The sequence below is a fragment of the Flavobacterium orientale genome, from assembly GCF_014638005.1.
Classification (GTDB): domain Bacteria; phylum Bacteroidota; class Bacteroidia; order Flavobacteriales; family Flavobacteriaceae; genus Flavobacterium; species Flavobacterium orientale.
This window is the reverse complement of the sequence record NZ_BMFG01000008.1, coordinates 1-115,343: the sequence shown is the minus strand read 5'-3', so window position 1 is coordinate 115,343 and position 115,343 is coordinate 1. Positions and strand designations below refer to the sequence as shown.

The window sequence follows — 115,343 nt, the reverse complement described above, 5'->3', positions numbered from 1 at the left end:
TCTGCAATGTTTTTACCTTTTTCTAATCTGGGATTGGTGATAGTTGATGAAGAACACGAACAAAATTTTAAACAAGTAGATCCGGCACCACGTTATCATGCTCGTGATGCTGTGACGGTTTTGGCTAATTTTCATCAGGCAAAAGTGGTTTTGGGTTCTGCAACTCCTAGTTTAGAAACCTATTATAACACACAAAATAATAAATATGGATTAGTAGAACTTTTTGAACGTTATAATAACGTGCCAATGCCGGAAATTCTTTTAGTTGATTTGAAAGACAAATATTTCCGCAAGCGAATGAATGGTCATTTTAGTGATACTTTGTTGGAGGAGATTACAAATGCACTTTCATTAGGTGAACAAGTTATACTTTTTCAGAATAGAAGAGGTTATGCTCCTTTGTTAGAATGTATCACTTGCGGACACGTGCCACAATGTCCCAACTGCGATGTGAGCTTGACTTATCATAAGTTTAAAAACCAATTGCGTTGTCATTATTGCGGACATTCTATTGCTAAACCTACCAATTGTCATCAATGTTCTAGTGTTGATTTAATTACAAAAGGATTTGGAACCGAACAAATTGAGTTGGAGTTGGCTACATTATTTCCCAATAAAAAGATTCAACGAATGGATCAAGATACCACTCGTGGAAAATTTGGCTATGAAAAAATCATTGATAAGTTTCAAAATCGCGAAGTTGATATTTTGGTTGGAACACAAATGCTTGCCAAAGGTTTGGATTTTGACAACGTGAGTTTGGTAGGCATTTTGAATGCGGACAATATGTTGTATTTTCCGGATTTTAGGGCTTTTGAACGTAGTTATCAAATGATGTCTCAAGTTTCAGGAAGAGCAGGAAGATCAGAAAAAAAAGGTAAGGTTGTTATTCAAACCTATAATCCTAATCACAACACTATTCAACAGGTAACTCATACTGATTATAAAGGAATGTATAAAGAACAATTGTATGAAAGACAAATTTTCAAATACCCGCCTTTTTATAAATTAGTAAAAATTACTTTGCGTCACAAAGATTTTGAAAAGGTCAAAGAGAGTTCGATTTGGTTGTATCAAGTCTTAAGTCAACATTTACAAATGCCTGTTTTAGGCCCGGAAGAGCCTGCAATCAGCAAAATACGAAACGAATACATCCGTACTATAATGATTAAAATTCCGGAAACTGTTTCGCCACAACAAACAAAAAAAACTATCCAGAAAATACTGAATAGTTTTGATGTTATTGTGCAATATCGTTCGGTGAAGCTTGTTGTTAATGTAGATGTTACTTAAGCAATAGCTAAAGCTTTTTTCAAATCGTCTTTTTTATTTCTGCTCAAAGGAATTTTTGTAACTCCAATTTCAGCAAACTTACTATTGAAACGCTCAATTTTTTCAACATTTACAATGTAAGACTTGTGAACACGTAAAAAACGTTCTTTATCAAGATCTTGTTCAAATGATTTCATCGTTGAAAGAACCAAATTGCTGTCTTCATCGGTTACTACTTTAACATAGTCACCATAAGCTTCAATCCATTTGATTTTTGAAGTGAATATTTTTAATTTTTTCAAATTACTTTTTATAAAGATAAAATCTCCTTCTTCGTCGTGAACTTCATTTCGAAGACGATACAAGTCCATAGCACGTTTTACAGAGGCATCAAAACGTTCAACAGAAATAGGTTTTTGTAAGTAATCTGTTGCATCATAATCAAATGCTTTAACTGCATAATCAGCTTTGGATGTAATAAAAATAATCTGAGGTTTCATTTTAAGTCCATCAAGAAAATCAAAGCCACTAATAATTGGCATCTCAATATCGAGAAAGATTAGGTCAACAGAGTGTATCGACATACAGCTCTTTGCCTCAATAGCATTAGAAAAATCCCCAACCAGATTGAGATTCTGGTGGTTATTTACTAATTTGGTAATGATCATTCTTTGGATAGAACTATCATCGACTACGACACAATTTAGTTTCATAATTCGTATTATTATAGATTTGGTGAAACAAACGTAATGCATTTCATCGATAAAAACAAGCTTTTCTCCGATTTTTTTGCGTTATATCGAAAAAATAGGCACTCCCATTGCCAGTTTAAAATAAATGACTATTTTTGCACCCAATTTAACAATTTTAAATAATTTATTATGAATCATTATGAGACTGTTTTCATCTTGAATCCCGTTTTATCTGAAGTACAGATAAAGGAAACAGTGAGTAAGTTTGAAGATTACCTTACTTCTAGAGGAGCAAAGATGGTATCAAAAGAGGATTGGGGCTTAAAAAAATTAGCTTATGAAATCCAACACAAAAAAAGTGGTTTTTACCATTTGTTTGAATTCACTGCTCCAGGAGAAATCATCATTGGTTTCGAAACTGAGTTTAGACGTGACGAAAGAATTATGCGTTTCTTGACTGTAAGTCTTGACAAACACGCTATTTCATGGGCAGAGAGAAGAAGAGAAAAATTAAAAGTTAAAGCGTAATTACTATGTCAACAATCGAGCAATCAGCTAAAGGAAAAAAAGAAGGAGATATCAGATATCTTACTCCTTTGAACATAGATACAAACAAAACTAAAAAGTATTGTCGTTTCAAAAAGTCAGGTATTAAATATATTGACTATAAAGATGCTGACTTTTTATTGAAATTTGTAAACGAGCAAGGTAAAATTTTACCAAGACGTTTAACAGGAACTTCATTAAAATATCAAAGAAAAGTGTCAGTAGCTGTTAAAAGAGCTAGACATTTAGCTTTAATGCCATATGTGGCGGATTTATTAAAATAATAATTAATTAAGTTGTTGCCTCGTCATTGGCGGGCTAACTTCTATAAAAAAAGGACAACAACATGGAACTAATCTTAAAACAAGACGTTCAAAATTTAGGTTTCAAAGATGATATCGTTTCTGTAAAACCAGGATATGGTAGAAACTTTTTGATTCCTCAAGGATTTGCAGCTTTAGCAACACCTTCTGCTAAAAAAGTTTTAGCTGAAAATTTAAAACAAAAAGCACACAAAGAGCAAAAAGTAATTGATGATGCTACTAAAATTGCTGATGCGTTAAAAGCTTTAGATATTAAAATTGTTGCAAAAGCAGGTGGTGAAAAACTATTTGGTTCAGTAACTAATATGGATATCGTTGAAGCTTTAGAAAAAGCGGGTCATTCAATTGATAGAAAATTCATTACTTCAGGTACTGTTAAAAGAACAGGTAAATATGCTGCTACAGTACGTTTACACCGTTCGGTAGTATTTGAATTACCTTATGAAATTATAGCTGAGTAATTATTTTAGTTATTCAATATAAAATATCAAACCCTGCAATTTGCAGGGTTTTTTTATTAGTTATTAAATATATAGTCAATTATATTGGCACCCATTTTTAAAGCAATTTGCCTAACTTCTTCAGGATTATTGTGTACCTCGCGGTCTTCCCATCCATCACCTAAATCAGTTTCATAAGTATATAACAAAACCAATCGGTTTTTTACAAAAATCCCGAACGCTTGTGGTTTTTGGTTGTCGTGTTCATGAATCTTTGGAATTCCGTTAGGAAAAGAAAATGGTTTTTGAAACAAAACATGATTGGAAGGTAATTCCACTAAATCTGTTTCAGGAAATAGTTTTTTGATTTCCCGTTTGATATATTGATCCATTCCAAAGTTATCATCAATATGTAAAAAACCTCCTGATGTAAGATAATTTCGAAGTTGTTTCACCTCTTGGTCATTAAAAACAACGTTTCCGTGTCCTGTCATGTGTACAAACGGATAGGAAAAAATATCACTACTTCCCGGAGATACAGTTGCAGGTTTTGCATTTATTTTTGTTCCGATTGTGGCATTACAAAAGTTTATCAAATTGGGTAGCGAAGTAGGGTTGGCATACCAATCACCACCTCCATTATATTTTAATAAGGCAATTTCTTGAGCATTTGAAAATGTAATTACAAATAATAGGAAAACTAATTTTTTCATTTTTTTTAATTTGATTGCATTACTGCTACAGTATGACAACCTATAATTGCGGCTGTTTCTGTACGTAAACGTGTGGTTCCTAATGAAACGGGTTTAAAATTATTGGCTTCAGCCAAAGCAACTTCTTCTATTGAAAAATCACCTTCAGGGCCAATCAACAACAAAACAGCTTCGTTTAAATTAAAACTGCTTTTAAAAGTTGTTTTTTCAGATTCATAACAATGTGCGATAAACTTTTGACCGGATATATTTTGTTTTATAAACTCTTTAAACGAAATGGGATGGTTCAATTTCGGTAAAAAATATTGATTGGATTGTTTCATGGCTGATAGCAAAATTTTTTCAAAACGCTCGGTTTTAACTATCTTTCTTTCAGAATGATCACAAATTAATGGAGTGATTTCTTGAATGCCAATTTCTGTAACTTTTTCTAAAAACCATTCATACCTTTCGTTCATTTTTGTTGGAGCAACAGCTAAATGTAAATGTACTTTAGACGACTCTTGTTTTTCAAACGAAAGAATATCAACTGTGCATTTGCTTTCTGAAGCAATTGCTATTTTAGTTGAGAACAAGTAGCCTAAACCATTAGTAACAAATAAGTTGTCGTTTTCTTTTTTGCGAAGAACTTTCACAATGTGTTTGCTTTCTTCTTTTGAAAAAGAGAAACTTTTTGTTTGTTCTGTGAGTGAAGGAAAATAAAATAATTGCATTTTATATCTCAATTCGTGGTTTCGAAACTACGTTTAATTCTTCAAATTGTTTGTTAAGATATTTATAATATCCAACAATTCCAATCATTGCAGCATTATCTGTGGTATATTCAAATTTTGGAATATAAGTTTTCCAACCATACTTGTTTTCTGCTTCTTTTATGGTTTTTCTAATTCCTGAATTAGCTGAAACACCGCCACCAATTGCAATTTGTTTTATAGCAGTTTGAGTAACAGCCATTTTTAATTTTTCCATAATAATTTCAATAATGGCATTTTGAATGGAAGCACAAATATCATTCAAATTTTCTTCAATAAATTTTGGATTCTCTTTAACCTTTTTTTGAATAAAATATAAAATTTGAGTTTTTAAGCCTGAAAAACTAAAGTCCAATCCTGGCACTTTAGGCTTTGTAAAAGAAAATGCTTTTGGATTCCCTAATTGAGCGTGTTTATCAACCAATGGACCACCGGGATAAGGCAAGCCAAGTATTTTAGCCGATTTGTCAAAAGCTTCACCAACTGCATCATCGGTGGTTTCACCAATAATTTCCATGGTAAAAAAGTCAGTAACTTTAATAATTTGAGTGTGTCCACCAGAAATAGTTAATGCTAAAAAAGGAAATTCGGGTTTGTCATAACCTTCTTCATCAATAAAATGAGCTAAAATATGACCTTGCATGTGATGCACAGCAATTAACGGAATAGATAAAGCCATTGCTAACGATTTTGCAAACGAACTTCCAACCAACAAAGAACCCATTAATCCGGGGCCTTGCGTAAAAGCGATTGCACTTAATTGCGATTTTTGAATCCCTGCTTTTCTTAAAGCCTGGTCAACCACAGGAATCATGTTTTGCTGATGAGCTCTTGAAGCAAGTTCCGGAACAACACCGCCAAAAGCCACATGAACGGACTGATTTGCTACAACATTTGACAGCACTTTATCGTTTTGTAAAACAGCTGCAGAAGTATCGTCACAAGAACTTTCTATTGCTAGTATAAAAATGGAATCATTAGCCATAGGATGGGCACGAATTTTGAATTATATTTGACAAATTTAAAACAATTAGGGGTATCAAAAAATTAAAAAAAATAGTATTACGTTCTCTTTTGGGGATAATTCTATTATTGCTCCTATTTGGCGTATTACTATCATTACCTCCGGTTCAAACTTCTATTGCTAATTATTTCACAAACAAGATAAATAAACAATATGGTACTGATATTTCAATTGATGAAGTTGCCATTTCAATTTTTGGTAGCGTAAAATTTAAAAAAGTTGTGATTAAAGACCATCACAAAGATACTTTAATTTTTGTTGATCGTTTGAGTACCAAAATTAAAGACTTAGACCCCATTTTGAAAGGAGATTTGATTTTTGATGATCTAAAATTAAATGGATTAAAATTTTCGATAATCAATTACAAAAACGAGAACCAAACAAATTTAGATGTTTTTATTGATGCATTTGATGACGGAAGACCTTCGTCAGGAAAATTTCTAATGTTAGCCAATACGATTGCGATTATTAACAGTACGTTTCTTTTTAAAAATGAAAACAAATCCAGTCCTAAAATACTTCATTTTACCCAATTAAATTCAAATTTAACAGATTTTAAAATCAAAGGAACTGATGTAACTTCAAAAATTGATAATTTAAATGGTGTTGATTTCAGAGGTTTAGTTATCAAAAATTTAAAATCAGATTTTAGTTATACACGCAGACAAATAAAACTTGATGATTTTGCTTTGCAAACAGCTAATTCTTCATTGTTTGGAAATGTAAGTTTGAATTACAATAAAGATACTAACGATTTTGCCGATTTCTTTAATCGCGTGGTTTTTGATTTCAAAGTAAATTCTGCTTCGATTAATACCAATGATATTCGATATTTTTATAAAGAATTATCTTCCGATAAAAGTTTTATTTTTAACTCTGATATCAATGGAACTTTAAATGACTTAAGTATTTCAAATTTAAATCTTAAAGAAGGTGAAAGAACCAAAATTATTGGAGATGTTAATTTCAAAAATCTTTTTGGTAATAAAGAAGAGACTTTTTACATGGAGTCCACTTTTTCACATTTAACCTCCAACTATAAAGATTTAACTGCTTTATTACCTAATATATTAGGGAAAAAATTGCCAAGTTCAATCAATAAACTTGGGCAGTTTTCTTTACGTGGTGATGCGATAGTTGCTTTTGACCGCATCAATACAAATTTTGTAATGACTTCTGATTTAGGTTCTGGTAAACTTAATTTGGACATGACTAATATTGAGTTTATTGATAATGCTTCCTATTCAGGAACTATTGTTCTGGATCGTTTTGCAATAGGTGAAATTTTAAATAGAAGTGATGTTGGCAACATTTCCATGAACATGCAAGTTGATGGAGCTGGTTTTACCGAAGATTTAATCAATACCCGATTTAAAGGATTTATTTCTCAATTGAATTATAACAATTACAATTACACTGGTGTTGCCATTGATGGTTTATTTAGAAAACCACTTTTCTCAGGTAAAATAAATATTAATGACCCCAATCTCTTTATGGATTTTGATGGGTTGTTAGATGTATCTCAAAAAGAAAATGTCTATAAATTTACTACCCGAATTGATTATGCAGATTTACATAAATTAAATTTTATTAAAACAGATTCAATTTCAATTTTTAAAGGACATATAACTTCTAATCTTGCCGGGAATAGTTTAGATAATATTTACGGAGATGTTGCTTTCCTTAATGCATCTTATCAAAACAACAGAGATATTTTTGTGTTTGATGATTTTAAATTGAGCTCAACTTTTGACGAGAATAGAGAACGAACCATTGAAATAAATTCACCGGATATTGTTGAAGGGAAAGTTGTGGGCAAGTTTGATTTTAATCAAATTCCGATGATGGTTGGAAATGCTCTGGGAAGTGTTTATACTAATTATGCTCCTGAGAAGGTCAAAAAAGGTCAATATTTAAAATTCAATTTTGCCATTTTTAATAAAATTATTGAAATTTTTTATCCTGATATTTCGGTAAGTAAGAATACCTACATTCGTGGAAATATCAATTCTGACACCAATGAATTTAAGATGAATTTCTCGTCACCCTTAATTTTGGCCAACGAAAATCAATTTGAAAAAATTAAATTCGAAATAGACAACAAAAACCCACTTTACAACACGTTTATAGAAATTGATTCTATAAAAACCAAACATTATAAGTTCTCTGATTTCAATTTGCTTAACGTGACTTCAAAAGACACCTTATTCATTCGAAGTGAATTTAAAGGAGGCGACAAGGCCAATGATTTTTATAACTTGAACATTTATCATACTATTGATGTTAATAAAAACAATGTGGTTGGTATTCAAAAATCAGAACTTCATTTTAAAGATTACATGTGGTATTTGAATGAAGAAGAGAATTCAGAAAATAAAATTATTTTTAATAATAGGTTTTCTGATTTTATTTTTCAAAACATCAAAATGACGCATGAGGAACAATTTATCAATTTTGATGGCGAAATAAAAGGAACGACTTTTAAAGATTTAAATTTAAATTTTGAAAAAGTAAATATTGGAAAAATAATTCCCGTTTCAGATAATTTAGTAATTGAAGGAAGTTTAGACGGTCAAATTAACTTTAAACAATTAAATGAAGAATTCCGACCATATTCTTCGTTGAAAGTTGAAAATTTTAACGTGAACAACATAGATTTTGGAACTTTAAATTTGGATATTATTGGTGATGATAAATTTGAAAATTTCAGAATTAATTCAAGTGTAAAAAATGAAAATTTAGAAAGTTTCTTGGCAGAAGGAACCGTTTATTTTGAAAACAGAGAACCTATTCTTGACTTAGATTTAAAACTCAATAAATTCAATGTGGGAGCTTTCAGTTCTTATGGAGGAGAAGTGATAACTAACATCAGAGGTTTGGTTTCTGGAAATGCATCCTTTCAAGGTCAGCTTCAAAATCCGGAAATTGAAGGACGTTTGTATTTGGAAGATGCCGGACTTTCTGTACCTTATTTGGGAGTTGATTATGCTTTTGATAAAAATTCAATTGTCGATTTAACGCAACGCCAATTTTTACTTCGCAATATCTCTATGACCGATTCGAAGTATAAAACAAAAGGTATTTTAAGCGGTAATATTCGTCATTTTAATCTTTCAGATTGGAGATTGGATTTAGAAATTTCTTCAGACTATTTGAATGTTTTAGATACACAAGATACTGATGATACACCCTATTATGGTAATGCTTTTATAGAAGGAACAGCAACAATTACAGGTCCAACAAAATCATTATTGATTGATGTTCAAGCTAAATCTAAAAAGGGAACATTTATTAAAATACCGGTTTCAAACACACAATCAATAGGTGATAATTCGTACATCCGATTTATTACTAAAGAAGAAAAATATAATTTGGAATCAGGAACTACCGGATTGGCTAAAAATTATAATGGATTAGAATTAAATTTCGATTTAGATATAACTGAAGATGCCGAAATAGAAGTGATTTTAGATAAAGAAACCGGGCATTTAATGAAAGGAAAAGGTTTTGGAACACTTTCTATGCAAATTAATACTTTGGGTAAATTTAACATGTATGGGGATTTTAGTATCAACGAAGGAATTTATAATTTTAAATACCGAGGTTTAGTTAGTAAACAATTTAAAGTTAAAAAATACGGCTCTATAGTTTGGGATGGTGATCCAATGCGAGCTCGATTAAATATTGAAGCTGTTTATGATAATATCAGAGCAAATCCCGCATTATTGCTAGATAATCCAACGGTTAATCAAAAAGTTCAAGTGGAAGTTGTTATTGGAATTACCGGTTTTCTAAACAATCCCGAACCTGATTTTATGATTAACTTTCCAACGGTGAGTTCTGTACTTAAATCAGAAATTCAAACCAAATTAGACGACAAAGATACACGTCAAACACAGGCTCTATATTTATTGGCCTCGGGCAATTTTTTGAGTACAGATGGAGGTTTGTCTCAAAATGCATTGTCCAATAATTTATTTGAAACTTTTACCGGAGTTTTTAATGACATTATTAAAGATGAAGAAGGTAAAATGAATGTGGGTGTTGTTGTTGATTCAGCTGACAGAACTCCCGGACGTGAAACCGACGGTAGTGTTGGATTAACTACGTCTTTCGAAATTAACGAACGAATTTCTGTCAACGGAAAATTAGGTGTGCCAATTGGAGGAATTAATGATGCAGCCGTGGTTGGCGATGTTGAAATTCTTTATCGGGTTACCAAAGACGGAAAGTTCAATCTAAGGGTTTTTAATCGTGAAAATGATATAACCTATATTGGAGAAGGAATAGGATACACACAAGGAATTGGTGCAACTTACCAAGTTGATTTTGATACATTTAAAGAATTAATCAACGGAATTTTCAAAAGAGCAAAATTGACAAGAGATGTTGACTCATCGGGTCAAGATTCTGATTCTGATTTTAAACCTGAGTTTTTAAATTTCATAAACGAAAAGAAAAAAACCTATGAGAAACCTAAAAAAGAAGAGGAAAAACCACCAGAAATTGATTGATGATTAATTAGATATTTTATCAAAAGCTCCATTTTAATGGAGCTTTTTTGTTAGTAAAAAACTTATCAACGAAAACGTTTGAAAATTTCGATAATTGTCGAAATAGTAGAAATGTCAGTAAAAAAGTCATATTTGTTTGCTAAATTTACATTTTAAACAATAAAAAATGTCGAAAACAATAAAAAAAATAGGTGTACTAACTTCCGGAGGAGATTCTCCCGGAATGAATGCAGCCATTCGTTCTGTAGTAAGAACTTGTGCTTTTCATAATATTGAATGTATTGGAATTTATCGTGGCTATCAAGGAATGATAGAAGGTGATTTCAAAGAAATGGGTCCTCGTTCAGTGAATAACATTGTGAATAAAGGCGGAACAATCTTAAAATCAGCACGTTCAAAAGAGTTTATGTCTCCTGAGGGAAGAAAAAAAGCCCACGACAATTTAGTAAAGGCCGAAATAGATGCGTTTGTCGTTATTGGTGGTGACGGTAGTTTTACAGGAGCTTTAGTTTTCAATAAAGAATTTGACTTTCCTGTGATAGGAATTCCGGGAACTATAGATAACGATATTTTTGGAACTAGTCATACTTTAGGTTATGATACCGCTTTGAATACGGTTGTAGAAGTTATAGATAAAATCAGAGATACAGCAAGTTCACATAATCGCTTGTTTTTTGTGGAGGTTATGGGTCGTGATGCGGGACATATCGCTTTGAACGCCGGAATTGGAGCAGGAGCAGAGGAAATTCTAATTCCTGAAGAAGATTTAGGTTTGGAACGATTGGTTGAATCTCTTGAAAAAAGTAAGCTTACAGGAAAATCTTCAAGTATTGTTGTGGTTGCAGAAGGTGATAAAACCGGTAAAAATGTATTCGAATTAAAAGAATATGTAGAGGAACATATGCCGGAATATGATGTTAGGGTTTCCGTTTTAGGTCATATGCAACGTGGTGGTTCTCCTTCTTGTTTTGATAGAGTTCTTGCAAGTAGGTTAGGAGTAAAAGCGGTTGAATCTTTATTAGAAAATAAAACAAACTTTATGGTTGGTTTGATAAATGATAAAGTGGCATTAACTCCTTTAGAACAAGCTATTAAAGGGCATTGTGAAGTGGATAAAGAACTCTTAAGAGTTTCAGACATCATGTCAATTTAAAAAAAATAAGTATAAAAATTAATATAAAAATCATGTCAAAAGTAAAATTAGGAATTAACGGATTTGGTAGAATTGGAAGAATTGTTTTTAGAGAAACAATCAACAGAGATAATATTGAAGTAGTAGCTATCAATGATTTATTAGATGTAGAACACTTAGCTTACTTGTTAAAATACGATTCAGTACACGGAAGATTTAATGGAACAGTTGAAGTGACAAATGGCGAATTGTTTGTTAACGGAAAGAAAATTCGTGTATCTGCAGAAAGAGATCCTTCTGTTTTAAAATGGGACGAAGTTGGTGTGGATATCGTTGCAGAATGTACAGGAATTTTTACAACACTTGAAACAGCAAATTCTCATATCAAAGGTGGAGCTAAAAAAGTTGTTATTTCTGCACCTTCAGCCGATGCACCAATGTTTGTTATGGGTGTAAATCACGAAAAAATTACTGCAGCTGATACTATTGTTTCAAATGCATCTTGTACAACCAATTGTTTGGCTCCATTAGCAAAAGTGATTCATGATAATTTTGGAATTGTTGAAGGTTTAATGACAACTATTCACGCTACAACAGCAACTCAATTAACAGTTGACGGTCCTTCTAAAAAAGATTATAGAGGTGGAAGAGCCGCTTTATTAAATATCATTCCGGCTTCAACCGGTGCTGCTAAAGCTGTTGGTAAAGTTATACCTGAATTAAACGGAAAATTAACAGGAATGTCAATGCGTGTTCCAACTGCTGACGTTTCTGTTGTAGATTTAACTGTTAAAGTGGCAAAGGAAACTTCGTATGAAGAAATTATGAAAGTTTTAAAAACTGCTTCTGAAACTACAATGAAAGGTGTTTTAGGATTCACAGAAGATGATGTGGTGTCTCAAGACTTCATCTCCGATCCAAGAACTTCAATTATTGATGCAAAAGCAGGAATTGGTTTAAACAGCACTTTCTTTAAATTAGTTTCTTGGTATGATAATGAATATGGTTATTCAAGTAAATTAGTTGACTTATCATTACATATTGCTAAACTTTAATAGTTACAAAAAGTCCTGTTAGCACTAACCTGACAGGACTTTTTTTATTCAAACAAACCAAATTATGAAATTATTAGTAGATAGTGGTTCAACAAAAGCAGATTGGATTGCCATTGATGACAATGGTAAAGTTTTGTTCACCACACAATCTTTAGGTTTGAATCCTGAAGTATTATCAAAGGATGAAATTATTGAACGATTGAATGATAAGTTTGATATTTCTCATAATAAGAATAAGGCTACTCATTTATTTTTTTATGGAGCAGGTTGCGGAACAGATAGAATGAAAAATTTTTTAACCGAAGTTTTTCAAGGTTATTTTAGTAATGCAAATGTAGTAGTTCACGAAGATACTTATGCTGCGGTTTATGCCACAACTCCAAAAAATCAGGAAGCCATTGTTTGCATTCTTGGAACGGGCTCAAATTGTAGTTACTTTGATGGGAAAGTGCTTCATCAAAAAGTACAATCGTTAGGATATATTTGTATGGATGATTGTAGTGGCAATCGATTCGGTCGCCATTTGTTGAGAGGTTATAGTTTTAATAAAATGCCAGATGATTTGAAAAAAGAGTTTGAAGAAGAATACAATCTAGATCCGGATTACATAAAAAATAATTTATACAAAGAACCCAATCCAAATGCTTATTTGGCAACTTTTGCTAAGTTTTTAATCAAGCATAAAGATGCTGATTTTTGTAAAAAATACATCAATATGGAATTGGAAGATTTTGTAGAAAATTATATCAAACAATTTGATAATTATCAAACGGTTCCTGTTCATTTTGTGGGTTCCATTGCCTTTTATCTTAAAGACGAACTACAAGAAGTTTTGACCCAACATGGCATTCAACTTGGTAATGTTTTACGTAGACCTATTGATGGTTTGATAGCTTATCATATTTTAAATAATTAATAAAGTAACCGAAGTTTTAACTACTTCGGTTTTTTTTGGTTTAAAAGTTTTTTCTGATGTATTTTTACGGGAGAATTTATTATTATGGCCAGTTTTATAAAATTATATCCCGAGAATCCGAATCCTAAAGAAATAGCAAAAGTTATTAAAGTTTTAAAAGACGGTGGACTTATCATCTATCCCACCGATACCGTTTATGGATTGGGCTGTGATATTACCAACACAAAAGCTTTAGAACGTATTGCTAAAATTAAAGGTATTAAACTTGAAAAAGCTAATTTTTCGTTTATTTGTCATGATTTGAGTAATCTTTCCGATTATGTTAGACAGATTGATACAGCCACATTTAAAATTTTAAAACGAGCTTTGCCCGGACCTTACACTTTTATTTTACCCGGAAATAATAATTTACCCAAAGAATTTAAGAAAAAGAAAACAGTAGGAATTCGTGTCCCTGATAATGCTATAACATTGGAAATTGTTCGTCAATTAGGCAATCCAATTGTTTCAACCTCTATTCATGATGACGATGAAGTATTAGAATATTCAACAGATCCAGAATTAATTTTTGAAAAATGGCAATTTTTAGTAGACTTAGTTATTGATGGTGGTTACGGTGACAACCAACCTTCGACAGTTATTGATTTGTCGGAAGAAGAACCCGAAATAATTAGAGAAGGAAAAGGAAGTCTTGATATATTATAAAAAAAACGCCTCAATTATGAGGCGTTTTTCTATATAAGTTAACCGGATTATTTACCAGTTTGTTTTTTCATTTCTTTTTCGATCATGTCATAAAACTGATCAATTTTTGGCATAACAATAATTCTTGTTCTTCTGTTTGCCGCTCTGTTTTCAACAGTATTATTTGCAACTAAAGGTTGAAATTCACCTCTTCCTGCTGCAATCATTTGTTTTGGATTTACTTTGTGATCATTAGTTAACACTCTAACCACAGCAGTAGCACGTTTAGCACTCAAATCCCAGTTGTCTAATAAAACACCATTTCTGTAAGGAACGTTGTCAGTATGACTTTCAACCATACATTCAAAGTCGGGTTTATCGTTTACAACTTTTGCAACTTTACCTAAAATTTCTTTAGCTCGGTCGCTTATTTCATAACTTCCTGATTTAAATAATAATTTGTCAGCAATAGAAATCATTACAACTCCTTTTTCAACATTTATTTCAATATCCGGATCACTGATTCCTACTGCACTTTTTAAACTAGTAACAAGTGCCAATGTTACACTGTCTTTACGAGTTAATGCATCTTGAAGTCTAGAAATTTTCAAATCTTTTTCTTTCAAACTTTCTAAAGATTTTTCAAGATTTTCAGCACCTTTAGCAGATAACAAAGTGATGTTTCCAACATTACTAATCAAATCAGAATTGGTTTTCTTTAAATCGGCTAGTTGATTTGAAATTATGTCTTTTTCAGACAAACATAAATTCAATTTAACTGTAGTAGAGTTTAATAAATCTTGACACTCTTTATTTTTTGCTTCTAATTCAGCAATTTTCTTTTTTGTGCCACATGATCCTAGTGTCATGGCTGCAATTGAAACGAATAAAATCAGTCTTTTCATTGGTGAAGTATTTTGTTTTACAAATTTAAGGATTATTAGCAAAGATTGTACCAATTAAAACATAAAAAACATTAAAATAAATCTTTAAAATAGCGTTTTTTTGCCCAATAATAGTCTAAAACTATACTTGAAACGGAATAGTATTTTTTTGGAATAAATTTAACTCTCTTTTTTGAAATTTTGGGAAACATAATATAAAATGAAAAGTGAGCTTTTAAAATAGCTATAAAATGCTGAAACTTACCTAAAAATAAAAAACGAACTCCGGCAACACCATCCAAAATTAATCTAAAAATGATAATCTGAAAAACTTGTTTTGCAGGTAAATTTTTAACCAACATCAACAATGAATTTCTAAAATTCAAATATGTTTTTTTTGGATTACTGGCTTCTAGCGTTGCACCACCTAGATGAAAAACCGTCGATTTTCCACAATATTTAATCGTATGATTGGCATTAAAAGCTCGCCAACACAAATCTATTTCTTCTTGATGTGCAAAAAAATCGGTATCAAATCCACCTAGTTCTTGAAAAACAGATTTTCTGATAAATAAACAAGCTCCTGAAGCCCAAAAAACCGTTGTGGTATCATCATATTGCTTGTTGTCTTTTTCGATTGTTGTGAAAATTCTACCACGACAAAATGGATAACCAAATTTATCTATAAAACCACCACCGGCTCCGGCATATTCAAAATAATCTTTATTTTTATAATCTAAAATTTTCGGTTGAATGATAGCTGTTTCAGGTTCATTATCAAAGAGTTCAATAATAGGTTGTAACCAATTTTCTGTAACTTCAATATCAGAATTTACTAAGGCGTAAATTTCTTCCTCAACATGTTGTAATGCGATAGTATAACCACCCGCAAAACCATAATTTTCTTGATTTTGAATAAGAGTAACTGTTGGAAAATTTTTCTGTAGAAAGGAAACTGAAGTATCGGATGAATTATTATCTACCACATAAATTGTAGCATTATCAGAATAGTTTACAATAGATGGTAAAAATTTTTCAAGAAGTGAAACACCATTCCAATTTAAAATGACAACGGCTACTTTATTTTTTGATGAATTATTCAAATTGATTTAAGTTAAATTCCGGAATATCGGTTAAAAAATTATAATTGGATTGTTCCACATTTATTTCACAAAAATAATGATTCAAACCATTTGTAACCATTAAATAAGTAGCGTTTAAAATAAAATTATATTGAGCCAATTGATCAAATGCTTTTTGACTTAATTTAACTTCAGGTGCTTTGCATTCAATAACCAAATAAATACTGCCATCCGGACGAAAAGCCACTACATCATATCGTTTGCTAATTCCGTTCTGAAGTACTTTTTTTTCTACATTAATTAATGTTTTTGGATGTTTTTTTACACTAATTAAATAATGCACAACATGTTGTCTGACCCATTCTTCGGGTGTGAGAAGCACAAATTTTTTACGAATTTCATCAAAGATAGCGACTTTATTTTCACTATTTTTGAATCGGAAGTTAAACACCGGGAAATTGAGTTTTTGCATGGTGTAAATATAAATAGTTTATACCAAAATGAGAAAACTATAATCACAGCTTACACAAATTTACTATGGATGAAGTTATAGGTATCATCAATGATATAAAACAAAAGAAATTTAAACCTGTTTATTTTTTAATGGGCGAAGAACCTTATTATATTGATAAAATTTCTGAATTCATTGAAAGTTCTATTTTATCAGAGGAAGAAAGAGGATTTAACCAAATGGTTTTATACGGTAGAGATGTTTCTGTTCAAGATATTATTTCAAATGCAAAACGCTATCCGATGATGGCTGATTATCAAGTGATAATGGTAAAAGAAGCTCAAGATTTAAGCAGAACTATTGATGACCTTTTGTCTTATGTTGAAAATCCGCAACCTACAACCATTTTGGTTTTTGCATATAAATACAAAACCTTAGACAAAAGAAAATCACTTGCAAAATCGTTACAAAAAAATGGTTTATTGTTTGAAAGCAAAAAACTATATGACAACCAAGTAGGATCATGGATAGTTAGAATTTTAAAAGGAAAAGGGTACGCCATTGAACCAAAAGCTTCAGAAATGTTGGTTGAATTTTTGGGTACAGATTTAAATAAAATCAATAATGAACTAGAAAAACTTCAAATTATTCTTCCGGTCGGAACTACAATTACTGCGAATCATATAGAAGAAAATATTGGATTTAGTAAAGACTTTAATGTATTTGAACTAAGAAAGGCTATTGGTAGCAAAGCTATTTTTCAGGCTTATAAAATTGCAGATCATTTTGCTCAAAACAAAAAAGAATACCCTATGGTTTTGACTACCGGACAGGTTTTTGCTTTTTTTGTTAAATTATTACAATACCATGGATTGAACGATAAATCTGCAACCAATGTAGCAAAAGTATTGGCTGTGAGTCCATTTTTTGTACAAGAATATATTACGGCCGCAAAAAATTATCCTATGAAAAAAGTGAGCAACATTGTTTCCTCGCTTCGAGATATTGATTCGAAGAGTAAAGGAGTGGGAGCCAATCAAATGCATGAAGCCGATTTACTTAAAGAAATGCTTATTAAAATTTTTAATTAAAATTGTTAGAATTTTTGATTTTGTTTTCCAATACCCTATAAAAACACGATATTTACACTCTTAAAATTTATAAAATGGGAATCAATAAAAATACAATTTTAGCTTGGGCAACATTCATTATGATTTTAATGGGTTTGTTATTAATTGGCATGGGAGCGTTTCGATATAATGACGTCGCCGGTTGGGGATTTGCTGCAACTGGAATTGGTTTTTTAGCCATAGCATGGGTGTTTAATGCTTTAAAAGGAAGAGTTTAATTAAAATAAAATAATCAATTATATGTCAGACGATAAGAAAGTAATTTTTTCAATGTCTCGAGTGAGTAAAACCTACTCGAGCACAAATAAACAGGTTTTAAAAGATATTTATCTTAGCTTTTTTTATGGAGCTAAAATTGGGATCCTTGGTTTAAATGGTTCGGGTAAATCTTCACTATTAAAAATCATAGCCGGAGTTGATAAAAACTACCAAGGTGATGTTGTTTTTGCTCCGGGTTATAAAGTAGGTTATCTTGAACAAGAACCAATTTTAGATGAAACCAAAACAGTAATCGAAATTGTTAGAGAAGGTGCCGCAGAAACAATTGCCTTGCTTGATGAATTCAATAAACTAAATGACATGTTTGGTTTACCTGAAATTTATGGAGATGCGGATAAAATGCAAAAATTAATGGACCGTCAAGCAGAGCTTCAAGATAAAATTGATGCAGCCGGTGCTTGGGAAATCGATAATAAATTGGAAGTAGCAATGGATGCCTTGCGAACTCCGGAGCCTGACACACCAATAAAAGTGCTTTCAGGAGGTGAACGCAGACGTGTTGCTTTGTGTCGTCTTTTACTGCAACAACCCGATGTTTTATTATTGGATGAGCCAACTAACCATTTAGATGCCGAATCTGTTTTGTGGTTAGAACAACATTTACAACAATATCCGGGAACTGTAATTGCAGTAACTCACGACAGATACTTTTTAGATAATGTTGCCGGTTGGATTCTAGAATTGGATAGAGGAGAAGGTATTCCTTGGAAAGGAAACTATTCGTCTTGGTTAGATCAAAAAACCAAACGAATGGAATTGGAAGAAAAAGTAGCTTCTAAACGGAGAAAAACGTTAGAACGCGAATTAGATTGGGTACGACAAGGAGCAAAAGGACGTCAAACCAAACAAAAGGCTCGTTTACAAAATTATGATAAGCTTTTAAATGAAGACCAAAAAGAGTTGGACGAAAAATTAGAATTGTATATTCCAAACGGACCACGTTTGGGAACCAATGTGATTGAAGCCCAAGGTGTAGCAAAAGCTTATGGCGATAAATTGCTTTATGAAGATTTGAATTTCAGATTGCCACAAGCCGGAATTGTTGGAATTATTGGACCAAATGGTGCCGGAAAAACAACAATTTTCAAAATGATTATGGGTGAAGAAAATCCTGATAAAGGAGAATTTTCAACTGGAGATACCGTGAAAATTGCTTATGTAGATCAATCACACAGTAATATTGATGTTGACAAATCAATTTGGGAAAACTTTTGTGATGGTCAAGAATTAATTATGATGGGCGGACGTCAAGTAAATTCGAGAGCTTATTTGAGTCGTTTTAATTTTGGTGGAAGCGACCAAAACAAAAAAGTTTCAACATTGTCGGGAGGCGAAAGAAACCGTTTGCATCTAGCCATTACGTTAAAAGAAGAAGGAAACGTGTTGCTTCTGGATGAGCCAACTAATGATTTAGACATTAATACCTTACGAGCATTGGAGGAAGGTTTAGAAAACTTTGCCGGTTGTGCCGTGATTATTTCACATGACAGGTGGTTTTTGGACAGAATTTGTACACACATTTTAGCGTTTGAAGGCGATTCGCAAGTCTATTTCTTTGAAGGAAGTTTTACAGAATACGAAGAAAACAAAAAGAAACGTCTTGGAGCCGATGTGACACCAAAACGAATTAAATATAAAAAATTAGTTAGAAGTTAATTTTTATCAAATCCTGAGAAATCAGGATTTTTTTTTAATAAAATAGATTACATTTGGTAAAATAAATTTAGAATGTCCCCAAAAAAATCATTACTTTTTATTTTAGTACTAACTTCTTATGCTCTTTTTTCACAAGAAAGAAGTGTAACTAAAAAAGAAGTGCGTCAGTTGTTGCACTCATCTGATAGTTGTTTATACAAGTCAGATTATAAAAACTCTTTATCTTTTTCGAGCAAAGCACTCGACTTTGCCTTAGAAATGAAAGACGATGATTTAATTGGTCGATCCTACAACACAATTGCCGGTAATTATGAGGAAATTGTAGAAATTGACAAAGCCCTGGAATATTATAATAAGTCAGTTCATCATTTTCAAAAAGCAAAAAATGACACACTCAAAGCGGCAGTGTTTAACAACATTGGTAATATTTATTTTTTCAGAAAAAAGGACTATGAAAAAGCGATAGAATATTACAACAAATCCATTGAGATTTCAGAAGGAATTAACAATGTCTTTTCAATTGTATTATCAAAACTAAACTTAGCATCACTTTATTTTGATATGAATGATTACGATCAAGGTAGTATTCATTTAGATTATGTTGAACAAAATCGAGATCGTATCCGAATTGTAGATGTTCAAGGTTATTTATACATTTTATTAGGAAAAAAATTCCATCATTTAAAGCAATTCGATAAGGCAGATTTTAATTTTAATGAAGCTATAAGGATTGGAGAAAAAAACAATTCAAAAATCTATTTATCTGATGCCTATCATGACTATTCCAAGTTTTTATTTGCAATTGGCAACTATGAAAAAGCCTATATTTTTTTAGACAAACATCAAGTTTTAAAAAATGAAATTTTTGATTTAGAAAAAATCAAGAATGCCAAAATTATAGGAATGGATATTGCTTTAGACGAGTCAAAGCGACAATTAACGGTTGTAAATCAAGAAAAACTTCTTCAGGAAGATAATCTAAAAAAAACAAAGATTATCATAACGTTGATTCTAGTGTTTTTGATGTTGTTGCTGTTTTTACTTTATGTTTTTTATCGTAATAATATTTTCAGAAAAAAAGTAAATGATTATTTAGAAGTTAAAAATGAAGAATTAAAAATTGCAAAAGAAAAAGCAGAAGAAGCTTCTAAATTAAAAACGCAATTTATTTCAACTATCAGTCATGAATTGAGAACTCCGCTTTATGGAGTGGTTGGTATAACCAATATGTTGTCAGACGAACACAAAGAGTTGGCTGATAGTCCACATCTTAATTCACTGAAATTCTCTGCTCGCTATCTTCTGTCATTAGTAAATGATTTACTTCAAATCAATAAAATTGAGGAAAATAAAGTTGTTCTGGAAAATTTAACAATGAACATTCAAGATGAAATCAATATGGTTTCCAATTCGCTGTCGTTTATTGCAACAAGAAACAGCAATAAAATAATAACTCAAATCGATGAAGCAATTCCTGACTATTTGGTTGGCGATAAATTACGATTGTCTCAAATTTTTATGAACTTAGTTTCTAATGGCTTAAAGTTTACTCAAAATGGGGAAGTTCATATAAAAGCTTATTTAGAAAGAAGAGTTGATTCAATTTGTTTTATAAAATTTGAAGTTGAAGATACCGGAATTGGAATAGCTGAAAAAGATATATCTAAAATTTTTGATAAATTCGTTCAAATTGACAGAAAAGAAGATGACTATCAAGGAGCAGGATTAGGACTTTCTATCGTAAAAAAATTAGTCACACTTTTTAACAGTGAAATTTTTGTTGAAAGCCAAGAAGGTAAAGGAACAAAATTTACATTTACTATTGGTTTTAATGCAGATATGTCAAAAGTTAATGAAATAATCAATGATATTAAAGTAGATTTATCTATTGATTTGGTTTATAAAGTTTTAGTTGTTGAAGATAACAAAATTAATCAAATGGTAACCCGTAAAATCATGGAGAAAAACAACTTTAAAACCGTGATTGTTGATGATGGTTATGCCGCAATGGAAGCTTTATCAAAAGAACATTTTGATGTTGTGTTGATGGATATCAATATGCCACTCATCAATGGATTTGAAACAACAAGATTGATTAGAAAAAAAGGAATTACAATTCCTATAATTGCATTAACAGCTTTTGCAAAAGAAGAAGTTTCAGAAGAAGCAATTTCTGCCGGTATGAATGATGTGCTAATCAAACCATTCGAACCCTCAAAATTGATGTATATTATTGAAACTTTAGTTAAAAGAAATATCGCTTAATACCAACGTTTTTTGTTTTTTTTAGAAGCGGCTGATTTTCTTGAATTATCTGTTTTTTTTGTGTTTCTTCTGTCCGGTTTAGCTGTCTCGGTTACTTCTTTTACTTCAGTACTCCAAGGAAACGGATGATCTGTAATTATTTTTGCATTAATTCGAGTTAGTTTTTGAATGTCTTTCCAATACGGTTCTTCATCTTTTCCACAAAAAGAATAGGCAATACCTTCGTTACCGGCTCTTGCTGTTCTTCCAATTCGGTGGACATAAGTTTCAGGAATATTCGGCAAATCAAAGTTCAATACAAAAGGGAGTAGTTCAATATCAATTCCTCTTGCCGCAATATCTGTAGCAACTAAAACTGAAATTTCTTTAGCTTTAAATTGATCCAAAACCCGTTGACGGGCATTTTGTGATTTATCACCATGAATAGCCTCAGCACTAACGCCGTGTTTTTTCAAAAATTTCACAACATTATCAGCACCGTGTTTGGTTCTTGTAAAAACCAAAAGGTTGTTTAAGCTTTCATTTCTTATAATATGATATAAAAGTTTTCGTTTATCTTCTTTTTCAACAAAATACACTTTGTGTACTACTTTTTCTGCCGTTGAAGAAACGGGGTCTACAGAAACGTATTTTGCTTTGGTCAAAAAAGTATCTGCCAATTCTCTGATTGCCATTGGCATAGTAGCAGAAAACAAAAGTGTTTGTCGGTTGGTTGGCGTTAATTTGATGATTTTTTTAACATCATTAATGAATCCCATGTCTAACATTTGATCGGCTTCATCTAAAACTAAAAAATGCAAATGATCTAAATCAATAAATCCTTGTTTGTGCAAATCCAATAAACGACCTGGAGTAGCAATTAAAATGTCAATTCCTTTCTTTAATTGGTCAACTTGAGGCACTTGACTAACACCGCCAAAAATAGTTAATTGTCTAATGTTGGTGTATTTTCCATAGGTATCGATACTTTCTCCAATTTGAATAGCTAACTCTCGCGTTGGAGTTACAATTAAAGCTCTAACGAGTTTTCTTTTGCTTAAAGAACCAACAATTCTATGTAAATTATTTAAAATAGGAATAGCAAAAGCGGCAGTTTTTCCGGTTCCGGTTTGAGCACAACCAACTAAGTCTGTTCCTTCTAAAATTATAGGAATAGCTTGTTGTTGAATTGGAGTAGGGTTGGTATATCCTTCGTCAGCAATAGCATGCTGTACATTTTGAAGTAAATTTAAATCTGAAAATGACATATTTTGTAAATTGTCTGCAAAGATAGTTAATTAAAGTTCGGTTGCAGCTGTTTTTGCTTTGATAAAATCAGTTACTAAATAACCAATTAATTTCCCTAAAAGTTGCGGGTTTTTATCATCAAACAACTCCGGTGCTCCTTCGCAAATGTGTAAATAGGCCGCATTGGAATGTTTGCCAAAATGATGTACATAATGACGGGCTTTCTCAATTGAAAAGCCACTCAACGTCATAGCACTACTGGCAACACCGGGCAAAGAATCTAGATCAAGTTCTATTCCGAATGAATCATTCTTTATAAAATTCAAGGCTTGATTGAGTTCTTGCTCGAAATTTTTTTCACTTCTAATCGCAATTTCATCATAGGTATTAAAACGAACGCGATCTTCTAAATCTTTTAATTTTAGCAAAACATTTTTGGATGTATAACTTTCATGTAAACCAAAAATGAAATATTTCTTTAGAAAGCCTTCATCAAAAGCATAAGAAAATCCATTACCACTGTGTCTTCCTTCTAAAATTCTAAAATCAGAATGAGCATCAAAGTTGACTACATTTACGGGTTTTCCTTTGGCTAAAGCAGTACCTTTTATGTTGCCATAAGCGTTGTTGTGTCCACCACCAATAATTATGGGAATTTTATCGGCTTTAATGATAGTGAAAATAATATGTGAAACTTCTTTGTCAATTTTTTCAACTAAGGTAGAAAGCTTTTTGCGGTCGTCTGTATTGTTAAAGTTCAAATTTTCTGCAACTTTCAAATCTTCAGTAACATCAAGCGAACCTAAAATGATAATTTGACTTCCTTTACAAAATCGATTGTGTTGAATGTTTGCAATACTACTGATTGCGTTTTTCCAAGCATTGGAAGTTCCGGGTCTTCCGCTATTGGCTCTAACACCAATATCTTCAGGAATACCAAACAAAACAAATCTTGCTTTAGATTCAGTGATAAAATTGACAACATCCACATCTTTTGGGATGGTTATCATTTTTTCGCCAAACTTAATTTCACCACTTCTGTGATTTGTGATTTTTCCTAAATCAAGCAACGTAAAGGGGACTAAGTTTTCCATAAATTTATTTGAATCCAAAAATACAATTTTTACTCAAATTTCCGTTAATATGATTACTAATGTTAAAATTTACTATAACTTTGTTCAAATTCAACAAAATGGAAAACCAAAACAACAATTCAAAATTAAAAGCAATAATACTTGTATTATCTTTATTATTGCTTGCTAGTTTAGCTTATATGTTTAAGCTAAGTTCAGATAACAAGAAGTCTGAAACTGAAAATGTCAATTTAGTGACTGAAAAAGAAGCAGCACTAAACGATTTTGCTCAATTAAAAGCTACTTATGATGCTGCAATTGCTGAAAACACTTCAATGTCTGAAGAATTAATCGCAGAACGTGACAAGGTAGTTAAATTAATGGATGAATTAAAAGCCTCGAAAGGTGATGTTGCTTCTTTAAGAAAATTCAGAGATCAATATCGTTCACTCGAATCAAAAATGAATGAATTGGTTAGAGAAAATGATGCATTGAAAAAAATGAATCAAGATTTAACCACTCAAATTGACAGTACAACAACTATTTTAGTAGAAGCCAAAGAATACAACCAAGTGTTAGTTGGTCAAAACGAAGAATTATCGAAAACAGTTGAAGTTGCTTCTAAACTTTCAATATTAAACTTAAAAACAGGAGCTTACAAAGTTAGAAGTTCAGGTAAAGAGGTAGAAACTGAAAGAGCAGGTAGAGCTGATATTCTAAAAATTAGCTTTACAATTGCCGAAAATAAAGTGGCTAAATCAGGAGATAAACAATATTATGTTCAAGTGATTGATAGCAAAAGCAATGTTTTAGGTGAAAAGAAAACGGTTGAGTTTGGTGAGAAATCACTAACATACAGTTTTATTTCTACCGTTTCCTATAAAAATGATACGGTTAGTGTGACTGAAAATTTACCTGGTGAAAGCTTTGAAAAAGGAACGTACTTCGTAAACATTTTTGACAAAGGAGAATTAGTTGGAAAAACCAGTTTCACTTTGAAATAAGATTTTGAAATACTAAGAAAAAGGAGCAACGAAAGTTGCTCCTTTTTTTGTTTAATAATTAATACTATTTCCTTCAATGATAACGCTTTCAATCAAATTTGACCCAAACTCATAAGGCAATTGATAAAAAGAGTGAATTGGTTTTGTGATGATTACATTCGCTTTTTTTCCGACGGTAATACTTCCGTGAGTATTTGAAATTCCCATAGCATATGCTCCATTTATTGTTGCGGCATTAATCGCTTCTTCCGGAGTCATTTTCATTTTGATACAAGCTGTGGCTACAACAAAATTCATGTTTCCTGATGGTGTAGTCCCCGGGTTATAATCGGTTGCTAAAGCAAGTGGTAATCCTGCGGCTATCATTTTACGAGCCGGAGTATACGGAATGCTGATAAAAAAACTGCAAGACGGTAAAGCCACCGGCATGGTGATAGAATTTTTTAATGCTTCAATATCTTCATCAGTCACAATTTCTAAATGATCTACCGATAATGCCTCGTGTTTCACACAAGCTTTTATTCCATCAATTGCTGTGAATTGATTAACGTGAATTTTTGCAATTAAACCGAATTTTTTTCCGGCTTCCATGATTCGTTCGGTTTCTTCAACAGAAAAATAACCGGTTTCTAAAAATGCATCAATGTAATCGGCTAAATTTTCATCAGCAATTTTCGGCAACATTTCATTGATAATTAAATCAATATAACCGGAATGATTGTCTTTATATTCTTTAGGAAACGCATGAGCTCCTAAAAAAGTTGCTTTTATTTTGATGGGATAATTTTCAGCCAAACGTTTGATTACGCGAAGCATTTTTAGTTCGCCATCCACTGTTAAACCATAGCCTGATTTAATTTCGATAGCTCCGGTTCCCAGTTTCATGACTTCTTCTAATCTAACTTTTGATTGTTCATAAATTTCATCTTCACTGGTTTCATTGAGTTTTTGAGCCGAATTTAAAATTCCGCCACCTCTGTTTGCAATTTCTTCATAACTCAAACCATTGATTCGATCTACAAATTCCTGAACTCTGTTTCCTGCATAAACCAAATGCGTGTGACTGTCGCACCACGTTGGTAAAACTACTTTATCAGTAGCGTCTATTATATTAGGATTAGAGAGAGTAGGACAAACGCTCATCAAACCAAAATCGACAATTAAATCATTTTCAATTAATAAGAAAGCATTTTTCAATAGAGGTAAATTCGCCATTTCGCTACCTGAAATTTTCTGAATTCCGATTTCTCTAATTTGAATAAGTTCTTTAATATTGATGATGAGTGTCTGCATGAGTAAAAATATTTTCTGTAAAAATAGAATGAAAAAATTAAATCACTTAAATTTATAAAAAATAAAACCGTGAAGCGATTAAAATATAAAAAAGGTAGAAAAGTTCAACCCAATTATTTTGAATATACCGGACATCACAGAGATCATCCGGTAGAAATGCAATTGTATGTTTACAATTCAGAATCTTATACAGAAACAACAGATTTAAATTTAAATCAAATTCAAATTAATGAATTGCTTAGTTCTGATGATGTTAAATGGTTAAACATTCACGGTTTGCATGATATTGATTTAATTAAAAAAGTAGTTGATATTCTTCAAATTGAAAATCATATTGCTGCTGATATTCTGAATGTTTCTAAACGAACCCGAATGGAGGAACTGGATGATGTTTTATTTTTTAGTATCAAATCAATTTTGCCGGAAAACAATGAACCAAGTGTACATGTTGAACAAATTAGTTTTATATTAAAAGGTAATTTGTTAGTTTCTTTTCAAGAAAAAAGAGGAGATTTTTTTACACACATTCGTGAACGAATTAAAACCAATTCCGGGATTGTTTGTAAAAAGAAAAATGATTTTTTGTTGTATTTGATGCTTGATGCAGTGATGGAAAACTTTTACATCACCATTGAAAAATATGAAGAATTAATTGAACAATTACAAATTGAAGCTAAAGTCAATGAAAATCAAGATGTTTTGGTTAGAATTGAAAAGTGTAGTGAAGATCTGAATTTTCTTAAACGAGCATTAGTTCCTTTAAAAGATTCGCTTTATAACCTTAAATCTATTCAAGATGATGATGATTTCAATGGAATTGAAAAATCAAATTTTACTTTTTTTGCACGACTACATCAAAAGAGTTTAGAACTTTTGGAACAGATTGATTATGATATGAATTCTTTAGAAAGTGCTTCCAGTTTTTATTTTTCGGCACAAAGTCATCGCATGAATGAAATCATGAAAACCTTGACTATTGTTTCTGTTGTTTTTATTCCACTTACATTTATTGTTGGAGTTTACGGAATGAACTTTGAAAATATACCGGAACTGGCGTATAAAAATGGTTACTTTGTTACCTTAGGTGTAATGTTTGTTTTGGTTTTAGGAATGATTTATTACTTCAAAAGGAAAAAATGGTTTTAATTCAACGTCAACGCTCCTAAAATTTCTTCCGACATAAACGGTCCGCCGGGATAACGAGCGGTATAATCCAGATTCAACCAAATCTGTCCTCTTTCGTCAATATGGTAGTGAATTTCTTTGTTTTTACTTTCTGTCACAAAAAGCACTTCTTTGATTAAATAAACGGCAGCTTCCAAATCACTTTTTTTACCCACAAGCATTTCCGGATAAATATGACCACCAGTGTGAATGAGACGTGGAGTGCCGCCAACGGCTCTGATGCAAGCGGCCATTAAGATGGCGTGATCATCACAATCGCCGGAAAAATGGATTAAACTTTCTGTGGCATGAGCGATGTATTCTTGTCCTTTTGGGTCGTTTACATAATTCCAACGGTTTCGTATTTCTTTGAAAACGGCAAAACATTGAATCATTCTCCTATGTTCATTTTGGCCTTTAACATCTTTAAAATGAAGGGTTGTGGCTTGTAAAGCAAAGTTTCTTACTTTAGGATTGTCATATTCAATTGCTTTTAGAATTTGTGATTTGTTGGGAAACGGCAACAATTTTGAAATCATGATATCCTGTGGATTCGGATCTTCTGCCATGGAATAAATCATGTAGCCATAATCTTGAAAAACAGATTCAAAGCTGTAGTTGCTAAAAAAAGTTCCATAAATTAAAACTATCAAATATACAGCAATTCCTAAAATCAGTATGGTTCGTATCAGTCGTAGTAACAATTGAATAACGACCAAAATAATAACCGCTAAAAGAATCCGATCTAAATCCAACCACCAATTGAAGTCAATTATATTTTGATGGGCAATAATAAAAATTGGAATGGCAATCAATACATTCAAAACAAAAATAATCACATCATCCCAAGGTTTTTTGACCTTAAGTTTTGCTTTTATTTCCTTAAAATTAATTGTTTCGAATAGTTTCATTGTGTTAAAAACGGCAAAAAGCTAAAAGCCGTGCACGATTTCAACAAAAGTACTTTTTTTATCGATAAGGCTAAGGTCAAATAGCTGATTTTGAATTTTGTTTAACGTTTCATGGCTAATAGTTGTCTGTGACCAATGTGTTTGAGACAGCCAAGCATCAATATCTTCTGTTTTTTGATTGAACCTTTCGGACAACGTTCGGTTGATACTCGGAATGTCTTTAAACTCTTCTGTTGTGGTATTAATTATTTCTAAAATCAATTCGATGGTATGTGGGTGTTTTTCCAAAATTTCATTGCGAACCGCAATCACAAAACACGGCCATGGAGTAGGGCAGTCGGCAATTCTACGGAAAGTTCCATTATCAACTAATGGCTTTGTCATAAACTTTTCCCACATAAAATAATCAGCTTTCCCACCAGATAAAGCATCCACTGCTCCATCAATCGTGTTGACAATTTCAAACTGCAAATCATCAGTTTTCCACCCTTGATTTTGAGCATTTACAATTGCCATTAAATGCGAACCTGACCCCATTCTGCTAATGGCAACTTTCGTGTTTTCTAAATCCGATAGACTTTGATAGTTGGATTTAGCATCAACGTGAATTCCCCAAATTAAAGGACTTTCTACATAAACCTGCACAATTTTGGACGGATTTCCGGCATTGATGTCTTTTACAATTCCTTCGGTTAAAATCACGGCAATATCCGTTTCTCCATCTCTTAACATTTGACACATTTTTCCGGTTCCTTCGGGAACATCTGTCCATTGTAAATCGATTCCCGCTTCTTCAAATTCTCCGTTTTCAATGCACAAATGCCAAGGTAAATTGAAATGTTCGGGAACGCCTGCTATTTTTATTTTTTTCATTTGATTAGTATTAAGATGAGCGTATTAAGTATTAAGATATTTAACAGACTTAAAGACCAGACAACAGATTTTCCATCATCCACCATTTCCAAAACACGCCCTCCTTATCCGGATAATCTTCCATAAAATTAAACCCAACTTTTTGTAAAACGTGATTGGATGCTCCGTTTTCACCATGGGTGTAAGCGTGCATTTTTTCAATATTCATTTGATTAAAACCATAGTCTAACCAAGCAATGGAGGCTTCTGTAGCATACCCTTTGTTCCAAAATTTCTCATTTAAACGATAACCGTAATCATAGAAATTCTTGTTACCGTTTTCTTCGTGGTCGTTTACGAATTTAATTCCTGTCCAACCAATGAATTCGCCGGTTTCTTTTAGAATTGTAGCAAAACGACCAATTTTGTTTTCTCGATATTGCTGTTGAACGTATTCAATAGTCTTAATCGTTTCGCTAATATCCTGATTAGGTTTTTGCCAAAGGTATTTGTGAACATTCGGATTACTATCCATCGCAAAAAAAACTTCAGCATCGCTTAATTCAAGCGGTCGAAGGAGGAGGCGTTTGGTTTCGAGGGTTAGATTCATATTACTTTTTTGAACACAGATTTAAGAAATTGAAATAATTTTAAAAATTTCTCTAATTTTTTAAATCCGTGTTCTTAATTTATTACTCATTTTGTGCTAATTTATCCAACGCATATTCAATCAACGCATCAACCGCTTTGTATGGATCTTCACTAAACCTTCCATTTGCTCGGTTAGCAATAATCGCATTCAACGATAAACATTCATGTCCTAGCAGTTTTCCTAAACCATAAATAGCTCCGGTTTCCATTTCTAAGTTGGTCATTTGAATGCCGTTGTAATTGAAAGAATCCATTTTAGTATTTAAGTCGGCATCTTGTATACCTAAACGTAAAACGCGTCCTTGTGGACCATAAAATCCGCCTGCCGTTCCGGTGAAACCTTTGTGAATTTGGTTGCTTTCAAATTTTTTGATTAAAACATCACTTCCTTTAATTACATACGGACGACCTTTTCGTAAATCCCAGTTCGTTTGATTGATAAACGCATCTTCAATGTCTTTTTCGGAAACAGCATCAATTAAATAGGAGCGAAGCATGTTGTCTAATCCCAAACCATACGAACTCATCACAAAACTATCCACAGGAATATCGGCTTGTAACGAACCGGAAGTTCCAATTCGAACAATGTTTAACGAAGTTAGATTTTCTTTTATGGTTCTAGTTTTTAAATCGATATTCACTAACGCATCGAGTTCGTTCATTACAATATCGATATTATCCGGACCAATTCCGGTGGACATCACTGACATTCGTTTGCCTTTATACATTCCGGTTTGTGTTTTGAATTCTCTCTTTTGTGTAGAAAATTCAATAGAATCGAAATGTTTGGTGATTTTTTCTACCCGATTTTGATCACCCACAAAAATAATGTCGTGAGCAATGTGTTCCGGTAGTAAATTTAAGTGATAAACACTGCCGTCGGGGTTGAGTATTAATTCGGATGATGGTATCATTTTTTTTTGGTGCTAAGGTGCTGAGGAACTAAGGTTCTAAGGTGAATTCAAAATAGCTTGTAAACTGTGAATTGAAACAAAAAATCATCCTCCTACACGTTTGGTTTTAAATCCTTTTTCTTGGAGAAATTTCATTATTTTATCACGGTAATCACCTTGAATGATGATTTCACCGTCTTTGAAACTTCCGCCAACGGCAAATTTACTCTTTATTTCTTTGGCTAAGATTTTAAAGTCTTCATCGGCTCCTTCATAGCCTGAAATAATTGTGGTGGGTTTGCCTTTTCGTTTTTCGTATTTACAAATCATCGGTTCTTTTTGAACGAATAATTCGTGGGGTGTTTCCTCAACTTGTTCCGGTTCGTTGGAAGGTTGATGGTCGGGGAAGAGTTTTTTGAGTTGTTCGTTTAGGTCGTTCATTCTACAGGTTCTAAGTTACTAAGTTACTGAGGTACTGAGGTTTTTGATTGTCTTCTATTAGACCTTAGTGCCTTAGCTCCTAAGTACCTCAGAACCTTCATAAATTAAAAAAGACATCAAGCCAAAACTCAATGTCTTTCCTATATGAGTTAATAAAATTTACTTCTTAATCAATCCCAAATCAACCAAACGTTCGTGCAAGAACTCTCCTGCTGAAATGTCTTCGTATAATTTTGGATTGTTTTCATCAATGCAATCTTCCAGCACATCCAAACGCATATCGCTTACGGGGTGCATAAAGAAAGGAATTGAAAAACGGGAAGTGCCCCATAATTCTCTCGGTGGATTCACTACTTGATGGATGGTTGATTTTAATTTGTTATTGGTATGACGCGACAACATATCACCCACATTAATCATTAATTCGTCCGGTTCAGCCATGGCATCAATCCAATCACCGTTGTGGTTTTGCACTTGTAAACCTTTTCCTTGAGCTCCCATTAATAAGGTAATCAGGTTGATGTCACCATGAGCTGCAGCTCGCACCGCGTCTTTTGGTTCGTCGGTAATGGGTGGGTAATGAATGGGTCGTAAAATACTGTTACCGTCTTTGATGTAGTTGTCAAAATAAAATTCATCTAAACCTAAATACAAAGCCAAAGCTCTCAACACATAAACTCCTGTTTTTTCAAGCATTTGGTAGGCTTCTTTCCCTACTTCATTAAACTTAGGTAATTCTGTCACTTCTACATTATCCGGATATTCTCCGGCATATTTTGAATCTTTACTTACGTATTGACCAAAGTGCCAAAACTCTTTTAAATCACCTGCTGAACGTCCTTTGGCGTGTTCTTTACCAAAAGAAACATAACCTCTTTGGCCACCAATTCCGGGAATTTCATACTTGGATTTTGTTTCTACAGGAAGCGAGAAGAAATTACGCACTTCGCTGTACAATTCGTCTACCAAACGGTCATCTAAAAAGTGACCTTTCAGGGCAACAAACCCTATATCTGAATAAGCTTTTCCGATTTCATTTACAAATTTTTGTTTGCGTATCGGGTCATCCGATAGGAAATCACGCAAGTCAACACTAGGAATTTTTTGCATACTAAATTATTATTTGTTAATAACTCAAAGTGAGTTGAATGCTTGTAAATACAAATGTATACAAATATTTCAAACTGCAAAATTGAAAGTTATTAACAGTCACGAAAACGTTTTATAAAAAAGTATCACACAACGGTTGGAATTTGTTATTTTTTGTACTTTTGAAGCGTTTTAAAACACCCAAACTATGATTTTCGATAGAAAAAATCTTTCCGACACGACTCTTCTTGATTTATATACTCGTCTACTGAAACCCCGTTTAATTGAAGAAAAAATGCTCATCTTACTTCGTCAGGGTAAGATTTCCAAGTGGTTTTCAGGAATTGGTCAAGAAGCCATATCGGTGGGAATTACTTCAGCATTGGAAAAAGATGAATACATTTTACCGATGCATCGTAATTTAGGTGTTTTCACTACAAGAGACATTCCGCTGCAACGTCTTTTTGCTCAATGGCAGGGAAAGAAAAGCGGTTTTACCAAAGGTCGTGACCGTTCATTTCACTTTGGAACGCAAGACTATAAAATCGTCGGAATGATCTCGCACTTGGGTCCGCAATTGGGAGTGGCAGACGGTATTGCCTTAGCTAATAAACTCCAAAAAAACGGTAAAGTTACTGCGGTTTTCACCGGAGAAGGAGCCACCAGCGAAGGTGATTTTCACGAAGCATTAAACATTGCCGCTGTTTGGGATTTGCCTGTTTTGTTTGTCATTGAGAATAATGGGTATGGACTTTCAACCCCTACGAACGAACAATACCGCTGTGCAAATTTGGCAGATAAAGGCATTGGTTACGGCATGGAAAGTCATATCATTGACGGTAATAATATTTTGGATGTGTTCACCAAAGTAGCTGATTTGAAGGCTTCATTGCGTGAAAATCCGAGACCGGTTTTGTTAGAGTTTTTAACGTTTAGAATGCGTGGTCACGAAGAGGCGAGTGGTACCAAATATGTGCCTCAAGAGTTGATGGAGGAGTGGGCACAAAAAGATCCTATAGAAAATTACCGAGGCTATTTGAAAGAGGTTGGCTTGCTGACTAATGAGCAAGATGAAGCTATTAGGACGTCATTCAAACAAGAAATGGACGAACATATTCGTTTGGTTTTTGACGAACCGGATTTTACAGCTGATTTAAGTGAAGAGTTAAATGATGTTTACAAACCATATGACTTTGAAGCGTTTACACATTCATCAGTGACAGAAAATATTCGTGTGATTGATGCCATTACACAAAGCTTAAAACAATCCATGGAACGTCATCCAAACTTAGTGATTATGGGTCAGGATATTGCAGAATACGGAGGAGCCTTTAAAGTGACCGATGGTTTTGTAAACCTTTTTGGAAAAGAGCGTGTTCGCAATACGCCTATCTGCGAAAGTGCCGTTGTTTCTGCGGGAATGGGATTATCGATTAACGGACATAAAGCCATTGTGGAGATGCAATTTGCCGATTTCGTTTCTACGGGGTTTAATCCAATTGTGAATTTATTAGCTAAGCAACATTACCGTTGGAATGAAAAAGCCGATGTGGTGGTTCGAATGCCTTGTGGTGGTGGTACGCAAGCCGGACCGTTTCACTCGCAAACCAATGAAGCTTGGTTTACTAAAACCCCGGGATTGAAAGTAGTCTATCCTGCGTTTCCGTATGACGTGAAAGGTTTATTGAATACAGCAATTAACGACCCGAATCCGGTGCTGTTTTTTGAGCACAAGCAATTGTACCGAAGTATTTATCAAGACGTTCCGACTGATTATTATACCATTCCGTTTGGAAAAGCGGCTTTATTGAAAGAAGGTACACAAGTCACCATCATTTCCTTTGGTGCCGGTGTTCATTGGGCTTTGGAAACGTTAGCCAAGCATCCTGAAATTAGTGCGGATGTATTGGATTTACGAACCTTACAACCTTTAGATACCGAAGCTATTTATACTTCAGTAAAGAAAACCAACAAATGCATTATTTTGCAAGAAGACACGCTTTTTGGCGGCATTGCCAGCGATATTTCTGCCATGATAATGGAAAACTGTTTTGAATATTTAGACGGTCCGGTGCGAAGAGTGGGTAGTTTAGAATCACCAATACCCTTTGTTAAAGCATTGGAAGATCAATATTTGGGCAAAGGTAGGTTTGAGAAAGAGTTGTTGGAGTTGCTGGCTTATTAGCAGAAAAGCTTCGTTTTAATAGCTTAATTAGGTTGATTCTTCATTTATTTTAGTAACGGATTCCTTTCTTAGGGGGTACCACAAGGTGGGCTTTACTATGGCTTTACTATGGCTTTGCTATGGCTTTGATACGTTTTACTACAAGACACCTCTTTTTTTAACGGTAAAATAAATCGGTGGGCACTTTGAAATTTTTATTAATTTTGGAAAAAGCAAACGAATAAGTAACCAAATAACTAAGCAACAACTAAGAAAATGGCTATTGTACAATCTTACAAAGGCAAATTACCCAAGCGAATTGGGGATGATTATGTTGTTTATAAATCTATTGATGGAATTATTGTTCGTGAGAAGACAGGTTTTACTTCTGAGGGTGTTTTGCATGATCCGAAGTATGAAAACTGTCGAAAAAATTACAGTGAGTTTGGTTTGGTATCAAAATCATGTAAAGGCATACGCGTTGCTTTGCAGTCCCTTTTGCCGAAGGATGATAATTTAGCGGTAGTTAACAATTTCAATAAGCACATGCGTTCGGTGTTGAATTATGATACGATACATGCTCGTGGGGGCAGGTTGTTGCAAACTGCTTTGGAGCAGGAGGAAGGCAAGCAACATTTTATCGGTTATTGTTTTATTCCCGGTTCGCCTTTTCGTGTGCGTGCTACTGTAACGCAAAACGCTTTGCAATTGGATGCCTTGCATGCACCAAACGAATTGTCGTGTTTTGGTTTTCGGGTGCATGTGTTGGATTATGATTGGGAGGAGTTGACTGGAACATTGCATTCCGGTGCGTGGCATCTAGAGCCGAGTTTACCCTTTCCTTTGTCTTTGCCATTACCTAGTGTAAAAAGCACAAAGGGTAGTTTGATTTACCTTTTGGAGGTTCAGGCTTTTGAGGAGCGTGATGGGGATTTTGTGGTTGTTAAAGGATCGGGGTTGGTTGTTGTTGGGGTTGCTGCTCCAGTTGCTTTTTCTGCAAATTTAGAGGTTGCTTTTTCGAGACTGTTTTTCAAGCGAGTGCGAAGTCGTACGGGATTTAGGACTTTGAGGGCTCCGGAAGGAAGGGGAGATCCTTTGCAAAGGAGATATAGGACAGGTCGCGACCTGTCCGTACAACATCTGTCCTTATGCGGGTTGTCCGTGCATGAGTTGTACACTAGGCCTGGTCCCAAGATATCTGATTGCGTGGAAAAATGTGACAATGATTACGGTGCAAACTGTACGTGTATCGTCTTAAGGTTTGTCTATTTAACTTGATTTTGTAACTAGATTTACATCTTATTTTAGTCCTATTATTGGTTACAAGAGTAGCATTTTTTACCTCACTAATTCATCCGTAAATTTTCTGTTCAAATAGCCTTTATACCTCTATTCCGGCAGTCGAAACAACGACCAAAAATCAGCGTCATAACGCACCTTTTCAAACAAATGCTGTTCTGCTTTGTTTGTTATTTTTTTTGCATCAAAAGTAAAATCGGACCAATAACTTGTGACCTTTGTTTCAAAAGGGATCGAAACATCTGTTTGTGATTTTAATTGCCCTTTTACCGTATTAATGGCATGAGCTAAATAATAGTTGCCGTTAATTTTCTTAAAATCCGTCAATGTTGCTTCATTGGTGTAGACTTTCTTCAAATAGTGGGTATATTCTCCGGTCAACGGATAACCTTCCTGAAGGGATTCAGGAAATTCTGTTACTTCCCAGTTTTCATAAAGTCGCACTACAGCAAAGTCACTTTTGTTAACGTATAAATAGCCGGAATAGTTGCTTAAGAATACACGTTTTGTATAGGTGGAATGATTTCTGGTTGAGGAAAAATGAATAACATAGACTTCTTCACCGTTCCAACTTATTACTTCGTCTAGTACCAAATCAAACTTTTTAAATTTGTTGTTTTTTAATAAAGGGGTATACTGAATCGGACTGTTGTACATCAATCCGTGGTATTCCCGCAAGCTTTTGGGAACGAAAACCGATTGGTAATTCCATCGGATTTCTTTCAATGCTTTTGTGCTTCGGTTGCTATGACTTACGTAACCCAAATCGTATTGATTGGCAATGCATTCAAAGTCTAAAACAACTGTATCCTTGATTGTGGTCACTATATGCGAATATAATTTCGACTGAAAAGGGCTATCGGGATAATTGGTCTTTTGTCGCTCAATCGCTTTTTTAAAAATTTGATAAGGCGTTCGACTCCCATACACAATCACTTCCTTTAAGCTGGTGGGCACTATTGGTTTGGATGCCTCCACTTCTTGTTTTGTTAATTCGGTACTTGGTGGTAATTTTTCATTACCATCATTACCAAACGTAGTTGGGATGGCTTGGTTGAAAAACAAATACCCGTCATGCAATTCGCTGAGCTTGGCCTCAACAAAAGTAATAGGACTAAACAACCGATTGAACTGTACTTTTGCCATTTCGGGTTGGTTAGACGATACAAACAGATGAGCCGTTTTTTTACTCTTTAAAAACGATTCAAACGAGTTCGGTTGGATTGGCGTTTGATTCCATTTGTTTTGTAAAAAAATAGCCTCTTCCGCAGTAACCGCAGCCAAACTGTACATTTTATTTTTCAGTACTTTCTTCATGTACGATCCCATCGGAATAAAATCTTTTAGCACAGGCGTTTTTATGGACGACATACTATTGGCAAAATGTTGGTTTGCTCCCCAACAGATGATTTTTTCGTTGGGATGTCTTTTGATATAGGCTAACAGATTTTCGGCCATTTGTGCGTCACGTACATTATCAGCAGCAGTAGTAGTAAATGAAGATAAAATTAAATCCCTTTCCATCGTATCTTTTCCTAAGACAATCAATCCTTTCACAATTTGTTTCCAATAGGCATTATCTTCATTAGGTTTTAATTTGGATAGTTGTGTGAGTAATTGTGTCAAACTTTCATTATACTGCAAAAACGAAATATCACCTTCATCAAATAGTCCGGATTGCGTCATCGATTCCAGCAACAAACTAAAATCATCTTGTTTCAATTTTAGTTTAAGTTGGTGAGCATTACAATAAGCATATAAGTCACGAGCAAGGTTTTCGCTACCGTAGGTTCCCGTAATCTGATTGTCAAAACCAATAATTTTGATATGCTTGTTGTTTTCCAAAAGTGTCAGACAACTTTCAAATTCTTTTGCTTTTCCCCAAACACCAAAGAGTGCTTCTTGTAGCGATGCTTTTACAGGCTCGCCTTGGTCTATTTTTTTCTGAGCATGCCAAACATCATAAATACCCGATTCAAAAGCTAGGGTAGTGTAGCCCATTTCTGCAATTAAATAAGCCGCCAACTTGGTTTTCATTTCAAAAACATTCCCGTCAAAATGTGTAATTTCTCCCAGCATCACTACTTGTACCTCTTTTAATTCTTCTTTCAAAAAAGAAAACTCCGTAGCATCCGGCTGTTCCGATAAAGCAATGGTTTTTGGATTGAAATCTTGTGCGGTTCCTCTAGCAGTAAAAAGAAGCAACGCCATAAGTACAGGTTGTAGGAATCGCATAGTTTGGTTTAGCTAGTTGGTAGGATTGTATGTGGTTGATAACGTGGATTGGTTAGGTTTCGTGTGTATTATCATTTACCTATTTCTTTTTTATATCGCTGCACCGCTCTCTCATGTATGGCAATCAATCGATTTCGCAAGCGTTCCGGTTTTAGGACTTCGAGCCCGTCGCCGAAACCTAGGAGTAGGCGGTCCATTTCGTAGTTTTCAATTAGAAAGAGGTTGATGATGATGCTACCGTCCTCATTTTGTTGGAGGATTCGTTGCGATTGGTGAAGTGGTTTTGTAATTACATAGGGTGCATTAATTTGGTCGATCCAAAGTTGGATTACGCGAGGTTGCAGTCCTTCATTTACTGTCACACCAATTACGTTTTTATAGTATTTATCAGCTTCAAAATGATAGTCTAAAAAGGGCATTTGAAAATCGTAATCAATTTTGATAATTCGGTCCAGTGCCAGATTAGAAACGGGGTTATTGGCTCTTTTTTTGCCCACTACAAACCAACGGTTGTTGAATTCTTTCAATATAAACGGATGGAAATGAAATTGGTTTTCATCTCTTGATTTGAATGATTTATAGGTGATTACTAACACTATTTTTTTAATAATCGCTTGGTAGATTTCATCTAAAAAATGCAAACCCTTCAAACTTTCGTTTTTATCTAAATGGATGACGGGTTGTGTATGTGATTTTTCTGCATATATTTTGTCTTCCAATCGCTGAACGATATCCGAAACATCATTAAAAAGTGAAAAATCTTTGAATTGTTTCAACATCGAGACGGTTTCAGTCAACACATTAATATCCGTTTCGGTTAAAGGTATATCCGTAATTGTAAATCCTTCTTCCGCATACTGGTAATACTTTTTATCATAGACTTCAATTGGTGCGTTATACCCCAATTTTTCACTTCGCATTATCTGAATATCCATTTGAATCGTGCGTTTGCTCACCGGATTTTCTTTGCCTTCGTACTCATACAAGGCATCACTACAGGCGTTTATTAAATCGTCTAAGGTCCATTGGCGATAGGTGTTTTGCAAACATTTATCGATGGTTTTGTAGCGGATGAGGGCGTTTTTGTTTTGGGACATGGGAGGAGGTTGTCTGTTGTCTGTTTTCTGTTGTCTGTTTTCGGTTTTCTGTTTTCGGTTATCTGTTTTTGGTTTACTCTTTGAGGACTTTTTCCTTCCACTTTAGGGTTTCTCTTTCGGGGTTTTGCCACCAGTGTTGACTCCAAATACGTTGGTAGTCAAAGCCGGCTTTTCTTAGGATTTTTTCTTTGTGAATGTCTTCCAGATAAGCCAATTCGCCGCTATATTCCTCTTTACTTAGACATTCTACGGCAATGTTTTTTCCGTTTTGGGTTTTAATGAGCATATCTAAATTATAGCCTCCAAACGGATGATTGGCGAAAATTTCGATTTCCGGCATACTGTTTTTTAATTGCTTGTAGACTTGCTCTTTGAACTTGTTTTTTAAATCGTTTTCAGAAACGGTTTGTTTATTACTGAATTGATCTAAATCATATAAAATTTCTTTTCTTTTGCTTTCATTTTCATCACTAATGGCTTTGCAATACGCCAAATAAGCGTAAAAAACTGCTCTACGATTGTTACTTCCTTCTTGCTTTAACACCTCTTTGTAGTTATTGTACATTTCCGCCGGAATGGAATTACAGATGTATATTTTTTCTTTGGCACGGGTTATAATCACATTTAATAATTTATAGCCTTTGGAATGGTTTATAGGTCCGAAACTCTGAATAAATTTACCGTCCTTTTTTCTGCCGTAGGTTGTAGAAATAATGATAATATCCCGCTCATCACCTTGAATGTTTTCTAAGTTTTTAATAAACATTCCGGCTGCTTCCAAGTGGGTCATTTTTATTCTGAAATCACTATTTTCCTCCAAACTTTGTTTGTAGGCTATTTGTCGCTTGATGTAATTTCGTTGTGTAATATTAAACGTTGCGATTCCAACGGAAGGATATTTGCCATCAGCATTCGGTTGAATTTGCTCTAAAATTTCTACGATTTTATCCGCTTCTTCTTCGTTAATATGTTCGTGAAAAATGCCGTTCACTTCAAAGAACTCAATGGGTTTCTGATTGTTCAAAGCGGGTAGGGGTTTTAATCGAGCATCATAAAAAGCATGATTGGAAAAGTCAATCAAATAGGGGTGTCTTGAACGGTAATGAAAATCCAAATGGTTTTTATCAAACTTATATTCCAGTGCAAAATCCAATAGTGATTCTATGTTTAACAACGAATTCTTCTGCGTGATTATCTCTTCTTCCACTAAGTCGTCTTCGTCTTCAAACGAACCGTCAAACACTTTACTAAAGTAATTGGAAGGCGGCATTTGGTGTTCGTCCCCAGCAATAATAATGTTTTTCCCTTTCAGCAAAGCCGGTAAATTGTCTTCTAATTTTAGCTGACTGGCTTCGTCAAACACCACATTGTCAAAATAGAAATTTTTCCCTTGAAATAAGTTGCAGCACACATCGGGCGTGGTAAACAGAACGGGAAAAAATGATGTAAACAAATCAGTATCTTTGTTTACAATTTGTCGCAAGGTTAGTCGATTGAATTTAACGCTTTTTCGTTTGTTATATAAATTGGCCACCGTAATTTCTTTGTTTTCTTTTTCAAAATGAACGGCCGCTTTCAATTGTTCGTTTTTCCAATAACTTTCAATGTAATTTTTTTGCGTACTAGAAAAATAAACTAATTTCTTTGCCATCGCATTGTAATGTTCTTCACTGAAATTGAGTGCGTTGTTCGAATTGTTTTTTAAAAGCAGATTCAAATAAGCAAACAAAAAGGAATCTTTCCAATGTTCGACAGGATACAGATGTGTGAGTACTTGCTTTTGAAAATTAGTTAACGATTGGTGAAATGCATGCCAATTATAAGCTATCAGAAACGGATTGTCCGGATGCATTTTATACGTTTCCTGCTGCCTTAAAACAGCCGTTATACTTTCATTAAATTGTGTAAAAGTAGTTCCCACTTCCAATTGATGCAACCAATTATCATACTGAAGCAACTGTTTTAACTTCTTGGTTTTGGAAACAATTTGCTCTAAATCGGCGTTTTGGTACTTGCGTTCAAAGAAGTTGAGCAAGTCGGTCTGCTTGAAATCATTTTCCATTTTTTCGGAAAACGTTTGCTTTGCCAGTTCTATTTTTTCCTCATATTTTTTACATTCCAACAGATTTTTCCACAAATCAGCGGTGATTTCTATCGGATAAAAATTTGGGTGTAAACTTATGGTTTTGATTTGCTTACCCAATTCTCTCAAGGTTTCCTGATGTTGCAACACCGTTTTTTTGGAAGCTGAAAACCACGAGCCCACTTTGTAGAAAAAACCATTGGTTTTAGCTAGATTGAACTCGTCGCTTTGTTCGCTCAACGTGGCGGTTAGCACAAACATTTCGTTACGGCTTTTTTGAAGTTCTTCCAGTTGCAGTGTAAATTCTTCTTTCCTTTTGGTATAATAAAAGGCTTCGTAATTTTTTATTATTTGATTGATTTCATTCCAGTCTGTTTGGTATTGCTGAAACGATTCATTCAAACGAAGTTGGCTATTAAACGGATCGGTTTCGATGATTTTATGAGCATTATAAAACAAGTTTTCGCTATACGGTTTGAATTTGTCATACAAGGGCTGCCCTTGTTCAATCATTTCCGTGAGTCGCAACCATTCTTCCGAATCAAAAGCAAACGGCAATGCTTGTAGGTTGACGTCTTCTTTTAACGTAATGCTATCTAACAATTGTCCAATGATTTCCGACCAGTTTTGATTGTTAATGAGTTGTTCATTCAACTTGTGATGTACGCCGTTAATTTCATTTTTAGATAAATGAATACTATCCAATTGTTCCTGCAAAACACTTTGCGGATACACTTGAGTTGCTTCTTTAAATTTGGTGTTATCCACCACATTTCGCACCGCATCCACCACATTTTTTCTATCGGAAACGCTGTCTTTAATCATCACACAATACCTGTCCAATTTATGATTTTGCATCGCAGTTTGCAGGACTTCCAAAGCAGTTTGTTTTTCACAAACGACAATGGTTTTTTGCTTGTTTTCCAAGGCATTGATGAGCAAAGCCGTCAACGTTTGACTTTTACCTGTTCCGGGTGGTCCTTGAATTACAATTTTGGAATTGGTTTTCAGCGATTCCAAAATGCCTTGTTGTGACGGGTCAGTTTCAATAGCTGTGATTGATTGAAATGATTTTTCTAAAGTTGCTTTTTCCTCGGCTTTAAAATTCGCAATTAAATCGCCATAATCGTTGATGATATTTTGCTTTTGCACTTCAAACAACGAAAAGAGTCCGCATTTTTCAATAATTGCATCCCCTTTTTTAGGTAGCAGTTTTTCGTAGGCCGCTTTGTTTTTTATGGGTAAAATAGCTTCGTAGTTATTCAGAATAAAGTCCAAGTCCTGATTTACGTGTAATTGCTGTAAAATTGATTGGCAAATGGCTTGCAATTCCGGTTTGTCAATTTTGCCATCTTCAAGCATTTCAGCCGGAATGGGTTCTAAAAAAACACCCGAATCTGTTTGCAAATGATTGATTAATACTTCATTCAGGTAGATTGGATCTTCTTCGGTTCGGCTTACTTCCCAAGTATTCATTTCCGGTGAAGGTTTGATTTTAACAGACCAAATCAGAATAGGAGCCACCGAAATTTGTCCGTCGTGCATATCCCTTCTTATCAAGAGCGGAAAACCAAAGCCTAATGAATTCAATCCTTTTTCGGACTGAATTACTTCGTTTTGAAAAATCAAATTCTCTAAGCCGGAAGCCATTTTTTGTAAGTTGATGAGGCGTTCCACTTCCTCATTATCCATGTCGGTATTTTTAACCTCGGGTTTTGGTTTATTATCGCCGTAATCGTTTAGGTATATTCCATTTTCTTTTAGTTCAGGTTCGCTAGCTGTTTTGGGTTTATCGTGAATGGAAAATTTGAAATTCACGTTCCGCAACGTTAGTAAATCCAAAATAAAATGTTCGGGTAAGCTTTTGTGAATGGTGGCCAACCGTGCTACATCGAATTTATATCTCGAATTTCCCGGAATCGCATTCAAGTGAATGGTTCTTCGGTTTCCTACTTTTAATTTTGTTTGAAAGGCTTGAAAAATATCCGGTGTAAAATGCATCTAATAAAGCAATAAGTTAAGAGGTAAATATAGAATTTTTTGGTTTATTTAGAGAAAATATTTTACTACGCAAAATAATTGCGTACTACATCACAAATCTTTGTAACAGAAAATCAACCCGGCTGTTGCAACGGACGACAGTCGGGTTCACAAAAGGAAAGAAAACATGAACACACCAATTAACGGAAACGATTTATTAGCCTTGGGCTACGAACAAGGATCGATCATGGGCATTGCTCTACGCATCAATAAAAAAAGAACCGGATACAACCGTGCCGAAATGATGACGCATTATGCCGCCGTTTTAGCTCAACCAGAAAACTATTTGGATGACAAGGTCTTTGGCAAATTAGCCACTGCCATCATCGAAAAAAGCAATGAAAAGCCGGAAGATTTTATTCCGTTAAATCCTAATCCGTCAGCCTATGCCTCTTACGGAGCGGAACACATTGAACAAGGTGCCATCAAACAAATGGAAATTGCCATGCAGTTGCCTGTCACCGTTGCCGGAGCTTTGATGCCCGATGCTCACCAAGGCTATGGTTTGCCCATTGGCGGGGTTTTGGCTACCAAAAATGCCATTATACCGTATGGAGTGGGTGTGGATATTGGTTGTAGAATGGCGTTGTCTGTATATGATATTGCAGCAGATTTCTATTTTGAAAACGAAGCTACATTCAAACGCGAATTGGTTGCCCATACTAAATTTGGAGCCGGTCACGGTTTTCACGGACAGTATAAAACCGATCATGCTGTGTTGGAAAGCAAAGATTTTGAAACCAATCCGTTTATCAAGAATTTGAAAGACAAAGCATGGTCGCAATTGGGTTCGTCGGGTGGCGGAAACCACTTTGTGGAATTCGGTATTTTAGAATTTGCTCAAGACGATGCGGTGCTAAACATCCCGAAAGGAACGTATGTGGCGTTGTTAACCCATTCCGGTTCCAGAGGTTTTGGAGCTACGATTGCGGGCCATTATACCAAACTGGCCAAAGACGTTTGCAAGTTACCCGAAGTGGCCAAAAACTTAGCCTATTTGGATTTACACTCGCAATTGGGACAAGAATATTGGTTGGCGATGAACTTAGCCGGTGATTATGCGTCGGCTTGTCACGAAGTGATTCACGACAAAATTGCCAACGCTTTAGGAGCCACTGTTTTGGCCAAAGTGGAAAACCACCACAACTTTGCGTGGAAAGAAGTTTGGAACGGCGAAGAAGTCATCGTGCACCGAAAAGGAGCAACACCGGCCGGAAAAGGCGTGATGGGCATTATTCCCGGCAGTATGACGGCACCCGGATTTTTGGTACGAGGAAAAGGCGAGGAGCAAGCGATTAACTCCGCTTCACATGGAGCGGGACGACAAATGAGTAGAACTCAGGCTGAAAAAACCATTACCAAAACTGACATGAAAACGATATTGAAAGACCACGGCGTTACCTTAATTGGTGCCGGTCTAGACGAAGCCCCAATGGCCTACAAAGACATTCATCAAGTGATGGCTGCCCAACAGGAATTGGTGGATGTAGTGGCGAAGTTTACACCTAAGTTGGTACGGATGGCGGATGATGGGAGTAGGGAGGATTAGGACGGTTGTCTGTTTTCAGTTGTCTGTTGTCAGTTATCAGTTGTTAATAAATCAACCATAAAGTCAATGGGTTATGTTGATTTTGTGGTTGGTTTTTTGTTAAATTTGGGTTTAAGGTTATGAAAGATAAAATACTAGAAAAATTAAAAGAAATCGAACGCACCAAAGGTGTAGAGGTTTTGTATGCCGTAGAGTCGGGGAGTCGTGCGTGGGGATTTGCTTCGCCGGATAGTGATTATGATATACGGTTTATTTATAAGCATGATTTAGATTATTATTTATCGCTTTGGGAGCAACCGGATGTGATTGAGTTTATGACCGAAGAAGATTTAGACGGTTCGGGATGGGATTTACGGAAATCCGTAAAATTGTTAGCCAAATCCAACGCACCTTTGCTAGAGTGGTTGTATTCGCCTGTGGTGTATTTTGAAAATGAAGTATTTGTGAACCAGATGCGAGCCTTAGCAAAAGATTGTTTTTCACCCATTGCGTGTTTGCACCATTACTTGGGTACGACCAAGAATTTTATGGACGTTTGCCAAGCCGAAGAAGTAAAACTCAAAAGTTATTTCTATGCTTTGCGAACCGCTTTAGCCGGTAAATGGATTATTGAAAATAACAGTTTTCCTCCAGTAGATTTTTTGGAATTGTTACCCATTGCACCGCTTGCCATACAAGAAAAAGTAAAAGAACTGATGACTATAAAAGCCAACCAAGACGAAAACTATTTGCACCCTAAAGAGGTGTTAATTACTGATTTTTTGATGGAAACGGTGCAGTTTAATCAGGAAAACGCGAGTGGTTTGGGAAGTGGGAAGAAGATGAGTGAGGAGTTGGATGGGGTTTTTAGAGGAATGATGAAATACTATTAAAACTAAACTAAACATAATGAAACTAACAGCTAAAGAAATTTTACTAAAGGAAATTATGATTGATCCATTCAATCCTAGATTTACTGTAAATAAAACCTTTGATGAATTAGATTATGTAGATATTAGACATAATGCATTTTACTTAATTGTATTTAGTCATAATGGTTTTACTCAACCAGCTAAGGATTTTGCTTTTAAAAATAAAATCATGATTTTTGATTCAACTCAATTAGCACATATAATTTCAGAAGATCCTAATAAAGATTGGAAATGTTTAAATCTTTTTGATTAATATATTAATCGAAAGAAAGTAATTCGATGACCATCCACCACCTAAAATCCCAAAACCTCCTCCTTTTCGAAGTCATTTCGGGCAGTAAGTCATTAAGCAAATTATAAAAAGAAAATCTATATATTTGTATCATCAATTTCATGAAGTATGAACTACAACATATCCTTTCAGGAGAGAGCCAAGTTAGGTATGGAGATACTATCCAAACAATCTCCCGTTACCTTAGAAGAGGCAAGAGCTCAAGCGGAACGATTGCGTCAAGCAAGCAAATCAAAAGTGAAGAAGCAACGCTCATAAAACAGTTTTGTACTAAAAACAGTTTTTGGATTACAGCAATAAATATCAATGCATTTGTATCGTCGGGAGCAGAGCAAAAAGTTTATCTTTACAATAAACATAAGGTAATTAAGCTTAACGATAGTATTTATTAAGAAACCTGGACGGATTATTTTAATAATTTATTGCTAAACAATTTCTTTTTTCCCGATACTGCTTATCAATTAATTGGTTTTTATGAGCAAGAAGAAGCTTTATATGCTGTTGTAGAGCAACGATTCGTTGCTTCTGATAGCGATACAGACTTAAATAATGTAACAAGTTTTTTAAATTCAAATGGTTTTGTGAATACCAGAAACAACGATTACTACCATCCGGAATTAGGAATTATTCTAGAAGATTTACACGATGAAAACGTATTAACTTCTCAAGGGAATTTATTTTTTATCGATACCGTTTTTTATATTACGGAACAATTTCACCAATGACCATCAAAGACCTAAAATCCCAGAACCTCCTCCTTTTCGAAGTCATTTCGGGCAGTAAGTCGTTTGGGTTAGACACACCAACGTCCGACACGGATATCAAAGGCGTGTTTTATTTGCCGAAAGAACAATTTTATGGGTTGTATTATGTGCCACAAATCAGTAATGAAACCAATGATGAGGTGTATTATGAACTGGGTCGTTTTATAGAATTGTTACTTAAAAATAATCCCAATATCTTAGAACTATTGGCTACACCGGAAGATTGTGTTTTATTTAGACATCCGCTAATGGAACATCTAAAATTGGAAGATTTTCTTTCCAAATTGTGTAAAGATAGTTTTGCGGGGTATGCGATGACGCAGATTAAAAAGGCGAGGGGTTTGAAGAAGAAGATTGTGAATCCGATGGAGAAGGAACGGAAGGGTTTGTTGGATTTTTGTTATGTGTTGCCGGCTTTGGGGGGGACAGGTCGCGACCTGTCCGTACACGACCTGTCCGTACGCGACCTGTCCGTGCGGGATATCGCAAAAGAAAATCAATCAGAAATCAATTCCGATGCCGGGTCCATTCCATTTTCCAAATGGGTGATTCAGCAGCACTATAACATCGCTCAAATCGGGTTGTCTAAATTGTCGCATATCAAAGATATGTATGCCGTTTTTTATGATAAGGCTGCGGTATTGGGTTATCGAGGTGTGATTAAAAATGACCTTTCCAACGACGTTTCGGTTTCTTCCATTCCAAAAGGAGAACGGATTATTGCTTATCTTTTTTGTAATAAAGAAGCTTATTCCACTTATTGTAAAGAATATACGGAATATTGGGATTGGATTGAAAAACGCAACAACGACCGTTATGAAACCAATCTGCAACACGGCAAGAATTACGACAGTAAAAACATGATGCATACGATTCGTTTACTGCAATCAGCAAAACAGATTCTTGGTGATGGCACGTTGGATATTCGTGTGAAAAACAGAGAAGAGTTGTTAGCTATCAAAGCCGGCGAAATGGAATATGATGATTTGCTGACTTTGGCAGGTAGTTTGATTGAAGAAATAGAAACAGCTTATCAACGTTCCTCAATACCCGATCAACCGAATCAGGAAAAAGTGATTTCAATGTTGGTTAAGATTCGGGAGGAGTTGTACAGTTAAAAATAACACTATCTTAATTATAATAACAAACAGCATATATAATTTATGGCGGGGAGATTGGTATTTTCAAGCTTTGTGTTTTTAATGAAGTTTGTCAACAGCCGACAAGAAGATACTTCAAAAATCGCATTAAGTCATTTACGCAAAACGTCAGTCTGTCTAAAAACATAAATTTACCTATTTGAAAAATTTCTCTGGTAGATGTCCGAATGTTTCTTTAAATTCGTATAGTTTTTAGACAGACTGATGCTAGCTGCAATGCTTTAACAACGACATATGAAATATTTAACATTACTACTGACACTAATCATCTGTTCCGATTCAACTAAAACCTATTCGGATTTAGAGGAATATTTTGAGGCGAAAAAATGGAATTATCCCATACATTTTGACATTAATGAAAATGTATATTTTAATTCATATTGTGGAGACACATCTGTTATAAGGGATAGTTACTTGAAAATGTCAAGAGAGAGCTATTTGGATAAAGTATATGATAGAAAAAAGCTAAAAAGCAAAAAGGACCGATTCAATGCGGACGTAAAAAAATATTTATCTAACATGCTGGAACCTGGAGGGTTTTACGTTAGTTCACCAATATTTTGTTTATGGCCACCAATTGATTCATATGTATCACCAGGCACTATATTTTACATGGTAACCATTAGCCAATTTTATATTTCAAATGGCACCTCAACTCCCTGCAATAATTGCGACAGAATCGAGAGTAATGTTTATAAGAAAGAAATGATGGTAACATTTGAAGTAGAAGAAGATAGCTTAGGATTTGTAAGTTGGTATAACATAAATAAATAATGAAACAACCTCGAATAGGTAAAACTTTATTTTATGGCAATAAGTGAGAATAAACAAAGAGAAAATGAAATTCTTAAATATATCAAGACCAAAGCGAAAATATATAATTGGAATGGTAGAGGATTTCAAATTTTCAAAATAGTAGAACCATTTCTTTTTTCTACGGACATTTTTACTAGTGGGAAAAGTAATTCTTTTAATGGCACTTTAAAATTCAAGCCTATTCGTATTGACAACTTACAATATGAAATAATTGGCAAAGAAGATTACTTCAAAAATGGCCCACTGTTTTACAAAGTTAATAGCGGTGGAATGGTTTATCCTTATAACTATTTCAATTTTGATATAAAGGAAGTAACAGAAACTAAAATAGATAACTTATTAAGTGAACTAGACAAAAATGTAAACGAAATAATTCAAAAATATACAAATGATGAGAGTTACTTTAATTTTATAAAAGAACAATTAGAAGAAAAAAAAGGATCTGGCATACAACAAACATTTTTAACAAATTTAGTTTATCTGAAAAAATATGATACCCTTTTAGAGTACATAAACCATTGTAAACAAAATAATATTAGTTCTGGAATGAGTTCGATAAATTTGAAGAATCCGGAATTGGGCTGGGATTATTACGACAAACTCATTGAATATATAAACAAACAATTTAACTCTAAAAAATAATTTAAGTAAAGTTAAACATAGGTTCTCAAAAGATTATGATTTAACAAATTCCCGAACCTCCATCAAGGGTTTTTATCTGGCGGACTGAAGGCCAAAATTCAATGGTAGTTTTTTAATCGAACTTTAGTAATAATATCGGCTTTGTACATCGATTTCCCGCCATGCTATCCGAAGTCTCCGATTTCAGATTTAAATTAATTAATCTAATTAGCATGATCCATTAGAAAATGCCTAATAACTCACTCAAAAATCATTTCACTTTTATCCCTATAATCTTCATTAACCCCAAACAACAACCCCTAATGAGCGTCATCGCCAAGATGAACAAATCCTTCGGCCACAACAAAATAAAATTCTCCACCCAATCCCTTGGTCGCCAATGGAAAATGAAACAGGAAATACTCTCGCCTAGCTTTACCACTAGAATTAATGAGATTATAAATATCCAATTATAAGTCAACAACTTGTATAAGAATTAAACTACTTAGTATGTGATTTCTTTAAAAAAGTTGTATATATTTGATGTTGTTTACTAGTTAGCTGCAATTTTAAAAAATGACTAGAGAATTAAAAAAATTGATTCTACAAATGATTAATAAACTATTTAATTTTTTTAATTTCAATAAGAAAAACGAAACGAAAATCATAAATCTTGATTGTTTGGTAAATTGTCTTGGTTATTCTATAAATTCTGATGAATTTAAAAATACTATAAAATATTTAAACTGTTCAAATTTAGATGAATCTTGGAATATTAGAAATAAAGAAGAAACATTTAGAATTAGTTTCCACTATAAAAGTGACCACGAAAATAGAATTGCCACCCCGAAAGGTGTCACAACTTCTAAAGATGATGAACCAATAGTTTATTATATAAGTTTTAAAGATTTAGTTGAATTTGAGAATTTAACTCCAAATCTAAAACTTCCATATTCGTTAAAAGCCAATGATTCTAAAAAGGAAGTACATAGAAAAATAGGATTAAAACCATATTATAAACAAAAAATTTATTTACCTGAGATGAAAGAAGGTTCTTTAGAGAGTTTTGATTGTCCGAATTTCGAAGTTGAATCGTGGTATGATGAGAATGATTGCCTTTATAAGTTATTGTTTGGTAAAATTACAATGGAAGAAAGAGGTAAGATGGAATTTGATAAGAAAATTAAAGAGCAACTAAAGTATATCCAACCAGAATTTGTTGAAAGAGTTAAACAACTAAAGAATGAAATTCCCGATTTGACTTTTGGAAGTGATACAAACAAAATATTAGCAAATAAAATAGAAAATGAACTGGCTGTATTTGTTGAGAACTGTACTAAATATACAAAATCAAGAAATCCAAAAGCAATAATCAACTCTGTTAAAAATGTTGTAGAAAAGATAAATGATATTAATTGTGAAGGTATAGGATTAATTGAAACAATCGAAAGAGAAGCAATTTGTGAATTTATTGATGAAGTTCTAAAATCAACTGGATTACAAAATATAAATGAAATAGATATTACAGAAGAATGGAGAGAATGGTAGAAAAACTGCCTCTGATCTGCGCCTCTGACTTTGCAGCAAAAACACTTTCTTATTTTTGTATTTTCGAATATATAATAAAAACAACAACTCCTATGCTCACAGCAATCCACCCAAAATTACCAATGCGGAATAAAACCATCACCATACGATATTATACAGAAAAGTTAGGTTTCAAGATCTTCGGAAGTCACGATTATCCCGACTATTTGATGGTTGAAAAAGATAACATTCAAATTCATTTTTTTCTGTTTGCAGACCTCGATCCTGAACAAAATTATGGCCAGGTTTACCTACGTGTGAATCAAATAGATAATTATTATCAAACCTTATTAGACCATAAAGTGAGCATTCATCCGAATGGTTTACTAGAAAAAAAGCCTTGGGGACAACAAGAGTTTTCACTTTTGGATCCCGATAGTAATTTGTTGACCTTTGGTGAGGCGATTTAGTCTAGTTTATTGGTTGTGTCTTAGGATGTTTTTTATAAACTACTAAAATCAGTATCATTGTTAAAATTCCATGATGCATTAACTACAAAATATCCTTTCAGGAAAGAGCCAAGTTAAGTATGGAGCAATTGGCTAAACAAGAACCAGTTACTTTAGAACAGGCAAGGGCTCAAGCAAAACGATTGCGTGAAGAAAGTCAATCTAAGAATAAGAAGTCTCGTTGATCTATCTCAAAAAATAAGTCACTCCAACCATCCCATTTGTTTTGTTCCAGCTTTTTTTCCTACATTTGCCCCATCATGAAAAACACAAACCAACATAAGAATTACATCCTTTCGATAGCAAGTGATCGTTTATTCGGGCAAAACCCGGGTACTTGTATGGACGTTGGTATGGTTTTTAAAGAGAAAATGAATTGATTTTTAGCTAAAAAAAGCATTTATATACCAAAACGTCCTTTGTAAAAAGGGCGTTTTTTTGTTTTAAAACTGATTGAAAATGAAAAAAATGAAAAATAATTTAAAAAAATGTTTACCAATTAATCAAATGGTTGAATTATAGCCTTGAAAAGTAACCAAATGAGAGACAGTCATTTGACGATTTCAACTAATCTGTAGCAATACGGACAGGGTTTTTATTGTTTTAATTTTAGCTTAAGTAATTGATAATCAGTAAAATAAATTACATTTTTATTTGGAGGTTTGGATTTTTTGACTTTATCTTTGCGGAGGATTTTTGAGAAAGGTGATGGGTGATGGGTAATGGGTGATTGGAGATGGGAGTTGGGAAAAAAGAGTTGGAAATAGTTAAATACTTAAAAAAATAGAATATGTGTTATTCAAAAAAAATAAATAGTACACAAGATCATAATCCGAGTTACGATTTCGGAAATGAAAATAAGCAGGTGCAAAAGCGTAGGCCTTTGGGATAGTAGTATTCCATTGTTATGATATGAAGCACCTTTTATGAGGTGCTTTTTTTATGTCTAATAATTTGAACACAGATTTTAAAAATTAGAATAATTGGTAAAATTAAATCAGTTAAAATCAGTGTAATCCGTGGCGAAAAAATAGAACGCGGATTAAACGGATTGGCTTTGCCAAAAGCTGATTTGAACGGCTTTTTTACTAAAAAAAAAAGATTCTGTAGCTCAATGGTAGAGCAGTGGGCTGTTAACCCAAAGGTTGAAGGTTCAAATCCTTCCAGAATCGCAAGAAGTTCTGTAGAAAGGAACCGGCTCATTGGTCCCGATAATTATCGGGATGCCCGACTGTCTCTCGGGAGAAACGGGTTCGATTCCCGTATGAGCCGCAAAACTGGGAAGATAACGGTGGTTGTTTACCCGCCTTGGACGCGGGATCCCGATAGCAATCGGGATTGCTCCCCAGACAAATTTTATGCTACGCAAAATAATTGCGTAGTAGTTGCGAAATCTTTGTTTAACAAACAAGTTCTTTGAATACAAAGCTTATGAGATTACTTCCACCACGGCGGACAGGCCTCAGTCGAAATAACAAAGGTGGATTAAAATACTAACCAAGTCCTGTTGCGTGTTTCTGTATGGCACCCTTGCAGTATTCGTTTCGCTTTTGCGGATGATGTTTTACTGTGCAACTTGAGTTGGAGGTTTCGGTGGTTTGCCAAAAAATCATCCACACTAATGGTCATGGGTTCGACTCCCATTCCGTCTAGGCGGATAGCTCAGTTGGTTAGAGTATTAGTTTTGGAAACGTAGGTTCGAATCCTACACGCAACATTTAATTGCGGTTGACAGTGGTTGTCACCAACAGTCTGAAAAACTGTTATGCCGAGTTTCATTCACTCACAAAAAAGAATGAGAAGAAAAACTGTTGGTCTTTGTTTGTGGTTTGTCAATTTATTGGCCCATCACACTCTAAATAAGACCTGAATGAAGTGCCGTTCTCTTAACCGTTTTTTTGCTTTTTGCTTTGACTGAAAGGCTTCCTAATTTTCAGAAAATAGGCCAGAAACCAATTTAATGCTTGGGTTAACCTCCTTTATTCCGTCCTTTTTTTGAGGACAAGGATCAATGGTTTTTATTAAAAAAAGAAATGATAAACAAGATATAAAATTAAACCACATAGGTACATAGGAAAAAAGAACATAGAACCAATGCTTGGTTTCGCATTGCTAGGTGTTACTTTGATTGAGCGAAGCGTTTTTAAAAGCTATGTCTATGTGGTTTAAAAAATAGTTTAAGAGTTTAAATTGTTTAAAAGTTTAAGAGTTTAAGAGTTTAAAAGGTTTACATTTTTAGCCACATAGATACATAGGAAAAATGAACATAGAACCAATGCTTGGTTTCGCATAGCTAGGTGTTACTTTGATTGAGAGAAGCGTTTTTAAAAGCTATGAAAAACTATGTTTTTCCTCTATGTAAAAAAATAAAATAAAGTAAAAACAAACTAAAACGAAATATTATGATTAGAAAAATTACAATTAATGCCTATCAAGTAGGATTGGTATTTAGAAACAGAAAATTAGAAAAAGTGTTGCAAGAAGGAGATTACTGGATTTTTGGCAACCGAGACATTATGTTGTATGAAATGAAGCAATCCTTTGTGGCACCTATTGAATTGACTCTTTTATTGCAAAATGAAACCTTAGCTTCTTTGTTGGAGATCGTAGAAGTGGGTGATGCTGAAATCGCTTTGTATTTTGTGAATGGTATTTTTAGTGAAGTATTGGCTACCGGTCGATATGCTTTCTGGAAAGGTTACAAAGAAAACAGTTTCATTAAAGTTGATTTGTCTAAAGTAGCCATCACAGAAGCAGTGAATGAAGCCCTTTTGGAAAACAGTAAGTTAAGAGCCTACACCAGACGATTTCAAGTGATGAACTATGAAAGAGGTTTGTTGTTTGTCAACGGAACTTTTGTAAAAGAGTTGGAAGCGGGAACCTATTACTTCTGGAATAACGCAATTTCAGTGGAGGTAAAAACCGCCGATATCCGAATGCAGCAAATGGAGATTTCAGGACAAGAATTGTTAACCAAAGATAAAGCGGCTTTGCGAATCAACTTTTTTGTGCGATATCAAGTGGTAACGATTACCAAAGCTTTGGTGGAAAACAAAGAGTTTGACAAACAATTGTACGTATTGATGCAGTTAGCTTTACGAGCCTTTGTGGGAAGTTTTACTTTGGATGAATTGTTGAGCAGAAAAGATACGATTGCTCAGGATATTTTAGAGCAAAGTAGCATGAAATGCGAAGCCTTGGGATTGACTATTACAGATGCCGGAATTAGAGATATTATCTTGCCCGGTGATATGAAAGAAATCATGAACCAGGTGTTGGTGGCTGAAAAGAAAGCCCAAGCCAACAGCATCATGCGAAGAGAAGAAACAGCTGCCATGCGTAGCTTATTGAACACCGCCAAATTAATGGAGGATAACGAAATGTTGTGGAAATTGAAAGAGATGGAATATGTGGAGAAAATTGCCGATAAAATTGGTGAAATTACCGTGGCCGGAAGCGGCAACATCATCGGACAGTTGAAAGACATTTTTGTAAAATAACCGAAACCCTGAGTTCATTTTTCAGGGTTTCTTTTTAAAACCTTGAAAAAATGAAAGAAAATGATAACTTCGAATTTATGGAATTTTTAAAATTAGTGATCTTGCTTATCAAATTTGTTGCCCTTGTAGTAAGCTGCAACATGTAAGTTAGCACTAGATTTTACTACTTATACAAGCCCGTAGGCTTTTAATTATATTGCCTGACACTATAAAATGTCAGGCAATTTTTTTGTTCATTAGTTTAGTGAGGATTAGTATTAAGATAATAGTATTAAGTATTAAGACATTTTTATTACTATTTAGCACTTTCGAAGTTTAAAAAATATAGGACTGGAGTTGGGAGTGATTAGTGATTAGTGATTAGTAAAGTTGGGGTAAGAGCGATAAGGGAGGATTAGAGGAGGCCTGCTGCGAGGGCTAGGGAAATGATTATGAGTAATAAGGCTACGGTTACTTGTAAAAAGCGGAGGGTTACCTTCTTTAAGAGTTTGTTGCCTAAATAGGCTCCTGCGATTCCGGCACTTGTGGCTGCGATTACCAGCGTGAGATTGTCGGTTAGACCGGATGTGGTGAACTTTGTGGCATACATGCTTAGGCGAGTGAGATCCACAAAAGTAGAAACTACTACTGCTGTGGCCACAAACGCTTCTTTTGAAAGGCCGGCTTTAATTAGAAAGGCACTTCTCAGAGCCCCTTGATTCCCAGAAAGTCCGCCAAAAAAACCACTTAGTACTCCACCTATCGAAAGCTTGTCCTTGCTAAACTGTAACTTACTGAAGTAAGGTATGAGGTCCATACTTGCAAAAATGATGAGTAAAATGGCTATTATGAATTTCATCGGATACACTTCAAAGTAGTTTCCAAATGCGGTATAAGCGAATAAGGGTTGCCAATCGGTGCTGTTTATCAAAATCCACGAACCAATGACTGCTGCAATAACTGCCGGAATACCAAAACGCAAAACGACTTCTTTGTTTGCTTTACGACCGACTAAAAACAGTTTAAAAATATTATTAAAAAAATGAACCACTCCGGTTAAGGCAATTGCTATTTCAACGGGAAAAAACAGCATGAATACCGGTGTCAGAATTGTTCCGAGTCCGAAACCCGAAAAGAAAGTCAGTATTGCAACGAGGAATGCGGCTACGGATAGTATTAGTATTTCCATTTATTTTGTGCCAGTTGTGATTAGTAATTCGCAGCTTGAAGTTGGTAATTTTTATTTTAGTTAGGCCAATACAATCCTGAAGCCTAACCGGCTTTATTCAGTTCATAAAAATAACAAATTTCAGTTATGCCTCACAACTATTTTGTTTAATTTGCTGTAGCAGGGTCAATCATAGTTGCCACTTCTGAAACAGCATTTGCGGGAAACCCGCCTCTTTTCGCGTGTTCAAGAATCAGCTCCTCCGACGGTGCGTTGTACACACAATAGATTTTATCCGTGGTCACATAACTATGAACCCATTCGATTTCGGGTCCCAGTTCGTTCAACACGCCACAAGAAGTTTGGGAAATAGCTTTTAATTGTTCCGGTGATAATGTGCCTGCACCCGGAATTTCTCTTTCGATTACGTACTTTGGCATACTTATTTAATTTTGGTTCCTACTCGTATGGCTTTTGGGATACGCCCCGTTTTTGATGGTGTCCGGACTCCATGGTTTTTTATTTAAAAAGTTTTCACACGTTAGACTACCTTGTTTAATTATGCAGCACAATTCGAAACCTTGCTTTCCCTTCTTCCAAATGAGCAATCGCTTCATTCACCTTTGCCATTGGAAATTCCTCCACCTCGGGATAGATGTTGTGTCGTACACAAAAATCGAGCATTGTTTTCGTTAGTGCAGGACTACCGATTGGACTTCCACCTACTGTTTTTTCGCCCATAATTAAACTGAAAGCAGGGATTGCCATCGGTTCCAAAACAGCACCTACCGTGTGGAACCTTCCTTTTGGTGCTAAAGCCGTCAAATAGGAATTCCAATCCAATGTGACATTGGTGGTGTTCAAAATAAAGTTTAGTTTACCTGCAATGCTTTCCAGTTCTTCCGGAGCTGTGGAGTTAATCACTTTACTCGCACCCATCGCTAAAATGTTCTTCTTTTTATCGGGATTGGAGCTAAATGCAATTACTTCACAGCCCCAGTGTTTTAAAAATTTGATGGCCATATGTCCCAAACCGCCAACACCAATAACACCTACTTTGTCCGTAGGTTTAACTCCCGCTAAAATAATGGGATTAAAAACCGTAATTCCGCCACAAAGTAATGGTCCGGCTTTACGCATATCAATAGCTTCCGGCAGTGGAATAGCCCACGACCAATGGCCACGAACCGTATCGGCAAACCCACCATTTCTACCTACAATAGTAGCTTCGCCGTTAGCACAAAGATGGTGTTGACCGTCCATACATTGTTCGCAACTCATGCATGAGCCACTCATCCAACCCAATCCTACTTTATCGCCAACTTTTAGATTTTTTACCGCAGCTCCTGCAGCGATTACTTCTCCAATTATTTCGTGACCGGGGACTATGGGATATTGCGTCATTCCCCAGTCGTTGTTAATCATACTTAAATCTGAATGACAAATGCCACAATAGGCTACTTTGATGTCTACTTGTTCAGTGCCTAACGCTCCTAATTCATACGTATAAGGGGTTAGTTTTGCCTTGGGTTCAAGGGCTGCAAATGCGTTTACTTTCATGGGTTTAGAATTTTGGATTGTTAGATTGTTGGATTGTTAGATTGTTAGATTGTTTGATTGTTGGATTTTGAGTGATTAGATGGGCGGTACAAAAGTTCTTTTTTGGTGTTTCAGGTAAATTTTCAATAGTGGTTACACAAATATAATTAAAAATTTAATGTGATGGTGTAATTTATTGATTATCAAAACATCAACTACATTCAATACTAGAGTACCTACTTTTATCTAATCTGACAAACTTCGTTTATATATTATGCTATTTTGCTATCTCTTATAGAAAGGTGTGAATAAAAAAACTCCCTTGACATTTTTCTTGAAAAGGGAGTTGATACGATTAATTTGTAGTTTTATTCAGATTTCTTTAATTGTCCTATTTTTTCAGAATTCGGGTCGATATCCATACTTATTTTTATGAACAAATCACCATTTTCTGTTTTATACGTTGTTCCTTTTTTTAAATTGCCATCAATTTCTTGTGGTTTTAATTTGTGCATTGCCCCGGTTATTGGATCTACTATAATTCCAATTAACCCACCAAATGCAATATTTCCTATATACCAGGCATTGAACTTTTTCTCTAATTTAGTTTCATAAGTTTCATATCCGTCTAGTTTTAAGACTAATTGATATTCTTGGTTTCTTTTAAGATTTTTTTGAACAGGCGTGTTGCCAATTTCAACTTCGTTAATGAACACTTTTGCAGCACTCGGTTCTGAAGTTATTTCCACATTTTGTCTTGAGCCTGAAATAATAGTTGCGCAGCTTGAAAGTAGTACTACAGATGAAAGAATAAGGATTCTAAAAATGATTTTCATTGAATTGTGTTTAAAGGTTAGTCAAGTTTTAATGTATATTGTTTTAAAGATGAAACATCTCCATCATATCTATAAAGTTCAATTTTTAATCGATAACAACTACTCCATAGGTCTGGTTTTTTTTTATCCACAACCTTTACAATATTCGCTCCGTTCTTTCGTGCTTCATTTTTTGCTTTTGTCATTAAACTGTTGAAACTACAGTCTGTAGAAAATCCCGAATCTTGAAATCTTAAATCGCCCACTTTTACTAAGTTTGCCGGTAATTTGTGTTCGATGTCTAAAAGTGCAACGCTTTCGGTACTATTTAATGCCGGTTGAGGATTAACAAAATTTGAAGTGATTTTTGGACTACAACTTGTAAATCCCAATACTGCAATCATAAACAGCATTTTAGTCATTTGTTTCATGTTTTATTTTTAAAAGATTACACATTCTTACTAAAACCCCGCAAATATATATAACTTTTCCCTTCCTATAAAAAGAAATATCAAGCTTTTTCTTATGTTTTATTCTAGGTAAGACCTATGAATTCCTTACGACTACGAATTCAAATCATTACAGATTTAGACGTCTTCAGTGGGATGACATAGCGTGGTAAGTGTTGGGTGACTTTGATAATGGGATCCCTCCTTACGTCGGGATGACATAACGTGGTAAGCGTTGGGTGATAAGTTGGGGGTGAGTTTGATTATGGGGTTGCTGCCTACTGCGTAGGAGGTCCCTATTTCGTCTTCGACATCCCGCGGGATGACAAACTTTGAGGGTAAACAGGGGGTGATAAGCTGTGGGTGACTTTGATTATGGGATCCCTCCTTACGTCGGGATGACATAGCGTGGTAAGTGTTGGGTGACTTTGATAATGGGATCCCTCCTTACGTCGGGATGACATAACGTGGTAAGCGTTGGGTGATAAGTTGGGGGTGAGTTTGATTTGGTTGGTTATCTAAACACAACACCAACATAACTTTTTATTGAATCTTACACACTTCACCTTCCATTGAAAAGTCCATTACTTTACAACGAAACGTAGCACAATTTTTATTCATAGTAAGAATTTTTATGTTGACACCGCCATTCGCATTAATTTTTAAATCCTCTTCGTCAAATGTACTTTTGGATGTATCACAAAATAGGTTGTATTCACAGTCGTTGATCCATTGTATTTTAAAGTACATTTTACCTCTAATTCTTTCACCGGCGATGGTAAACGTCTCTTCTGATTGCCAATTTCCTCTTCTTTCAATAACATACCTTCGGTCCAATTTGGCGTCTACAATTTCAAAGGTACCTGATTTAAAATCGTTACAGCCTTTGATAATATGCTTCGGTTCAGTGTTTGCAAAGCTGCAGAAAACGAGTAGGAGTACGGGTAGGAATTTCATGGTTTGGTTTTTTAGGTTGGTACTAGTTTGATACGTTGTTTTTCGTTATAGCAAAGTGAGATTATAAAAACCAACATCAGGAGCCTGAAATGGTTGCTAACTAACTTCCGATGATCATTCAATTTGTACTTCGCTCAACGAAGTCTCATAACCATCGTTATTGACTTCTACGTTCTCGACTTAATTTCCTTTTTAATCTTATTGATTGTTCCTAAATTTAAAAGCACAACCGGTACTAAAGTAATAGGCATCACTACAAGCGGTGTAAATCCTGTATTTATAGTGATATACATGCTGGCAATAAACAAAACAGTTAATGCAGCTACAAGCAAACCTGTTAGTATTCGCAATGCTTTTTCATTCTTTTTTAGTTCCTCAATGGTTCTTTCACTTAACTTTTTGCTTTTCATTTTGTTGTTTTATATAGTTAGTGCTATTTTTCCCTTACTGAGTGCAACGCCTAATGCGGCACCAACACCAATTCCGTTGCCTACATTTCTTTTTTTGGATTCTTTCATCATCGGTATTTATTCCCTTTTAAGCACTATTTTCATTCCCCTTTGATTCAATTCAAATGTATTTTCTTTAACGTTAAATACCATTGTAATATCGGCAGGGTCAAACTTAAAGGTATCGTTCTCATAGGCATCCAAAGGGATTTCACCTTGGCCGGTTGCTTGGGCATATAAGGTATTATCTTTTTTACTTATTGTAATTTTTAACGGGAAATTTTCATTTCCATAAACACCTAAATAGTTATCCAAATCTTCCGATTGCAACTGTATCTTTTTTTCAGCAAGTAAAGGTTCGTTGTATACAACCATCCGAATTTCTTTTGTGGGGAATCTAGTAGTAGGAAGGCTATTGTTTTGCAGTACGATTATGGTTTTGTCATTGGTCAAATGCCTTTCAATAAATGTAGAATAACCTGCCCAACCCCCCGAATGGCTTACTATTTTTCCATACTTGGCATCATCAGTAATAAACCAACCAAAACCATAATTGGTTTCTTTTCCATCGGTTGTTTTTGTGGATTGGTAGAGTAAATCCCGGCCCTTTTTACTTATGAATTGCTCATTATACAAAGCCCTGTCCCACACTAATAAATCAGAAATGGTGGAGTTCACCATCCCGTCACCAACAATTCCGTCGAGATAATACGAATAAAACTTTTTACCGAAGCTATCGGGCAGTACTTTATTGCCCAAACTATCCAAAACATAGCCGTTTGCATAATTTTCCACTTTCATCGGTTTATACCTGCTTCTGTAAACGAAGGTATTGTTCATTTTTAAGGGTTTAAAAATGTTTTCTTGTAAATACGCTTCAAATGATTTTTTAGCTACTTTTTCAACAATCAAACCCAAAAAGGCATATCCCGTATTACTGTATTCAAATTTTTCATTGGGTTTAAAGCGAATCGCCGGTTTGTGTTTTGCAAACTCGTTGACGATATCCTGATTGACTACAAATTTAGTTTTGTCCCATTTTTCATCAAAGAGTTCCATGTAATCCGGTAATCCTCCGGTGTGATGTACTAAATTTCTAATGGTAATACCTTCATAAAAAGCAAGCTCGGGAAGGTACTTCGAAATTTTATCATCATAACTTAGCTTTCCTTGTTTTTCGAGCAATAGAATTCCCATTGCGGTAAATTGTTTTGACACGGAAGCTAACTCAAAAATAGTCGTCTCGTTTAATTTCCTTTTCGAAGCCTCATCTGCTAAACCATAACTTTTTTTAAAGATTACATTTCCTTTATCGGCAATCAGCACATTGCCGTTGAAAGCATTTTTGTTATAAAGAGCAGTAAACAAGCTATCTAGAGTGTTCGTTTGTGCCGTTTGTCCAAATGATAAGGCAGAAAAAAACATTCCTAAACCTATTATAAGTATTCTTTTCATAGGGTTGTGTTTTATTATTAGTTATTCGGTTAGACCATCAAATATAGGTAACTTTTTTATTGGTTTTGAATCGTGGTTGTGGTTTTTTTAACAAGATAGTCTACTCAATTAGTAGTAGGAGCTTTCATTTATTCGCTTAAAATTCTGTACCAATTAGTTTGAAGCTTCCAATTGTTTGTTGGGTTTTTCGCTACTTGCTCTTCAAAATATCTGATGTCTTCTTCATGTGTGGTGTAAATGAATTTTGTTGATGGGGCACTAAAAAAATTTCTAAACACAAAAAATGTAATCGTTACTTTTTCCTTGTCTTTACTAATACCAATGTCATTTCCCCCATGAGAAACAATGGGGAATTCATAGGGAAGTTTACATATCCAATTATTCCAACTCACATTTGATTTAAGTTTGTCGTTTTTGACTTGATCTACGATTTCCATTCGTTTGTCATACAATAGATGCCAATCAATTTTTTCAATAACCTTGTCAAAGGTCCACCTGTATAAAGTTAAATAAAATAAGATTGCAAAAGTCAGTATTTTTAGAAACCTCAGTTTTGTACTTGCTTTCCTTTCTTTTATTAGTTTAAAAAGTTGCATAATCAAAACAATCAGTAGTAACAGTGAAAGGCCTAACCAAAGAATCGGTACAACAAAATAAGGCACTAGATAGTGTTCTATTAGTTTCCATATAATCCAAACTATGATTATTATGATTAAAAACTTGCCTTTCATTAAATATAGTTTAATTGGTGTCGGATTAACTTTAACTACCGTATTACTTTTATTAAAGTATCTTTTTTAGTCTCATAGTAGGTAAAAGTCTCATATGTAATTTCAACATATAATGTATCTTTATTTTTTTTATTAATTTCTATTTTTCTCATTTTATCCAGTCCTTCATGCTTTTTTACATTAAAAAATAAAATATCATTTGATAAATTGATTCTAATGTCTGATTTTTCTATGCGATTCCATTCCAACAAACTAATTGAATCTTTATCTATTTTAAGAAATGCAGGATATACGATATTTTCATCATTTTCATCATATGTTATATGAGGAGGAGGAGGAGGTAAAGAGTACTTGTTTTTTTTTATTAATTCATGTATTTTTACATCTGATTTTCTTTGCCAACTACCGTAAATCTCTTCGCGGTTCCATTTGGGTTTTCTTTCTTTTAACTCGATAGGAATTTCTGTGAAATTGAAGAAAACACACTTATTGTTTTTATTAAAATGTTTGTCAAATTTTATTTTAAAACCATTTTGAGACAATAAAAAATAGGTGTTATCGACCTTTTCAATTTTCCATTGCGACTCATTATCTATTCTATAATAGTCAAAACGACAGTATGTTGTATCGTAAAAATCAATTTCTATCGTGTCACGAGATTCAATTATTAAATTATAGGACTTATTAGAAAGGTTTATAAAGTTGTCGTTACCGGTACAACAGCAACATAAAAATGTAAAGAGTATACTAGTAACTATGCTATATTTTTGGAAATTCATACTAAAAATGTTAGGTAACGTATTTGTTTTAGCGTTGTATTTCTAATTATCAATCCTCAAACGAATCGTTGTATACGTGTTCGATCTTTCCATCCGTAATAACCACTTCATTACCATCGATAATAAGACTCCCTGAAAAGGTCATGCTGATGCAGTTTTTTGTATTTACATTTACTTTGCTCAACAAGGTTCCCGCAACAAAATCACCTTCCGTAACCGTTGTATTTTGAATTCGGGTGTAGATGAATTCTTCCAATATGTTAGTCCCTTTTCTTTTGTAAGGCAGTTTCACAGTGATGGAATAGGAGTTCTGCGGTGAAAAGGTACCGTTAGATAAGTATAGGCTTAAGGTGTGACCTGAACCGTCATTATCTAAGTCAATGCCTCGACCCGACATTTGGAATTCCATAGGCTCGCCGTTAATTTTCATGGTGATTGTTTCCGTTTGCGGACAAGAAGGGCCGTCATCGCTTGAACAAGAATTTAAAAGAAACAGACTTAGTACGATACATCCAAATAGTTTAATAGGCTTCATTTTTACTGTTTTTAGCAGGATTATTAGATTGGGTAGCGGTTGTGTTGTTGCACAACGGCTGTTTTCAAATATAAGCACTTTTATATTATGTGGATGTTATTTTTTAGAAAAAAGGGGGAAACTGAAGGGAGTGGTTTTTTTAATTACTTGTACGAAAAACTCCGTCAGAGTTCCAAACTCTGACGGAGTTTATATTAGGAGACTATAAATGTTATAGTGAAATCAATGGTCATTTTAAGCAGTAACAGTCTATTCGATTGTTTATTTTATATAATTTGGTGAAACGCATTTTGACCAATAATCGAGAATCACTTTCATGATATCCTTTACCTCCTTATATTTGGAAGGTTTGATAAAAAAGCCTTGAACGGATTTTGAATAGGCATCTACAATATGATTTTGCTCCGCACTCGTAGAAAAAAACAAGAAAGGAATCGACTTCGATCGAAGTGATTCATTCTCATGGATTTTTTCCCGTAACTCAATTCCATTTAACTTAGGCATATTGATATCCGAGAAAACAATAAACGGTTCAACATCTTTTTCGGTCAAATACTCCAGTGCTTCATTACTGTCTAAGAAAAAAATAAGTTCGTTGTCGTAATCTAATGCATCCAACGCCTGTTTAATGATTTCCTGATCGTCGGCATCATCTTCAATGATTACTATGGGTCCTTTTCTATTCATGTTTTCCTCTTTTTTCTAAGCCTTTTTTGATTACAGTAAAGTAACAGTTATGGTGCGGTAAAGTCATTATACAATTGTATGAAAGAGTTAAAAGATTTACTCTTATTATGGGGTGGTTTGTTTGTGGCTAGTTATTAGTTATTAGTGATTAGTGAATAGTGATTAGTAATTAGTAATTAGTAATTAGTGAATAGTGAATAGTGATTAGTAACTAGTGATTTAGAGCATAGATAGTGGAGGATAAGGGGGGATTAGAGAAGGCTTGCTGTGTGGGGATATACGCAGCGTGGAGTGCCTATAATGAAAATGGGTAAACTCTATGTAAAAGCCAGTAAGTCCGGTTCCAAATATTTTTCTTTTGCTTTTTCACACTTAAAAATATCTGTACTGTAATGTTGGTCTATACAATTTTTAAAGTTCTGTTTCAGTTGTGGGTACGAGGTGATGAATTCATGAAATGTTGCTAACTTTTGTTTTTGCATAAAGTGTTTCACTACTTTAATAGCCGCTACGGTTAGGGTATCATTGTACTTTCCTGTTGCACCCAAATGTCTGACATAGTTCTGAAGTTGTGTCGTTATATTTTGAATTGCTATGGGTTCACCGTACTTCATTATATGTATCCAAGCTAATCTTAAATGTGCTTCATGGGTAAAAAGTGTAGGGTCTACTAAAGCGTTTGCAAATTGTTCTTCAAACTCTTGGTCTGTTAAAAGGAAATGGTGTTCCATATTTTAAAGATTATTATTTTACTTTTTGCACTTTGAAAGGGGCTCTTTTCGTTACTTTTTTGTTGTAGTAGCTCAATACCCATTGTATTTCATTCCTTTACGATGCTTGTTTCGCTTTCCGATAGGTACTATAAACCGGCAAACATAACCCACTTTTAGATTAACTCCATAAAAAAACTGTTCCTCTTCCTAGATGCTTTAATCCCAGCCGCCTTTTAATCCACTTTCATCTCTATATTGACTATCATTTTTACCATACGGATCATTATGATATTTATGCAAAAGCCGGTTTAGTTTGGTGGCTTCACCCTTTTTTAGAACGGTTCTCATCCCTGCATAATATTCTTCTCCCTTATATCTGGATTCAAACACTAGTTCTCCTTTATAAATAACGGTGTTTTTTACTACTTCTTTATTGGATGTATACGCTTGATAGTAATATTTGTTATTACCTTTAATCTGTTTATTAAAAATAAATCGAACGCCACTAATTCCTTCCGTAGTTCCAATCAACTCAATTTTCTTTATATCATTCAAAATATCAATGATGAAAGTAGACTCATTAGTCTCTTCATAGCCCGGATTCTTTTGATAATAATAGATGTGTTTGATTGTAACATACATAAGATTTCCTTTTCTTTGATAAGAATAGGTTTCAGAAGTTGTACTTGTATTTCCATTGAATTTTTTAATCTCATGAAAATAAATAAGATTTGCGGCTTTGTCAATCAGGCTATATATTTCATTGGCTATTGGCTTTCTTACGCCGGCTAATTTTTCTTGCTCTGTCTCTTTTGTCGCACTTTCTTGGACATCAATTAAAATTTTTGAAAGTTGCTTCGTTTCATCATCTGTAAGTCGTTCTACATTCTTTGTAAATCCAACAGGTTTTTCTTCGCCATCTTCAAGCTTAAAATACCTTTCAATTTCTTTATTTGCAGCATTGTAATTTCTTAATTTAACCTCTGCCATGATATGTAGGTATTGCAATTGGAAGTTACTTCCTTTTAGCGATTCTTTTGATTTCTTTATATAGTCTATCGCTGCTTTATACTCTCTACTTTCATACAATTCTTTCGCTTTGTAGTAATTTCCCTGAGCGATCATATTCGAAGACTGAGAAAACAACGTAGTTTGAAATAGAAATAAACAACATATAATGATAATGTTTTTCATGTTTAAGAATTTAAATACTAGCTATTACTTTGGTTTTGATGCTAAAAAATAGATGGTCACGGCATCCGCAGTTAGGTGCTCCCCCCATTCTTTCACTTGACCCGGCTCCAAACTCACGCTGAATTGTGTATTCGTAGGATTTTTATCTGTCAATCGTGCACCAAAGCTTATCTTTCTGTTTGAAATATTTTCAATTCTCGCTACATAATAATGTCTGCCTGAATTAAGACTTTTTTTAACTTCAAATCGTACTCTAATTTCATCAAACAAAACTGCCGTTTGACTTATGTCACCTATAGACCACCCTTTGTTGTTTTTGAATACTTTTACATCTGTAGGTTGTTGTGCCATGATTTGTTGACTTCCAACGACTATCAGTATTACCACTAACAGCCTTTTAAAATTTAATAAATTGCTTACTTTCATAATGATTTAATTTTTTCCGATTTCGTTTTTTCCGATTTTAAAGCCCCAATATACTACTTTCTGTATTATTTTTCCAAATAAAAAATGCATTTTAATTGAAATTCTATGGTTTTTTAGGTGAAGTTATTCCCGTATTTTAGGTGATGATATGCAAGTACTTACTATTGTTTGTTGGATTTATTACAACCGCTTTGGTTCACTTTTGATTTCATCTAAACTGATTATGAAGCTGTTTTTATTTTTTTAAAAAGAAAATTTAATTTACATGTGGGATGGGGAGACTTTGATTATGGGGTTGCTTCCGCCTAGGCGGGACAAGCCTGCGTCGGGATGACATAGCGTGATAAGCAGGTAAGTCTATTTTAATTATCTGTTCGAACAACTCCGTCAGAGTTTGGAACTCTGACGGAGCTTAATTCGGAAACTATACGAGAAAAAAGGGAGGTGAGTTGGATTATGGGGTTGCTGCCTACTGTGTAGGAGGTCCCTTCCGCCTATGCAGGATAAAATTTCGTCTTCGACATTCTGTGGGATGACAAAAAAGGGGGTGATTAGCTGTGGGTGAGTTTGATTATGGGATCCCTCCTGCGTCGGGATGACAGAGCGTGTTAAGCAGGGTGTGAGTAGGATTATGTGGTTGCTGCCTACTGCGTAGGAGGTCCCTATTTCGTCTTCGACATCCCGCGGGATGACAAACTATGAAGGTAAACTGAATGTGACTTGGATTATGGGGTTGCTGCCTACTGCGTAGGAGGTTCCTTCCGCCCAGGCGGGATAAAATTTTGTCTTCGACATTCTGTGGGATGATAAACTTTGGGGGTAAAGAGGGGGTGTTATTGCTCTTTTTTCAAAAGTTCGTACTTTTTCTGTTTTTCTTGCCATCGTTTTACGGCATATTGTTGCATGTCTTCCACGCGATCCTTTTCGTCTACTATTTCAAAACCGAGAAGTGATTCAATGATATCTTCAAGGGTTACAATACCATCCATTCCACCATATGGATCGATAATTAATGAGATATGTTCTTTCTTGTGAAGCATTTCTTCCCAAGCGTCAAATAATGTTTCACTTTCAGGAAAGTGAATTATCTCTCTTTTAATATCTTTTAATTTTAAATTAAACTGGTCTTCTGCCAATTTTTCAAATACTAATTCTCTAAATACATAGCCAGTGATGTTGTCTCTATATTGGTTATAAATGGGTATTCTCGAAAAGTGAAGAAACTCTTTATTTTTCAGAAACTCTTCCAGAGTCATCTCTTCATTGGCTGATACTACCACAATTCGTGGTGTCATTACTTCTTTGATTTTTAAACTTTTAAGTTTAATTAGATTTTGAATAATTTTATTTTCTTTGTCTGCAAAAATACCTTCCTGTGTTCCGATACTTGCCAAAGCAGCGATTTCTTCTCTACTTGTTGTAAGTTCTGATTTTTCCCTTGCCAGCATTTTTGTCAGTATGGATGAAGTCCAAACTAACGGATAAATGATTACTATCATTGCCTTAATAACTTTGGTAGCTATTCCCAGTAATTCCTTACTGTAGTTAGCTCCTACTGTTTTGGGAATAATTTCAGTCAGCACTAAAATTAAAATAGTTAATACAGCTGAAACCACTCCAAAATAGGCTTCCCCAAAAACGATTGTAGCTTGGGCTCCTACACCCGCAGCTCCAACTGTATGAGCCATCGTGTTGAGTGATAAAATGGCAGACAGTGGTTTATCTATATCTTGTTTTAAATGCAACATGGTTTCAGCATCTTTGTCGCCATTTTCATGTCTTGATTTTAAATAGGAAAGAGGAGTGGACAGCAACACTGCTTCCACAATGGAGCATATAAACGAAGTAATTAATGCTGCAAAAAGATAAATCAGTAATAAAGTCATTTTGTTTTGCTTGTTTTTTTTTAGTAACTGTTGTTTATTAAGCAATGCCTGACGTAACCAAATACACACCAAATATATACAACTTTTACATCCGATTCAAAAATTATTCTTCCCTTATTTTAAAATTGTGTAGTCCAATTTGACACCTCATGTAGGGCCTCATTTCTGTCCCTTTTGCATCGGAATACGTACCCGCTCCGAGAAGTGTCCTTCTAAAATAGCACTGTGCTCACTTCGAATAGCAGGGGAGCTATTCGCGGCAACGGGTTTTTCAGTATTTTAAGTTGTAAAGCCACACCAAGGAATTCGTTAGCGGGGCTGTTTTTTCTTTCTGTTGTTCCGAATGATTTCAATACACATGGGTACTAATGATAGCAAGATAATTCCCAATATAACCATTTTAAAATTATTTTTAACAATGGATAGATTACCAAAAAAGTAACCCAGGAAAACCAAACTTAAAACCCATATAAATGCTCCACTCACATTATAACGAACAAATTTGGCATAGGGCATTTCTGCAATTCCTGCTACAAATGGAGCAAACGTTCTGATAATCGGTAAGAAGCGAGCGATAATGATTGTTTTTGGACCGTGATTTTCATAGAATTGATTTGTCTTCAGAATGTATTTCGGATTTATGATTTGCTTATCACTTATCTTCCAATTGAGTATTTTCAGACCGATAGTCTTACCAAGATAATAATTGAGAGCATCTCCCAGAATTGCTGCTATAACCAAAAGTAGCAGCGTAAAAAAAAGATTTAATTCTGCCGTTTGTCCTATATCATTTTGAACGCCTGCACAAAACGTCCCTGCGGTGAACAATAGTACATCTCCCGGTAAAAAAGCCATTACCAAAAGTCCTGTTTCCATAAATACTATCAAAAATAATAGCACATAAATCCATACACCGTACTCCCAAACCAATTCAAAAAGATGATGGTCAAGATGTACTATAAAATCCAAAAGATTATTGATAATTTCCAAAGTGTGTTTTGTTTAAGATTAGCATCGTACTTGTAAATTTCTTTTTACGTTTTGACCTATAGCAATTGTTTGTTTTTAAAAACTTCTAGTTCCAAGGATCGCAATTCAGTTTCCATTTTCTTTTCCTTTTTAAATACTCCTGTCATTCTATTGATTTCACCACTTTTGAGTTGGTCAAGGTCGATTTTTAAAAAGGCAGCTTCCAGGCTGATTCGTTTTGTGAACAGTAGGCTATTTTGAGATTGGTTAAGTCTGATGAAATTAGTATTCCCTTGTTCTTTACCATTCAACGACAGGTTTTCGCCTTTTATACTATCCTTGAAAAGTTGCTACTTTTTTAGGTATTGATTATTCCGATAAGCATGAGCCATAAAAAAGGTAGCAAACACCATAAGGTGGTGCGTACAATGATAACCGACATTACTACTTTGATTGTAATTATGTTTTAGATTTTAGATCAAAATAGTGATTGCGGGTCTGTAGTACCAAAGCATGGGAACAGCGTCAAAAGAAATAATCGGACCATCGTTTATGTAAAACAATGAAAGGGAAAGATGAGCTTACTTGATGTTAATTTTAGAGGAATGGTTTTACCAATCTCTAAATAAAGGAGTTTATAATCGTAGGTTTCGGCAGTAGGAAGCGATACCTTATCGTTACCAGGAATGAATGGTATTTTAACTATTTTAAACGACCAATTAGCCTGATTAGTTCTGAGACACCCATCAACGATTAAGGCTTGATGGTCGTTGTTGATTGAGGAAGTAGTAATCTCTCCTTGGCTATCAATTGTTGTGAGTACTCCACTAAAATCTTGCGGAGCACCAACGGACAGACCTAAAAACAGGCTGCAAATAAAATACTTAAAGCCAAGCATTTTGAATAATTTATTAGACAAATGTAAAGGTATTATGTGTTAAGAAATTCATAAAAATTAATTTCTAAAAAATCTTTATTACAGTGTTTTTTTAAAATCAATTTCCCACTACATTTGTTGCGATTTAATTCACTTCATTATGGAATTAGCTATTGGTTATATTGGTTTTATTATTTCAGCGTATGCGGTAATAGCCAATGACGTTATACAAACTCTTGGCACATTTATAGCTTCAAATTTTAAAGTAAAGTGGTGGTGGCTTTGGTTGTTTGCGATTAGCATTTTATCAATAACGCTATTTTATGGATGGTATTATAATGATGGCGATGTATCTTATGGCAGATTGGACACTATACCCTTTCCGGAAAAATTAGAATGGTGGTACCTTTTAGCACCAATCGCCCTTTTAGTCATAACACGTGTTGGGATTCCGGTGAGTACAACTTTTATGATTTTAAGTATATTTTCATCCGGTGTGATTGTAGAAAAGATGATTTTGAAATCGGTTTATGGCTATTCAATTGCCTTTGTGTTTGCCATTGTTGTATATGTTGTATTATCTAAAAAATTAGAATCCAAGTTTTCAATAGATAAATTAGATAAACAAGCCAAGAAGCATTATTGGTTGGTAGCTCAATGGTTTTCTACCGGTTTTTTGTGGTCGCAATGGCTGATTCAGGATTTTGCAAATATTTTTGTTTTTCTTCCAAGAAAACTTTCCATCGAGCAACTCTTGATATCATTACTCATCATACTTCTGATTATGGCGTACATTTTCAGGAAAGGAGGAGGTAAAATTCAGGAAATAGTCAATCAAAAATCAAATACTGCGAATATTCGATCTGCTACAATTATCGATTTAATTTATGGCGTCTTTTTATTTGTATTTGGAAATCTCAATTCAATTCCGATGAGCACTACTTGGGTATTTATTGGGATTCTGGCGGGTAGAGAGTTAGCGATAACGTATTTATTGAATAAAACAAAAATAAAATATACTTACATCATTATAGCTAAAGATTTCGGCAAAGTAAATATTGGACTTGCTGTGAGTGTAGTGATCGCTTTTTTGATTCAGTATTTAAAATAGCTGTACCGTTTTGAGCTATTAGCTGTTAGCGGATTGATTTTTTATGGTTTAGCGGTGATGAATTATCGTTTTGGAGGTTGCGATATGTAATACGCTTTTTAAAAGATGGGAGTAACTAGATTGGACAATAGGATTGTGGTAAGTAGGAGGTTATAAGCTTTGTGTGATGTGGATTATGGGATTGCTTCGCCTGTTCGCTATCGCTCCAGTCCTTCCGCTTAGGCGGACATGCCTGCGTCGGGATAACATAGCGTGATAAGCAGGGGTACAGACATCGGAAAGGTGAGAGCAACTTTTTTAATTACTTAATCGAATAACTCCGTTAGCGTTTGGAACTCTGACGGAGTTTCATTCGGAAACTATACGAATAAGCGGAGGCGTCAGTTCTAAGAAAGTAGGGTTCTCTACTTGCTCATCCGTAATTTCTGTTAATCAAGTATATGGGCACTCTATTACCAACTCCATTTTTTGATTATTTTTGATTATTCCATTATTTTAAAGTCGTGAAGTCCAATTTGATAAATCATGTAGGGCCACATTTCTGTACCTTTAGCACCGGAGTAAGTACCAACGTTTGACGTTTCTTTAAATTCACCATCTTCGTTTCTTTGAATGTCTGATTTGTATGAAAGCGAATACTTTGTCCGGTTTTTCATTACAAGTACTACTTTCCTATCCTCTTCTTTATCATCCTCTTTTATCCCACTTGTTCCTAAGCAAAAATAAAATTCAATAGTTCCTTCTTCTCCTTTTTCATTGAATAGCGTATCGTTTTCCCAAATATCAATTATTTCTTGGAATGGTTCGAACGCAATGATTGAATAGTCAAAGTCAGCATCATCAGTGGGGTGGAGTTTAATTGTAAACTTTGTTCCTAACGGAAATGCGAAACCTTTTGCAGGCTCTGTTGGTAGATCTTGGGAATAGGAGAGCATGTTGGTTGTTAAGAATAGAATCAATAGTAGCTTTTTCATGTTTTTTTAGTTGATAGTTATGTGTTAACCGTTACGTGCTAACCACCCAAATATAAAACTTTTTGATCATTTTTTAACTGGTAATGTGTTTAGTGGTAGGCCTACTTAAAACATCAGTTCACTTTTTTTGTAAGCAGGACAATACCCGATTGGCAGCTGTTACTTTTTGTATGATTTGTACACTTCACTTTTAATCATTTCTTTTTCTTTGTTCTTTTTTATGTTTTTAAACTCTTTTTCGATATTACCTTTAAAATTCTGCTTCAAATTTGTAACCCCCAATTTTTCAATGCAATAAAGGAATTTATAGATGGAGTCTTCATTTTTATCAGTATGACTTAATGAAAACCAATACAGTTGAGCCGCAAAGTCATAGATTTCTAAATCCATAGCTATATCAGCATATTTATAGATATCATCTACGGTTTCGTTTTTATCTCTAAATAATTGTCCGATTGAATTTCTTCGAAACAACAAATAAGCATCTTCTGCATTTTGCGCACTTATGGGTAATCCAAAAAAAGGATTGTGATCTAGAATATTTTTTTTCTTACTGTTCCAATCTTCAATAGTATTACGTTTTCCTTCACCATTTTTTTTATTAAGTTCACTTTGTGAATAAAACAATTCAAAATTTGTCCAAGCTGAATTTGGATATTGTTTTATTATTTCTGCATATATCGAAATTGCTTTTTCGAAATTTCCTTTGTCGTGTTCCGCAATTCCTTTTTCTATTTCTGAGTTTAGTTGTTTGTTAAACAACTCCAATCTGTTTTTTAGTTCTCCTAAATATAAATCAGCATAGGCTTCCGGTATTGAAAACATTTTAACAACTTCAAGGTATTTGAATGCATAATCGAATTCTCCTTGTGACACTAACATAAAAATTTTTGTTGTTGGAATAAGTTGATTTCCTGCTTCCATTTCCATACATGCTCTCCAATAATCTGAATTATGACTGGTTAACTTTAAAACATCTTGTTGTTCAGAAAAGTTAGTTTGGGTTACCATCGTACCAAAATTTTTAACTCCGAGAAATATATCTTCTACACTAGTTTGATAACTACTCAAAATAGGCAGCACTTTGATTGCATAGCTTTTATTCATTTCAAATTTCTCTTGTAAGCTTGCGTTTTTGTAGTCTTGAAGGCTCTTTTCATTGTCTTTTTGAGCTATCAGCATTACATTTGTAAAAAGTAAAAATAGTAGGTAAAAAATAGTTTTATTTTTCATTTTATGTGATTGTTTATTTTTCAGGTTTTTAGAAATAGTTGCAGTTAATAAGTAACTAGTTTCAAATATAATTAACTTTCCTAATTCTTTCTAAGAGTGTACAAGTTTTTTCTTATGGTTTTTATATAGTTATAATTCTTGGTTGTTTTTAAGATTATGAGTAGGGTAGTTGCCTACTGCGTAGGAGGTTCCTTCCGCCTAGGCGGGATAAAATTTCGTCTTTTCGATGATGGGGACATTGGGGACGGTGGGGACGATGGGAAATGATAAGCTAGGTGTGATGTGGATTATGGGATTGCTTCGCCTGTTCGCTATCGCTCGAGTCCATCCGCCTAGACGGACACGCCTGCGTCGGGATTACAAGTCGGATTTTTTATTTGTCTGTCAGTTGGTTACTAAAATAATCCGGTAAAGTTGCAACTGCAGCTACCAACTTTTCATTACTCACTTTTTTTATAGTTTCATCTTCAATGTGGTAGTTGTAGTTTTTGAAAAGGAAATAAAATAACAATCTGTTGAAATAGTCTAATTCTGTGTCGGCTATAATTGCCAGCATTGCGTTTTCAATTTCATCTCTGTTTTTTGTTTCAGATAATGCTCTTCCCACACGCCCGATACTACCGAAGTAATGATTTGAAGCAGGATTTTCAATTCTAAAGGAAATACCCAAAATCAGGTCAGTCACATTAATATTTAGTTCTTCAAGCTCTCTGATATAGGTGTTTCTTTGTCTCCAAGCATAACTACCGTCTGACACTCGATCAAAACGGTCGTTCATAATATCCAAATGTGATTTTAAAAAAACTTCCCAATTATAAGTTTCAGCAGAGAGCAAGGCCATGTTGATTGCGTGTTCTCTTGGTCTACTATCTTGACTACAACCTCCAACTACTCTTGTACTTCTCATCTCATCGAGTAGTTTTGCTTTCTTTTTATCAGATAATGAAGTCCAATTTTTAGGTAGTTCTACCCAACCGTTTTTTAGATTGTCTTTAAACTTTGTTGTTGTTGTGTCTATTAAACAATCGGAATACCCTATCATTTGAGCATATTTTTGAGGAATAGCCACTGAACTGAAATTTTCCGGGAAGAAAAAGGCGGAAAGCGATTCTTCCGAATATTTTGTTTTTTTTGTGTATTTAATAAGCCACTTATTAGAAAAATCTTTTTGGTAAAGAGCTACGTCTTCTGAATGTATACTAAATCCATAATCATTTTTCAAGTCAAAATGTTCAAATTCTATACTATTTTTATTATCGTAGTTTTTGATTTGACTCTTAATAATCAACACATTTCTCTCAATGGTTGCACTTGGATATTTTTTTATAAAGTCGTCAAAGGAAATATTGGCTTCTATATCTTTCATTGCTTCCTTACAATTGTCTTTGTCCACTTCTACCAAGTGTCCAATAGTTTGGCTTTTAGCATAAAATACGGTATTGAAATTGCAAGTTTTGTATTTCAAGTTCAAAGAGTCCACTATATGACTCAATTTTCCCATCGTTTGCTCGCTATAAATTAAGCCGTTTGGATGCACTTTAAATTCTCCGTCTTGGCAAAAAGCTGTGATTGTGTAAAACAATCCAATTAGTAGTGTTGTGCTGTTTTTCATTGTGGTTGTCTTTTTAAAGTTGAGCCTAACTAGGATATAAAAACAAATATAAAAATAGCATTTTAGTTTTTTACTTTTCTAACTATTTTTAAAAATTCGGTAGAATCGGTTTCAATTCTATTCAAATATATGGGTATCAAATTCTCGTCCTGAATAAAATATTTTAAAGCACGTTTACAATAATAACGTTCATTGTCAATAGCTAAAAAAATTGTGTCTGTATTAATTCGATATTTTCCTCGTGTAATAGTTGTCCATTCAATTTCTTTTGACTTCAACATGTATTTTCCATCGGCTAATGTCAATTTATTTCCAATTTTATCCAATGCAATAAACTCCGGTTCTTTATCAAAAAAATTATATGGAAACCAAAAAGAGCTAACGCCAATTAAAGTAGCAATTACTAAACTAAACAAAATTACTTTCGATTCTTTACGATTTTTTCCTTCTTTTATTCTTCGGATACTTTTAATTGATGTAACTAAAAATAGTACTACGCCAAAAAAAAGGAAGCATAACATTTTAATTCCACCTACAAGTCCACCAAAATCACCTTCCGTTCTTAATTCGGATTTAAGAATGAAAAACAGCAAAATTCCAATCGGAAAGATTGCTTTTACTAATAGACTGTAGTTAATTTTTCTCAAATTATTGGAAACTAGTAAATGAAATTAAATATAACTAACTTTTTTTATCCCTCTCAACTACTATCCAAGCTTTTTAATAACGTATTTGAGGTTAAAAATATTTTAATTATTAGGAATTATGAGATTGCTTCGCCAGTTTGTTGTTGGTTGTGTGCTGCCTACTGTGTAGGAGGTCCCTATTTCGTCTTCGACATCCCGCGGGATGACAAACTTTGAGGGTAAACTGTGGGTGATATTGATTATGGGATTGCTTCGCCTGTTCGCTATCGCACGAGTCCTTTCGCCTCGGCGGACACGCCTGCGGGATGACATAGCGTGGTAAGCAGGGGGGCTCAGAAAACGGGCAATTTTTTTATAGCTGAGGCCTTAGAGGTGCTAATTCGCAATACAAATTTTAGCCACCTTACATTTTTTACCGTCTTGGGTGATTTGTAAATAATACACTCCCGCTTCCAAATTGTCTCGGGATATTGCAATTACATCGTCACTATTTCTTGGCGATTCTTTTACGATTTGTCCCAGGGAATTATATAAACAGTAGCTTGCGTTAATAAAGCCGGATGACGACGAAATTACTACCTGTTCCTTAAACGGGTTAGGACTAATGGTTATGTCATCTTTCCAAAAATCTTCAGTTGAAAGACTTGCGCAATTGGTTGGTACCGTTCCATCTGCCAGTCCTCTGTTATATATTGGCGTGTTATTTTGAGAACTACATTCTAAATAAAATACGGGGTCGCTAACTAATTCATAGCTAGCTGATACCGGGTGTTCTATGTTCCCCACACCCTCTATCCACGTTTCGTTGAATCCAAACCCATCCATCCTGTATAAGAAAAATTTCTTCCGTTGGCCACCCACGACATTTATATTTGTAATTGATTCAACATAATAGGAAACGCCGTTGGCTAACGTAACGATACTTCCTGCTTGTAAACTAAAGTCGAATAAGAGTACATCGGCATTATTATAAAATTTATAGACCTTTTTAGTAGCCACATCTTCCCTGAGATACACCTCTCCAAAATAAGGTTGAATATATTTATTATAGGTTATGCCATTAAAAGTTGCTTGTCCGTCCGGCGTAATAGAAAAATGACTAGGTCCCAATTGAGTCGCCATTAATACATGCCAGCTCGAATTGTTTAGCATCGGAAAATAGTCCTGACAAATAGCCGTAATCGGAAAAAGGATGACAATTAAAAGTAATTTTGTTTTCATAGTAGTAGTATATAATGTTTGCTATTTAAAGCAACTCTGCCAACTTGTAAATAATATCAAATATAACCAACTTTTTTATCCCTTTCTAAAAGAAATCAAGCTTTTCTTATCGATTTCATTTGCTAAACAAGGAACGTAATTACTACCTTTATATATGCTAATGCTAGTATAGAATACAAGTAAAATGAGCACTTCGGATAGTGGGGGGACTTACAATGAACACTATATGGTTTTATAGCAAGCTATTTATTTAAAACCACACCTTTGATGTCACTAACGTCTATTACACCAATATATCTTGAATCTTCACTATTATCTCGATTATCGCCTAAGACGAAAATTTTTCCTATTGGTATTTTCAAGGGACCAAAATTGTCTTTATTCCATTTTTTACCATACCGTCTTTCGATGGAATTGTCCGTTTTATTTTCAGGTTCAATACTTCTTTTTAAACCCATTTTTAAAGCAAATGATTCTTCCAATGCTATAAAACGCTCGTTTTCATAACCAAAAACCAATAATTTGTTATCCTCATACTCGTTACTAAGTTTAAGCTTTTCATACTGGACATTGTTAACCGCATAAAAATGCAATAATTTAAAATCTTTATCCTTGTTCGTACCGTTCACGTAAAGCACACCATTTTTGATTTCTACCAGATCATTTTCGATAGCACATAGTCTATGCACTCTTAGATTACTTCCGAATAAAGAATCACCATATTTATAACAAACGAAATCACCAATTTCCGGTTCCCTAGTATTTGTAGCCATAAATTTTGTTCCTTGTTTCAAATTGGGCTCGTTTGCAACGGTAGGATTATTATAAATTTTAAAAATCCCGAAAAATCCCAAAAATTGGTAGGTTACAAAACATACGCCGACAATGATTACTATCTTTTTTAGGTTTTTATTCATATTTTGTTGTCTTGTTTTAGGGTATTATTTTATTGGGTTAACTATTAAATAGTTCCAAATATAACCAAGTTTTTTATCCTTTTAAAAAGAAATCTAGCTTTTAGTTCTGTTTTTTTGGAGGTTAAAAGTCTTTTAATTATTGGAATTATGGGGTTGCTTGGCCAGTTTGCTGCTGCATGTGTGCTTTCGTTTCGGCGGATAGGTCGGGGGCGGGTAAGGGGGTTGCTGCCTACTGCGTAGGAGGTCCTTTCCGCCCAAGCGGGATAAAATTTTGTCTTCTACATCCCGCGGGATGACAAACTTTGGGGGTAAACTGGGTGTGACTTGGATTATGGGATCCCTCCTTCGTCGGGATGACAGAGCGTGGTAAGCAGGGGGAATAGATGGCACATTTATTGATTTTCATTTTTGCTTTCCCAATTTACAGAATGCCTATTGGCAAAATAATTCAGGGTCTATTAACTTTAACATAGGTAAACTTCAAATTTTTTATACTATGAAATTATATTGTTTTTTTATGCTTTTAAGTGTATTGGTCTCATTTTCACAAAATGATACACTTTCATCTTTTGATGTGAAAAAAGTTTTGAATGTTGATGAACAAAAATATTACTATTATGAAAAACTAAATTCTAAAGAAGATACATTTAATCCTGATAATTACATATTGATTGATAATAAAGTGATTAAATCGAAAAATAAATTAGAGATTATAAAAAATGGATTTTTAGAAAAGGAAATTATCTTCACTACAGCTGATAGTAAAAAAATCATACACATAGTTGAAGACACTCCCATTTTTTATAAAATATACTGCGATGAAAATGGTTTAAAAAAAGTTGAAGTTTTTAAGGATACGATTCTTATAAAAGAGTTTTTTTACGGACTAAATCATCGTGTTTATAGTTATAGTTATACCGATTTTGGCTATTTTTTATTAGATCATTTTAATGGTAAGATATATAAATATAAAGTAGTTGTCACTACTTCTAAAATAGTTAAAAAAGAGCTAGTGGAAACTTCAGACGCTAGTGAAATTGCTGAAGATAGTGATGGTGCGTATTTTTATACCAATACTGTCAGTGAATCTGATGTGATTTTTGACCGATTCACTAAGGAGTGTTCAAAAGAATAATTTACAAATTAAATCAGAGCAACGAGCACATTTTGGAGAGCGAGGGTCAAATTATTCATCAAATTTACGCTTTGGGCTTTTCCGCATTTGAGTATCTTCGGTCAGCGTTTTATTCCGCACTATTTTTCAATTGCGATTAATTGAGCAATTTCGCAACTTGCTAAATTCCACGCAAAGTTTAGTGTAGATGAACTCGTTTAAGATCCGTCTTATTTTTAATTATCTTTCTTCCGGTTTTCTTGTTAGCACAAAATATATAACATATAACCAACTAAAAATCCCGTGCAAAAATGCCAATAAAACCGATTTGTTTCTTTCCCAAGAAACTACCACAGCTAAAACACTTCCTAATCCAATTCCACTACTGATTGCAGTGTTTCTTATTCCATTGTTTCCAGCATCTTGGCTAAAGCATTCTAAACTGCATATTGTCAAAAAAATTAAAGTCAGTTTTATTTTATTCATGTTTTACTGTTTTGAGTGGGTTGTGCTAACGAAAGCCTATGTATTGGGTATTGCCGAAGGCGGGGATTTTAGCACCGTTCTTCACTAGAAATACCACTACTCAAATATAGCAAAAAGTTTATTAGAATTATTTCACCCTCGCTTTTGGCAATACCTCATTAGCAGAAGTTGTAATTAATCAACATAAAATTCTGATTGAATTAAAGAAACTCTATTATTTTCAAAAATTATATTTCTTCGTCTGTAATGTGTTGAATGTGGAGACCAAGAATACCACAAACAGTAATACTCATTTCCATTCACATCTGCTCTAATTGGTTTACCAAGAATTTCGTAAACTTGTGAGACACTCATTCCATTTTCAATTTGCAAAAATTTATGGTGAGAATAATTTTTAGAATATTCAGAATCGTCGGTTGTAAGCAAAACTCGTAAAAAAAGTCCAGTGTATCCGTCTAATTTCAAGAGCGGATTGATTTTTTTGATGCTAAAAAAAATTAAAATCGCCAAGCCAATTGCAATTCCAAATATTTTTAAAACTTTCATATTAATTGATATTTAATTCAAATTGGATTTAGTTTGAGATTATTTCTTATTGTAAGATTCAAGTTTTAAATCAGAATCTTGATAGAATTCTGTAGTGTTAGTTCTGTCAATTAATTTTTGAATCATTTTCGTAGTGTTTTCGTAGTTTCGAGGTATAATTGCATACAAAGTTCCTCGGTTATAGCTCGCTGCGTTGGGTTAAACAATAAAGTTAATAAATAAACACCAACCATTCACGGATGCGTAGTTTTTCCAAAGGAAAAATTACGTAGCAGTGAACTATAGCCGATGTTGTGAAACGTATCTTTATTCGTAGTATTCTATTTGTCTTTCCCAAACCATACCCAATTCCCCATTTGAACTTCTCTTTTTTGTAATCCAATTTCCATTCTCATCGTAAACATATTCGAAAGATGTTTGATGAGTTTGGTCGTCTTGTTCGTTAAACCAATTTTGTATCAACAAGTTATTCATTTCGTCATATTCAGATACAAACTTCGTAAAACTACCATCAGGCTTGAACATAAATTGTGTGTTTTCATTTCCATCCTTATCATAAGAATAAGTTCTTCTGTCTTTTAAACTTCCGTCTGGTTTATATTTAAATTGTTCAATTATTTTGTTGTCAAGATCATACTTGTAAACATTCCTCCAACCATTTTCACTTTCTGGTGACTTTGTTAGCATCTCAATATTGTTTCCGTTTTCGTCATATTTATTAGATTGGATATTTGTTAGATTGTTTTCCGAATCGTATGTATTGACTTCAATCATATTGTTATTAGAATCATAAACATAAGTCCAATAACTTTTTGTTTCGTCCGATGAGTTTTTTTTCAAAGCTTTTTGAGCTTCTCCTTCTTCATTTCTTTCATAAATTGTTTTCTCGTAAAGCGAACCATCTGTTTCGTATTGACCGAATTCTATTGGCTTTTCATTTTTATCGTAAACTGTGTATGAATTAAGGTCGGATTTAAAAAGATTTTCTCGACTTTTTAGTTCTCCATTTTCTGGTTTATAAATGACTTCTTTAACCATTTTCATTTTTGGTTTTAGACCGTCAGAAGTCGATTGAGCAATAAGATTTGTTCCTAAATTAAAAATTAGAAATCCAATTATTAGTAAGTATTTCATAGGTTTTTTCATATGTTGCACAACGTGTTCGTGTATGATTAGTGGCGTGTTTAAGCACCTAATTTAGCAAATAAAAACCCAATAGAAAATCCGCGAGGATTTTCGTAAGTAGGCGAGAACTAGCCATTAATTATACACGGTGTTCTACACCGTTTTTATTTCAGCGTAAGAATTTAAAATTTAGTTTATTTCCATCAATTAGTAAAACTCCATCCTTTTCGCTTTCTGCAACCTCAAAAGTAAGTACTTGTTTTCCGTTTTCTAATTGTTGATTGAATTGAGGATAAAATTTAAAATCAAAAGTATAGATTGGTTTCATTTTTCCATTTTCAATTTCGGCAATGTAAGTTCCGTCATCATCATTGTAAATATGCACTAATTTCCTTTTAGAAACAAAAGAAGTCGGAATGTAAAAACCCATTGTATCTAGCACTTTTTCAATTCCTTTTTGGTTTTCACTTCCAAAACGTTGTTTAAAATCCCATTTCGATTTTTCAAGCTTTCTTGGATCAGAAATTTTATTGACACTTGCAAATCCAATCATATGTCCCATATAATTCGTAACAAAATATTCACTTCCGATTTTGTTTACAACGATTGGGCAAGTGGAAGAACCTTCAAATAATTCGTTTGTCTTTTTGTCTTGAAAAAAAACAGTTCCTCCCCATTCTCCTCGACAAGTTGCATAGACATTAAATTGTTCATCTTCGTACGTTTTAAACGCTCTTGTTTCGGTTGGTTGAAAATCCGCAACATATTTACCCAAAACAAAATTTTCTTCATCAAATTGTGCTCTTTGTAGAAATAGACTATCATTTTCTATTCTGATATTATAGTAAATCATATTCTGTATTCCTCCAGTAACAAATACATCCTCAACAAAAGTTCCGTTTTTGTCAAGTACAACCATTTTCTTAAAAGACTTTGATGTGTTTTCTCGATTTGTTTCAAACATACAGTAATACTTATCATTAAAATAAGTTACTTTTCTTAAGTCTCCGTTTATTGAAAAGTCAAAAGTGTCTTTAATTATTTTAAATTCTGAACTTTCATTTGAACTTTGTGTTCCATTAATTGCTACTACTTTTTCATTTCGGTTTTTTCCGCAAGATGAAATTAGGATAGAAATTAATAAAGTCAGAAGTATGTTTTTCATTTAGTTACAATGTTTGTTTTAAAATGCGTAGAACGTTCTGTGGCTTTCTCTCAGTGGCGTTGAGCCTACACCAAGCCTATTACAAATATAACAAAACATGCCATTCAGCAGCAGATTTTTCCGAAGAAAATCCGGAAGAAGCGAGTTCTATATGGTTTTCCACATTTTTCGCAATCTGGACCGATTTGTTCAATCGAGTGGTGCATTATTGCGTTTGGTTCAGTTTCTCCAAATTCAGTCAAATTATTATAGTAATCCAACAATTCTATAAATCTATCTTGTCTATCGGCTTTCGCTCTCTTAAATCCTTTTGAATATAATTCAGAAGCGATTGCGAATTCTTCTTTGTCCAACATTGGAACCTCCATTTTACATCTCCAACAATATTTGGTTTCCATATCAGTCAGATTTTAGTTCACTCTTTTTAATTTCTAATCTTTCAGGATATTCTCCATTAAAATATGAAACAAATCTCTTTGTTAATGTTGCCTTATTACCTGCTTTTGGAATTGAATCCGAATATTGAAAGTATAGCGTGTCATTTTTCAATTCCACAATTCCGGAATAAATATCACCTCTTCTTTCTAAACCTCGAGACTCAAATTCAAAAGTTTTGTCTTTATAAACTCTTAAATAAACCCAACCCAGTGGTGCTTCTCTGGCAGCTAAAAGTACTGTTTCTTTCTGCTCTTTTTGACTACAGGAAGTAAGGATTAGAATAGAAATTAATATGTTGGCAAAGTTTTTCATTCAAATGCATTACAACTACTAGATATCATCAAATATATACAACTTTTTTAAAACCTCTGTAAATAACATAACCATTTTACTATACTAAAAATTGGAATTGTTTATTTGCTGTGAAGTCAATTCTGATGGCTATTGGAAAACGCAGAGCAACGTGCACACTTCGGAGAGAGGGTACGAATCCTTAACAGAATGCTACATTCAACTCAACCCATCTCTTTGCGAACCGCCGAGTACGTGACCTCCCGATAGCTATCGGGACTCGGTGGTGTGAGAGGCTCTCCCTGTCAGTTTCTGACAGGGCAGTCTACTCGATTAGTGGCTGGCTTTCTTTGTCCTTAGTGAACATTCTTCATAATATTTCGCTTCTGTTTTGTCGTTTTCTTTTGTCCAAAATTTTGCCAAGTCGTCAAAGCGTTTTGAATAGTCAAAACCGATTGCATACTTTAATTTTTCTAGTGCTCTTGGCGATAAGTCAAATTGTCCTTTGTATAATTCGTCTATGCTATTGTGGAAATTCAAAAGGCATTTAAAGTCTTTCACATTTGGAATTGAGAACATATTTACAATTTGTTTAGAAACTACTTTTCGTATGTTGTTTTTAGTCTCTTTTCCATAGTCAATAAGTCTAAATGTAGAAACTAAACCTACACCATCTTTAAGTTCTGAAATACCGAAAAGAAAATTGTATTTTGGATTGTAAATGTCGTGTTCTGTAATTCCTAAAACAGCAATTGCGTCCTTTGGCTTGTTGTTTTTTAAAACTGCGTCAATAAATGAAGTCGCTTGAATTTGTTCTGTCAATGTCGGTGTTCCACCTTTCATTTTTGAGTAATAGTCAAAGTCAGAACTTGAAACCATTCGTGTTTGAATCGAAGTCATTTTTTTAATACTGTCGTAAGGTATTCTGTCTAAAACTCTAACTTCTAACTGAAGAAACACTTTTAAATATTCAACTTCTTCTTGGATTAACTTTTCAACTTCAGGTTTCATATTTCCAAAAGGAAGAAGGTAAACTACTTTCCGAGTAGAGTCAACCATATTAGGACTTGAGTTAATAAATTCAGTTAAACTCTTATCATAGTCTTTCAATGTTAACCTTTCGTGAAGGTCGTCAATTGATTTTAAAGAATATTCAGTTGTGTCAACTGTTAGTTTATCATTATTGTTCGGATTTGTCGTTTTCGATTTATCCGAATTACAGCTCCAAATTAGAACTGTCGTTAATGCTATTAAAAATGTCTGTTTCATATTTCTGTGTCGTTTTGTTAAGCTTGCCACTAATTACTAGATATCATCAAATATATACAACTTTTTTAAAACCTATACATATAACATCACCATTTTACTATACTAAAAATTGGAATTGTTTATTTGCTGCGAAGTCGGTTTCGATGGCTATGGGAATTCGAAGAGCAGCGTGCACACTTCGTATATTGAGCAAACTGGGAGGTGACTTGGATTATGGGATTACTGCCTACTACGTAGGAGGTCCCTATTTCGTCTTCGACATCCCGCGGGATGACAAACTAGCGAAGTAACTGCCTACTGCGTAGGAGTACCCTTCCGCCTCGGCGGATGTGCTTGTGTCAGGATAGTAGTCCGCCGGATAATAGACCGGTTCAAATAACAAAAATAAAAACCCCCACCATAGCAGGCAGGGGAGTTTACGTAGCTCGGGGCTAGTTGAAGCGGCTGTTTTGCGGCTGCTTAGGTCAGGGTGATGGCACCCAGGTACTGACTTGTGGCGTACTTCGAATCGTCGTCGGCAACGACGGCCATCCACACGTGTACTTCCAAACCACTCCAGTAGGCGGGTAGTGGAAGGGTTACGGCTTCGGTGTCGCGGGTGGCGATGCCCTCGGCATACCACGTTAGATTGGACGTTTTCTCATAGGCTACGGCTAAAACCAAATCGCTGTCGAGGGCGTTGCCTTGGCCACTGTTGTTCTGCCAAGTCACGTCGACGTCGTGGTTGGTGCCTGCCACGCCGGAAAGCGTGCTTAGGCCCAATAAATCACCACGGGTAACCAGAATCTTGTTGAATTCCCAGTAGGCCTCCGTACCGTCATCCAGTACCGCCTCCTTGATCAGGTAGGACATGGCTTGGTTCTTTGGGGTCTTTAGCGTACCCTTGGTGCCGAAATACTTTGCGTAAATCGTTGCAAGCGGCAACATGAAATTGGCTACCAGGGTAAATCGATCCCGTTGCATACGCTGCAATATCGTTGCAGCTCTGTTTGATCTGCGAGGCAAACTACGCATCACGTCTTTTCCTCGCCAAGTAGCACCGACCACGGTGCCTACTTTTCCATAGAAGGCACCTAATATGCCTTTGTTGTAAGTTCCCATTTTGAGTAAATTTAGGGGTTGAACATTTTACTTTTGTTGCTTCGCTGTACACACTCATGCAACGGGTCAAAAGTAACCAGCAAAAGCATAGGTTTTACAAAAGCGACCTGTCGTGACGGGCTTTGACGGCTTTTGACTGCGTTTGACAGGTTTTGACTGACTTTGACGAGATTTGACTGAGTTTGACGGGTTTTGACGGGTTTTGACCGGATTTGACCGGATTTGACGACTTTTTTGCCAAAAAGGGTGGTTTTGTTCGGGATTTGTTCGGGGTTTGTTCGAGAAAAGTTGCCAAAAATGGGGTTTTTGCGAACAAACCCCGAATAAACCCAGAGGTAAGGGGCTATACAACGGAAAAAATGGGGGTATTGCCCCACTAAATGGGGTGAATGGGTGGGGTTGTGGAAAAGGAGGTGATGCTGCACAATAAGGGTTGTGGGGTAGTCTTTCCCGTAAGGAAGGACTTTTCCCGGTGCGATAGTAGGGAAGGTGGTCGGTTTGGTGGATTAAGCTCTTGTAATCAGGTGTTTGTTTTGCACTTGGTGGAGCATACTTTTTTCAAAGTAGTCACGGGGGTAGTAGTATTTACCGCCTATTTTCAGGAAGGGAATTTTTTCGGCTTTTCTTAAGCGAGACAAGGTGCTGTCACTAATGTTCAAAGCCATTTTGGCATCCGCGTTATCGTACCATAGGGTTAGATTTTTCTTGAGGACTGTTTTTTTGCTCGTCACCGCTTTCGAAAGAAGTTTCGATTGCTTTGAGGACACGGCATCGTTTTTCTTTTTTTTTGATTTCATCGCCAAACCATTTTACATTTTTAAAGACTCCTTTCCGATACGGGCTACTTCCTTTTTGGTACCCAGGCACCGGGTGTAACGCCATAATCAAAACTAGGATAAAAAACCAATAAAAACTAAAACTTGTGTGTTTGATTCCGGAATCAAACACCTTGATTTCGGAATATCAGTTGTTTTTGTGGTGGTGGTGGGGTAGTGGTAAGGTGTTGTAAATAAATGGATTACTTGTTTTTGAATGGCTTTTTTTTGCGATGAATGGGGGAAAATAAAAAAAAAGGGGGGAAGGTGGTTACTCCCGAATTTTACAGGTAAAATTCCCGATTTTTAAAGGGTTTTTCTTATGATTTTTTTTTGGTTTTGGTGGGGTGGGTGGAATTTTGGATTATTTGATAATAATGATTTTACACTTTTTACTTTTTGGATTATTTGTTAGTAAAAGGATAAGAAAACTCTTGTATTGTTTTGGGAAGTGTTAAAAAAGTTTTTTATATTTGGGGATATTTGGTAGTTACTTGCAAGCTGAAACCAGCCGCATATTTAAGCTCTTTCGATTCTTACCAACTCTGAATACCATCGCTCAAAAAACCAAAAGAGCTAAAATTTCCCACCGCACGAATTGAATTTCAAATAATATTTATTACATTTGACCATTAATAGTCAAGTCTAAATTTGGTAAAATGACACTTGGACAGAAAATCAAGGAATTAAGAGAATCAAATGGAATGTTTCAAAGGCAACTTGCTTCAATACTTGAAATTGGAGATGGTTTTTTAAGTAAAGTTGAAAGTGACCAGAAACCTTTAAAACGAGAACACTTAAAGACAATTAGTGAAACTTTCAATTGCTCATTTTCTGAATTAGAAGCTTTATGGATTGGCTCAAAGGTTTATGATATTGTTAAAGACGAAAAGGAAGGACTGAACGCCTTAAAAGTTGCAGAAAAACAAATGAAATACGAGAAGAAATAATAAATGAAATATCAACTATATAAAAAAGATAGAAAAGAAGTTGTTCCAGTTAAAGATGCTGAACTTAATAAATTTGCGAAATCCAAACTCAACGAGTTTTTTGAAAAAAGAATAGAATTGAGAATCCCAAATAGATTTATTGAGGCGTGGGATGAAGTTGCATTATTTCATTCTAAAGGAGATGTTGAAAAAGCTAACGCAATTCTTTTTCCTAATGAGAAATCAGCTTTTGCTTTGAATAATAGCTTAAATGATTTAACAGCTAAAGAATGGTTACCAGAAACTATATCAGTATTCAGTCAAAAAGGTTTAGGTGCTGGCAATAAGGATGCACAAATTGAAAAACAGCATCCTGCACCTTTTTCTTTTCAAGATGTTGGAAAACTTATTCAATTTTTTTCTAAAGAAAATGACAAAGTTCTTGACCCATTTTCTGGAGTTGCTTCAACTGTAAAGGCCTGTGCTTTCAATAACAGATTTGGTTACGGTATTGAATTAAATCCTAAATATCACGATTTAGGATTACAACGAATTGACTTGGAAGTTCCTGACGATTACCCTTTAAAAAACAAACAAACTTTAATAAATGGAAATAGTCAGAGAGAAATTAAAAAGTTTAAAAAAAACGAAATAGATTTTATCGCCACCAGCCCACCATATTGGAACATTTTGGAAACTGTTGACCATAAAGGAAAAGAAAGAATTGATAATGATTTAGACCATAAGTATAGTGAGAATAATGAGGACTTGGCAAATATTGAAGATTATCACAAATTTCTATCAACACTTGCAAAGTTTTTCAACGACTGTTCAAGACCATTAAAGTCTGGAAAGTATATGTGCGTAATTGTAAGTGATTTTAGGAAAAAAGATAAATACTACACTTTTCACGCGGATTTAGCGAATGAGTTGGAAAAAAAAGGAAATTTTGTTCTAAAAGGAATTAAAATATTATATCAAAGACACAAAAGTATTTATCCTTACGGTTACCCCTTTTCATTCGTTCCAAATATGCACCATCAAAACGTTTTAATATTTCAAAATATCAAGAAAGATGATTGAGACAAATAAAATACATTACGGAGACTGCATTAAGCAAATGAAGAAATTAGCAAATGATTCTGTTGATTTGATAATAGCTGACCCACCTTACAATCTCAACAAGGATTTTGGAAATTCATCAGATAATTGGAACGATGTAAACGGATGGATAAAATGGTCGAAACAATGGCTTGATGTTGCAATCACAAAATTAAAACCTACCGGTTCAATTTTCATTTATGGCATCCACCATTATTTATGTCATCTACATGTATATCTATATGAAAAAGATTTAAAATATAGAAGGCAAATAATTTGGCATTATGAAAATAGTTTTTCAGGTTATAAAAATTCACCTTCGGCAAATTACGAACCTATACTTTGGTTTTCAAAAACTGATGATTACACTTATCATCAAATAAGAGAGCCATATAAAAGCAAAGAAAGATTAAAAAATAAAATAACCAAAAACGGTAAAGTTTGGATACCAAATCCTAATGGTAAACACTCAGGTGATGTGTGGAATATTCCTGTTTTAGCAGGTAAAAGATTTGCCAATGAAAAAGTTGACCATCCAACTCAAAAACCATTAGCAATTTGTGATAGAATAATCAAACATTTTTCGAACGAAAATGATTTAGTTCTAATTCCATTTGGTGGTTCTGGTAGTGAATGCGTTAGTGCAGTAAAAAATAATAGAAATTTTATCGCATTCGAAAAAAACAGAGATTACATTAAAATCGCAAATAGTCGCTTGGAAGATTTAAATGATAATAATAAAATTGAGATAGAAATTAATACAAATGGTATATTAGCAGAAATTTAATTTCTGTTAATTCAATGAAAAACATTCCACATCAATTTGTGCAATTAGATAAGTTCTACCGAGCTTTAGTAACTGTTAAAGAACTAATTGAAGAAGAAGTCCCATTAAGAGATGAAAATTTAGGAGAAAGACTTTTAGTAAATCAAGTTATATTTCCTCGAACTCAAGGTCAATCAATTGAAGATTATTTAATTGAACAAAGTGCTAACACACCCTCAAATCGAAGTTATTACACAGCTGCAAGAGAAACTAGAAGGTTTTTGCAATTACTTGGTTTATTAACTGTTGCGGCTGATAAATCGGCATACTTAAGCCCTACAGCAATTAGACTACTTTCAACTAACGACGAAGCCTTACGCTTACCACTTTGGAGAAATGCCATTCTACAAATGGGTATTGAAGGAGCAGATGGAGAAATTAGTTACCCTTACCCTATTTTATTAAGTTTGGTAAGAGATAATCCTGGCATAGAAACTCGAAAATTGATGTTGGCTTTAGACGCAGAAAATAATTCTGTAGAGGAATATCAAAGAATCCTGGATTTATCTAATGAAGAGTTTAATAATATATTACAAGTTTTAAACTTAACAGAACACACGGCAAAAAATGCCGTCAAAATATTACCATCATTGGCAGAACAATTAGGCGATATTGAAAGGCGTGGTAACAACTCTTTTCCGATTGGACAGCTTATTGTAACAGAAGATGAAATATCGACAGAAATTCCACAAGGATCTACAAATCAAGATGGTATTCCATATTCACAATATAGACTAGTAACAGCGGAAACAATTGCAATAGACCCAATTTTTAATACTATTTCATCAGTAACAATTGACCTAACTCAATCTATTTTGATTAGGCAACAAAGATTATCACATCATCAAGAAATAGTTAGACAACTTGGACTATTCTGTGAGGAAAGAGCATTTGAACTTTATGAAGGTAAGTTTGATTGTTTGTCGACTATGGAAGAAACAGCTTTAGTTTTTGAAATTAAAACTATTTTAAACTCAATGTCTGACCAAGAAAAACAGACTATTAAAGGAATTGGACAGCTTAAATATTATAAGTTTTCAATCGTAAGCAGTCAAATGGAATACGAGGATATAAAAGAATTTTTAGTTTATTCTCAAAAACCGCAATTAAGTTTAATTGAATTTTGTACAGCTGAAAATATTAAAGTTGTTTGGTTAGAAGAAGGAATATTTAAAATTTACGATTCTTTTTCAAATGCGGATATTGATTTTGAACCATTGGATTTTGTATAAATAGTCAACGCTAAGTCATACACATTTGCTATTCGCACCAGCCGACACGCAAGTTAAAAATTGCAAAAGAGTATGTCTTTGCCAACGCTGAAAACCAAGCAGAACGGAAGAAAGCCAGCAGGTAACAATGTATATAAGCAATAGCGGTTTTAGTGCTAAATTGAAACAAAATGAATATTAATAAAGGTAAGTATAGAACCGAAAAGATAGTGGTTTTTAAACCGCTAATGCTAATATTCTAGACCGTTAGTAGACCTTAAAATAACAATATTCGGAAAAGAAGAAACCTCCGATTGCACAAGGGTGCAAGTTGAGAGAAGGTCTGAAAGAGCTTTCTCTCCGTGCAAAGTTCCCGCTTGTTGGAGAAAAAGTCGGAGACTTTTTCTCCAAAGTTTCGCTGGTAGGCTACGTTCCGGAAAAAAAACGGAATCTCTCGTCTATCGAAAACAAAGTTATGGAAAAAACTGTTAGCTTTTTTAACTAAATCAGAAATGGTGTTTACCAGCTGTTGGCAGTAGTAGAAATTATCATTAGTTCAAACTATCTTCAAGCCTTTTTATTATAAGTTTAATTCTTTCAGATTCAATTGTTCGGTTAGTGTTTTTGTGTATTCTTTTTAAGTTTAGTTCAATGAACTTTTTGTTTAAAATATCCATAAAACTTTTCGAATAACATTGAGGAATATTCCCATCTATCAAACTTAACCTTGTATGTTCATATCTAAAATAAGAATCGACTTGTGGTGAAATCAACTCGAATAAGTTTGAGTCTTTCGTGACAAAAATTGGATAAACTTTTTGATTGACTATTTGAGTTAATTGATCTCTATGACAGCTCACTTTTGCATGAAATAAATCCCAAGCTGTTGCCCAAGCAGCTTTCAATATTTTTTCTTTAGCAGATGACCCAATTTTTAACATTGATCGAAACTTTGTATTGCCACCAAATATTTGCAAAGCAAGCATGTATTCATAACCTAAAATGACATCTAGCTCATTTTCCATCCATTCTATAAACTCAAGAATATTTTTTTCTGCACAATCTGTCTTTAATCCTCTTTGTGCAATTTCACATATTTTAAGTAGACCAGCATAAAATATATTAACTCTTTCGTCCATAAGTAAATTTAACAGTTGATTTTTAATTTCAGGGGCTTTAAAATTCAAGCTTTCAAAATTGTAATTATTCTTTTTAAGCTTTGCAATTGGGACCTGAAAAGCAAAGTCGATTTTATTCTTAAAATCAAAAAATTTTCCTGGTAGAATATTTTTTGTTTTTCGATCATAGCATGACTCTACTAATGAATACAATGAAAACTGATTTATGTTATGCTTTTGAGCATATTCTATCAAATTATAAATCCTTGTTTTGTCTACTTTAGAATTTTCTTTTTCTGAAAATATATTTACGATATCTATACAAACACAACTATCGAGTACTAAAAGAATATTTTCACCATTTTTAGAAAATTCAGCTAATTCCAATTTAGAAGGAAGAGTTGCTTTACCGAAATCCGAAATGAAATAAAAATGATCCAAAGTAATATTGTGTTGATTTATGGTCTCGGTTCTCGCTGTATTATTGCCAATAAGCGGGAGCTTTCCGCTGGCATTTTTCCGCTTGCGGAAAGGTGCAAGTTAAGAGAAAGTCTGAAAAAGCTTTCACTCCGTGGAAAGTTCTGTGGCTTGCTTTCGGTGGCAATAAACCAACACCAAGCTATTACAAATATAACAAAACATTCCATTGAGCAGCGGAGAGATAGCGTTTTTAAATCGCCTCAATATTATGCCTCATTTTTTAAAAAGTCAGCTTATTGTTTAAAAGTTAAATATTTTAATTAAGGAAGTTTGTTGTCAATTGCAATCAAATCGAATGTTTCAGGATTAATTTCCATTTTTTTTCGTTCTTTAACATCATATTCATTTTTTGCAAGTAGTTTTTCAATTAAATAAATTCGTTCATTAGTAACCCGTAATCCATAATAAATCCCATATAAATCTTTTTTAATAAATGGAATCAATCCATTTCCATTAATATGTATTCTTCTTACTTCTTCTTCGTATTGCCAAACATGAGATTTAGTAAAAGCCCAATCATACATAGTTTGTTTTGTGTTTTTGATAATGTGATTCTTTACGAGTTTATCAACATAATTAACAGAGGCTTGAAAAAAGTTTTCATTATTATAATCTTTAAAAGTAAAGCCTAAGCAAATTCCATTATGTTTATCACTATAGTGACTCCACATCAAAGTATTTTCGTATGATTTTGAAAAGCAAGAAATACCAAAATTCTTTTGTTCATCTTTAAATGTTTCTTCAAAAAGTTTTGACAGTAGCTCTGGTTGTTTTTGATATAAAAATATCATATGTTGCTTGTTTTCTAACGGCATGTCTAAATCATTAAATAATAAAGCAATATCCTCAGCATCAAGATTACAGTCGATAAATGATGTTGTCATGTCAAACGGATCATTAAATGATAGGGGCGACGAATAATTGAGAGTATTTGATTCCAAAATTTTAATTGCAGTTTCATAAGAAACATATTTATAAATTGGTTTAACAAATGAATCATAAAATATTAAGTTTGGATTTTTCTTTTGCCAAAATTTATGTTGATTACTCATATTTAAATAATTCTTTATCTATTTATTCACTTGTTTAATTTATTCATATACTTAATTAGCGTTTCATTAAATCTATTGAAACTCTCCATTTCTTATAGTCTTTTGACGATATTAAAAAAAAAATTGATTTAGAAGTATTTTTCATCAAAGTGGTTTTCAGTGAAATGTAAATATAAAAAAAAATAGGTTTTTAACCTATTAACAACTTATAAAGAGTGTTTGATTTCATCTCCTAACCAAACTCCGTACTTTTTCCATTGTTCATAAAAAACTATCCATTCACTTATCCAAGGAATCATTTTATATAATGGAATTGTATTTAATAGGGGTTTGTCGAATTTTGGATGATATAAACATAATGATTTGTCCCAATACAAATGGATATCATTATTATATTCAATCGAAGAATCTTGGATGTAAATTCTATCGTATCTATATGAATGATACGGTGAATAAGAGAGTAAAATAATGTAACTTTTACCCGCCATATTCAACGTACCTTTACCAATTATAGATTTGCTTTCAATATTTATATTTAAACTAAGCCAATCAAAATGCTTTTCGACTAAAAACTTTTCATTCTGTAAAAACGAGTACCATTGATTTTTTTGATTGGATTTAATATTTTCCGCCAAAATTGCGATGAGGTTCATTTTTGATTCCTTGATTTTCGTTAATATTTCCTGATGAATTAGTTAAAGCAGAACCACCTACAATTAATCCACTTGATTTTGCTAAACCATCCGTTGTAGAGTTTGAAAATGTTTTAAATTGTTCATTTAATGATTTTTTGTAAATTCCTTCACCAAATAGTTTAATATAATCCTCTTTTCCTGTTTCAAAAGACGTTTTAAGATTTTGCCATTTTGTATAGAAATCTGAAATAAAGTCATAAAAACTAATATAATGTTCATTTGTCCATGAATCAGTAAAGTCCTCTGAAGAATTTACAGGATTGATGACTTTAAATTTGTATCCCTTTTTTACTGCTTCTAAATAGTTTTCCTTGATTCGTCTTGAAACGTTATCTATTGTTTCAAATATTGAATTTTCGCCTTGATAGAGCGAGGCAACTAAAGTTGTAATTACTATGCTTGAAACTCTATTATCTTTATCTTGAAAATAAATATCTCTACAACGTTTTAATAATTGAACACCTCTTTGTAAAGGTGTTTTCAAATACAACTCTTCCGGTAATGGTTCAGTTTCAACTTTAGCTTCAAGGAGAACAGATGAAAATTCACGAAGCATAGGTTTTTCAACTGAATTTGCGATGTTTAAAAACCAATTAGCATGTCCTTTGGGATTTCCATATGACCAATTTCTTAATTCCTTTTCTGGAATTCTTATATTTTCTTTATCAAAACTATTTGGCATACATGCAGGTAATATGTCCATGTGAAAATCACTTTTATAATTTATTCTCACACACCTTTTTTTCTTCTCCATTATAGTTTTGTAATACTCGTCTTTATTCAACGCATTAACCAAAGCATTATATATATTTTCAGGAGAATGATTATAATATATATCATAAATATGAAGTACCGTATCTAAATCAAAATCATCACCATTTATTGGTTTTACTGTTGTGCCTGTTCTTTTTGAACCTTGAGCATAAACTTCAATTTCTAAATCATTAAAAAAATTATCATCATTTTTTAAAACTTCTGCAACTGCATTATATGCGGTTTCCATTCGTTCCAACCTTGTTTTGTCAAGTTGTAATTCTTGAGCAATTCTTGCCAAAAGTTCTTCTCGTTGAAGAACATAGTCTTTAAAAATATCAATCATTATTAAAAAGTTTTATTTATTATTAATTTTGTGTGTTGTCCGATTCGAGCAACTTGTTTACCATTTTCCATATATCGTAATTGTTCAATATTATCACATTCAACAATTGCATAATCATTATTTAGATTTGTGCCTTTTTTTTCTAATTCAATTAAAAACTGCCTTTGTTTATCATTTGGTATCAGTTCAAAAACATCAAAAATTAAAATTTCATAGCAGCTGAAAAAATCACTCCATGCCAAGTTTTTAGAAAATCTTTTTATGTGTTTGTGCTGAATACTTTGAAAAATATTTTTGTCTAAAATATTAGTATCCAACAATTCTTCTTTAAATTCTCTGTATGGATCAGTTTCTCTTTCTTTCATACTTTCGAACCAATTCATTACTTCAATTGCATATTTTCCTCTTACCATAAATCGTAAATCCGAATTGCTTTTTTCATCTACATTTAATCCATTTTTATTATTATCAGGTTTATACTCCCACTTGTTAAAAAGTGAGTCATCTCCGTATCTTTTGTATGCACCTCCTACGGGCTGTAATTGATTTTCAATTCTTCTATTTTTTACAAGTAAATATTTGTTAGAATATGGAATTTGAATTTTAAATAAATAGCTTATTGAAAAACGTATGTCTTTATTTTTATAACTTCCTATTTTTGTTTTAAAATAAGTTGCTAAATGATTTCTGTTTTCCCAAGCTATTGTTAAACCTTTTGTAAATATTGGTTTTAAGAATGTGGTTAATAGTTCTGCCATTAGTTAAATGTTTTATTTAAAATAGGGGCGTTTCACCCCAAATCGTTTTTAATTTGATTTAGATAATGCAGCTATACCAATAAGTATCAACATCGCAAAAGCACCAATAGCTAATAAGTTCGCGTTTGAACCTTTTGCGTGTAAACAACTATTTTTATAGCATAAACTCACACTATCTTTTGAAATTGACAAAGTATTAATCATTTCATTTAAATTTAATTATGCTTTTCACTTAAGGTGGAAAAACTTAACCTAACACATTTATAAAAGTTGTGTTTACTTTTCTTTAGTAATTCCTTTGAAAGGTGTAGGGCTAGATGTTTTTACATCCATAAATCTACCTGTATCAGAATCTCTTTTTGTCCAAAGTCCAGTTTTTGGGTTTTGAACCTGAGTTCTGTCTTTTACAGCACCTATTCTTGAATTGTCTTTTGGTGGATTTTTTGCCATCGCATTACAATTTTTAATTAAACATATTCTTTTCAACTTCTCGACATGAAAGATTTGACGAAATCATTACATTTGTTCAAATTGAAATCGCTGTTTCTTTTTTGATACAATTGTTTCAGCAAAGAAACAAATAAAATTTGTTTTACCAAAGAAACATTTGTATGTTTGCCGAAACATTATTAACAATTAATTTAAGTTATTAACAATGAGCACTTCATTAGATACTCAGAGATTTTCTGAAATGATTAAATCAAAAAGAGGTAGTAAAGGATTAAGATTACTTGCTTCTGAAATTGGTGTTAGTGCATCTACACTTTCAAGAATTGAGCAGGGAAATTTACCTGATATTGATACTTATTTGCGATTATGTGATTGGTTAGAAGTTTCAACTGATTATTTTACTAATTCAAATACAAATTCAGAAGATGTTCAGAATGAAGTTATAGCACATTTAAGAGCAGATAAATCTCTTCCTCCTTCAACTTCTGAAGCCTTAATACAAATGATAAATTTAGCTTATGCCTCTGCAACAAAAGAAAACATATAAAAGAGGTTTTAAGAAATGGACCGATGAAAAAGTAGTTGAATTAAGAAAAAAATTAGGATTATATGCTTCTTCACCTTTGTGTGCATTTAAATTATGTGAATTTTTAAATGTTCCCATTTTTGAACCTTCCAATATACAAGGAATATCAACAGATATATTAGATGAGTTGTTAGTAAATGGTTCTAGACATTGGTCTGCCGCTACGATTCCTTTAAGTGGGGGAAAATACATTATAATTCATAATCCTACTCATACCTCTGCAAGACAACAGAGTAATTTAATGCATGAATTAGCACATATTCTTTGCAAACATGAAGTTTCCGAAAAAACAAAAAGTACAGGTCTTTCAGGCTTTTTAAGAAGTTTTGATGAAGGTCAAGAAAATGAAGCAGAATGGTTAGGTTCTTGTTTACAATTACCAAAGCCTGCCTTAATTCAATCATTAAAAAATGAAATGTCACTTGAAAACATAGCAGAACATTATAATTGTAGTTTAGAAATGGTTCAATATAGAATAAACGTGACAGGTGTTAAAAGACAATTAGCTTTTATGAAGAGCAAAAAAAATGTTATGTAAATCAGTTTTCATTGTCTCTTATTGACAATTCAAGTCTACTTCTGCATAATATTCTTTCCTGTTTTGTAAACAATGGTTTATATTTTGAATCTATAACTAAATTTTCAATTAATTTGTTGGCTTTCTTTACTTCCCGATACAAAAATTAGCAAAAATATTTCCCAACAGCTCATCATTCGTTACTTCGACCGTAATTTCACCAAAGTGGTACAAGGCTTCACGAATGTCAATCGCCATTAAATCAGCACTGATGCCTGACTCCAAGCCCCATTTTACTTTCTGAATTTCTTCCAACGCTTTTAAAAGCGAGTCGTAATGACGGGAATTGGTAGCTATGGTTTCGTTGTTTCGCAAGGCTCCCGTGTTGACAAAAGAGAGGAGGGTTTGCTTGAGTTCGTCAATGCCTTCCTTGTTTTTAGCAGAAATAAACAGCGTTTGTTGTTGTCGGTTTTCGGTATGCAGTTCTTTAGTCAACATTGAGTTCCAGTTATTGGAGTACGTTATTTTAAGGAACAAACTAAAAAATAAAAAAATCAAAGAATCAAAAAACCAAAAAATTCTCAAACCCTCCCATTCACAAAAAACATCTTCAGCAACCCCCTGTTTTTCACTTCCAACTCCCCACGGTACTCACACACAAAAACATCCCGCACCAGCTCATACGTCCGCTCCGAAATGTTAATCCGTCCCGCCTCCGAACACGTTTCCATCCGCGAAGCCACATTCACCGTGTCACCCCAAATGTCGTAAGCAAACTTCTTAGTGCCCACCACACCCGCCACTACAGGGCCTGAGTGCACCCCAATCCGGATATCAAACCGGGTGATGTGCAACGTTCCGTTACTTTCGTGGGCGTTTTTCACAAAAGCCGCCATATCAAGAGCCGCTTGCACCATCTTCACCGCATGATCCTCGGTAGGATAGGGTAGGCCGGCGGCACACATATAGGCATCGCCCACCGTTTTAATCTTCTCCAAACCGTACTGCTCCATAATCGCATCAAACTTCGAAAAATAATAATCCACACTCTCCACGAGCTTTTCCGGCGATAAATTCTCGGCATAGTGCGTAAAATCTTTGAAGTCGGTAAAGAGCACCGTCACGGCATCAAACTTTTTGGCGACTACTTTGCCCTTGTTTTTCAGTTCTTGGGCGGTTTCTTCCGGCAAAATGTTCAACAGCAAACTGTCCGAGCGGTTCCGTTCCTTTTCAATAATCAAATTCGTCTTGCGGATGTAGGTATTGCGTCGGTACAACCCCAAAGCGAGTAGAAACAACAAAAACAACGTCCCGGCCGTCGCCACAATAATGTTTTTCTGGCGTTTGTCCTTCAGTTGCTGTATCTCGATGTCCTTTTCCAACAGGTCCACCACCACTTGCTTCTGCGACACTTCATAATCCGTTCGCAAATCGGCCATTTGTTGCACCGTCTTCAGGTTGGTTACACTGTCCCGATACCGAATATGGTCTTTATAATACCGGTAGGAGCGGGCCATGTCGCCTTGCTGCTCATACAACTCCGAGAGTTTTAAATTCGCGTTGCTGATTTGGTCTTTCAGGCCATATTTTTGGGCCAATTCCAAGCTGGTGTTGGCATACTCCAAAGCCGTCTTTCCATCGTTCTGCCTGCGGTAGATGTCAGACATCTCCATCAAATAGACGGTCACGGCGGCATAATCTTCCAAGCCCTCTAAAATAGCAATTGCCTCCCGTATGTTAGCTTTAGCCAATTCATTTTTACCCTGTTGGGCATACACCATCCCGATATTGCCAAGGTTATAGGCAGTACCAATCAAATGCTGTTTCTTTTTGAAGATGGCCCCCGATTCCTTGAAATAGTCCAAAGCAATGGCATACTTTTTATCTCTTGAAAACTCATCACCGGCATTCAATAAGGCTGTAGCCAGTTTGATGGAGTCGTTGGTTTCCCGAAGCACTTCAATGCCTTGCCTATAATAAAGTTCTGCATTAGCGGCATTCCCCATTTCAGAATAGATATCAGCTATGGATATAGTGATGGCTCCCAAACCAATTGTAGAATTCATTCGCTTGGCATAGTTCAAGCTGGTTAAATAGGCTTCCAATGCCGCATGAAAATCACCTTTTTTCTTCAGTGCATTCCCTTTTTGAAGGTAACCACTGTGTAAAAAGGCATGAGAAGAATCAGCAAAAGCTTTTTTAATAAGCACCTCCGAATAGTAAACGGTGGTGTCAGGATTGGTTTCGTTTGCTGCTATACTCCTCAGCAAGTCCATCTGACGCTCTTTGGTTTTTACCGTATTCGATTTATAAAGTGCTTTACAACTATCCGCCACTCGCTGGTTCTGTCCATAACAAACGGACGCCAACAACAGAAGTACCAGGCGATATTTAAAAGCTTTTACTGATTCCATACATTACATTAGTTGTTCATTTGCAACTTCGGATCATCCCATTGCGTTTGTTCCCCGCGATTGATGGTGTACCCGATTTTATATTTTTCAATAGCACCTTGACCGGGAGATGCCCTTGTCACGGATGCGGTAAAAACGTTATCTCTACCGGTAGGAGCCACCGATAATAAATTATAGGGGCTATCTCCTTTTATTTCTACCCCATCTAAGGAATACAAACCACTGTTATCATCTAATTGCCAAATAATAACATCGCCGGGATTCACCAATGTTGTAATGTCATCGTTCCCGGGATTGTGCCCCTCGGAATCTTTTAATTTAATTTGGTTCGAGTTTCCTGCTCTACTTACAAAAATGTTAATTGTTGCCATACTTTTAAAAATTTAAATGTTAGTATTCTTTTTTGTTTACCATTTTGTGCATTTATAAACCGGATAGTTTGTTACTGTTCGCTTTTTATCATTAACTGCGTCTATGTGTTAAAAAAAAACTTAAAACCTTTAACCACATAGGTACATAGGAAAAAGGACATACAACCAATTGCTTGGTTTCGCATAGCTGTGTGTCTCCATAAGCTTTGTGTGACTTGGATTATGGGATCCCTCCTTGCGTCGGGATGACAAACTGGGCGTGATCAGCTTTGTGTGCCTTTTTCAAATTACAAAATCCTTAACTTCATGACATTGACCGCTCGGGTTTTGGTTTCGCATAGCTATGTGTTTCTTTACTTGAGCGAAGCGTCTTTTAGAAATCAAAAGCTATGTGTCTCCTATGTGGTTAAAAAAAACTTAAAACCTTTAACCACATAGGTACATAGGAAAAAGGACATACAACCAATTGCTTGGTTTCACATAGCTATGTGTCTCCATAAGCTTTGTGTGACTTGGATTATGGGATCCCTCCTTGCGTCGGGATGACAAACTGGGCGTGATCAGCTTTGTGTGCCTTTTTCAAATTACAAAATCCTTAACTTCATGACATTGACCGCTCGGGTTTTGGTTTCGCATAGCTATGTGTTTCTTTACTTGAGCGAAGCGTCTTTTAGAAATCAAAAGCTATGTCTCTCTTCTATGTGGTTAAAAAAAACATTACAACCATAAACCACATAGATACATAGGAAAATGACATAGAACCACTATTTGGTTTCGCATAGCTCTGTGTCTATGTGGTTTAAAAAACTTTACTACCGTATTTATTTAGGTTAACTCAATAGCTTGTGGCTGTTGTTATTTAAAATTGAAAATAGATGAATTGCTCTCCACTGCCTTGTGCAATCACAATTAAGAAGAAGAGTAACCCCCAAATAACCCCCATCACCCAAGGTGACGTTTTCAACGAAACTTCTTTCATTGACGTATTTCTCATGAACCAATGACACAGGAACATCACGGTAACCACCGTAAGGACTTTCCACATATCAAAGGTTTCAATAATTTTCTCCCCATCTGAGGTCAGAAAGCTCATCGAGGTAATCATGTTCCAAGCCGTTCCAAACTCTCGGGCTCTAAAAAACACCCATGTGATGTTGACACACGTAAACGTCAGGAACGCCAGGAAGATGCCATTTGCAGCCGTAATCTGAAACGGAAGGTACCTGCGTTGCAAGCGTTCCAAAATCAGGTATAACCCATGCAAACCACCCCAAACCACAAAGGTCCATGCGGCTCCATGCCACAAACCACCTAAGAGCATGGTGATGACTAACGCGGCATACATACGAGCCACCCCAAACTGATTGCCCCCTAATGGAATGTACAAGTAATCGCGTAACCAACTGGACAACGAGATGTGCCAACGCTTCCACAGGTCAGAAAACCCTAACGCCGCATACGGGTACCGGAAGTTATCGGGTAAAACAATACCCAACAGCAACGCAATCCCGATAGCACAAGTGGAGTACCCTGCAAAATCAAAGAATATCTGTCCCGAAAACGCGAGCGTACCTACCCAAGCATCCACGCCATGCAGCAGTTTGTTGGAACCAAAAACGTCATCAGCAGTGGTAGACAGCAGCGTATCGGCCAACACAATCTTTTGGAACAAACCCACAGTAAGTAAGAACAACCCCCAAATGAATTGATTGGCGGTGGCTTTCTTTTCTTCATAAAACTGCGAAATCAGGTCTTTGGCTCTTACGATAGGTCCGGCAACCAATTGCGGGAAGAAGGTTACGTACAACGCAAAGTCGAGAAACGTTCTAGCCGGTTCGATTTTCCGTTTGTACATATCGATGGTATACGACATCGTTTGGAAGGTATAAAACGAAATCCCCATCGGCAGAATGATATCCATCGGTTGAGCCTGATAGCCGTAGCCATAGGTATTCACCACCGAGGTAAAATTGTCCAACAGGAAGTCTCTGTATTTAAAAAAGGCGAGAAAGCCCAGGTTGACTACCATACTCAGCACCAACCAGCCTTTTCGCTTGCGTTCGTTTTCCTCAACGGCCAGTTTTTGACCGGCGGTCCAGTCGACCATAGTCGAAATCCAAAGTAATACTACGAGCGGTGGATTCCACAACCCGTAAAAGACATAACTCGCCAAGAGGAGCATCCGTTTTTTGGAGGTCCAATTGAAAATAGGCGAATAATACAGTGCCAAAACCAGCACCAAGAAGACGATGAAACTTAAGGAATTAAATAGCATGGTTAGTTGGTTTTAGCGTTAGGAATTACATTTTCTTTCAACAGTAGGTTTACGAATCGTTCCGTAAACACCGAGGCATCCGGTCCTGACAAATGCGACCATTCGGGTGTATCAAATCCCGTTAGCGGTTCATAATCGGTATAATGGTACGCGGGTACCCCGGCTTGCGACACCAATACGTCCCAATAGTCTTTGCGGGAAAAGACATTCGTTTCCAAATCATGGAAAAAACCGGAAGAAGGCAACCGCACGAGAATGACTTTCCCACCCCGAGCTTGAAACTTCTTGAGGTCTTTAAGGAAAAAGACAATCGTACCGTCTTTATCCGGTGGCGGCATATCGGCTAACATAAAGAATTTCCACACCTTTTTAATCGAACCTGCAAAGGCCGTATCGGTCACTACCCGTTGTTTCATCCGAACATTTCTATCGATATCAATATCCTGAAACCGATAAAACGGCGGCATATCGGGTGTGGCGGTACGTTTTTCCATTTTAATGGTCTTCAATAACGCTTTTAAGTTGATGTCGTCGTACCAACCTTCTTCATCGTCACTGAGTAACGCGAAAGTGTTTTGTAACGGTACGGACAAGCTGTAATTTAACCGTTGGGCATAGGTACGGTCGTGGTAAAACTTTGTACGCGAACCAGCTCTTGACCAAGGCGGAGCTTGCGGATAGGTAGTAGAGAAAAAGAGCGGCGGTGTCACGCCCAGAATGACCGTGCCATTGAAGTCGCTGTTTTCTACGATGTCATTAAACACGGGGAGCGGTGAGGCACCCGCATTGGCTAATTGAATGGGTTGAATGCCGGTTAACGCTTTCCATTCTTTCAATTGGATGTCGAATAAGATGCGGGATGAACCCACTAACACCACATCGTTGGAAGTGGCTTTGTCTACTTTGGCTCGGTTGATAGCCCACAAGTGTTTGTCATCATCCAAGTCGGGGAAATAGCCTTTGGAACGCCAGAAGAGTTCCCAGGCTCCTACGGCAACGAGTCCGACACAAAGGGCAATGATTACGGTTTTTTTTAAATGCATACTTAGTATTGGTTTAGGTTAGTAAAGAATTCTCGGTTTTTATTTTTTATACGTTAGTTTTCGCCATAAACCCTCGAAGGGTCCTTGTTTAAATCGTTGCAACCACAAGTTGCTCCCGATGATTTGAAGCGTGTAGATTAACAACGCACTACCAAAGATGGGAATAGCTCCGAACTTTCCGGCAAAGCCTAGGCCAATTCCGTAGAAGAAGCCAATCGCCAGGAAGGATTGTAGGATATAGTTGGTCAACGCCATTTTCCCTACAGGTTCAAACCAGCGGAATAGGGTAGCTTTCTTTTGATGCAGTAGTGCAAGAACGGCAGCATAACCCAAAGCCAGCGGAACGGTGCCGAGAGCATAGGTCAGTGTTTTTAACGTACTCGCATAGGGTAGTTCATAACCAAAGAACTCGATATAGGTGCGAAGAAAGCAAATCGGCAAACCAATCGTAATGCCGAGTACCGCTACTTTACGCAACAACTTGGTATTGGTTAGGAGGTTGTTGTGTACAATAGCCCTTCCGGACCAAAGGCCAATCAGAAAGATGCCTAACACTTTGAAAAGGCGTCCGTCTTCCAACAGGTGGCCCATTCTGATGAACACGTTACTGAGGTTGGTTTTGAAGAACACGGCCCAATCTTCGTTCTTGAGGTACAGGTTCATGTTGGTGGTTTTTACTTCCCCAAACTCCCGTATCGGAATATCGAAATAGGACGCTACTGCATGGTTCATTTTGAAAAAGTACTTGGGGTAGTTCCACCCGATGTGGTTGATGACAAAATCATTTACCAGGGGTAACAGCAGCAATATGATGGCATACTTTAGGAGGTTTTTGTCGGAGGTATGCACAAAATGCATCGCTACAAACCCCAGTACGGCATATAACGTCAGAATGTCACCTAACCAGATAAAGGTCAGATGACACATCCCAATGACGAACAACCAAAACATCCGTCGGGTAAAGAAAGGAATAAAAGGATGGTCGAGCTTTTGCAAACTATGGTATTGCATCGCACAACCGATGCCAAACAGCAATGAGAAGATGGAATAGAACTTTCCGTCCACCAAGGTGTACAACACAAAGTCGAATGGCATGTCCCAAGAAGACGCAGCCCAAGGGTATTGTTCCGCAGGGTCCATAAAGAACAAGCCCGAGAAATAATAAATGTTGGCCACTAAAATGCCTAAAATAGCGATGCCTCGTAAGGCGTCAAGAAATTGGATGCGGTCTTTTTGTGGGGTTATAAGTTTTACCATCGTATAACTAGTATATCATTTAAATTGTTGGTTATTAACTTCTTTAACGAATTTAATTAAACCAGGAAAGTAGGTCTTTTGGTCGTCATAAAAAGCCAAATGACTTCCGTTTTCACAAAGCAGCAAGCGACCGTTTGGTAGTTCGTTGGCCACCCATTCCATGTGTTTCGGGTCCATCGTATCGTGGGTACCTGCGATGACTAAGGTGGGAGTTTTAATCGATTTTAGGCGATCGGTAACGTCCCAATTTTTTAATGTTGCGTCTCCGGTCATGCCAAACTCACTGTGCCCTTGCATGTAGACATAAATGTTGGGGTTTAAATGGTTGAACATCCGATTAATCGGTTCCGGCCACGCTTCTAGCGGTAGACGTAAAATGTGTTTCGTATAATAATGATTCATCAATAATTCGGTGTACCTCGGATTACTGAAATCGTTTTTAGCTTCTAACGCTTTAATTTCTTTCAGTACTTCGGGGTCGAGTTTCGGACCCAATACCTCATTGGCATATTTACCATAGTCGGGAGCACTCATCATCATGTTGGAAATGATCAATCCTTTTAAATTCTGTTGGTATTTTAAGGCATATTCCATGGCTAGAATGCCACCCCAAGAATGCCCCAATAGATAAAAATTGTCTTTGGTGAGGTGTAACGCTATGCGAACTTGTTCCACTTCTTCTACAAAACGTTCGGTTGTCCATAGCGTGGAATCATTGGGTTTATCGCTGTAATACGAATCCAATTGATCGTAGTAGATGTATTCAATTTCTTCGTTGGGCAGGTAGCCATCAAACGCAGCAAAACATTCGTGCGTACCGCCCGGACCGCCATGTAATAACAGCACCCTCATTTTGGGGTTGTTTCCCACGCGTTTGGTAAAGACGTTAAACGTTCCTTTGTCGGTGGTAATGGGAATCATTTTGATACCGCCCGTTAGTTGGTCGTCGCTGTTGGAATAATCCAAATAGGAGGAAGGTGGGTTTTCCTCAGCGGAGTTCGCTTGTTTTTCGTTGCAAGCCACTACGGTAATAACCAGTAAGAGTGTTACAAATTTTGTTTTCATATGCAAATTGTGGTTTGGTTACAAGTTTAGGCTTTCACGCCGTCCCAATCGGATAAATGAAAGGCTTCTAACACCCCTTTACGAAGCGGTTCGACGGCGTCATTGATATGTCGGGTACCAAAATCCAATCCTGCGACATTTCGCAACGGTCGTGAACCTGCGGGAGCATTGATAAGAGCTTCAAAGAGTTGCACCACAATCATTGGGTCGGTTGGTGCCTGTTCATCGGCAAAAGCAGCTTGTGTTTTGGTTCCGAATTCGGCACTAAAAGCCCCCACATGTTCGTAGGCTTTTGCAATTTCATCGTCTTTAGCCGTTATCAGACTTGGAAAAAAGTTGGTGGAAAAGGGACCGGGTTCCACAACAGCCACATCAATACCCAGCGGAGCAAGTTCATACCGCATGGCTTCACTTAAACCTTCCACGCCCCACTTACTGGCATGGTAAATACCAAACCCGGGAACAGCTAAGCGTCCCGCAATAGAACTGAGTTGGATGATTAGTCCTGATTTTTGGGCACGCATGCCGGGAAGCACTGCTTTTGCCATTCGAATAGTACCCACGATGTTTAGGTCCAATTGTGCCAGACATTCCGCTGCCGAAAACGCTTCTACGGGTCCGCCAAATCCACGACCTGCGTTGTTGATTAAAACATCCACGGTGGGTATTCGCGTCATCGCAACGCTGACACTTTCATCGGAGGTGACATCTAAGTCGATTACGTCAATTTTTGCCTTATGCGTTGTGGCAAAATGCTGTAATGCCACGGCTGCACTCGCATTAGAACCGGCTGCATTCCGCATGGTAGCATACACGTGATGGCCTTTTTCGGCGAGGTATTTAGCGGCTTCAAATCCGAAACCGCTACTACACCCTGTAATAAGTATTTTTTTCATACCCCGTTTATTTAGCTAAAGCATCATTAAGTTGTTTGGTATCTACATACTGTTGAAAAGCGGTGACTTTCCCGTCTTTTAGCGTCCATAAATGAGCCACTTGAGCGTTGTAAGCCTTCCCGTTTTTATATTTTCCTTTATAGCGTAACGTAGCCAGTACTTTATTATCTGACATTTCGTGTAGCGTGATTTCATCTAACAAGAAAGAATCGTGTTCGGCACCAATTCGGGCAAAGACCCCATTGAGCACAGCATCCGGACCTTTGTAAGGGTTGCCGTCCGCGTATTTGTTGCCTTCAGCTTCATTCCAAACGACATTCGCATCCAAACCACCCAGAACGGTGGGAATATCACCTTTAGCAAAAGCCTTGTAGAGGTTGTCAATCACGCTCACATTGGCCGGATCAGAAAGCAAACCCAGTTGTTGCATAAAAGGCAGGCTGTCCATAAAGTCGTGTTCGTAGGCAATCTTTCCGTTTTTCATTTTAGCAATGGTGACACCTTCCACAGCTACCGCTTTACCCGTTGGTGGCATACCAAAAAAGACGCCGGTATGTTTTCCTTTAAATTGCCAATGTTTGACAATTTTATCGCCTTGACCAAAGATTTCCACGATGGTAAAATGGATGTCTGAAAAGCCCGTTAGGTAATTTTGGTAGTGGGCTTTGAAGTTTTCAAGGCCTACCACGTTTTGCGGACTGGCTACCATGGTGATGTTGGTGTCAAAGTGGGTGGCATTAATTTGGTCAATTTGTCTTTTGTTGACAATTTCATCCCAAACTTTAGCGTACATTTTAATGTTGTTTTCGGAGGTGCTTTGTTGGGCAAATAGACTGGTACTACTCCATAGGAGGAATATGATACTACTGTAGTATTTTTTCATTATAAGAGGGTTTAGATTACTGCATAAAGTCCGTTTGAAATCAAACGGACTTGGTAATGGTGTGGTATTATTCGTTGGCCACCGATGGTGTCGCTACAGCCGTTGTATCCGCCTGCTTCATTAAAACCATGGTTATGGCACTGTTGTCCCAATAGCCGTGTTCCTTCACAATTTTACCGTTACTGAAACGAGCGGTTAGGTGCACGGGTATTTCGTAGAGTTCGTTGTTCAATTTTAAGCGGCCTTGCCATAGCCCCCAGTAGTTCACCCAGGTTTCTCCTTTGTCGGTAACCACCATTTCATATTCCGATTCTTCGGGAACAAAGCCATAGGAAGTAAACAAGGTTTGGTCTTGTTTATTAGCTTCAATCATTTGAGCTACTGTTTTTGCATTTTTCTTCGTGACATTCATCATTACTTTGGCCGTATCGGCATAGTGCGAGGCCAGTTCGTCCCAGTTGGCCATTTCATAATCTTTCAGTGCTTTTTTATACGTCTCAATTTCAGGAGCCGTTTGTGTATAGCGGTCTTTTTTGGTTTCGCAGGCTATTAGTGTCAATACAGCCAGCAAAAGGATGTTTAGTTTTTTCATTGTATTGTTTTTAGGTTATTAATCATTTTTAATTGTTGTTCTTTTTTTTAAAATTTTAACCACATAGAGACATAGTTTTCATAGTTTTTGAAGACGCTACGCTCATTTTTTTTATCATATAGCGATGCATAACCTTGAACTGATTCTATGTATTTTACTATGTACCTATGTGTTTACTTTTTAGTTAATACTTTTTTTAACCACATAGAGACATAGGCTTTTGAGACGTAGTAGACGCTACGCTCATTTTTAGTATCCTATAGCGATGTATAGCCTAGAACTGATTCTATGTATTTTACTTTGTACTTATGTGTTTACTTTTTAGTTGATACTTTTTTTAACCACATAGCGACATAGGCTTTTGATACGTAATAGACGCTACGCTCATTTTTAGTATCATATAGCGATGTATAGCCTAGAACTGATTCTATGTATTTTACTTTGTACCTATGTGTTTACTTTTTAGTTGATACTTTTTTTAACCACATAGAGACATAGGCTTTTGATACGTAATAGACGCTACGCTCATTTTTAGTATCATATAGCGATGCATAAACTAGAACTGATTCTATGTATTTTACTATGTACCTATGTGTTTACTTTTTAGTTGATACTTTTTTTTAACCACATAGAGACATAGGCTTTTGAGACGTAATAGATGCTTCGCTCAATTAAAGTAGCACCTAGCTATGCGAAACCAAGCATTGGTTCTATGCTCTTTTTCCTATGTATCTATGTGGCTAAAATGTTTACCCTATAAGGCATATAAGTTCTCATAAATGTTATTCTATTTCAAATTTTTTTAAACCACATAGATCCATAGTTTTCATAGTTTTTGAAGACGCTTCGCTCAATTAAAATAACAGAGAGCTAAGAGCATTCAAGAATTGTATTACATCATTATTACTAGCTTCCTGCGGCTTCATTTTTTATTTTATATAGGATAAATCGCGTCGCATGGTGCCTCTACGTGTTTCCATTTTAAAGGTAGTTGCGTTTAAGGCATCGTTGAGCTTTACCCGTTCCTCCCCAAGGAGTTTGTTGTTTTCTTCTACCATTTTTTTAAGTTCCTCTTCGTCTTTTGCAGCATAGGAAATCAGCATATAGGCTTCCGGATTTCCAAAACCACTCAGGTAGATACGGTAGTGCAATTTTGATTTTTTCTGTTCGTTCAACGTTTTGAATTGTTCGGCCGTTTTTAAAACGGCATCAAAATCCTTTGGTTCATAGTAATAGAGGTAATTGGTTCTGAAATCTTTACCGTCAATCATATTCACTAAGCCATCCGGCATGTAGGATAGGGTAGTACTCAAATTGAGAATGTAATCGCCATGACTGGGATAGCATTCATCAAAACTTTCAAACATTTTGATGAACGCATCGCCACCCATTTTTTCTAACGTATTCGGATAGGGGTTCATTCCTATTTCCGTCATGCTGTTTAGTGGAGAAATTGCATGGTATTTGAAATCATCAGAAACAAACATGACCCATCCTTTTTCTTCTTTGTTTTCGGCAGCTAAATCGGCTAATTTTTTAGCCAATACTTCATAAGCGGCTACTTTACTAGGGGTGACATTGTCAACATGCACGCGATAGCGAAGCGAATTTTGGGCCACAGATAGCGAGAAAACAAACAGAAACAGCGTACTTAAACAATTAACAGCATTTTTCATAACATTACATTTTACTTTACTTTATTTACTTAATTCATCATGTAGTATATAGAGATACGACCATTCTTTTTCAACAAGTTTGGCGTTGGCTTCTCTCATTTGGTTGGCTACTTTCAAGCCTTTTTCTTTTTCAATTATTTTCCAGATGTTGTCGCGTTGGATGTCCATATCCGCAAAGCTTTTGAACGGGGTAGAGAAAAGATAGGAGGGAGAATCCGGATGTCCGCCCATAAAGCGGTAGATATAACTACGAGGGCTACCTTCTGCTCTTCTTATGAACGCCTGACGTTCTTTAATCCCTTCTTCAAAGGCTGTAGCGTTGTTGACTTTAACCGAATAAACCACTACCATTTTGGTGCCTTCCAACGGAGCTCTACTCAAGTCCGGTAAGTTTCGAGCGGTGGAATAACTGATTTTTTCCACGTGAGGCATGATGTGGGTAGTTACAAACGATTGGCAATCGTCGCCCGCTTTGTCTTCTTTGTCAAACGCGGCCCAATTGTCCACCATACTAGTCAGTACATACACGGTGCCTTCCCCCTGAAAGCGTTGCCATAGATTCCAGCCTTCGGTGCCGTTGTTTTTTTCGTAGCATTCTTTATACAATTTAACTGCTGCTTTGAACTGGCTGTTGTGGCCACTTTTGACTGTAATTTCAGTCATGTTCAAAATCTTACCCGGGTTTTGAGCTACTAGTAGTAGTGGAAAAAGTAGCAACAAATACATTACATTTTTCATTTTTTGGTTATTTAATTGGTTATTAATAATCCAAAATTAATTACATGGCGGTAGAATAAGTTGTACAAATCTTGCAACAATAGGTACTTTTATAGCATTGGTACTCGTATTTATAATTCCTGTTTGTATACATGGTAAGCTTCTTTCATTTTACTGTTTTTTTATAAGATGATGGGGAGCAACCAAACTGATTTTTAAACGCACGTGAAAAGTACGTTTGGTCACTGAACCCTGTTTGATAGCCTATTTCAGCAATATTTCCGGCATTTTGAAGCAGTAAATCCGCTGAATGTTCCAAACGAATACTGCGTATCAGTTGTCCCGGAGCCTGATTGAGTAATGCCACCATTTTTCGATGGAGTTGCGAAGGACTCAAGCACATTTTTTGAGCCAACAGCTCTACACTAAAATTGGCATTATCCATGTTGTCTTTGATGTAGTGTATCGCTTTTTCTAAAAACAGTTGGTCTACTGAAGACACGGCTACCTGACTTTTTTCTACTTTAAAGCTTTTTTGAAATTTGAGGCGGAGTTGTTCCCGTTGGTCCATTAAGTTGGCTATCGTGATTTTAAGTTCTTTACTGTTAAACGGTTTCGTAAGGTAGGCATCCACACCATATTCCAGCCCTTTTAGTTTATCGTCCAATGTGGCTTTTCCTGTCAATAGGATAATGGGGATGTGACTGGTCAATTCGTCGTTACGCAATTGCTGTACCATGGTATAGCCATCCATTTCCGGCATCATGATATCGGCAATGATCAGATCCGGTATGTGTTTTTGCGATTTTAGAATGCCTTTTTTACCATTTTCGGCTTCAATGATTTTGTATTTGTCTTTCAGTTGTTGTTTTAGAAACAAGCGAATGTGTGGGTTGTCATCCACCAAAACAATTATTTTTTTAGCTACTTCTTTAGTATTTTTAATAGCCGCTACTTTTAAATCAGGTACAGCATCATGAAATACCATTTCCTTTTTAGTTGGTTGTTCCAATGGTATATCAACTACTATCCCGATAGGTAGTTCGATGATAAAGGTGGTTCCTTTATCATTAGTACACTCTTCATTTCTAATTACATGGACTTTACCCTTATGGAGTTCAATTAATTCTTTAACTAAAGTAAGTCCAATACCCGTACCGGCAAATGGTTTCGTATCGGAGTTGTCTGCCTGATAAAAGCGATTGAAGATAAAGGGTAAGGCGGTAGGTTCAATACCCACACCATCATCTTTTACCGTAATCCGGACAGTGTTGTTGTTTGTAGTAACACTCACCTCTATGGTGCCGTTGTCATTTGTAAACTTTAACGCATTGGACAACAAATTCAGGATGACTTTCTCCATTTTTTCTTCGTCATAGTTGGCATAAATCGTTTGACTTTCTGTAGTAAAGCTCAAGGTAATGCCTCTATTTTGACAAACCGCTTCGAGCGAATACACCAAGTGTTCGATAAAAGGAACAATGTTGTAGGTCTTACTGTTGAGTTGCATGGCTCCCGCTTCTAATTTGGAAATGTCCAGGAGTTGGTTGATTAATTTTAGCAACTGCTGCGTGTTTTGATCGATTTGATGTAATTGGTTTTTAATTTTTGAGGCCTTGTGGTCTTCCATCAGTTGTTCCACATTTCCACGAATTAGGGTGAGCGGTGTTCTGAATTCGTGCGAGATATTCGTAAAGAAACGCGTTTTCAGTTGGTCGAGATTACGCAATGTTTCATTTTCATTTTTATCCTTTTCAATTTTGGCTTTCCATTTCAATCGTTTCATTTCATAGTTTCTTATGCGGTATAACACCGCTAAGAGGATGAGGAAATAACCCAAATAAGCCCACCAGGTGCCGCTCCAATGGGGTAACACTTGAAAAGAGACGGTGGTCACTTTTTGATTCCAAACCCCATCGTTATTGCTTCCTTTTACTTTAAAGGTGTAGTTCCCGGGCGGTAAGTTGGTGAACGTGGCCGATCGGCTTTTGTCGATATAAATCCAATTGTCGTTAAAGTTCTCCAGTTGGTAAGCAAACTTATTTTTTGCAATGGCTGAAAAATCAAGAGCTGCAAATTCAAAAATCAAGATGTTGTCCCGATGAGAGAATTGGAGCTTTTCTCCGTTAATGGAATGAATCTCTCGGGTTTCGGTATAGGCTTTTTTGGATTTGTTCTCACTGTAAATTTTGATTCCTGTAATGGCGACGGAAGGCAAATAAGGGTTGTCTTGAATCTGTTCGGGGAAAAAGTAATTGACTCCCGATATCCCACCAAAGAACAGTTCCCCTTTAGCACTTTTATAAAAAGCACCCGTATTGAACTCATTACTTTGTAAACCGTCATGCACATCATAGTTTCTGAAGGTTTTGTCTTTCGGATTGAATTTAGAAATCCCTTTGTTGGTGCTCAACCACAGGTAGTTTTGACTGTCGGGAAGAATGCCGTACACCACATTGTTGGGGAGTCCGTCTTTTTGGGTGAAGTGGGTAAACGTTTGGTGTTTTTTGTCAAATAAATTCAACCCCCCGGTGGTACCAATCCATAAAAAGCGAGACGGATAATAAGGATCAGGACAAATCACATTCACGTTGTTGTTGCTCAAACTCTTTTCATTTTCGGGGTTGTTTAAATAGGTGCGAAAACTTTCTTTTACGGGATTGAAGGCCATCATTCCATTTTTGGACGCAATCCATAAGATGTTGTTTTCATCTTCATAAATGAAGGACTGCACGATGAAGTTTTCGGCACTGTTATTTTTAATGGTATAATTTTTAAAAATACCTTTGTTGCGGTCAATCATTTTAGACAAGTGGTTTTCGGTAATCACCCAAATCGTCCCATTTTGAGCTTCAAAAATAAAGGAAGCTCCTTTTTTTGGTAAACTATTGGGATTAGTAGGGTCATTTGCAAATAAAACCGTTTCTTCTGTTTTGGGGTTGTAGCGAAACAACCCTTCGGTGGAGCCTATCCACAACGCATTGTCTTTTGATTTGAGTAAGGAAGAAACACTGGTGTTGCCAAAATGCTTAAGATTTTTTGAGCTGCTTTCAAAAGTTTTGAGTTGGTTTGTTTTCCTGTCCCAGCGGTAAAGTACTTCGGCACCAATCCAAACATACCGGTCGTTTTCTTCCACAATGGAGCGGATACTAAAACCGGGAATTCTGGAATTTAAGAAGTCTTTTCGATTTACTTTTCCAAATCGGTTGGCTTTGGGGTCGTAGTAGTTGATACCCATTCCCGTGGTACCCACCCACAGCATATGGGAATGGTCGATAAACAGACTGGATATGCTGTTGTAATTTAACGATTCCGGCAATAACGGGTCGTTTTTAAAGCTTTCGTACTTTTTGGTTGTCTTGTCAAACCGCATCAATTCCGCAGCTGTAGCCAGCCAAAGGTTGCCTTTTTTATCTTCCACAATTTCTTTTATATTGCCCCAGCCATATCGAAAGATGTTTAAATGATGGGGGTAGAATTCATAGGAAAAGTCAAGGGTGTTAAAGAGCACCAAGCCCGAGCGAGTGCCCAACCACAATTTGTTTTTATCCGCTTCGGCTATGGAGCCAATTCCAAAATCTTTGTCGAGACCGAAGGTGCTTCTGTGTTGTACCTCAAAATAAAAGGTGGCCAGTGCTTCGTTTTTGATGTGCATTCGCGTTAAGCCATTGGCAGTCGCAATCCATAGCATACCTGAATCGTCTACATGGAGTTTTGTAATGTTGTTGTCGCTTAGATTGAAATTACTTTTGGGATTTTTATAAATCTGAGTAATTTGATTCAGGTTGTAGTGCTCCTCGTCAAAAGGGATTTTAAAGATACCGTTAGATTTTGTGCCCACCCAAATCGTGGCGTTTTTATCTTGAGTGATGGTGGTGATTTCAGCGGTATTTTTGCTCATCGCATGAGCCAAGGGTAAATAAATACGTTGAAAGTTGTTGGTTTTTTTATTGTAGTTGTGCAAGACGCCATTTTCTGTACCAATCCACAGTGTTCCATTTCTGTCATTAAATAAGGTAGTAATATAATTGGAAGCCAAGGCGTTTTTATCGGAAGGGCTGTGTTGGTAAATCGTAAACGTATAGCCATCGTATCGATTCAGGCCATCTTTGGTAGCAAACCACATAAAGCCATCGCTGTCTTGTGTGATAGAAAATACAACATTTTGTGAAAGGCCTTCATTGATGGTTAATTTTTGAAAACGCACGTCTTGAGCGGACACTACCCACGAAAAAAGAGAGAAAAACGAAAGCAATCCAAGTGTTTTGTTTTGTAAAAGATTCATCGATGCTGTATTATACTATAAGTAAGCGTATGAATCGATTTGAGGGAGTATTGTGCGAAATAAAAAATAAATGTAATAAATTTAACGATATAATTGTATAATTGTTTGTTTTTTTATTAAAATTAGTAGGTTAGGAGTGATTAGTAATTAGTAATTAGTAATTAGTGATTAGTCTGGGGTGGGTATATGGAATTTGGTATGTTTTTCAAAGGGATTGTATTGAATAGAATATAGAATATAGAATATAGAATATAGAATATAGAACATAGAATGAGTATGCTCAATAAACTGTGTCAAATATAAAAAATGGATGTTTAAATTTTTTAAATTTGATTATTATGAGCGAACAATTCGATTTTGAGTCTTTCTCTAAGTCAGCCATAGAGAAATTAAAACAAG

The 115,343-nt window shown here is 35.0% G+C and carries 108 protein-coding genes, 3 tRNA genes and 2 pseudogenes (1 of these 113 running past the window's edge); 41 read left to right on the top strand and 72 right to left on the bottom strand.

Going from position 1 to position 115,343, the window contains the following annotated elements:
• Positions 1–1,293: the 3' portion of a replication restart helicase PriA gene (priA, locus tag IEV15_RS11095; RefSeq protein ID WP_188362597.1), read on the top strand. Its footprint begins 1,158 nt before the window's first position; 1,293 of the gene's 2,451 nt are visible here — the last part of the coding sequence; the start codon falls outside the window, past its left edge; it ends in the stop codon at positions 1,291–1,293.
• On the opposite strand, the gene IEV15_RS11090 is transcribed toward priA, so the two are convergent.
• On the bottom strand, positions 1,290–1,985 hold the full coding sequence (locus tag IEV15_RS11090; protein ID WP_188362596.1) for a LytR/AlgR family response regulator transcription factor: 696 nt from the start codon (positions 1,983–1,985) through the stop codon (positions 1,290–1,292). The genes priA and IEV15_RS11090 overlap by 4 nt on opposite strands.
• A gap of 168 nt (positions 1,986–2,153) precedes the next feature.
• On the opposite strand from IEV15_RS11090, the gene rpsF reads away from it, so the two are divergent.
• The 3 genes from rpsF (at position 2,154) to rplI (ending at position 3,294) form a co-directional block, all read left to right on the top strand.
• On the top strand, positions 2,154–2,492 hold the full coding sequence (gene rpsF / locus IEV15_RS11085; RefSeq protein WP_188362595.1) for a 30S ribosomal protein S6: 339 nt from the start codon (positions 2,154–2,156) through the stop codon (positions 2,490–2,492).
• A gap of 5 nt (positions 2,493–2,497) precedes the next feature.
• Entirely contained in the window at positions 2,498–2,794 is a 297-nt protein-coding gene (gene rpsR / locus IEV15_RS11080; protein ID WP_112087383.1) for a 30S ribosomal protein S18, read from the top strand.
• Positions 2,795–2,856: 62 nt separating this feature from the next.
• Entirely contained in the window at positions 2,857–3,294 is a 438-nt protein-coding gene (rplI, locus tag IEV15_RS11075) for a 50S ribosomal protein L9 (protein ID WP_188362594.1), read from the top strand.
• A 56-nt stretch (positions 3,295–3,350) separates the two neighbouring features.
• Here the strand turns inward: rplI and IEV15_RS11070 are convergent, their stop codons facing one another.
• Genes IEV15_RS11070 through tsaD form a run of 3 tightly spaced genes read right to left on the bottom strand, consistent with a single transcriptional unit; the run spans position 3,351 to position 5,723 of the window.
• Positions 3,351–3,986, bottom strand: a complete 636-nt coding sequence (locus IEV15_RS11070) for a DUF4159 domain-containing protein (protein WP_188362593.1) — start codon at positions 3,984–3,986, stop codon at positions 3,351–3,353.
• A gap of 5 nt (positions 3,987–3,991) precedes the next feature.
• Entirely contained in the window at positions 3,992–4,699 is a 708-nt protein-coding gene (locus IEV15_RS11065; RefSeq protein WP_188362592.1) for a 16S rRNA (uracil(1498)-N(3))-methyltransferase, read from the bottom strand.
• Position 4,700: 1 nt separating this feature from the next.
• Complete coding sequence (gene tsaD, locus IEV15_RS11060; RefSeq protein ID WP_188362591.1) at positions 4,701–5,723, bottom strand: tRNA (adenosine(37)-N6)-threonylcarbamoyltransferase complex transferase subunit TsaD; 1,023 nt, start codon at positions 5,721–5,723, stop codon at positions 4,701–4,703.
• Positions 5,724–5,812: 89 nt separating this feature from the next.
• Here tsaD and IEV15_RS11055 point away from each other — a divergent pair, with 89 nt between their 5' ends.
• The 5 genes from IEV15_RS11055 to IEV15_RS11035 all read left to right on the top strand — a co-directional run bounded on the left by IEV15_RS11055 (position 5,813) and on the right by IEV15_RS11035 (position 14,084).
• A complete protein-coding gene (locus IEV15_RS11055) occupies positions 5,813–10,276 on the top strand; it encodes a translocation/assembly module TamB domain-containing protein (protein ID WP_229734144.1) in 4,464 nt (1,487 codons plus the stop codon).
• A 166-nt stretch (positions 10,277–10,442) separates the two neighbouring features.
• Complete coding sequence (gene pfkA, locus IEV15_RS11050) at positions 10,443–11,429, top strand: 6-phosphofructokinase (RefSeq protein ID WP_188362590.1); 987 nt, start codon at positions 10,443–10,445, stop codon at positions 11,427–11,429.
• A 32-nt stretch (positions 11,430–11,461) separates the two neighbouring features.
• Positions 11,462–12,463 (top strand): type I glyceraldehyde-3-phosphate dehydrogenase, encoded by a 1,002-nt coding sequence (gene gap / locus IEV15_RS11045; RefSeq protein WP_188362589.1) that lies wholly within the window; start codon positions 11,462–11,464, stop codon positions 12,461–12,463.
• A gap of 64 nt (positions 12,464–12,527) precedes the next feature.
• The gene (locus IEV15_RS11040; RefSeq protein ID WP_188362588.1) at positions 12,528–13,379 is read left to right on the top strand and encodes an N-acetylglucosamine kinase; all 852 of its coding nucleotides are present in this window, start codon (positions 12,528–12,530) and stop codon (positions 13,377–13,379) included.
• 84 nt (positions 13,380–13,463) lie between these two features.
• The gene (locus IEV15_RS11035; protein WP_188362587.1) at positions 13,464–14,084 is read left to right on the top strand and encodes an L-threonylcarbamoyladenylate synthase; all 621 of its coding nucleotides are present in this window, start codon (positions 13,464–13,466) and stop codon (positions 14,082–14,084) included.
• 47 nt (positions 14,085–14,131) lie between these two features.
• On the opposite strand, the gene IEV15_RS11030 is transcribed toward IEV15_RS11035, so the two are convergent.
• From IEV15_RS11030 to IEV15_RS11020, 3 genes are all read right to left on the bottom strand, one after another.
• A complete protein-coding gene (locus IEV15_RS11030) occupies positions 14,132–14,968 on the bottom strand; it encodes an OmpA/MotB family protein (RefSeq protein ID WP_188362586.1) in 837 nt (278 codons plus the stop codon).
• A 71-nt stretch (positions 14,969–15,039) separates the two neighbouring features.
• Positions 15,040–16,050 carry a glycosyltransferase family 2 protein gene (locus IEV15_RS11025; RefSeq protein ID WP_188362585.1) on the bottom strand — a complete coding sequence of 337 codons (1,011 nt, stop codon included), beginning with the start codon at positions 16,048–16,050 and terminating at the stop codon, positions 15,040–15,042.
• Positions 16,043–16,501, bottom strand: a complete 459-nt coding sequence (locus IEV15_RS11020) for a type I restriction enzyme HsdR N-terminal domain-containing protein (RefSeq protein ID WP_188362584.1) — start codon at positions 16,499–16,501, stop codon at positions 16,043–16,045. The genes IEV15_RS11025 and IEV15_RS11020 overlap by 8 nt, the downstream gene beginning before the upstream one ends.
• A gap of 65 nt (positions 16,502–16,566) precedes the next feature.
• Between IEV15_RS11020 and holA the strand changes: the two genes are divergently transcribed.
• The 4 genes from holA to IEV15_RS11000 all read left to right on the top strand — a co-directional run bounded on the left by holA (position 16,567) and on the right by IEV15_RS11000 (position 21,810).
• On the top strand, positions 16,567–17,571 hold the full coding sequence (holA, locus tag IEV15_RS11015; protein ID WP_188362583.1) for a DNA polymerase III subunit delta: 1,005 nt from the start codon (positions 16,567–16,569) through the stop codon (positions 17,569–17,571).
• Between the two features lie 74 nt (positions 17,572–17,645).
• Complete coding sequence (locus IEV15_RS11010; protein ID WP_188362582.1) at positions 17,646–17,828, top strand: CAL67264 family membrane protein; 183 nt, start codon at positions 17,646–17,648, stop codon at positions 17,826–17,828.
• Positions 17,829–17,850: 22 nt separating this feature from the next.
• Positions 17,851–19,545 (top strand): energy-dependent translational throttle protein EttA, encoded by a 1,695-nt coding sequence (gene ettA, locus IEV15_RS11005; protein WP_188362581.1) that lies wholly within the window; start codon positions 17,851–17,853, stop codon positions 19,543–19,545.
• A gap of 72 nt (positions 19,546–19,617) precedes the next feature.
• Positions 19,618–21,810, top strand: coding sequence for a tetratricopeptide repeat-containing hybrid sensor histidine kinase/response regulator (locus tag IEV15_RS11000; RefSeq protein ID WP_188362580.1), 2,193 nt, complete (start codon positions 19,618–19,620; stop codon positions 21,808–21,810).
• Here the strand turns inward: IEV15_RS11000 and IEV15_RS10995 are convergent.
• Together IEV15_RS10995 and IEV15_RS10990 are read right to left on the bottom strand one after the other, a co-directional pair.
• Positions 21,807–23,057, bottom strand: coding sequence for a DEAD/DEAH box helicase (locus tag IEV15_RS10995; protein ID WP_188362579.1), 1,251 nt, complete (start codon positions 23,055–23,057; stop codon positions 21,807–21,809). The two genes, IEV15_RS11000 and IEV15_RS10995, sit on opposite strands and share 4 nt — an antisense overlap.
• 30 nt (positions 23,058–23,087) lie before the next feature.
• Positions 23,088–24,131 carry a formimidoylglutamase gene (locus IEV15_RS10990; RefSeq protein WP_188362578.1) on the bottom strand — a complete coding sequence of 348 codons (1,044 nt, stop codon included), beginning with the start codon at positions 24,129–24,131 and terminating at the stop codon, positions 23,088–23,090.
• A gap of 98 nt (positions 24,132–24,229) precedes the next feature.
• On the opposite strand from IEV15_RS10990, the gene IEV15_RS10985 reads away from it, so the two are divergent.
• The gene (locus tag IEV15_RS10985) at positions 24,230–25,114 is read left to right on the top strand and encodes a DUF8428 domain-containing protein (RefSeq protein WP_188362577.1); all 885 of its coding nucleotides are present in this window, start codon (positions 24,230–24,232) and stop codon (positions 25,112–25,114) included.
• A 51-nt stretch (positions 25,115–25,165) separates the two neighbouring features.
• Here the strand turns inward: IEV15_RS10985 and hutI are convergent, their stop codons facing one another.
• On the bottom strand, positions 25,166–26,407 hold the full coding sequence (hutI, locus tag IEV15_RS10980) for an imidazolonepropionase (RefSeq protein WP_188362576.1): 1,242 nt from the start codon (positions 26,405–26,407) through the stop codon (positions 25,166–25,168).
• A 69-nt stretch (positions 26,408–26,476) separates the two neighbouring features.
• On the opposite strand from hutI, the gene corA reads away from it, so the two are divergent.
• Positions 26,477–27,553 carry a magnesium/cobalt transporter CorA gene (gene corA / locus IEV15_RS10975; protein ID WP_188362575.1) on the top strand — a complete coding sequence of 359 codons (1,077 nt, stop codon included), beginning with the start codon at positions 26,477–26,479 and terminating at the stop codon, positions 27,551–27,553.
• On the opposite strand, the gene IEV15_RS10970 is transcribed toward corA, so the two are convergent.
• The 6 genes from IEV15_RS10970 to IEV15_RS10945 all read right to left on the bottom strand — a co-directional run bounded on the left by IEV15_RS10970 (position 27,550) and on the right by IEV15_RS10945 (position 32,429).
• Positions 27,550–28,482, bottom strand: coding sequence for a transglutaminase-like domain-containing protein (locus IEV15_RS10970; protein WP_188362574.1), 933 nt, complete (start codon positions 28,480–28,482; stop codon positions 27,550–27,552). The two genes, corA and IEV15_RS10970, sit on opposite strands and share 4 nt — an antisense overlap.
• Positions 28,483–28,503: 21 nt before the next feature.
• Positions 28,504–29,355: a substrate-binding domain-containing protein gene (locus IEV15_RS10965; RefSeq protein WP_188362573.1), complete on the bottom strand. Its 852-nt coding sequence runs from the start codon at positions 29,353–29,355 to the stop codon at positions 28,504–28,506.
• 49 nt (positions 29,356–29,404) lie between these two features.
• Positions 29,405–29,944 carry a GNAT family N-acetyltransferase gene (locus IEV15_RS10960; protein WP_188362572.1) on the bottom strand — a complete coding sequence of 180 codons (540 nt, stop codon included), beginning with the start codon at positions 29,942–29,944 and terminating at the stop codon, positions 29,405–29,407.
• Between the two features lie 82 nt (positions 29,945–30,026).
• Positions 30,027–30,899, bottom strand: a complete 873-nt coding sequence (locus IEV15_RS10955) for a nucleoside phosphorylase (protein WP_188362571.1) — start codon at positions 30,897–30,899, stop codon at positions 30,027–30,029.
• A gap of 84 nt (positions 30,900–30,983) precedes the next feature.
• On the bottom strand, positions 30,984–31,319 hold the full coding sequence (locus IEV15_RS10950) for a translation initiation factor (RefSeq protein ID WP_188362570.1): 336 nt from the start codon (positions 31,317–31,319) through the stop codon (positions 30,984–30,986).
• A 159-nt stretch (positions 31,320–31,478) separates the two neighbouring features.
• Positions 31,479–32,429 (bottom strand): isopenicillin N synthase family dioxygenase, encoded by a 951-nt coding sequence (locus IEV15_RS10945; protein ID WP_188362569.1) that lies wholly within the window; start codon positions 32,427–32,429, stop codon positions 31,479–31,481.
• Positions 32,430–32,616: 187 nt separating this feature from the next.
• Here IEV15_RS10945 and IEV15_RS10940 point away from each other — a divergent pair, with 187 nt between their 5' ends.
• Both IEV15_RS10940 and IEV15_RS10935 read left to right on the top strand, forming a co-directional pair.
• On the top strand, positions 32,617–34,593 hold the full coding sequence (locus IEV15_RS10940; RefSeq protein ID WP_188362568.1) for an alpha-ketoacid dehydrogenase subunit alpha/beta: 1,977 nt from the start codon (positions 32,617–32,619) through the stop codon (positions 34,591–34,593).
• 255 nt (positions 34,594–34,848) lie between these two features.
• On the top strand, positions 34,849–35,850 hold the full coding sequence (locus tag IEV15_RS10935) for a hypothetical protein (protein WP_188362567.1): 1,002 nt from the start codon (positions 34,849–34,851) through the stop codon (positions 35,848–35,850).
• 111 nt (positions 35,851–35,961) lie between these two features.
• Here IEV15_RS10935 and IEV15_RS10930 read toward each other — a convergent pair whose 3' ends face one another.
• The 3 genes from IEV15_RS10930 to IEV15_RS10920 all read right to left on the bottom strand — a co-directional run bounded on the left by IEV15_RS10930 (position 35,962) and on the right by IEV15_RS10920 (position 43,287).
• Entirely contained in the window at positions 35,962–38,106 is a 2,145-nt protein-coding gene (locus IEV15_RS10930) for an erythromycin esterase family protein (RefSeq protein ID WP_188362566.1), read from the bottom strand.
• 71 nt (positions 38,107–38,177) lie between these two features.
• A complete protein-coding gene (locus IEV15_RS10925) occupies positions 38,178–39,203 on the bottom strand; it encodes a helix-turn-helix transcriptional regulator (protein WP_188362565.1) in 1,026 nt (341 codons plus the stop codon).
• Between the two features lie 73 nt (positions 39,204–39,276).
• The gene (locus IEV15_RS10920) at positions 39,277–43,287 is read right to left on the bottom strand and encodes an AAA domain-containing protein (protein ID WP_188362564.1); all 4,011 of its coding nucleotides are present in this window, start codon (positions 43,285–43,287) and stop codon (positions 39,277–39,279) included.
• Positions 43,288–43,453: 166 nt separating this feature from the next.
• On the opposite strand from IEV15_RS10920, the gene IEV15_RS10915 reads away from it, so the two are divergent.
• From IEV15_RS10915 to IEV15_RS10850, 15 genes and pseudogenes are all read left to right on the top strand, one after another.
• Positions 43,454–44,875, top strand: coding sequence for an RtcB family protein (locus IEV15_RS10915; protein ID WP_188362563.1), 1,422 nt, complete (start codon positions 43,454–43,456; stop codon positions 44,873–44,875).
• A gap of 119 nt (positions 44,876–44,994) precedes the next feature.
• Complete coding sequence (locus tag IEV15_RS10910; protein WP_188362562.1) at positions 44,995–45,747, top strand: nucleotidyltransferase domain-containing protein; 753 nt, start codon at positions 44,995–44,997, stop codon at positions 45,745–45,747.
• A 16-nt stretch (positions 45,748–45,763) separates the two neighbouring features.
• Positions 45,764–46,039: a hypothetical protein gene (locus IEV15_RS10905; protein WP_188362561.1), complete on the top strand. Its 276-nt coding sequence runs from the start codon at positions 45,764–45,766 to the stop codon at positions 46,037–46,039.
• 147 nt (positions 46,040–46,186) lie between these two features.
• Positions 46,187–46,336 (top strand): hypothetical protein, encoded by a 150-nt coding sequence (locus tag IEV15_RS14635; RefSeq protein WP_229734147.1) that lies wholly within the window; start codon positions 46,187–46,189, stop codon positions 46,334–46,336.
• A pseudogene (locus IEV15_RS10900) lies at positions 46,291–46,803 on the top strand (putative polyvalent protein kinase domain-containing protein). The gene IEV15_RS14635 and the pseudogene IEV15_RS10900 overlap by 46 nt, the downstream one beginning before the upstream one ends.
• Positions 46,800–47,960: a DNA polymerase beta superfamily protein gene (locus tag IEV15_RS10895; RefSeq protein ID WP_188362560.1), complete on the top strand. Its 1,161-nt coding sequence runs from the start codon at positions 46,800–46,802 to the stop codon at positions 47,958–47,960. Before IEV15_RS10900 ends, IEV15_RS10895 begins: the two are co-directional and overlap by 4 nt.
• A gap of 276 nt (positions 47,961–48,236) precedes the next feature.
• On the top strand, positions 48,237–48,776 hold the full coding sequence (locus tag IEV15_RS10890; RefSeq protein ID WP_188362559.1) for a hypothetical protein: 540 nt from the start codon (positions 48,237–48,239) through the stop codon (positions 48,774–48,776).
• A 33-nt stretch (positions 48,777–48,809) separates the two neighbouring features.
• Positions 48,810–49,460, top strand: a complete 651-nt coding sequence (locus tag IEV15_RS10885) for a hypothetical protein (protein WP_188362558.1) — start codon at positions 48,810–48,812, stop codon at positions 49,458–49,460.
• A 227-nt stretch (positions 49,461–49,687) separates the two neighbouring features.
• Positions 49,688–49,915: a DUF4113 domain-containing protein gene (locus IEV15_RS14630; protein WP_188362557.1), complete on the top strand. Its 228-nt coding sequence runs from the start codon at positions 49,688–49,690 to the stop codon at positions 49,913–49,915.
• 100 nt (positions 49,916–50,015) lie between these two features.
• Positions 50,016–50,987, top strand: coding sequence for a hypothetical protein (locus IEV15_RS10875; RefSeq protein WP_188362556.1), 972 nt, complete (start codon positions 50,016–50,018; stop codon positions 50,985–50,987).
• 92 nt (positions 50,988–51,079) lie between these two features.
• Positions 51,080–51,436 (top strand): bleomycin resistance protein, encoded by a 357-nt coding sequence (locus IEV15_RS10870; RefSeq protein WP_188362555.1) that lies wholly within the window; start codon positions 51,080–51,082, stop codon positions 51,434–51,436.
• A gap of 1,139 nt (positions 51,437–52,575) precedes the next feature.
• A tRNA-Asn gene (locus tag IEV15_RS10865) sits at positions 52,576–52,647 on the top strand.
• A 24-nt stretch (positions 52,648–52,671) separates the two neighbouring features.
• Positions 52,672–52,747: transfer RNA gene (locus IEV15_RS10860), tRNA-Asp, on the top strand.
• Positions 52,748–53,134: 387 nt separating this feature from the next.
• Positions 53,135–53,189 (top strand) — tRNA-OTHER (locus IEV15_RS10855).
• A 688-nt stretch (positions 53,190–53,877) separates the two neighbouring features.
• On the top strand, positions 53,878–54,975 hold the full coding sequence (locus tag IEV15_RS10850) for a slipin family protein (RefSeq protein WP_188362554.1): 1,098 nt from the start codon (positions 53,878–53,880) through the stop codon (positions 54,973–54,975).
• 394 nt (positions 54,976–55,369) lie between these two features.
• Here IEV15_RS10850 and IEV15_RS10845 read toward each other — a convergent pair whose 3' ends face one another.
• From IEV15_RS10845 to IEV15_RS10755, 19 genes are all read right to left on the bottom strand, one after another.
• A complete protein-coding gene (locus tag IEV15_RS10845; protein ID WP_188362553.1) occupies positions 55,370–56,143 on the bottom strand; it encodes a sulfite exporter TauE/SafE family protein in 774 nt (257 codons plus the stop codon).
• A gap of 146 nt (positions 56,144–56,289) precedes the next feature.
• On the bottom strand, positions 56,290–56,562 hold the full coding sequence (locus tag IEV15_RS10840) for a DUF4242 domain-containing protein (protein ID WP_188362552.1): 273 nt from the start codon (positions 56,560–56,562) through the stop codon (positions 56,290–56,292).
• 115 nt (positions 56,563–56,677) lie between these two features.
• The gene (gene ahr, locus IEV15_RS10835) at positions 56,678–57,682 is read right to left on the bottom strand and encodes an NADPH-dependent aldehyde reductase Ahr (protein WP_188362551.1); all 1,005 of its coding nucleotides are present in this window, start codon (positions 57,680–57,682) and stop codon (positions 56,678–56,680) included.
• Between the two features lie 347 nt (positions 57,683–58,029).
• Entirely contained in the window at positions 58,030–58,497 is a 468-nt protein-coding gene (locus IEV15_RS10830; RefSeq protein WP_188362550.1) for a PEGA domain-containing protein, read from the bottom strand.
• Between the two features lie 17 nt (positions 58,498–58,514).
• Positions 58,515–58,907: a hypothetical protein gene (locus IEV15_RS10825; RefSeq protein ID WP_188362549.1), complete on the bottom strand. Its 393-nt coding sequence runs from the start codon at positions 58,905–58,907 to the stop codon at positions 58,515–58,517.
• Positions 58,908–59,468: 561 nt separating this feature from the next.
• Complete coding sequence (locus IEV15_RS10820) at positions 59,469–59,882, bottom strand: hypothetical protein (protein WP_188362548.1); 414 nt, start codon at positions 59,880–59,882, stop codon at positions 59,469–59,471.
• A gap of 167 nt (positions 59,883–60,049) precedes the next feature.
• Positions 60,050–60,292, bottom strand: a complete 243-nt coding sequence (locus IEV15_RS10815) for a redox-active disulfide protein 2 (RefSeq protein ID WP_188362547.1) — start codon at positions 60,290–60,292, stop codon at positions 60,050–60,052.
• Positions 60,293–60,409: 117 nt separating this feature from the next.
• Positions 60,410–61,786, bottom strand: a complete 1,377-nt coding sequence (locus tag IEV15_RS10810) for a serine hydrolase domain-containing protein (RefSeq protein ID WP_188362546.1) — start codon at positions 61,784–61,786, stop codon at positions 60,410–60,412.
• Positions 61,787–61,914: 128 nt separating this feature from the next.
• Positions 61,915–62,517: a hypothetical protein gene (locus IEV15_RS10805; protein WP_188362545.1), complete on the bottom strand. Its 603-nt coding sequence runs from the start codon at positions 62,515–62,517 to the stop codon at positions 61,915–61,917.
• 35 nt (positions 62,518–62,552) lie between these two features.
• Positions 62,553–63,296 (bottom strand): hypothetical protein, encoded by a 744-nt coding sequence (locus IEV15_RS10800; RefSeq protein ID WP_188362544.1) that lies wholly within the window; start codon positions 63,294–63,296, stop codon positions 62,553–62,555.
• Between the two features lie 49 nt (positions 63,297–63,345).
• A complete protein-coding gene (locus IEV15_RS10795) occupies positions 63,346–63,831 on the bottom strand; it encodes a hypothetical protein (protein WP_188362543.1) in 486 nt (161 codons plus the stop codon).
• 261 nt (positions 63,832–64,092) lie between these two features.
• Positions 64,093–64,518, bottom strand: coding sequence for a response regulator (locus IEV15_RS10790; protein WP_188362542.1), 426 nt, complete (start codon positions 64,516–64,518; stop codon positions 64,093–64,095).
• Positions 64,519–64,835: 317 nt separating this feature from the next.
• Positions 64,836–65,249 carry a hypothetical protein gene (locus tag IEV15_RS10785; RefSeq protein ID WP_188362541.1) on the bottom strand — a complete coding sequence of 138 codons (414 nt, stop codon included), beginning with the start codon at positions 65,247–65,249 and terminating at the stop codon, positions 64,836–64,838.
• A gap of 198 nt (positions 65,250–65,447) precedes the next feature.
• Positions 65,448–66,425, bottom strand: a complete 978-nt coding sequence (locus tag IEV15_RS10780) for an outer membrane protein assembly factor BamD (RefSeq protein WP_188362540.1) — start codon at positions 66,423–66,425, stop codon at positions 65,448–65,450.
• A 24-nt stretch (positions 66,426–66,449) separates the two neighbouring features.
• Complete coding sequence (locus IEV15_RS10775; RefSeq protein WP_188362539.1) at positions 66,450–66,851, bottom strand: hypothetical protein; 402 nt, start codon at positions 66,849–66,851, stop codon at positions 66,450–66,452.
• Between the two features lie 833 nt (positions 66,852–67,684).
• Positions 67,685–68,737, bottom strand: coding sequence for a CNNM domain-containing protein (locus IEV15_RS10770; protein WP_188362538.1), 1,053 nt, complete (start codon positions 68,735–68,737; stop codon positions 67,685–67,687).
• A gap of 309 nt (positions 68,738–69,046) precedes the next feature.
• On the bottom strand, positions 69,047–69,727 hold the full coding sequence (locus IEV15_RS10765) for a DedA family protein (protein WP_188362537.1): 681 nt from the start codon (positions 69,725–69,727) through the stop codon (positions 69,047–69,049).
• Between the two features lie 56 nt (positions 69,728–69,783).
• Positions 69,784–70,017, bottom strand: coding sequence for a hypothetical protein (locus IEV15_RS10760; protein WP_188362536.1), 234 nt, complete (start codon positions 70,015–70,017; stop codon positions 69,784–69,786).
• A 239-nt stretch (positions 70,018–70,256) separates the two neighbouring features.
• Positions 70,257–70,604, bottom strand: coding sequence for a hypothetical protein (locus IEV15_RS10755; RefSeq protein WP_188362535.1), 348 nt, complete (start codon positions 70,602–70,604; stop codon positions 70,257–70,259).
• A gap of 139 nt (positions 70,605–70,743) precedes the next feature.
• Between IEV15_RS10755 and IEV15_RS10750 the strand changes: the two genes are divergently transcribed.
• A complete protein-coding gene (locus IEV15_RS10750; RefSeq protein ID WP_188362534.1) occupies positions 70,744–71,694 on the top strand; it encodes a hypothetical protein in 951 nt (316 codons plus the stop codon).
• Between the two features lie 482 nt (positions 71,695–72,176).
• Here IEV15_RS10750 and IEV15_RS10745 read toward each other — a convergent pair whose 3' ends face one another.
• The 6 genes from IEV15_RS10745 to lepB all read right to left on the bottom strand — a co-directional run bounded on the left by IEV15_RS10745 (position 72,177) and on the right by lepB (position 78,298).
• On the bottom strand, positions 72,177–72,668 hold the full coding sequence (locus tag IEV15_RS10745; protein ID WP_188362533.1) for a hypothetical protein: 492 nt from the start codon (positions 72,666–72,668) through the stop codon (positions 72,177–72,179).
• Between the two features lie 159 nt (positions 72,669–72,827).
• Positions 72,828–73,901 (bottom strand): hypothetical protein, encoded by a 1,074-nt coding sequence (locus tag IEV15_RS10740; RefSeq protein WP_188362532.1) that lies wholly within the window; start codon positions 73,899–73,901, stop codon positions 72,828–72,830.
• A gap of 373 nt (positions 73,902–74,274) precedes the next feature.
• Positions 74,275–75,513 carry a hypothetical protein gene (locus IEV15_RS10735; RefSeq protein WP_188362531.1) on the bottom strand — a complete coding sequence of 413 codons (1,239 nt, stop codon included), beginning with the start codon at positions 75,511–75,513 and terminating at the stop codon, positions 74,275–74,277.
• Between the two features lie 62 nt (positions 75,514–75,575).
• On the bottom strand, positions 75,576–76,160 hold the full coding sequence (locus tag IEV15_RS10730; protein ID WP_188362530.1) for a hypothetical protein: 585 nt from the start codon (positions 76,158–76,160) through the stop codon (positions 75,576–75,578).
• A 375-nt stretch (positions 76,161–76,535) separates the two neighbouring features.
• Positions 76,536–77,381: a T9SS type A sorting domain-containing protein gene (locus IEV15_RS10725; RefSeq protein WP_188362529.1), complete on the bottom strand. Its 846-nt coding sequence runs from the start codon at positions 77,379–77,381 to the stop codon at positions 76,536–76,538.
• A 242-nt stretch (positions 77,382–77,623) separates the two neighbouring features.
• The gene (gene lepB / locus IEV15_RS10720; protein ID WP_188362528.1) at positions 77,624–78,298 is read right to left on the bottom strand and encodes a signal peptidase I; all 675 of its coding nucleotides are present in this window, start codon (positions 78,296–78,298) and stop codon (positions 77,624–77,626) included.
• Between the two features lie 496 nt (positions 78,299–78,794).
• On the opposite strand from lepB, the gene IEV15_RS10715 reads away from it, so the two are divergent.
• Positions 78,795–79,433: a hypothetical protein gene (locus IEV15_RS10715; protein ID WP_188362527.1), complete on the top strand. Its 639-nt coding sequence runs from the start codon at positions 78,795–78,797 to the stop codon at positions 79,431–79,433.
• A gap of 219 nt (positions 79,434–79,652) precedes the next feature.
• On the opposite strand, the gene IEV15_RS10710 is transcribed toward IEV15_RS10715, so the two are convergent.
• The 9 genes from IEV15_RS10710 to IEV15_RS10670 all read right to left on the bottom strand — a co-directional run bounded on the left by IEV15_RS10710 (position 79,653) and on the right by IEV15_RS10670 (position 86,630).
• Positions 79,653–79,898: a hypothetical protein gene (locus tag IEV15_RS10710; RefSeq protein WP_188362526.1), complete on the bottom strand. Its 246-nt coding sequence runs from the start codon at positions 79,896–79,898 to the stop codon at positions 79,653–79,655.
• A 174-nt stretch (positions 79,899–80,072) separates the two neighbouring features.
• The gene (gene bamE, locus IEV15_RS10705) at positions 80,073–80,444 is read right to left on the bottom strand and encodes an outer membrane protein assembly factor BamE domain-containing protein (RefSeq protein ID WP_188362525.1); all 372 of its coding nucleotides are present in this window, start codon (positions 80,442–80,444) and stop codon (positions 80,073–80,075) included.
• A 306-nt stretch (positions 80,445–80,750) separates the two neighbouring features.
• The gene (locus IEV15_RS10700) at positions 80,751–81,578 is read right to left on the bottom strand and encodes a hypothetical protein (protein ID WP_188362524.1); all 828 of its coding nucleotides are present in this window, start codon (positions 81,576–81,578) and stop codon (positions 80,751–80,753) included.
• A 160-nt stretch (positions 81,579–81,738) separates the two neighbouring features.
• Complete coding sequence (locus IEV15_RS10695) at positions 81,739–82,734, bottom strand: hypothetical protein (protein WP_188362523.1); 996 nt, start codon at positions 82,732–82,734, stop codon at positions 81,739–81,741.
• Between the two features lie 104 nt (positions 82,735–82,838).
• On the bottom strand, positions 82,839–83,132 hold the full coding sequence (locus tag IEV15_RS10690; protein ID WP_188362522.1) for a hypothetical protein: 294 nt from the start codon (positions 83,130–83,132) through the stop codon (positions 82,839–82,841).
• 1 nt (position 83,133) lies between these two features.
• On the bottom strand, positions 83,134–83,484 hold the full coding sequence (locus tag IEV15_RS10685; protein WP_188362521.1) for a hypothetical protein: 351 nt from the start codon (positions 83,482–83,484) through the stop codon (positions 83,134–83,136).
• Positions 83,485–83,796: 312 nt separating this feature from the next.
• On the bottom strand, positions 83,797–84,732 hold the full coding sequence (locus IEV15_RS10680) for an archaemetzincin (protein ID WP_188362520.1): 936 nt from the start codon (positions 84,730–84,732) through the stop codon (positions 83,797–83,799).
• A gap of 459 nt (positions 84,733–85,191) precedes the next feature.
• Positions 85,192–85,833, bottom strand: a complete 642-nt coding sequence (locus IEV15_RS10675; protein ID WP_188362519.1) for a DUF6266 family protein — start codon at positions 85,831–85,833, stop codon at positions 85,192–85,194.
• 506 nt (positions 85,834–86,339) lie between these two features.
• The gene (locus tag IEV15_RS10670) at positions 86,340–86,630 is read right to left on the bottom strand and encodes a helix-turn-helix domain-containing protein (RefSeq protein WP_188362518.1); all 291 of its coding nucleotides are present in this window, start codon (positions 86,628–86,630) and stop codon (positions 86,340–86,342) included.
• Positions 86,631–87,307: 677 nt separating this feature from the next.
• Between IEV15_RS10670 and IEV15_RS10665 the strand changes: the two genes are divergently transcribed.
• From IEV15_RS10665 to IEV15_RS10650, 4 genes are read left to right on the top strand one after another with little or no spacing between them, the layout of a single operon-like run.
• Positions 87,308–87,598: a helix-turn-helix domain-containing protein gene (locus IEV15_RS10665; protein WP_188362517.1), complete on the top strand. Its 291-nt coding sequence runs from the start codon at positions 87,308–87,310 to the stop codon at positions 87,596–87,598.
• A gap of 3 nt (positions 87,599–87,601) precedes the next feature.
• The gene (locus IEV15_RS10660; protein WP_188362516.1) at positions 87,602–88,660 is read left to right on the top strand and encodes a DNA methyltransferase; all 1,059 of its coding nucleotides are present in this window, start codon (positions 87,602–87,604) and stop codon (positions 88,658–88,660) included.
• A gap of 37 nt (positions 88,661–88,697) precedes the next feature.
• Positions 88,698–89,465, top strand: coding sequence for a DNA-methyltransferase (locus IEV15_RS10655; RefSeq protein ID WP_229734143.1), 768 nt, complete (start codon positions 88,698–88,700; stop codon positions 89,463–89,465).
• Positions 89,466–89,479: 14 nt separating this feature from the next.
• The gene (locus IEV15_RS10650) at positions 89,480–90,736 is read left to right on the top strand and encodes a hypothetical protein (RefSeq protein ID WP_188362514.1); all 1,257 of its coding nucleotides are present in this window, start codon (positions 89,480–89,482) and stop codon (positions 90,734–90,736) included.
• Positions 90,737–91,266: 530 nt separating this feature from the next.
• On the opposite strand, the gene IEV15_RS10645 is transcribed toward IEV15_RS10650, so the two are convergent.
• On the bottom strand, positions 91,267–92,220 hold the full coding sequence (locus IEV15_RS10645) for a hypothetical protein (RefSeq protein ID WP_229734142.1): 954 nt from the start codon (positions 92,218–92,220) through the stop codon (positions 91,267–91,269).
• Between the two features lie 45 nt (positions 92,221–92,265).
• Here IEV15_RS10645 and IEV15_RS10640 point away from each other — a divergent pair, with 45 nt between their 5' ends.
• Positions 92,266–92,577 (top strand): hypothetical protein, encoded by a 312-nt coding sequence (locus IEV15_RS10640; RefSeq protein ID WP_188362512.1) that lies wholly within the window; start codon positions 92,266–92,268, stop codon positions 92,575–92,577.
• On the opposite strand, the gene IEV15_RS10635 is transcribed toward IEV15_RS10640, so the two are convergent.
• From IEV15_RS10635 to IEV15_RS10615, 5 genes are all read right to left on the bottom strand, one after another.
• Positions 92,574–93,365 (bottom strand): DUF2971 domain-containing protein, encoded by a 792-nt coding sequence (locus IEV15_RS10635; RefSeq protein ID WP_188362511.1) that lies wholly within the window; start codon positions 93,363–93,365, stop codon positions 92,574–92,576. The genes IEV15_RS10640 and IEV15_RS10635 overlap by 4 nt on opposite strands.
• A 206-nt stretch (positions 93,366–93,571) precedes the next feature.
• On the bottom strand, positions 93,572–94,018 hold the full coding sequence (locus IEV15_RS10630) for a type II CBASS E2 protein (RefSeq protein WP_188362510.1): 447 nt from the start codon (positions 94,016–94,018) through the stop codon (positions 93,572–93,574).
• The gene (locus IEV15_RS10625) at positions 93,984–95,159 is read right to left on the bottom strand and encodes a nucleotidyltransferase domain-containing protein (RefSeq protein WP_188362509.1); all 1,176 of its coding nucleotides are present in this window, start codon (positions 95,157–95,159) and stop codon (positions 93,984–93,986) included. Before IEV15_RS10625 ends, IEV15_RS10630 begins: the two co-directional genes overlap by 35 nt.
• Positions 95,160–95,161: 2 nt before the next feature.
• Positions 95,162–95,917 (bottom strand): SMODS-associated NUDIX domain-containing protein, encoded by a 756-nt coding sequence (locus IEV15_RS10620; RefSeq protein ID WP_188362508.1) that lies wholly within the window; start codon positions 95,915–95,917, stop codon positions 95,162–95,164.
• 276 nt (positions 95,918–96,193) lie between these two features.
• On the bottom strand, positions 96,194–96,367 hold the full coding sequence (locus IEV15_RS10615) for a hypothetical protein (RefSeq protein ID WP_188362507.1): 174 nt from the start codon (positions 96,365–96,367) through the stop codon (positions 96,194–96,196).
• A 205-nt stretch (positions 96,368–96,572) separates the two neighbouring features.
• On the opposite strand from IEV15_RS10615, the gene IEV15_RS10610 reads away from it, so the two are divergent.
• Positions 96,573–96,914, top strand: coding sequence for a helix-turn-helix domain-containing protein (locus IEV15_RS10610; protein ID WP_188362506.1), 342 nt, complete (start codon positions 96,573–96,575; stop codon positions 96,912–96,914).
• Entirely contained in the window at positions 96,886–97,491 is a 606-nt protein-coding gene (locus IEV15_RS10605) for an ImmA/IrrE family metallo-endopeptidase (protein ID WP_188362505.1), read from the top strand. Before IEV15_RS10610 ends, IEV15_RS10605 begins: the two co-directional genes overlap by 29 nt.
• Before the next feature lie 126 nt (positions 97,492–97,617).
• Here the strand turns inward: IEV15_RS10605 and IEV15_RS10600 are convergent.
• The 13 genes and pseudogenes from IEV15_RS10600 to IEV15_RS10540 all read right to left on the bottom strand — a co-directional run.
• Positions 97,618–97,938 (bottom strand): annotated as a pseudogene (locus IEV15_RS10600) (tRNA uridine-5-carboxymethylaminomethyl(34) synthesis GTPase MnmE); the annotation flags it as partial.
• A gap of 113 nt (positions 97,939–98,051) precedes the next feature.
• Entirely contained in the window at positions 98,052–99,884 is a 1,833-nt protein-coding gene (locus IEV15_RS10595) for an adenylate/guanylate cyclase domain-containing protein (protein ID WP_188362504.1), read from the bottom strand.
• Positions 99,885–99,892: 8 nt separating this feature from the next.
• Complete coding sequence (locus IEV15_RS10590) at positions 99,893–100,255, bottom strand: hypothetical protein (protein ID WP_188362503.1); 363 nt, start codon at positions 100,253–100,255, stop codon at positions 99,893–99,895.
• Positions 100,256–101,114: 859 nt separating this feature from the next.
• Positions 101,115–102,530, bottom strand: a complete 1,416-nt coding sequence (locus IEV15_RS10585; protein ID WP_188362502.1) for an MBOAT family O-acyltransferase — start codon at positions 102,528–102,530, stop codon at positions 101,115–101,117.
• 2 nt (positions 102,531–102,532) lie between these two features.
• Positions 102,533–103,573, bottom strand: coding sequence for a hypothetical protein (locus IEV15_RS10580; protein ID WP_188362501.1), 1,041 nt, complete (start codon positions 103,571–103,573; stop codon positions 102,533–102,535).
• A gap of 39 nt (positions 103,574–103,612) precedes the next feature.
• Positions 103,613–104,830: a DUF418 domain-containing protein gene (locus tag IEV15_RS10575; protein ID WP_188362500.1), complete on the bottom strand. Its 1,218-nt coding sequence runs from the start codon at positions 104,828–104,830 to the stop codon at positions 103,613–103,615.
• Between the two features lie 15 nt (positions 104,831–104,845).
• Positions 104,846–105,895 carry a proline iminopeptidase-family hydrolase gene (locus IEV15_RS10570; protein ID WP_188362499.1) on the bottom strand — a complete coding sequence of 350 codons (1,050 nt, stop codon included), beginning with the start codon at positions 105,893–105,895 and terminating at the stop codon, positions 104,846–104,848.
• A gap of 26 nt (positions 105,896–105,921) precedes the next feature.
• Complete coding sequence (locus tag IEV15_RS10565) at positions 105,922–106,791, bottom strand: SDR family oxidoreductase (protein ID WP_188362498.1); 870 nt, start codon at positions 106,789–106,791, stop codon at positions 105,922–105,924.
• 7 nt (positions 106,792–106,798) lie between these two features.
• Entirely contained in the window at positions 106,799–107,674 is an 876-nt protein-coding gene (locus IEV15_RS14625; RefSeq protein ID WP_229734141.1) for an ester cyclase, read from the bottom strand.
• A gap of 67 nt (positions 107,675–107,741) precedes the next feature.
• Positions 107,742–108,266, bottom strand: a complete 525-nt coding sequence (locus IEV15_RS10555; protein WP_188362497.1) for a nuclear transport factor 2 family protein — start codon at positions 108,264–108,266, stop codon at positions 107,742–107,744.
• 929 nt (positions 108,267–109,195) lie between these two features.
• Positions 109,196–109,942, bottom strand: a complete 747-nt coding sequence (locus IEV15_RS10550) for a hypothetical protein (RefSeq protein WP_188362496.1) — start codon at positions 109,940–109,942, stop codon at positions 109,196–109,198.
• 21 nt (positions 109,943–109,963) lie between these two features.
• On the bottom strand, positions 109,964–110,680 hold the full coding sequence (locus IEV15_RS10545) for a hypothetical protein (RefSeq protein ID WP_188362495.1): 717 nt from the start codon (positions 110,678–110,680) through the stop codon (positions 109,964–109,966).
• Positions 110,681–110,825: 145 nt separating this feature from the next.
• Entirely contained in the window at positions 110,826–114,944 is a 4,119-nt protein-coding gene (locus IEV15_RS10540) for a hybrid sensor histidine kinase/response regulator transcription factor (RefSeq protein WP_188362494.1), read from the bottom strand.
• Positions 114,945–115,343 lie beyond the last annotated feature (399 nt).

Coding starts and splice junctions, on each gene's coding strand:
- IEV15_RS11090 (WP_188362596.1), bottom strand. CDS start 1,985: ATGAAACTAAATTGTGTCGTAGTCGATGATAGTTCTATCCAAAGAATG.
- rpsF (WP_188362595.1), top strand. CDS start 2,154: ATGAATCATTATGAGACTGTTTTCATCTTGAATCCCGTTTTATCTGAA.
- rpsR (WP_112087383.1), top strand. CDS start 2,498: ATGTCAACAATCGAGCAATCAGCTAAAGGAAAAAAAGAAGGAGATATC.
- rplI (WP_188362594.1), top strand. CDS start 2,857: ATGGAACTAATCTTAAAACAAGACGTTCAAAATTTAGGTTTCAAAGAT.
- IEV15_RS11070 (WP_188362593.1), bottom strand. CDS start 3,986: ATGAAAAAATTAGTTTTCCTATTATTTGTAATTACATTTTCAAATGCT.
- IEV15_RS11065 (WP_188362592.1), bottom strand. CDS start 4,699: ATGCAATTATTTTATTTTCCTTCACTCACAGAACAAACAAAAAGTTTC.
- tsaD (WP_188362591.1), bottom strand. CDS start 5,723: ATGGCTAATGATTCCATTTTTATACTAGCAATAGAAAGTTCTTGTGAC.
- pfkA (WP_188362590.1), top strand. CDS start 10,443: ATGTCGAAAACAATAAAAAAAATAGGTGTACTAACTTCCGGAGGAGAT.
- gap (WP_188362589.1), top strand. CDS start 11,462: ATGTCAAAAGTAAAATTAGGAATTAACGGATTTGGTAGAATTGGAAGA.
- IEV15_RS11040 (WP_188362588.1), top strand. CDS start 12,528: ATGAAATTATTAGTAGATAGTGGTTCAACAAAAGCAGATTGGATTGCC.
- IEV15_RS11035 (WP_188362587.1), top strand. CDS start 13,464: ATGGCCAGTTTTATAAAATTATATCCCGAGAATCCGAATCCTAAAGAA.
- IEV15_RS11030 (WP_188362586.1), bottom strand. CDS start 14,968: ATGAAAAGACTGATTTTATTCGTTTCAATTGCAGCCATGACACTAGGA.
- IEV15_RS11020 (WP_188362584.1), bottom strand. CDS start 16,501: ATGCAAAAACTCAATTTCCCGGTGTTTAACTTCCGATTCAAAAATAGT.
- holA (WP_188362583.1), top strand. CDS start 16,567: ATGGATGAAGTTATAGGTATCATCAATGATATAAAACAAAAGAAATTT.
- IEV15_RS11010 (WP_188362582.1), top strand. CDS start 17,646: ATGGGAATCAATAAAAATACAATTTTAGCTTGGGCAACATTCATTATG.
- ettA (WP_188362581.1), top strand. CDS start 17,851: ATGTCAGACGATAAGAAAGTAATTTTTTCAATGTCTCGAGTGAGTAAA.
- IEV15_RS11000 (WP_188362580.1), top strand. CDS start 19,618: ATGTCCCCAAAAAAATCATTACTTTTTATTTTAGTACTAACTTCTTAT.
- IEV15_RS10995 (WP_188362579.1), bottom strand. CDS start 23,057: ATGTCATTTTCAGATTTAAATTTACTTCAAAATGTACAGCATGCTATT.
- IEV15_RS10990 (WP_188362578.1), bottom strand. CDS start 24,131: ATGGAAAACTTAGTCCCCTTTACGTTGCTTGATTTAGGAAAAATCACA.
- IEV15_RS10985 (WP_188362577.1), top strand. CDS start 24,230: ATGGAAAACCAAAACAACAATTCAAAATTAAAAGCAATAATACTTGTA.
- hutI (WP_188362576.1), bottom strand. CDS start 26,407: ATGCAGACACTCATCATCAATATTAAAGAACTTATTCAAATTAGAGAA.
- IEV15_RS10970 (WP_188362574.1), bottom strand. CDS start 28,482: ATGAAACTATTCGAAACAATTAATTTTAAGGAAATAAAAGCAAAACTT.
- IEV15_RS10965 (WP_188362573.1), bottom strand. CDS start 29,355: ATGAAAAAAATAAAAATAGCAGGCGTTCCCGAACATTTCAATTTACCT.
- IEV15_RS10960 (WP_188362572.1), bottom strand. CDS start 29,944: ATGAATCTAACCCTCGAAACCAAACGCCTCCTCCTTCGACCGCTTGAA.
- IEV15_RS10955 (WP_188362571.1), bottom strand. CDS start 30,899: ATGATACCATCATCCGAATTAATACTCAACCCCGACGGCAGTGTTTAT.
- IEV15_RS10950 (WP_188362570.1), bottom strand. CDS start 31,319: ATGAACGACCTAAACGAACAACTCAAAAAACTCTTCCCCGACCATCAA.
- IEV15_RS10945 (WP_188362569.1), bottom strand. CDS start 32,429: ATGCAAAAAATTCCTAGTGTTGACTTGCGTGATTTCCTATCGGATGAC.
- IEV15_RS10940 (WP_188362568.1), top strand. CDS start 32,617: ATGATTTTCGATAGAAAAAATCTTTCCGACACGACTCTTCTTGATTTA.
- IEV15_RS10935 (WP_188362567.1), top strand. CDS start 34,849: ATGGCTATTGTACAATCTTACAAAGGCAAATTACCCAAGCGAATTGGG.
- IEV15_RS10930 (WP_188362566.1), bottom strand. CDS start 38,106: ATGCGATTCCTACAACCTGTACTTATGGCGTTGCTTCTTTTTACTGCT.
- IEV15_RS10925 (WP_188362565.1), bottom strand. CDS start 39,203: ATGTCCCAAAACAAAAACGCCCTCATCCGCTACAAAACCATCGATAAA.
- IEV15_RS10920 (WP_188362564.1), bottom strand. CDS start 43,287: ATGCATTTTACACCGGATATTTTTCAAGCCTTTCAAACAAAATTAAAA.
- IEV15_RS10915 (WP_188362563.1), top strand. CDS start 43,454: ATGAACACACCAATTAACGGAAACGATTTATTAGCCTTGGGCTACGAA.
- IEV15_RS10910 (WP_188362562.1), top strand. CDS start 44,995: ATGAAAGATAAAATACTAGAAAAATTAAAAGAAATCGAACGCACCAAA.
- IEV15_RS10905 (WP_188362561.1), top strand. CDS start 45,764: ATGAAACTAACAGCTAAAGAAATTTTACTAAAGGAAATTATGATTGAT.
- IEV15_RS14635 (WP_229734147.1), top strand. CDS start 46,187: ATGAACTACAACATATCCTTTCAGGAGAGAGCCAAGTTAGGTATGGAG.
- IEV15_RS10895 (WP_188362560.1), top strand. CDS start 46,800: ATGACCATCAAAGACCTAAAATCCCAGAACCTCCTCCTTTTCGAAGTC.
- IEV15_RS10890 (WP_188362559.1), top strand. CDS start 48,237: ATGAAATATTTAACATTACTACTGACACTAATCATCTGTTCCGATTCA.
- IEV15_RS10885 (WP_188362558.1), top strand. CDS start 48,810: ATGGCAATAAGTGAGAATAAACAAAGAGAAAATGAAATTCTTAAATAT.
- IEV15_RS14630 (WP_188362557.1), top strand. CDS start 49,688: ATGCCTAATAACTCACTCAAAAATCATTTCACTTTTATCCCTATAATC.
- IEV15_RS10875 (WP_188362556.1), top strand. CDS start 50,016: ATGACTAGAGAATTAAAAAAATTGATTCTACAAATGATTAATAAACTA.
- IEV15_RS10870 (WP_188362555.1), top strand. CDS start 51,080: ATGCTCACAGCAATCCACCCAAAATTACCAATGCGGAATAAAACCATC.
- IEV15_RS10850 (WP_188362554.1), top strand. CDS start 53,878: ATGATTAGAAAAATTACAATTAATGCCTATCAAGTAGGATTGGTATTT.
- IEV15_RS10845 (WP_188362553.1), bottom strand. CDS start 56,143: ATGGAAATACTAATACTATCCGTAGCCGCATTCCTCGTTGCAATACTG.
- IEV15_RS10840 (WP_188362552.1), bottom strand. CDS start 56,562: ATGCCAAAGTACGTAATCGAAAGAGAAATTCCGGGTGCAGGCACATTA.
- ahr (WP_188362551.1), bottom strand. CDS start 57,682: ATGAAAGTAAACGCATTTGCAGCCCTTGAACCCAAGGCAAAACTAACC.
- IEV15_RS10830 (WP_188362550.1), bottom strand. CDS start 58,497: ATGAAAATCATTTTTAGAATCCTTATTCTTTCATCTGTAGTACTACTT.
- IEV15_RS10825 (WP_188362549.1), bottom strand. CDS start 58,907: ATGAAACAAATGACTAAAATGCTGTTTATGATTGCAGTATTGGGATTT.
- IEV15_RS10820 (WP_188362548.1), bottom strand. CDS start 59,882: ATGAAATTCCTACCCGTACTCCTACTCGTTTTCTGCAGCTTTGCAAAC.
- IEV15_RS10815 (WP_188362547.1), bottom strand. CDS start 60,292: ATGAAAAGCAAAAAGTTAAGTGAAAGAACCATTGAGGAACTAAAAAAG.
- IEV15_RS10810 (WP_188362546.1), bottom strand. CDS start 61,786: ATGAAAAGAATACTTATAATAGGTTTAGGAATGTTTTTTTCTGCCTTA.
- IEV15_RS10805 (WP_188362545.1), bottom strand. CDS start 62,517: ATGAAAGGCAAGTTTTTAATCATAATAATCATAGTTTGGATTATATGG.
- IEV15_RS10800 (WP_188362544.1), bottom strand. CDS start 63,296: ATGAATTTCCAAAAATATAGCATAGTTACTAGTATACTCTTTACATTT.
- IEV15_RS10795 (WP_188362543.1), bottom strand. CDS start 63,831: ATGAAGCCTATTAAACTATTTGGATGTATCGTACTAAGTCTGTTTCTT.
- IEV15_RS10790 (WP_188362542.1), bottom strand. CDS start 64,518: ATGAATAGAAAAGGACCCATAGTAATCATTGAAGATGATGCCGACGAT.
- IEV15_RS10785 (WP_188362541.1), bottom strand. CDS start 65,249: ATGGAACACCATTTCCTTTTAACAGACCAAGAGTTTGAAGAACAATTT.
- IEV15_RS10780 (WP_188362540.1), bottom strand. CDS start 66,425: ATGAAAAACATTATCATTATATGTTGTTTATTTCTATTTCAAACTACG.
- IEV15_RS10775 (WP_188362539.1), bottom strand. CDS start 66,851: ATGAAAGTAAGCAATTTATTAAATTTTAAAAGGCTGTTAGTGGTAATA.
- IEV15_RS10770 (WP_188362538.1), bottom strand. CDS start 68,737: ATGACTTTATTACTGATTTATCTTTTTGCAGCATTAATTACTTCGTTT.
- IEV15_RS10755 (WP_188362535.1), bottom strand. CDS start 70,604: ATGCTTGGCTTTAAGTATTTTATTTGCAGCCTGTTTTTAGGTCTGTCC.
- IEV15_RS10750 (WP_188362534.1), top strand. CDS start 70,744: ATGGAATTAGCTATTGGTTATATTGGTTTTATTATTTCAGCGTATGCG.
- IEV15_RS10745 (WP_188362533.1), bottom strand. CDS start 72,668: ATGAAAAAGCTACTATTGATTCTATTCTTAACAACCAACATGCTCTCC.
- IEV15_RS10740 (WP_188362532.1), bottom strand. CDS start 73,901: ATGAAAAATAAAACTATTTTTTACCTACTATTTTTACTTTTTACAAAT.
- IEV15_RS10735 (WP_188362531.1), bottom strand. CDS start 75,513: ATGAAAAACAGCACAACACTACTAATTGGATTGTTTTACACAATCACA.
- IEV15_RS10725 (WP_188362529.1), bottom strand. CDS start 77,381: ATGAAAACAAAATTACTTTTAATTGTCATCCTTTTTCCGATTACGGCT.
- lepB (WP_188362528.1), bottom strand. CDS start 78,298: ATGAATAAAAACCTAAAAAAGATAGTAATCATTGTCGGCGTATGTTTT.
- IEV15_RS10715 (WP_188362527.1), top strand. CDS start 78,795: ATGAAATTATATTGTTTTTTTATGCTTTTAAGTGTATTGGTCTCATTT.
- IEV15_RS10710 (WP_188362526.1), bottom strand. CDS start 79,898: ATGAATAAAATAAAACTGACTTTAATTTTTTTGACAATATGCAGTTTA.
- bamE (WP_188362525.1), bottom strand. CDS start 80,444: ATGAAAGTTTTAAAAATATTTGGAATTGCAATTGGCTTGGCGATTTTA.
- IEV15_RS10700 (WP_188362524.1), bottom strand. CDS start 81,578: ATGAAATACTTACTAATAATTGGATTTCTAATTTTTAATTTAGGAACA.
- IEV15_RS10695 (WP_188362523.1), bottom strand. CDS start 82,734: ATGAAAAACATACTTCTGACTTTATTAATTTCTATCCTAATTTCATCT.
- IEV15_RS10690 (WP_188362522.1), bottom strand. CDS start 83,132: ATGGAAACCAAATATTGTTGGAGATGTAAAATGGAGGTTCCAATGTTG.
- IEV15_RS10685 (WP_188362521.1), bottom strand. CDS start 83,484: ATGAAAAACTTTGCCAACATATTAATTTCTATTCTAATCCTTACTTCC.
- IEV15_RS10680 (WP_188362520.1), bottom strand. CDS start 84,732: ATGAAACAGACATTTTTAATAGCATTAACGACAGTTCTAATTTGGAGC.
- IEV15_RS10675 (WP_188362519.1), bottom strand. CDS start 85,833: ATGGGAACTTACAACAAAGGCATATTAGGTGCCTTCTATGGAAAAGTA.
- IEV15_RS10670 (WP_188362518.1), bottom strand. CDS start 86,630: ATGAAATCAAAAAAAAAGAAAAACGATGCCGTGTCCTCAAAGCAATCG.
- IEV15_RS10665 (WP_188362517.1), top strand. CDS start 87,308: ATGACACTTGGACAGAAAATCAAGGAATTAAGAGAATCAAATGGAATG.
- IEV15_RS10660 (WP_188362516.1), top strand. CDS start 87,602: ATGAAATATCAACTATATAAAAAAGATAGAAAAGAAGTTGTTCCAGTT.
- IEV15_RS10655 (WP_229734143.1), top strand. CDS start 88,698: ATGAAGAAATTAGCAAATGATTCTGTTGATTTGATAATAGCTGACCCA.
- IEV15_RS10650 (WP_188362514.1), top strand. CDS start 89,480: ATGAAAAACATTCCACATCAATTTGTGCAATTAGATAAGTTCTACCGA.
- IEV15_RS10640 (WP_188362512.1), top strand. CDS start 92,266: ATGATCCAAAGTAATATTGTGTTGATTTATGGTCTCGGTTCTCGCTGT.
- IEV15_RS10635 (WP_188362511.1), bottom strand. CDS start 93,365: ATGAGTAATCAACATAAATTTTGGCAAAAGAAAAATCCAAACTTAATA.
- IEV15_RS10630 (WP_188362510.1), bottom strand. CDS start 94,018: ATGAACCTCATCGCAATTTTGGCGGAAAATATTAAATCCAATCAAAAA.
- IEV15_RS10625 (WP_188362509.1), bottom strand. CDS start 95,159: ATGATTGATATTTTTAAAGACTATGTTCTTCAACGAGAAGAACTTTTG.
- IEV15_RS10620 (WP_188362508.1), bottom strand. CDS start 95,917: ATGGCAGAACTATTAACCACATTCTTAAAACCAATATTTACAAAAGGT.
- IEV15_RS10615 (WP_188362507.1), bottom strand. CDS start 96,367: ATGGCAAAAAATCCACCAAAAGACAATTCAAGAATAGGTGCTGTAAAA.
- IEV15_RS10610 (WP_188362506.1), top strand. CDS start 96,573: ATGAGCACTTCATTAGATACTCAGAGATTTTCTGAAATGATTAAATCA.
- IEV15_RS10605 (WP_188362505.1), top strand. CDS start 96,886: ATGCCTCTGCAACAAAAGAAAACATATAAAAGAGGTTTTAAGAAATGG.
- IEV15_RS10595 (WP_188362504.1), bottom strand. CDS start 99,884: ATGGAATCAGTAAAAGCTTTTAAATATCGCCTGGTACTTCTGTTGTTG.
- IEV15_RS10590 (WP_188362503.1), bottom strand. CDS start 100,255: ATGGCAACAATTAACATTTTTGTAAGTAGAGCAGGAAACTCGAACCAA.
- IEV15_RS10585 (WP_188362502.1), bottom strand. CDS start 102,530: ATGCTATTTAATTCCTTAAGTTTCATCGTCTTCTTGGTGCTGGTTTTG.
- IEV15_RS10580 (WP_188362501.1), bottom strand. CDS start 103,573: ATGCATTTAAAAAAAACCGTAATCATTGCCCTTTGTGTCGGACTCGTT.
- IEV15_RS10575 (WP_188362500.1), bottom strand. CDS start 104,830: ATGGTAAAACTTATAACCCCACAAAAAGACCGCATCCAATTTCTTGAC.
- IEV15_RS10570 (WP_188362499.1), bottom strand. CDS start 105,895: ATGAAAACAAAATTTGTAACACTCTTACTGGTTATTACCGTAGTGGCT.
- IEV15_RS10565 (WP_188362498.1), bottom strand. CDS start 106,791: ATGAAAAAAATACTTATTACAGGGTGTAGTAGCGGTTTCGGATTTGAA.
- IEV15_RS14625 (WP_229734141.1), bottom strand. CDS start 107,674: ATGAAAAAATACTACAGTAGTATCATATTCCTCCTATGGAGTAGTACC.
- IEV15_RS10555 (WP_188362497.1), bottom strand. CDS start 108,266: ATGAAAAAACTAAACATCCTTTTGCTGGCTGTATTGACACTAATAGCC.
- IEV15_RS10550 (WP_188362496.1), bottom strand. CDS start 109,942: ATGAAAAATGCTGTTAATTGTTTAAGTACGCTGTTTCTGTTTGTTTTC.
- IEV15_RS10545 (WP_188362495.1), bottom strand. CDS start 110,680: ATGAAAAATGTAATGTATTTGTTGCTACTTTTTCCACTACTACTAGTA.
- IEV15_RS10540 (WP_188362494.1), bottom strand. CDS start 114,944: ATGAATCTTTTACAAAACAAAACACTTGGATTGCTTTCGTTTTTCTCT.